General features: G+C 67.1%; 103 protein-coding genes and 2 pseudogenes (2 of these 105 cut by a window edge). 51 read left to right on the forward strand and 54 right to left on the reverse strand.

Annotation, left to right across the window (positions count from 1 at the left end; translation table 11 throughout):
• Positions 1-454, forward strand: partial view of an autoinducer binding domain-containing protein gene (locus AP428_RS26215; protein WP_011548593.1) — the 3' portion only. The gene continues 260 nt to the left of window position 1, outside the view; the window shows 454 of its 714 coding nt (coding positions 261-714); its start codon lies off the left edge, out of view; its stop codon occupies positions 452-454.
• A 71-nt stretch (positions 455-525) separates the two neighbouring features.
• On the opposite strand, the gene leuA is transcribed toward AP428_RS26215, so the two are convergent.
• Positions 526-2235 (reverse strand): 2-isopropylmalate synthase, encoded by a 1710-nt coding sequence (leuA, locus tag AP428_RS26220; protein WP_172593294.1) that lies wholly within the window; start codon positions 2233-2235, stop codon positions 526-528.
• 959 nt (positions 2236-3194) lie between these two features.
• Between leuA and AP428_RS26225 the strand changes: the two genes are divergently transcribed.
• From AP428_RS26225 to AP428_RS26235, 3 genes are all read left to right on the forward strand, one after another.
• Entirely contained in the window at positions 3195-3584 is a 390-nt protein-coding gene (locus tag AP428_RS26225; protein ID WP_006479996.1) for a fucose-binding lectin II, read from the forward strand.
• Positions 3585-3698: 114 nt separating this feature from the next.
• Entirely contained in the window at positions 3699-4517 is an 819-nt protein-coding gene (locus tag AP428_RS26230) for a fucose-binding lectin II (RefSeq protein WP_011548595.1), read from the forward strand.
• A 162-nt stretch (positions 4518-4679) separates the two neighbouring features.
• Positions 4680-5414: a fucose-binding lectin II gene (locus AP428_RS26235; protein WP_011548596.1), complete on the forward strand. Its 735-nt coding sequence runs from the start codon at positions 4680-4682 to the stop codon at positions 5412-5414.
• Positions 5415-5571: 157 nt separating this feature from the next.
• On the opposite strand, the gene AP428_RS26240 is transcribed toward AP428_RS26235, so the two are convergent.
• The 4 genes from AP428_RS26240 to AP428_RS26255 form a co-directional block, all read right to left on the reverse strand.
• Positions 5572-8853 carry an autotransporter outer membrane beta-barrel domain-containing protein gene (locus AP428_RS26240; RefSeq protein WP_011548597.1) on the reverse strand — a complete coding sequence of 1094 codons (3282 nt, stop codon included), beginning with the start codon at positions 8851-8853 and terminating at the stop codon, positions 5572-5574.
• Between the two features lie 541 nt (positions 8854-9394).
• The gene (locus tag AP428_RS26245; RefSeq protein ID WP_011548598.1) at positions 9395-9961 is read right to left on the reverse strand and encodes a cytochrome b; all 567 of its coding nucleotides are present in this window, start codon (positions 9959-9961) and stop codon (positions 9395-9397) included.
• Entirely contained in the window at positions 9958-11025 is a 1068-nt protein-coding gene (locus tag AP428_RS26250) for a catalase family peroxidase (RefSeq protein ID WP_050809577.1), read from the reverse strand. The genes AP428_RS26245 and AP428_RS26250 overlap by 4 nt, the downstream gene beginning before the upstream one ends.
• A gap of 355 nt (positions 11026-11380) precedes the next feature.
• Complete coding sequence (locus AP428_RS26255) at positions 11381-12754, reverse strand: M23 family metallopeptidase (RefSeq protein ID WP_011548600.1); 1374 nt, start codon at positions 12752-12754, stop codon at positions 11381-11383.
• A gap of 280 nt (positions 12755-13034) precedes the next feature.
• Here AP428_RS26255 and AP428_RS26260 point away from each other — a divergent pair, with 280 nt between their 5' ends.
• Positions 13035-13904, forward strand: coding sequence for a mechanosensitive ion channel family protein (locus AP428_RS26260; RefSeq protein ID WP_041489436.1), 870 nt, complete (start codon positions 13035-13037; stop codon positions 13902-13904).
• A 34-nt stretch (positions 13905-13938) separates the two neighbouring features.
• Here AP428_RS26260 and AP428_RS36905 read toward each other — a convergent pair whose 3' ends face one another.
• The gene (locus AP428_RS36905; RefSeq protein ID WP_372237116.1) at positions 13939-14073 is read right to left on the reverse strand and encodes a hypothetical protein; all 135 of its coding nucleotides are present in this window, start codon (positions 14071-14073) and stop codon (positions 13939-13941) included.
• Between the two features lie 25 nt (positions 14074-14098).
• Here AP428_RS36905 and AP428_RS36910 point away from each other — a divergent pair.
• From AP428_RS36910 to dbpA, 5 genes and pseudogenes are all read left to right on the forward strand, one after another.
• Positions 14099-14203, forward strand: a pseudogene (locus AP428_RS36910) (Lrp/AsnC family transcriptional regulator); the annotation flags it as partial.
• 70 nt (positions 14204-14273) lie between these two features.
• Entirely contained in the window at positions 14274-14579 is a 306-nt protein-coding gene (locus AP428_RS26265) for a hypothetical protein (protein ID WP_041489500.1), read from the forward strand.
• Positions 14580-15116: 537 nt separating this feature from the next.
• Positions 15117-16760, forward strand: coding sequence for a malate dehydrogenase (quinone) (gene mqo, locus AP428_RS26270; protein WP_041489437.1), 1644 nt, complete (start codon positions 15117-15119; stop codon positions 16758-16760).
• A 299-nt stretch (positions 16761-17059) separates the two neighbouring features.
• Positions 17060-17257 carry a hypothetical protein gene (locus tag AP428_RS26275; protein WP_006483193.1) on the forward strand — a complete coding sequence of 66 codons (198 nt, stop codon included), beginning with the start codon at positions 17060-17062 and terminating at the stop codon, positions 17255-17257.
• Positions 17254-18651: an ATP-dependent RNA helicase DbpA gene (dbpA, locus tag AP428_RS26280; protein WP_054928422.1), complete on the forward strand. Its 1398-nt coding sequence runs from the start codon at positions 17254-17256 to the stop codon at positions 18649-18651. Before AP428_RS26275 ends, dbpA begins: the two co-directional genes overlap by 4 nt.
• Positions 18652-18701: 50 nt before the next feature.
• On the opposite strand, the gene AP428_RS26285 is transcribed toward dbpA, so the two are convergent.
• Positions 18702-19529 carry a phosphate/phosphite/phosphonate ABC transporter substrate-binding protein gene (locus AP428_RS26285; protein ID WP_011548606.1) on the reverse strand — a complete coding sequence of 276 codons (828 nt, stop codon included), beginning with the start codon at positions 19527-19529 and terminating at the stop codon, positions 18702-18704.
• A gap of 243 nt (positions 19530-19772) precedes the next feature.
• Between AP428_RS26285 and AP428_RS26290 the strand changes: the two genes are divergently transcribed.
• The gene (locus AP428_RS26290) at positions 19773-20798 is read left to right on the forward strand and encodes a fatty acid desaturase (RefSeq protein WP_011548607.1); all 1026 of its coding nucleotides are present in this window, start codon (positions 19773-19775) and stop codon (positions 20796-20798) included.
• 175 nt (positions 20799-20973) lie between these two features.
• A complete protein-coding gene (locus AP428_RS26295; protein WP_011548608.1) occupies positions 20974-22182 on the forward strand; it encodes a benzoate/H(+) symporter BenE family transporter in 1209 nt (402 codons plus the stop codon).
• Between the two features lie 72 nt (positions 22183-22254).
• Here AP428_RS26295 and AP428_RS35980 read toward each other — a convergent pair whose 3' ends face one another.
• Positions 22255-22614, reverse strand: coding sequence for an OmpA family protein (locus tag AP428_RS35980; RefSeq protein WP_011548609.1), 360 nt, complete (start codon positions 22612-22614; stop codon positions 22255-22257).
• On the opposite strand from AP428_RS35980, the pseudogene AP428_RS37545 reads away from it, so the two are divergent.
• Positions 22575-22721, forward strand: a pseudogene (locus AP428_RS37545) (type VI secretion system protein TssA); the annotation flags it as partial. The gene AP428_RS35980 and the pseudogene AP428_RS37545 overlap by 40 nt on opposite strands.
• A 99-nt stretch (positions 22722-22820) precedes the next feature.
• On the opposite strand, the gene AP428_RS26300 reads toward AP428_RS37545, so the two are convergent.
• Both AP428_RS26300 and AP428_RS26305 read right to left on the reverse strand, forming a co-directional pair.
• On the reverse strand, positions 22821-23714 hold the full coding sequence (locus tag AP428_RS26300; protein WP_011548610.1) for an NAD(P)H-binding protein: 894 nt from the start codon (positions 23712-23714) through the stop codon (positions 22821-22823).
• Between the two features lie 229 nt (positions 23715-23943).
• Positions 23944-24861 carry an AraC family transcriptional regulator gene (locus tag AP428_RS26305; protein WP_011548611.1) on the reverse strand — a complete coding sequence of 306 codons (918 nt, stop codon included), beginning with the start codon at positions 24859-24861 and terminating at the stop codon, positions 23944-23946.
• Between the two features lie 192 nt (positions 24862-25053).
• On the opposite strand from AP428_RS26305, the gene AP428_RS26310 reads away from it, so the two are divergent.
• Entirely contained in the window at positions 25054-25248 is a 195-nt protein-coding gene (locus tag AP428_RS26310; protein ID WP_041489438.1) for a hypothetical protein, read from the forward strand.
• A 20-nt stretch (positions 25249-25268) separates the two neighbouring features.
• Here AP428_RS26310 and AP428_RS26315 read toward each other — a convergent pair whose 3' ends face one another.
• Positions 25269-26222 (reverse strand): LysR family transcriptional regulator, encoded by a 954-nt coding sequence (locus AP428_RS26315; protein ID WP_006480013.1) that lies wholly within the window; start codon positions 26220-26222, stop codon positions 25269-25271.
• Between the two features lie 100 nt (positions 26223-26322).
• Here AP428_RS26315 and AP428_RS26320 point away from each other — a divergent pair, with 100 nt between their 5' ends.
• The 4 genes from AP428_RS26320 to AP428_RS26335 all read left to right on the forward strand — a co-directional run bounded on the left by AP428_RS26320 (position 26323) and on the right by AP428_RS26335 (position 30757).
• Positions 26323-27681 (forward strand): NAD(P)/FAD-dependent oxidoreductase, encoded by a 1359-nt coding sequence (locus AP428_RS26320; protein WP_011548613.1) that lies wholly within the window; start codon positions 26323-26325, stop codon positions 27679-27681.
• Positions 27682-28007: 326 nt separating this feature from the next.
• Positions 28008-28442, forward strand: coding sequence for a hypothetical protein (locus AP428_RS26325; RefSeq protein WP_011548614.1), 435 nt, complete (start codon positions 28008-28010; stop codon positions 28440-28442).
• A 182-nt stretch (positions 28443-28624) separates the two neighbouring features.
• Entirely contained in the window at positions 28625-30250 is a 1626-nt protein-coding gene (locus AP428_RS26330; RefSeq protein WP_011548615.1) for a histidine-type phosphatase, read from the forward strand.
• A gap of 198 nt (positions 30251-30448) precedes the next feature.
• Positions 30449-30757 carry a hypothetical protein gene (locus AP428_RS26335; RefSeq protein ID WP_011548616.1) on the forward strand — a complete coding sequence of 103 codons (309 nt, stop codon included), beginning with the start codon at positions 30449-30451 and terminating at the stop codon, positions 30755-30757.
• Between the two features lie 25 nt (positions 30758-30782).
• Here the strand turns inward: AP428_RS26335 and AP428_RS26340 are convergent, their stop codons facing one another.
• Positions 30783-31076, reverse strand: a complete 294-nt coding sequence (locus tag AP428_RS26340; RefSeq protein ID WP_011548617.1) for a hypothetical protein — start codon at positions 31074-31076, stop codon at positions 30783-30785.
• Between the two features lie 406 nt (positions 31077-31482).
• Here AP428_RS26340 and AP428_RS26345 point away from each other — a divergent pair, with 406 nt between their 5' ends.
• A complete protein-coding gene (locus AP428_RS26345; protein ID WP_011548618.1) occupies positions 31483-33087 on the forward strand; it encodes an EAL domain-containing protein in 1605 nt (534 codons plus the stop codon).
• 18 nt (positions 33088-33105) lie between these two features.
• Here AP428_RS26345 and AP428_RS26350 read toward each other — a convergent pair whose 3' ends face one another.
• On the reverse strand, positions 33106-33477 hold the full coding sequence (locus AP428_RS26350) for an SH3 domain-containing protein (RefSeq protein ID WP_011548619.1): 372 nt from the start codon (positions 33475-33477) through the stop codon (positions 33106-33108).
• A 229-nt stretch (positions 33478-33706) separates the two neighbouring features.
• Between AP428_RS26350 and kdgT the strand changes: the two genes are divergently transcribed.
• From kdgT to AP428_RS26375, 5 genes are all read left to right on the forward strand, one after another.
• Complete coding sequence (gene kdgT, locus AP428_RS26355; protein WP_011548620.1) at positions 33707-34726, forward strand: 2-keto-3-deoxygluconate transporter; 1020 nt, start codon at positions 33707-33709, stop codon at positions 34724-34726.
• A gap of 141 nt (positions 34727-34867) precedes the next feature.
• Positions 34868-35164: a hypothetical protein gene (locus AP428_RS26360; RefSeq protein WP_011548621.1), complete on the forward strand. Its 297-nt coding sequence runs from the start codon at positions 34868-34870 to the stop codon at positions 35162-35164.
• A 79-nt stretch (positions 35165-35243) separates the two neighbouring features.
• Positions 35244-37628, forward strand: a complete 2385-nt coding sequence (locus tag AP428_RS26365) for a DNA polymerase II (RefSeq protein ID WP_011548622.1) — start codon at positions 35244-35246, stop codon at positions 37626-37628.
• 512 nt (positions 37629-38140) lie between these two features.
• Complete coding sequence (locus tag AP428_RS26370; RefSeq protein WP_041489673.1) at positions 38141-38467, forward strand: DUF4148 domain-containing protein; 327 nt, start codon at positions 38141-38143, stop codon at positions 38465-38467.
• A 109-nt stretch (positions 38468-38576) separates the two neighbouring features.
• Complete coding sequence (locus tag AP428_RS26375) at positions 38577-39704, forward strand: J domain-containing protein (protein ID WP_011548624.1); 1128 nt, start codon at positions 38577-38579, stop codon at positions 39702-39704.
• Between the two features lie 45 nt (positions 39705-39749).
• Here AP428_RS26375 and AP428_RS26380 read toward each other — a convergent pair whose 3' ends face one another.
• From AP428_RS26380 to AP428_RS26405, 6 genes are all read right to left on the reverse strand, one after another.
• Positions 39750-40655: a LysR family transcriptional regulator gene (locus AP428_RS26380; protein WP_011548625.1), complete on the reverse strand. Its 906-nt coding sequence runs from the start codon at positions 40653-40655 to the stop codon at positions 39750-39752.
• Between the two features lie 79 nt (positions 40656-40734).
• A complete protein-coding gene (locus AP428_RS26385; protein ID WP_011548626.1) occupies positions 40735-41979 on the reverse strand; it encodes an acyl-CoA dehydrogenase family protein in 1245 nt (414 codons plus the stop codon).
• Between the two features lie 40 nt (positions 41980-42019).
• Positions 42020-42778, reverse strand: a complete 759-nt coding sequence (locus tag AP428_RS26390; RefSeq protein WP_011548627.1) for an SDR family NAD(P)-dependent oxidoreductase — start codon at positions 42776-42778, stop codon at positions 42020-42022.
• Positions 42779-42785: 7 nt separating this feature from the next.
• A complete protein-coding gene (locus AP428_RS26395; RefSeq protein WP_011548628.1) occupies positions 42786-43550 on the reverse strand; it encodes an SDR family oxidoreductase in 765 nt (254 codons plus the stop codon).
• Positions 43551-43628: 78 nt separating this feature from the next.
• Positions 43629-44660 carry a phosphotransferase gene (locus AP428_RS26400; RefSeq protein WP_006480030.1) on the reverse strand — a complete coding sequence of 344 codons (1032 nt, stop codon included), beginning with the start codon at positions 44658-44660 and terminating at the stop codon, positions 43629-43631.
• A 19-nt stretch (positions 44661-44679) separates the two neighbouring features.
• Positions 44680-45354 (reverse strand): histidine phosphatase family protein, encoded by a 675-nt coding sequence (locus tag AP428_RS26405; RefSeq protein WP_011548629.1) that lies wholly within the window; start codon positions 45352-45354, stop codon positions 44680-44682.
• Positions 45355-45523: 169 nt separating this feature from the next.
• Here AP428_RS26405 and AP428_RS26410 point away from each other — a divergent pair, with 169 nt between their 5' ends.
• Positions 45524-45730 (forward strand): DUF1737 domain-containing protein, encoded by a 207-nt coding sequence (locus AP428_RS26410; protein WP_006480032.1) that lies wholly within the window; start codon positions 45524-45526, stop codon positions 45728-45730.
• 120 nt (positions 45731-45850) lie between these two features.
• Positions 45851-46006: a DUF3309 family protein gene (locus tag AP428_RS35985; protein WP_006483086.1), complete on the forward strand. Its 156-nt coding sequence runs from the start codon at positions 45851-45853 to the stop codon at positions 46004-46006.
• A gap of 128 nt (positions 46007-46134) precedes the next feature.
• On the opposite strand, the gene AP428_RS26415 is transcribed toward AP428_RS35985, so the two are convergent.
• From AP428_RS26415 to AP428_RS26425, 3 genes are all read right to left on the reverse strand, one after another.
• The gene (locus AP428_RS26415; RefSeq protein WP_006480033.1) at positions 46135-46512 is read right to left on the reverse strand and encodes a BON domain-containing protein; all 378 of its coding nucleotides are present in this window, start codon (positions 46510-46512) and stop codon (positions 46135-46137) included.
• A gap of 57 nt (positions 46513-46569) precedes the next feature.
• On the reverse strand, positions 46570-47559 hold the full coding sequence (locus AP428_RS26420) for a LysR family transcriptional regulator (RefSeq protein ID WP_011548630.1): 990 nt from the start codon (positions 47557-47559) through the stop codon (positions 46570-46572).
• A gap of 137 nt (positions 47560-47696) precedes the next feature.
• Entirely contained in the window at positions 47697-48734 is a 1038-nt protein-coding gene (locus AP428_RS26425) for an NAD(P)H-quinone oxidoreductase (RefSeq protein ID WP_011548631.1), read from the reverse strand.
• Between the two features lie 193 nt (positions 48735-48927).
• On the opposite strand from AP428_RS26425, the gene AP428_RS26430 reads away from it, so the two are divergent.
• Complete coding sequence (locus tag AP428_RS26430; RefSeq protein ID WP_027813897.1) at positions 48928-49800, forward strand: LysR family transcriptional regulator; 873 nt, start codon at positions 48928-48930, stop codon at positions 49798-49800.
• A 24-nt stretch (positions 49801-49824) separates the two neighbouring features.
• Here AP428_RS26430 and AP428_RS26435 read toward each other — a convergent pair whose 3' ends face one another.
• Both AP428_RS26435 and AP428_RS26440 read right to left on the reverse strand, forming a co-directional pair.
• A complete protein-coding gene (locus AP428_RS26435; protein ID WP_011548632.1) occupies positions 49825-52590 on the reverse strand; it encodes a LuxR C-terminal-related transcriptional regulator in 2766 nt (921 codons plus the stop codon).
• 297 nt (positions 52591-52887) lie between these two features.
• Positions 52888-54567, reverse strand: a complete 1680-nt coding sequence (locus AP428_RS26440; protein WP_011694932.1) for a fatty acid--CoA ligase — start codon at positions 54565-54567, stop codon at positions 52888-52890.
• A gap of 349 nt (positions 54568-54916) precedes the next feature.
• Here AP428_RS26440 and hchA point away from each other — a divergent pair, with 349 nt between their 5' ends.
• Positions 54917-55798 carry a glyoxalase III HchA gene (gene hchA, locus AP428_RS26445; RefSeq protein WP_011548634.1) on the forward strand — a complete coding sequence of 294 codons (882 nt, stop codon included), beginning with the start codon at positions 54917-54919 and terminating at the stop codon, positions 55796-55798.
• Between the two features lie 62 nt (positions 55799-55860).
• Here hchA and AP428_RS26450 read toward each other — a convergent pair whose 3' ends face one another.
• The 19 genes from AP428_RS26450 to AP428_RS26540 form a co-directional block, all read right to left on the reverse strand.
• Positions 55861-57150 carry an acyl-CoA dehydrogenase family protein gene (locus AP428_RS26450; protein WP_006480040.1) on the reverse strand — a complete coding sequence of 430 codons (1290 nt, stop codon included), beginning with the start codon at positions 57148-57150 and terminating at the stop codon, positions 55861-55863.
• Between the two features lie 173 nt (positions 57151-57323).
• On the reverse strand, positions 57324-58001 hold the full coding sequence (locus AP428_RS26455) for a TetR/AcrR family transcriptional regulator (RefSeq protein WP_226292210.1): 678 nt from the start codon (positions 57999-58001) through the stop codon (positions 57324-57326).
• A 167-nt stretch (positions 58002-58168) separates the two neighbouring features.
• The gene (locus tag AP428_RS26460; RefSeq protein WP_011548636.1) at positions 58169-59653 is read right to left on the reverse strand and encodes an FAD-binding oxidoreductase; all 1485 of its coding nucleotides are present in this window, start codon (positions 59651-59653) and stop codon (positions 58169-58171) included.
• An 11-nt stretch (positions 59654-59664) separates the two neighbouring features.
• Entirely contained in the window at positions 59665-60906 is a 1242-nt protein-coding gene (locus tag AP428_RS26465) for a thiolase family protein (RefSeq protein ID WP_011548637.1), read from the reverse strand.
• A gap of 25 nt (positions 60907-60931) precedes the next feature.
• On the reverse strand, positions 60932-62485 hold the full coding sequence (locus AP428_RS26470) for a class I adenylate-forming enzyme family protein (RefSeq protein ID WP_011548638.1): 1554 nt from the start codon (positions 62483-62485) through the stop codon (positions 60932-60934).
• Positions 62486-62527: 42 nt separating this feature from the next.
• Complete coding sequence (locus AP428_RS26475) at positions 62528-63658, reverse strand: trans-acting enoyl reductase family protein (RefSeq protein WP_011548639.1); 1131 nt, start codon at positions 63656-63658, stop codon at positions 62528-62530.
• Between the two features lie 173 nt (positions 63659-63831).
• Complete coding sequence (locus AP428_RS26480; RefSeq protein WP_011548640.1) at positions 63832-64503, reverse strand: c-type cytochrome; 672 nt, start codon at positions 64501-64503, stop codon at positions 63832-63834.
• Positions 64504-65985, reverse strand: coding sequence for an FAD-dependent oxidoreductase (locus tag AP428_RS26485; protein WP_011548641.1), 1482 nt, complete (start codon positions 65983-65985; stop codon positions 64504-64506). It lies immediately after the preceding gene.
• 44 nt (positions 65986-66029) lie between these two features.
• A complete protein-coding gene (locus AP428_RS26490; RefSeq protein ID WP_011548642.1) occupies positions 66030-66998 on the reverse strand; it encodes a YCF48-related protein in 969 nt (322 codons plus the stop codon).
• Positions 66999-67030: 32 nt separating this feature from the next.
• A complete protein-coding gene (locus AP428_RS26495; protein ID WP_011694909.1) occupies positions 67031-67315 on the reverse strand; it encodes a hypothetical protein in 285 nt (94 codons plus the stop codon).
• 31 nt (positions 67316-67346) lie between these two features.
• Positions 67347-69707 carry an RND family transporter gene (locus tag AP428_RS26500; protein ID WP_011548644.1) on the reverse strand — a complete coding sequence of 787 codons (2361 nt, stop codon included), beginning with the start codon at positions 69705-69707 and terminating at the stop codon, positions 67347-67349.
• Positions 69708-69768: 61 nt separating this feature from the next.
• Positions 69769-71613: a DUF1302 domain-containing protein gene (locus AP428_RS26505; RefSeq protein WP_011548645.1), complete on the reverse strand. Its 1845-nt coding sequence runs from the start codon at positions 71611-71613 to the stop codon at positions 69769-69771.
• A gap of 78 nt (positions 71614-71691) precedes the next feature.
• Entirely contained in the window at positions 71692-73059 is a 1368-nt protein-coding gene (locus tag AP428_RS26510) for a DUF1329 domain-containing protein (protein ID WP_027813903.1), read from the reverse strand.
• A gap of 212 nt (positions 73060-73271) precedes the next feature.
• Positions 73272-73685: a RidA family protein gene (locus AP428_RS26515; protein ID WP_006480052.1), complete on the reverse strand. Its 414-nt coding sequence runs from the start codon at positions 73683-73685 to the stop codon at positions 73272-73274.
• A 16-nt stretch (positions 73686-73701) separates the two neighbouring features.
• Positions 73702-74535: a phytanoyl-CoA dioxygenase family protein gene (locus tag AP428_RS26520; RefSeq protein WP_011548647.1), complete on the reverse strand. Its 834-nt coding sequence runs from the start codon at positions 74533-74535 to the stop codon at positions 73702-73704.
• A gap of 244 nt (positions 74536-74779) precedes the next feature.
• Positions 74780-75400 carry a TetR/AcrR family transcriptional regulator gene (locus AP428_RS26525; protein ID WP_011548648.1) on the reverse strand — a complete coding sequence of 207 codons (621 nt, stop codon included), beginning with the start codon at positions 75398-75400 and terminating at the stop codon, positions 74780-74782.
• A gap of 73 nt (positions 75401-75473) precedes the next feature.
• A complete protein-coding gene (locus AP428_RS26530; RefSeq protein ID WP_011548649.1) occupies positions 75474-76148 on the reverse strand; it encodes a hypothetical protein in 675 nt (224 codons plus the stop codon).
• 35 nt (positions 76149-76183) lie between these two features.
• Positions 76184-76843, reverse strand: coding sequence for a c-type cytochrome (locus AP428_RS26535; RefSeq protein ID WP_011548650.1), 660 nt, complete (start codon positions 76841-76843; stop codon positions 76184-76186).
• A gap of 10 nt (positions 76844-76853) precedes the next feature.
• Positions 76854-78338, reverse strand: coding sequence for an FAD-dependent oxidoreductase (locus tag AP428_RS26540; protein ID WP_011694920.1), 1485 nt, complete (start codon positions 78336-78338; stop codon positions 76854-76856).
• A gap of 440 nt (positions 78339-78778) precedes the next feature.
• Here AP428_RS26540 and AP428_RS26545 point away from each other — a divergent pair, with 440 nt between their 5' ends.
• Complete coding sequence (locus AP428_RS26545) at positions 78779-79516, forward strand: response regulator (RefSeq protein WP_011694919.1); 738 nt, start codon at positions 78779-78781, stop codon at positions 79514-79516.
• Positions 79513-80598, forward strand: a complete 1086-nt coding sequence (locus AP428_RS26550; protein ID WP_011548653.1) for an ATP-binding protein — start codon at positions 79513-79515, stop codon at positions 80596-80598. Before AP428_RS26545 ends, AP428_RS26550 begins: the two co-directional genes overlap by 4 nt.
• 34 nt (positions 80599-80632) lie before the next feature.
• Here the strand turns inward: AP428_RS26550 and AP428_RS26555 are convergent, their stop codons facing one another.
• Positions 80633-81316, reverse strand: coding sequence for a hypothetical protein (locus tag AP428_RS26555; RefSeq protein WP_011548654.1), 684 nt, complete (start codon positions 81314-81316; stop codon positions 80633-80635).
• Positions 81317-81497: 181 nt separating this feature from the next.
• Here AP428_RS26555 and AP428_RS26560 point away from each other — a divergent pair, with 181 nt between their 5' ends.
• Positions 81498-82769 carry an MFS transporter gene (locus AP428_RS26560; RefSeq protein ID WP_011548655.1) on the forward strand — a complete coding sequence of 424 codons (1272 nt, stop codon included), beginning with the start codon at positions 81498-81500 and terminating at the stop codon, positions 82767-82769.
• A 211-nt stretch (positions 82770-82980) separates the two neighbouring features.
• Here the strand turns inward: AP428_RS26560 and AP428_RS26565 are convergent, their stop codons facing one another.
• Positions 82981-83928 carry a LysR family transcriptional regulator gene (locus AP428_RS26565; protein ID WP_011548656.1) on the reverse strand — a complete coding sequence of 316 codons (948 nt, stop codon included), beginning with the start codon at positions 83926-83928 and terminating at the stop codon, positions 82981-82983.
• 114 nt (positions 83929-84042) lie between these two features.
• Here AP428_RS26565 and AP428_RS26570 point away from each other — a divergent pair, with 114 nt between their 5' ends.
• The 15 genes from AP428_RS26570 to AP428_RS26640 all read left to right on the forward strand — a co-directional run bounded on the left by AP428_RS26570 (position 84043) and on the right by AP428_RS26640 (position 99993).
• A complete protein-coding gene (locus tag AP428_RS26570; protein ID WP_011548657.1) occupies positions 84043-85098 on the forward strand; it encodes a 4-hydroxythreonine-4-phosphate dehydrogenase PdxA in 1056 nt (351 codons plus the stop codon).
• Between the two features lie 49 nt (positions 85099-85147).
• On the forward strand, positions 85148-86320 hold the full coding sequence (locus tag AP428_RS26575) for an L-rhamnonate dehydratase (RefSeq protein ID WP_011548658.1): 1173 nt from the start codon (positions 85148-85150) through the stop codon (positions 86318-86320).
• An 8-nt stretch (positions 86321-86328) separates the two neighbouring features.
• Entirely contained in the window at positions 86329-87246 is a 918-nt protein-coding gene (locus tag AP428_RS26580; protein ID WP_011548659.1) for a dihydrodipicolinate synthase family protein, read from the forward strand.
• 130 nt (positions 87247-87376) lie between these two features.
• Positions 87377-88669, forward strand: coding sequence for an MFS transporter (locus AP428_RS26585; RefSeq protein WP_011548660.1), 1293 nt, complete (start codon positions 87377-87379; stop codon positions 88667-88669).
• Between the two features lie 41 nt (positions 88670-88710).
• On the forward strand, positions 88711-89658 hold the full coding sequence (locus tag AP428_RS26590; protein ID WP_011548661.1) for a YncE family protein: 948 nt from the start codon (positions 88711-88713) through the stop codon (positions 89656-89658).
• 1 nt (position 89659) lies between these two features.
• Entirely contained in the window at positions 89660-90619 is a 960-nt protein-coding gene (locus AP428_RS26595; RefSeq protein ID WP_011548662.1) for an amidohydrolase, read from the forward strand.
• Between the two features lie 209 nt (positions 90620-90828).
• Entirely contained in the window at positions 90829-92094 is a 1266-nt protein-coding gene (locus tag AP428_RS26600) for a sugar ABC transporter substrate-binding protein (protein WP_011548663.1), read from the forward strand.
• A complete protein-coding gene (locus tag AP428_RS26605; RefSeq protein WP_011548664.1) occupies positions 92078-93037 on the forward strand; it encodes a carbohydrate ABC transporter permease in 960 nt (319 codons plus the stop codon). The genes AP428_RS26600 and AP428_RS26605 overlap by 17 nt, the downstream gene beginning before the upstream one ends.
• A complete protein-coding gene (locus AP428_RS26610; RefSeq protein ID WP_041489441.1) occupies positions 93025-93858 on the forward strand; it encodes a carbohydrate ABC transporter permease in 834 nt (277 codons plus the stop codon). The genes AP428_RS26605 and AP428_RS26610 overlap by 13 nt, the downstream gene beginning before the upstream one ends.
• 10 nt (positions 93859-93868) lie before the next feature.
• On the forward strand, positions 93869-94903 hold the full coding sequence (locus AP428_RS26615) for an NAD(P)-dependent alcohol dehydrogenase (RefSeq protein WP_006480069.1): 1035 nt from the start codon (positions 93869-93871) through the stop codon (positions 94901-94903).
• Between the two features lie 3 nt (positions 94904-94906).
• Positions 94907-96100 carry an ABC transporter ATP-binding protein gene (locus tag AP428_RS26620; protein WP_011548666.1) on the forward strand — a complete coding sequence of 398 codons (1194 nt, stop codon included), beginning with the start codon at positions 94907-94909 and terminating at the stop codon, positions 96098-96100.
• 29 nt (positions 96101-96129) lie between these two features.
• Positions 96130-97068, forward strand: coding sequence for an AraC family transcriptional regulator (locus AP428_RS26625; protein WP_011548667.1), 939 nt, complete (start codon positions 96130-96132; stop codon positions 97066-97068).
• A complete protein-coding gene (xylB, locus tag AP428_RS26630) occupies positions 97065-98531 on the forward strand; it encodes a xylulokinase (RefSeq protein WP_011548668.1) in 1467 nt (488 codons plus the stop codon). The genes AP428_RS26625 and xylB overlap by 4 nt, the downstream gene beginning before the upstream one ends.
• An 87-nt stretch (positions 98532-98618) precedes the next feature.
• Positions 98619-99674: a MerR family transcriptional regulator gene (locus tag AP428_RS26635; protein WP_011548669.1), complete on the forward strand. Its 1056-nt coding sequence runs from the start codon at positions 98619-98621 to the stop codon at positions 99672-99674.
• Positions 99675-99705: 31 nt separating this feature from the next.
• On the forward strand, positions 99706-99993 hold the full coding sequence (locus tag AP428_RS26640) for a barstar family protein (protein ID WP_011548670.1): 288 nt from the start codon (positions 99706-99708) through the stop codon (positions 99991-99993).
• Positions 99994-100105: 112 nt separating this feature from the next.
• Here AP428_RS26640 and AP428_RS26645 read toward each other — a convergent pair whose 3' ends face one another.
• Positions 100106-100921, reverse strand: coding sequence for a carboxylesterase (locus tag AP428_RS26645; protein WP_011548671.1), 816 nt, complete (start codon positions 100919-100921; stop codon positions 100106-100108).
• Positions 100922-100934: 13 nt separating this feature from the next.
• Complete coding sequence (locus AP428_RS26650) at positions 100935-102227, reverse strand: MASE1 domain-containing protein (protein ID WP_011548672.1); 1293 nt, start codon at positions 102225-102227, stop codon at positions 100935-100937.
• A 305-nt stretch (positions 102228-102532) separates the two neighbouring features.
• Here AP428_RS26650 and AP428_RS26655 point away from each other — a divergent pair, with 305 nt between their 5' ends.
• Positions 102533-103489 carry a hypothetical protein gene (locus AP428_RS26655; RefSeq protein WP_011694918.1) on the forward strand — a complete coding sequence of 319 codons (957 nt, stop codon included), beginning with the start codon at positions 102533-102535 and terminating at the stop codon, positions 103487-103489.
• 42 nt (positions 103490-103531) lie between these two features.
• Positions 103532-103969, forward strand: coding sequence for an N-acetyltransferase (locus AP428_RS26660; RefSeq protein WP_011548673.1), 438 nt, complete (start codon positions 103532-103534; stop codon positions 103967-103969).
• Between the two features lie 31 nt (positions 103970-104000).
• On the opposite strand, the gene AP428_RS26665 is transcribed toward AP428_RS26660, so the two are convergent.
• The 4 genes from AP428_RS26665 to AP428_RS26680 all read right to left on the reverse strand — a co-directional run bounded on the left by AP428_RS26665 (position 104001) and on the right by AP428_RS26680 (position 109821).
• Positions 104001-104831, reverse strand: coding sequence for a peptidyl-prolyl cis-trans isomerase (locus AP428_RS26665; protein ID WP_011548674.1), 831 nt, complete (start codon positions 104829-104831; stop codon positions 104001-104003).
• Between the two features lie 293 nt (positions 104832-105124).
• Positions 105125-107059: an SMP-30/gluconolactonase/LRE family protein gene (locus AP428_RS26670; RefSeq protein WP_011548675.1), complete on the reverse strand. Its 1935-nt coding sequence runs from the start codon at positions 107057-107059 to the stop codon at positions 105125-105127.
• 455 nt (positions 107060-107514) lie between these two features.
• Positions 107515-108813: a dicarboxylate/amino acid:cation symporter gene (locus AP428_RS26675; protein ID WP_011548676.1), complete on the reverse strand. Its 1299-nt coding sequence runs from the start codon at positions 108811-108813 to the stop codon at positions 107515-107517.
• Positions 108814-109164: 351 nt separating this feature from the next.
• Entirely contained in the window at positions 109165-109821 is a 657-nt protein-coding gene (locus tag AP428_RS26680) for a TetR/AcrR family transcriptional regulator (protein WP_226292207.1), read from the reverse strand.
• Positions 109822-110114: 293 nt separating this feature from the next.
• On the opposite strand from AP428_RS26680, the gene AP428_RS26685 reads away from it, so the two are divergent.
• From AP428_RS26685 to AP428_RS26695, 3 genes are read left to right on the forward strand one after another with little or no spacing between them, the layout of a single operon-like run.
• Positions 110115-111269, forward strand: coding sequence for a glycosyltransferase (locus AP428_RS26685; protein WP_041489443.1), 1155 nt, complete (start codon positions 110115-110117; stop codon positions 111267-111269).
• Entirely contained in the window at positions 111266-111826 is a 561-nt protein-coding gene (locus AP428_RS26690) for a hypothetical protein (RefSeq protein ID WP_011548679.1), read from the forward strand. Before AP428_RS26685 ends, AP428_RS26690 begins: the two co-directional genes overlap by 4 nt.
• Before the next feature lie 23 nt (positions 111827-111849).
• Positions 111850-112584, forward strand: coding sequence for a polysaccharide deacetylase family protein (locus AP428_RS26695; RefSeq protein WP_011548680.1), 735 nt, complete (start codon positions 111850-111852; stop codon positions 112582-112584).
• A 132-nt stretch (positions 112585-112716) separates the two neighbouring features.
• Here the strand turns inward: AP428_RS26695 and AP428_RS26700 are convergent, their stop codons facing one another.
• From AP428_RS26700 to AP428_RS26710, 3 genes are all read right to left on the reverse strand, one after another.
• Positions 112717-113952: a DUF3443 domain-containing protein gene (locus tag AP428_RS26700; protein ID WP_041489672.1), complete on the reverse strand. Its 1236-nt coding sequence runs from the start codon at positions 113950-113952 to the stop codon at positions 112717-112719.
• Between the two features lie 17 nt (positions 113953-113969).
• Positions 113970-114461 (reverse strand): DUF2844 domain-containing protein, encoded by a 492-nt coding sequence (locus AP428_RS26705; RefSeq protein WP_011694915.1) that lies wholly within the window; start codon positions 114459-114461, stop codon positions 113970-113972.
• Between the two features lie 428 nt (positions 114462-114889).
• Positions 114890-115343: the 3' portion of an OmpW family protein gene (locus AP428_RS26710; RefSeq protein WP_006480084.1), read on the reverse strand. The gene runs 272 nt beyond the window's last position; the window shows 454 of its 726 coding nt (coding positions 273-726); the start codon falls outside the window, past its right edge; its stop codon occupies positions 114890-114892.

Here is a 115343-nt window from a genome sequence, read left to right on the forward strand (position 1 = left end):
GCCGGTCGTATGGAATGCGTTCGACGAGCCGGGCGACACCGCGTTCTGGCACGACGCGGCGTGCTTCGGGATGCGTTACGGCTGGTCGCACGGCGGCTACGACCGGGCCGGCAATCTCGGCGTGCTGACGCTCGTGCGCGACACGACGCCGCTCGACGCGGATGAAATCTCGCGATTGCGCGCACCCTGCGCGAGCCTCGCGCATGCGGCGCACGCATACCTGATGCCGCGCCTCGCCGATCCGATCGCGCCGGTCGGCACCGGGCTGACGCTGCGCGAGCGCGAGGTACTGGCGTGGACGGCCGACGGCAAGACGGCCTACGAGATCGGGATGATCTTCGGGATCGCGGAGCGGACGGTGAAGTTCCACCTGCAGAACGCCGTCGTGAAGCTCGACGCGATGAACAAGACGCATGCGGCCACCAAGGCCGCGATGCTCGGGCTGCTGCCCTGACGGCGCGCACGCGCACGCCGTGATCTGAAAGGAAAACCCGGGCCGGCCCTGCCGCCCGGGTTTCGACCCGCTTATGCGACGGCCTGCACCGCCGGCTGTCCGGCAAAGAAGGTTGCCTGCACAACTTCATCCGCACGGGCATACGCGCGGTTCACGCCGCTGATCACCGCACGAATCGACGCCGTCGTCAGGTTCGCATCGACGCCGACACCGAACGCGCTGCCGCGCACGCCCGTACCGGCCAGCTCGGCGATCGCGATCGCCTTCGCATCGGCGCCCTGCGACAGCGCGCGTTCCTCGTAATGCTGGATCCGCAGCGGCGTGTGCAATGCATGCATCAGCGCGTCGAGCGGGCCGTTGCCTTCCCCACGCAGCACGCGGCGCTCGCCGTGCACGTCGGCGGTCAGCACGATCGTCTCGCGGCCGTCGCGCTCGGTCAGCTCATGGCTGACGTAACGCAGCGGCGTGTCGCTTTCGACGTATTCCTGCTGGAACAGCGCCCAGATCTGCGCGCTCGTCACCTCGTGCCCGCTCTCGTCGGTCAGGCGCTGCACGGCCGCGCTGAAATCGACCTGCATGCGGCGCGGCAGCGCGACGCCATAGCCCTGTTCGAGCAGGTACGCGATGCCGCCCTTGCCCGACTGGCTGTTCACGCGAATGATCGAATCGTACGTGCGGCCGAGATCGTTCGGATCGATCGGCAGGTACGGCACTTCCCATACGGTGTCGGCGCGCTGTACCGCGAAGCCCTTCTTGATCGCGTCCTGGTGCGAGCCGGAGAACGCGGTGAACACGAGGTCGCCGACATACGGATGACGCGGGTGGACCGGCAACTGCGTGCACTCCTCGGACGTGCGCGCGACTTCGTTGATCTGCGAGAAATCGAGGCCCGGATCGACGCCCTGCGTGTACAGGTTCAGCGCGAGCGTCACGAGATCGACGTTACCGGTGCGTTCGCCGTTGCCGAACAGGCAGCCCTCGATCCGGTCGGCGCCGGCCATCACCGCGAGTTCGGCCGCCGCGACCGCGGTACCGCGGTCGTTGTGCGGGTGCACCGACAGGATCAGCGAATCGCGGCGCGCGAGGTTGCGGTGCATCCACTCGATCTGGTCGGCGTAGTAATTCGGCGTGCCGATTTCCACCGTGGCCGGCAGGTTCACGATCGACTTGCGCTCGGGCGTCGGCTGCCACACGTCGAACACCGCGTCGCACACTTCCTTCGCGAAATCGAGTTCGGTCGCGGTAAACGTTTCCGGGCTGTACTGCAGCGTGAATTGCGTGTCGGTCGCCGCATCGGCGCACCGCTTGATCGTGCGCGCCGCGTTCACCGCCAGCTGCTTCACGCCGTCGCGATCGAGGGTGAACACGATCTTGCGGAATTCCGGCGCGGTCGCGTTGTACAGGTGCACGATCGCGCGCTTCGCGCCGCGCAGCGATGCGAAGGTGCGCTCGATCAGGTCGTCGCGCGCCTGCGTCAGCACTTCGATCGTCACGTCGTCGGGAATGTGGCCGCCCTCGATCAGTTCGCGGACGAAATTGAAATCGGTTTCGGACGCGGACGGGAACGCGACCTCGATCTGCTTGAAGCCGATCGCCACCAGCGTCTTGAACATCCGCATCTTGCGCGTGGCGTCCATCGGTTCGAACAGCGCCTGGTTGCCGTCGCGCAGGTCGGTGCTCATCCAGATCGGCGCCTGCGTGATCGTGCGCGACGGCCACGTGCGGTCGGGCAGGTTGACGGGCGTGAACGGTCGGTATTTCGTCGCGGGGTTCTTAAGCATCATGATGTCGGTCCTCGGTCTGTTTGTCGGTGAAGCGCGGCGCGGCAGCCATCGGCATCAGGAGCCGGCGACGTGCGCAGCGGTGAAAACGGCAAAAAAGCAGCACAACGGCAAAGCGGTACGGCAAACGACGGCCTTGGCGGTTGAGCGACCGGGACGGAGCGGAGTGGTGACGGAAGAAAGACGAACTCAGGCGCCGGTCGACAACCGGGGCCAGGTCGGTGATGCGGGGAAAATCTGGCGCTTCAGGAAAGAAGCAGATGGAAAGCGCGCAGCCGCAGACCCAGCCCGGAGAAGCGGGCTAGTAGTCGTAGCGAGAAGAGGAACTGGGCGGCGTGCATGACCGGCATCAAATCACAGGGTGACCACGGCTGTCAACCAGGTACGCATCCATCCCGCTCCGTCCCCCGATGCGCGCGTTTGCGCAGAATCAGTCCCGTCTGATAGGCGGCGGCTTGCCCCGTCGATATGCTTCACGGGTGCGGCGCCGGTGAGGCCCTATTCATGTTCGGAGTGAGTCGGTCCATCCTCTTCGCCGGCGCCGCACACCCCTCCTTGCAATCGGGCTTCGGTGTGGGCGTTCGACGGTGGCCGGTGGGCGCGGCCACGACAGAGATGCTGATGTTGAAACGAAACGCTGCCATATGCGAACGCCGAGCGTCTGCTCCGAAGTCCGATTGCCCCCCGCCTCTCCTACCCCACCTTCGCGTTGCGCTCGCGCATCATTCAGGAAAGCGATACACGCATCGATATAGTTTCCTGAATATATCTAAATCCGCCTCATTAAGCATGTTTCATTAAATCGATTAGCGCTGCTTTTCGAATTACTGAACAATACCCATTCTCATCTGAATATTTTTTTATTTATTTTTCGTCATGCTCGCCATGTCGCATTTCAAACGGCAAACGTTTGCGCGACAAGGCCCTTGGCCTTACCTAACAAGCCACAGGAGAACAGCATGGCCGACTCTCAAACGTCATCCAACCGCGCCGGCGAGTTTTCGATTCCGCCGAATACCGATTTCCGCGCGATTTTCTTCGCGAATGCAGCCGAGCAACAGCACATCAAGTTGTTTATCGGCGACAGCCAGGAACCCGCCGCGTATCACAAGCTGACGACGCGCGACGGCCCGCGCGAAGCCACGCTCAATTCCGGCAACGGCAAGATCCGTTTCGAAGTGTCGGTGAACGGCAAGCCGTCGGCGACCGACGCGCGCCTCGCGCCGATCAACGGCAAGAAGTCGGACGGCTCGCCGTTCACGGTCAACTTCGGGATCGTCGTGTCGGAAGACGGCCACGACAGCGACTACAACGACGGGATCGTCGTGCTCCAGTGGCCGATCGGCTGATCTGACACGGACCGACCACCAATCGCCGCCGGCCGCCTCCGTGGCGGCTGGCGGGTTGGCGCCGCGTTAAGCGGACTCGCCCCATCCCGAACCGCCTCATCACCGGAGACTTCCATGCCGCTCCTTTCCGCTTCGATCGTTAGCGCGCCCGTCGCGACGTCGGAGGCTTACGTCGACATCCCCGGCCTCTACATCGACATCGCGAAGGCCGGGATTCGCGACGGGAAACTACAGGTCATCCTCAACGTGCCGACGCCTTACGCGACCGGCAACAACTTCCCCGGCATCTATTTCGCGATCGCGACGAACCAGGGCGTCGTCGCGGACGGCTGCTTCACGTATTCGTCGAAAGTGCCCGAAAGCACCGGCCGCATGCCGTTCACGCTCGTCGCGACGATCGACGTCGGCAGCGGCGTCACGTTCGTGAAGGGCCAGTGGAAAAGCGTGCGCGGCAGCGCGATGCACATCGATTCGTACGCGAGCCTGTCAGCGATCGGGGAAACGGCCGCGCCCTCGTCGTCGCAAGGCGGCGGGAACCAGGGCGCCGAAACCGGTGGCACCGGGGCCGGCAACATCGGCGGCGGCGAACGCGACGGCACGTTCAATCTCCCGCCGCACATCAAGTTCGGCGTGACCGCGCTCACCCACGCGGCGAACGACCAGACGATCGACATCTACATCGACGACGACCCGAAGCCGGCCGCGACGTTCAAGGGCGCCGGCGCACAGGACCAGAACCTCGGCACGAAGGTGCTCGATTCCGGCAACGGTCGCGTACGCGTAATCGTGATGGCGAACGGCAAGCCGTCTCGGCTCGGTTCGCGACAGGTCGACATTTTCAAGAAGTCGTACTTCGGGATCGTCGGATCGGAAGACGGCGCCGACGACGATTACAACGACGGCATCGTGTTCCTGAACTGGCCGCTGGGTTGATCGACGGCCGTCACGAAACATCGCAATGGCGACGGGGCCCGCCACGCATTGCGCGTCGCTCGATAAATCATTTGCAGTCCCACTGCTGTACACCGCGCGCGGTCCGGTGAAATCCGTTCGCCGGTCACGCGATGCGGAACCTTCCATTCAGACGAGGACGACATGTCACAACCCTTTACCCACGACGACCTGTACGCGCTGCTGCAACTCGCGGGCAACGACGCCACTGCCGTGCAGGCCAACGGCGATCAGGCCGTGCTCGACCGGATGCGTCAGTTCATGACCGCGCAGCTCGTCGAGAAACTGCCGCAATACGACGTGTTCGTCGATATCGCGACGATCCCGTACAGCTTCGACGTCGGCAGTTGGCAGAACAAGGTGAAAACCGATGCGGCAGGCGAGGTCGTTGCCTGCACGGTGACGTGGGCCGGCGCGCCGGGCGTGTTGCCCGGTGCCGCGGCGAAGTTCGGCGTCGGCGCGGTGGTCAATTACTTCTCGAAAGCGACACCGCAACCCGTGCAGCCCGCGCCCGTACCGACCGGCGGCGGTGAACGCGACGGCGTCTTCAACCTGCCGCCGAACATCGCATTCGGCGTGACCGCGCTGGTCAATTCGTCCGCCCCGCAGACGATCGAGGTCTTCGTCGACGACAATCCGAAACCCGCCGCGACGTTCCAGGGCGCCGGCACTCAGGACGCGAACCTGAACACGCAGATCGTGAACTCCGGCAAGGGGAAGGTGCGGGTAGTCGTGACGGCGAACGGCAAGCCGTCGAAGATCGGCTCGCGTCAGGTCGACATCTTCAAGAAGACCTACTTCGGGCTGGTCGGATCGGAAGATGGCGGCGACGGCGACTACAACGACGGGATTGCGATCCTGAACTGGCCGCTGGGTTGAGTCGCGGCAGCCTGACGCGCGTCGCCACGCCGCCCGGCGTGGCGATGGGCCGGCGAGCGTCCGTCATCTGCGAGCCCCCGGCCCGCGCCGCAATGATGCGATCGGCCGCGACGATACGCGCCAAGGCCGATCGCTCCGCGCATCCTCGCCCGTCGAATCACCACGCCCACCGGACGCCGGCATTACCAGTGATCGTGCGCTGATGCTCGCCACCGAGGTTCGTCAGGTAGCTGACCGTCGCATACACGCTGCCGCGCTTCGTCAGCTGCGCGACGAGCCCCGCGCCGATCTGCCCGGCCGTCTGCCCGACTTGCGTGCCGATCGTCGTCGAGCCGCCGAACGTCGTCCTGTCATCGCTGCCGAACGAACGCAGCACGTTCACGCGCAAGTACGGCTTCCAGCTCACGCCGTTCGCATCGAACGCGTATTGCAGCCGCGCGCCGATCCGGCCGAGGAACGTGTTGCCGTTGTTCCACGTGACGTCCGACACGCCGTCGTTGAATCGGGCCAACGACAGCCATTGCCACAGCAACTGCGCCTGCGGCTCCAGCGTCAGCCCATAGCCGAGCGAGATCGGCACGCCCGCTTCGACCGAACCGGTGACCGCGTTGCCGTCCGTCGAACCACTCACATTGTTGTTCGAATGCGTGCGTACGGTCAGCACGCTTCCCATCACCACTGCGTCCGTATACCAGCCGCCCGGGCCAATGTGTGTCCAGTATCCGCCGAGGTTGTACGCATTCACCTGCAGCGAACCCACGCCCAGATCCGGCTGCGCGAGCGCAAAACCGTTCACGTCCCCAATCGCGCGCGAGAATCCGAGGAAGAAGCCGTAGTGGTTACGGTGTCCGCTCGGTCGGTTGTCCGCATAGAGATCCTGCCCGACCTGCATCCCCCATACCGTTCCGTCATAGGACGGCGTCACATCGCCATTCTGCTTGATGTTGCTGTAGCCGCCCCATACACGTGACCACGACACGGGCACCGAGCCGTTTTCGGCCAGCAGTCCCTGTTCGCCCTGGCGATCATGGAAGGTATCGATCTGCAGCAATCCAAGCTGGCGCGCGACAGCCGGCACTTCCGAGTACAGCGGGACTTCGGGACGGTAAACAGGTTCCGGCTTGGCGTCGGGCGCCGCGTTCTTGACAGCCTCGACGATCGATTCCGGCGTACCGTCGGCAACACTGAATGGCGGTTGCTGCGTTGGCTGATCCGGCCGCGGAGGAACCGTGCTGCGCAGATACCAGTCCTCCCCCGTCAAGGCGGTAACCCCGCCTTTCACCAGATAATAGGAGTAAGCGCCAGCGCTGACCGTACCGCCCGCCAACGTAAACGCGTTACCCGTATTCGCAAAGTTCACGGCGTAAACCAACCGAATACCGTCGGACTTGGTCAGCGCACCGGCACCACCGACGTTCGTTACGTTCAGTGTCGTCTTGCCGCTTGCCGTCGCCACTGCCGGCACACCGCCGATCAGCAGCGTGTCCGATGGCGCACCGTCGCCGGCAAGCGTCGTATTCATGTTGACCGCTCCATTCTGCCCGACATAATTGCCCGACACGGCCAATCCGTTACCGACAACGCGCCCACGGAGCTCCACAACTCCCGCATTCGTCAGGGTTCCGAATATCCGGAAGTCTCCCGGCAAACTGCTGGCCAGACTGGGCAGCGCATTCGCGACTGAAATCGTGCCATTGTTCGTCACGTTACCCGTCACACTGCCATACCCGCCAAGCGTCGCACCGGGCGCAATGGTCAAGGGGCCACCGCCCCGCAGACCCGCCGCCGCATCGAGATCACCGACAATGAGCGTGCCGGCAGCCACGTTCGTTCCGCCCGAATACGTGCTGTGTACGCCATTCAATGTCAGCGTGCCGTCTCCCAGCTTGGTGAGTCCGCCCGAACCCGTGATGTCCTGCATGATCGTCGTGTTGAACCCCTGCGTATCGATCGCGCTGTTGTTCGAAGTGGTCGAGATCGCGCGGCTCGACGCGAGATTGAACGCGCTGCCGAACTGCAGCGTGCCGCCGTTGAAAGTCAGTCTTCCCGATGAAGCGCCGAGCGCGTTGTCCGCCGCGACCGACAGCGTGCCTTGCGTGATCGTCGTGCCGCCGGAATACGTATTGCCACCCGCCGCGGACGGCGTGAGCGTCAACGTGCCCGCGCCGGTTTTCTCCACCGCGCCCGCACCGGCGATCGTGCCCGTGTACGTTCCGGCGCTGTCCTGCTGGAAGCGCACCAGCCCGTTGTCGGTGACGGACAGCGGCAGGTTCGACGCATTCGCCTGCAGCGTCGCGCCCGCGTTGACGGTCGCGACGACCGACGCCGTCGTCGTGCCGAGCGTGCCCGTGAGGTTCAGCGTGCCGCTCTGCACGAGCGCGGTCGAGAACGTGCCGGTGCCGCCCCACGTCCAGTCGGTGCCGGCCATCGTCAGGCGCTGGAAATTCGTGAACGCATTCGACGCGGTGCCGGTGCCCTGCAGCGTCACGGTGTTGGTGCCCGCGCCGCCGTTGGCCGTGCCGACGATCTGCGAGCCCGTCTGCAGGATCAGCGTCACGTTGCCGTTGCCGCCCTGGATCGCGGTGCCGCCGCCGCCCTGGATCAGCCCCGCGTTGGTGATCGTCGTCGCGCCGTTGGTCGAGCGCACGCCGATGCCGTTGTTGCTGACGATCCGGCCGCCGGCCTGGTTCGTGATCGTCGCGGTGAACGAACTGCCGAGCGTGTTCGATACGACGGCGTCGACGCTGCCGCCGCTCGTCGCGGTGCCGGTGGTCTGGATCGTGCCGCTGTTGACCAGCGTGTCGTTGTTGCCCTGCATGTAGACGGCCGGCGCATCGCGGCCGTTCGACGTCAGCGTGCCGCTGTTGGTGATCGTGCCATTGCCGCCGAGCAGCGACGCGGCGCGCGCGTTGTTGCCGGACGTCGTCACGGTGCCCGTGTTGACGATCTGGTTGCCCGATGCGCCGGGATTGCTTTGCCCCCACGCGGCCGTCATCCCGTACGCGTTGTTGCCGGTGGTCGTGATCGTGCCGTTGTTGACCAGCGTATTGTTGTTGCCGTTCGCGGCCATCCCGTCGTTGTAGGTGCCCGACGTCGAAATCACGCCGGTCGCCGCATTGGTGAGCGTGTTGCCGTTGTTCACGCCGAGCAGCACCGCGCCGCGGTTCGCGACGCCCGTGCCGTTGCCGGACATCGACAGGCTGCCGTTGTTGGTGATCGTGCTCGACGTGTCGACCGAGAACGGCGTCGGCGCGGACGTCAGCACGTAGCTGCCCGTCACGGTCGAATCGAGGTTGATCGTCACACCGGTGCTGCCGGCCGTGGCCACGACCGACGGCGCATTCGCGCCGGTACACGTCACCGTCGTGCCGCTGCCCGGCGCGGTGGCCGAGCACACCGCATACGCACTGACCGGCACCGCGCCGGTCAGAATCGCCATTCCACCCAAACCCAGGTTCCGCGCCTTTCTTTTCATTTTTCCGCTCGCATTTATTGGTGACGTTATTGCTGCAAATCGGTGCGTGAAACGGGTTATATCACCTGTCTTGAAATAATCGCAAGATCCATTGGCGTGATATCGGAAATCACGTGGCAATTCATTGCGGAACGGGAAATAAGGAAAATGGTCGCGTTGTTGCGTCGCGGAAAATGCTGCGGCACCGGCATCATGAAAGCGGACCGGAGCGAACCGGTTTAATTTTCCGGTTATCGCGAGACTCCTGAAAGTTGTGACGACGAGATTCGGGCGAATCGGAAAATATGACGCGATACCGCAATCGCACGGGCCGTGCAAGGCAACATGGACAATTCGGCCATGTTGCCTTGCACGAAGCAATGCCACCCGCTTTTGGACGACTACATGGCCAGAGGTGTTCGTCGATGCGCTCGACGATCCCGCCAGCAGATGTTCCGGATAGCTGGACGGCCGCCGTCGAAGCCGCCATGCGACGCACTCCGCCGACGATCGAACGACGGGCTACTTAACCGCGTTGCCGTCCACCACGTGCCATGCTGGAAAAAACGCCGTCCCGGTAAATCCACGCATGAACCAGGGCAGCCGACAGAAGGGCCAGCACGACGACGAACAGCAGTCGCGCCAACAGGCCATGCGCATCGCGCAACCATGCAAAGAGCGTCGGACTGGCCGGTACGATCGCAGGCAGGTTGACGCCCTTGAACAGGACAATCGGGAAACCGCCCGCCGACAACAAGGCCCAGCCGATCAGCGGCAATGCCAGCATCAGCACATACAGTGCCCAGTGGGACGCTTTCGCTGCGAGCACCTGCCAATACGGCAGACTAGCCGGCAGTGCCGGCGGCCGGCTGCGCACCCGATTCGCGACGCGCAGCAGCGCCAGCACAAGGATCGCGATACCCAGCGGCCGATGCAGGTCGATCAGCCAGATCCGGTGATGCAACGACGTCATCATGCCGGCGCCGATGAACAGCATGGCCAGGATCATCGCGGCCATCAGCCAGTGCAGACCGCGCGCCAGCGCGTTGAAATGGTGCGGCGCGCCACCGCTCGCCAGCTTGTGCGTATTCATTTGACCCCCTGCTTGCCGACTGCCTCGGTCGCCTTGCCGTAGCCGATTTCGCGTTCGCGGCGATTGAACGAATGCGCGTACGCTCCCGAGCGCGCGTTCAGGATCGGATCGTTCGACACCGCGACGCCCGCGGGCACGATCGACGGATCGAAGTTGATGTCGCGACACGCGCCCTCGGCCTGTTCGACGACACGCGTCATTTCCAGCGTGCCGGCGACGAGTTGCTTGCGATCGGCCGGCCACGGCTGCGACGCGTCGTCGACCGGATCGCCCGGCTGCGCGAGTTGCAACACGTAGTCCCAATGGAGCGGCTTGCGCGCGAGCCGCTCGCGCACGCCTTCGAACAGGAAGTCGTGGTCGGCCTTCTGCCGCTGCGCATCGCTCATCGGCATGAACGGGTCATGCGGGCGCATCATCCAGCGCACCGGCTGCCGGTGTCCGTCGGCGGCCACGAGATAGAAGGCATTGACGCTGTAGAACGTCGCGCCCGCGAAACTGCCCGGAGCCGGTTCCTGCGCCGCCCATTTCATGAACTTCTCCGCCTCCGGGTACGCTTTCAGGAACGCGGACACCCGCGCCGGGTCTGGCTGGCCCGTGGCCGGGTCAGGCGCGGTCGCCTGCTGCATGGCCAGAAAGCCCTCCGGTTCGTGTGTCGCGAAGTACGGCTGGTTGTTCATCGCCATGCGCCATTGCTGCTTGTCATCGGTCGTCAGCAGCAGAGCCATGCTCAGCGTCGTCGTGGAGTTGTCGGCCGCGTACGGGCTGCCGGTGCCGATCGAGAGTCGTCCGACGACCGGGATGTCCGCCTGCGTGAAGACACGCGCGGTCGACAACGGCACCGCCGCGCGGTCGGGACGGAACGTGCCGACGAAGCAGACGCCCTTGCCGTGCGCGCGGCGAAAGCCGGGCGGAAACGGCTGCGGGGTTTCCGATACCAGCGATACGCTGGTCGTGCGCGAACCAATCCAGCCGGCCGTCCACGCAAGGGTCGACGTCAGTGCGCCGCCAGCGCCCCCCACGTGCGTGTCGACCTGAAATCCAGTTTTGACATAGATGGTTTTCATCCCGTTGTGTCGTCGTGCGTGCCGCGCCATGTTTTGCCCAGCGCGGTCGTCTATGCATGAAGCGCGCGGCCGCGCTCACGAGCGCCGCCGGGTGCGCACGATCGAGTGGATTGAGGTACGAACGCGGTCGCGATGACCCGCTGTGGGAATCGCCACGCGCGTTGCATCCGAAAATCTTAGCGACGGGGCAAAAGCGGAACCATCAGACCAGGCTGAAATCGTCAACGGGGTGTAGGACCAGTCCGGCCGCGCGCGCAGCGTCGTTGCGCGCATGCCGAGACGGCGGGTGTCGGTTGGCCCATGCAACGATGCCGGCCATTGCGGCCAGCATCGAGGAGCGGGCAACTGCTAGCGGTCAGCCCGCATGGGATGCGGAGCGCGTCGACATCGCCACGGGTTGCGCCCAAGTGGCCGATGCTAGCTGAATGCGCGCATCACGCGCCACGCGGTTGAACGCCACGCGTTGCGCACCCTTCAGTTTCGCCGCTCTGGCTGCGTGCACGAGCTCGATCGGATCGACGAGGCGCGCATGCCGGCGCACCTCGAAGTGCAGATGCGGGCCGGTCGCCGTTCCCGTGCTGCCGACCGCGCCGACGCGTTGACCGCGCGTCACGCGCGCGCCGGTTCGCAACGTCGGCTCGAACGCCGACAGGTGCGCGTAGTACGACGCGTAACCGCCGTCATGACGAATCACCACGTACTTGCCATAGCCGCGCGGCTCGGTGCCGATGAACGTCACGACGCCGCGCTCCGACGCATGAACGGCGCGGCCCGCCGGCGCCGCGAGATCGACGCCCGAATGCACGTGACGCGCACCGCTCACCGGATGCACGCGCGCGCCGAACAGCGAGCTGATGCGCGTCGCGGCGACCGGCATCGCGAAGCGTGCGCCGGCGAGCGGCATGCCGTCAAACTCGTAATAGGCGCCCGGCGAGCCGGCCTGCGCGGCGAACCACACGGCCGCGACGCGCTGCCCGCGAAAGCGGACATCGAGCGCCGTCACGCGTACGCGGCCCGGCCGCGTTGCGCCATGGTCCGGCTCGAATGCCACGCGGAAGGTGTCGCCCTGCGCGCCGCGCTGCGTCGGATCGATGCGCCCGGCCAGCATGTGGGCGATCTGCGCGGCGACGCCGGCCGGCAGATCGGCGCGCGCCAGCGACGCGTGCAGGCTGCCGACGATCGCGCCGGCGCGCGTGCCGCGATCCGGCTGCGCGAGCGTGAACGGCTCGGCGGAGGCCAGATCGACCGGACCGTGCGCGAACGCCGGCTGCGCACCCGTCGCGGGCAGCGCCGACGCCAGCCCGTAATCGAACCGCGCCGCATAGCCGCGTTCGACCGCACCGCGCGCGGTATCGCACAGCACGCGATATGCAACGCAGGCGCCGAAGCGCACCACCGGATCGTCGCGCCCGGTGCCTGCCGACACGTTCCACGCATGCGATGCATAAGCGACGTCGAGCGGCGCGGCGGACGATGCACGCAGGCCGCCCCACGTCGTGCGCGCGGAATTGAAGAAAGGCACGTCGCCAAGATCGGTGGTTTCCGCCGTCGCGGGCGCGGCCGGCGCGGCGTCGTGAAACGCCTGCGCTGCCGCGCCCTGTGCGCCGGCCACGCACGCCGCCGCGACGATGCCGCGCAGGAACGCACGACCCATCGGAAAACGGTGAACGCCGCGTGACGCGGGTCGACCTTGCTCGCGTGCGACACGGAAACGCAGGTCTGACCGCATGACGTCGTCACTCGCTATTCAATGAAAAATCGGGAAAGAACCGGACATCGCTGAGGAACGATCGTCGCGATCCGGCTACTCGACAGCGAGTGTATCGGCGTGGTCGAAACGGCTAAATAGGACTCGTCTTATTTGTTAAGAATGCCGCTTAATACTCGTACTAAAACAATGCCGCCGGGACGCCATGCATTCGCGCGAAACCCGCCGCGCCGTGTACAGTCGAGGGCTGCCGGCGCGCGACACGCGCCGCGCACTGTGTCTTCAACACCGGAATCCCGTCATGTTTCTCGATCAACTTCATCCGGAACGCTGGACGTTCCTGTGGAACGCGTTGTCCACCCTCTCCCTCAAGCTGTCCGCCGCCCTGGCGCTGCTCGTCGCCGGCTGGTGGCTGTCGAAACGCGTCGGCAACTGGCTGAACCGGCTGCTCTCGAACAAGGAGCGCGTCGACGACACGCTGCGGCCGATCCTCTGCGACGTCGCGGTATGGGGCATCCGCATCGTCGCGATCGTCGGCGCGCTGTCGCAGCTCGGCATCGAAACCGCGAGCATCGTCGCAGTGCTCGGCGCGGCCGGGCTGGCCATCGGGCTCGCGCTGCAGGGCACGATGCAGAACATCGCGGCCGGCATCATGCTTCTGCTGCTGCGGCCGTTCAAGGTCGGCGACTACATCGACGGCGGCTCAGGCGTCGCGGGCACCGTCGAAGAGGTCGGGCTCTTCATGACGCGCCTCACGAAGCCGGATGGCATCTGCGAGTACGTGCCGAACAGCGCGCTGTGGGGCAGCTCGATCCGCAACTACACGCGCAACCCGACGCGCCGCCTCGATCTCGAAGTGGAAGTGTCCGTGCACGACGATATCGATCGCGCGCTCGCTGCGCTGCATGCGCTGGCCGTGGCCGATCCCGACGTGCTGCAGGACCCCGCGCCGGACGTGATGGTGATGCGCTTCGACGACAGCACGGCCGTCGCGAACATGCGCGTGTGGACGCATACCGACAAGTTCTGGACGATGCGCTGGCGCCTCGCGCGCCAGGTGCGCAAGACGCTCGCCGACGCGGATTGCGCGCTGCCGATCCGCACACGGGAGCTGCACATCGTGCACGACGCGGCACGCCGCGCGGACGATACGCGCGTGCGAGTTTCGTAAGGCTGCGCGGCGCGGGACGCGCCCCGCTGCGACGTTACATCCAGACGATGTCGAGCAGCACCTTCCTGCCGCTCTTGCAGGTGAACACCGAGATCGCGCCGTGCTTCAGGTCGCCCCGCGGCGTGATGCGCGTTTCGCCGATCGCGCCGCGATAGACTGTGACCGGCATCGCGGCCAGCACCTTCGCCGGGTGCCTCGAGCGCGTGCAGAGGAAGCAGGTCGGCGTATCGTCGATTCAGTCGAGTCTCGCGTTGCGCGAAGTGAAGTTCTCGTCACGCGTGCCGGTGCCGGACGCGTGACCGTTCATGCCTTTCAGGCGCCCACACACGGGCATCCGTCGTCGATCGTCATCCCATGGAGCGCTACCCGATGAAACGTTACTTTCCCACCGCGTCGTTTGCCGCCGCGATCGCCTGCGCATTCGCATTGAGCGCCTGTGCGGCGCAATCGTCCGCGCCGGCTGCTGCTTCGGCACCGGCCGATAATGCCGCGCCAGTGGCCCCGCCGCTGGTCGGCGGCGATCGCGACGCGCACGGCTGCATCGGCTCGGCCGGCTACGCGTGGTGCGAGCGGACGCAGCAGTGCGAGCGTCCGTGGGAACTTGCGAAGGCGCGGGGGGTCGCGAATTCGGCGCAGGCTTACGAGCAGTTCTGCCGGAACGGCGGAACGAAGTGAAGTGATGCGCGTGAACGGGTCGCGGTGCAACGCCGCGATCCGATGATGTTCCGGTCTGGTGCATGGCCCCTCCATCGCACGCATTCGACCCGCCGATCCCCATCGATTTTCCCGCGTCGCGCACCGTCATTCCGGAAACCCGGACACGCAAAAAACCCCACGAAAACAGGGATATTCGCCGCCTGCGACACGTTGTCCGAGTTCGGTTATATTACGCGCCCCTTGCCACCCCGCCCCCGCAAAACGCGTCGCACGCGGCCCCTTTCAACGCAGCCTGAAGCGCCGTCCGCTCAGGCTTGCCGCCCGGGCCCGGGCGCGTGGCGCACCCTCGCGACGCAGGCGCTTGCCTGCCCGCGGGAAGCCGATCCGAAGGTGTCCTTCCGAATCGCTTCGCGTGCGCAAATGCAACGGCGCGCCGCGCCGATCCGGAATTCCGGATTCGCGGTCCGAATCTCCGGACCCGCGTTCCGGCGCCACGGAACCGCGCGCCGGGCGGCATGGCAAACCGATGCATCCAAGTTGAAAAAGGGATCTGCTGTGATCAAAACGTTACGGGTAATACTGTCGGCGCTCGCGCTGTGCGTCGCGACATCGTCGGCGCACGCCGCCGATACGAAGAAAGTCGATGTCCTGCTGGTGGGCGGCGGCATCATGAGCTCGACGCTCGGCGTCTGGCTGCACGAACTCCAGCCCAACTGGTCGATGACGATGGTCGAACGCCTCGACGGCGTCGCGCTGGAAAGCTCGAACGGCTGGAATAACGCCGGCACCGGCCACTCGGCGCTCGCCGAGCTGAACTACACGCCGGAGAAGGCGGACGGCAAGGTCGACATCTCGAAGGCGATCGAGATCAACGAGTCGTTCCAGATCTCGCGCCAGTTCTGGGCGTGGCAGGTCAAGCAAGGCGTGCTGAAGAATCCGCACTCATTCATCAACTCCACGCCGCACATGAGCTTCGTGTGGGGCGACGACAACGTGCGCTTCCTGAAGAAGCGCTACGAAGCGCTGCAGGCCAGCCCGCTGTTCCGCGGGATGCAATATTCGGAAGACTACGACCAGATCAAGCAGTGGGTGCCGCTGATGATGGAAGGCCGCGACCGCAACCAGAAGGTGGCCGCGACGTGGACGCCGATCGGCACCGACGTGAACTTCGGCGAGATCACGCGCCAGTTCGTCGGCTACCTGAAGACGCAGCCGAACTTCACGCTGTCGCTGTCGAGCGAAGTGCGCGAGATCACGCGCAACGCCGACGGCACGTGGCACGTGTCGTGGGTCAAGCTGCATTCCGACGAACCGCCGCAATCGGTCGACGCGAAGTTCGTGTTCATCGGCGCGGGCGGCGGTGCGCTGCACCTGCTGCAGGCGTCGGGCATCCCCGAGGCGAAGGACTACGGCGCATTCCCGGTCGGCGGCTCGTTCCTCGTGACCGACAACCCCGAAGTCGTGAAGCAGCACCTCGCGAAGGCGTACGGCAAGGCGTCGGTCGGCTCGCCGCCGATGTCGGTGCCGCACCTCGACACGCGGATCATTGACGGCAAGAAGATCATCCTGTTCGGGCCGTTCGCGACGTTCTCGACCAAGTTCCTGAAGAACGGCTCGTACTTCGACCTCGCGAAGAGCACCAACCTGCACAACGTCGCGCCGATGATGCGCGTGGGCGTCGACGAATTCCCGCTGGTGCAGTACCTCGCCGGCCAGCTGATGCTGACCGACGACGACCGCTTCAACGCGCTGAAGGAATACTTCCCGAACGCGAAGAAGGAAGACTGGCGCCTGTGGCAGGCCGGCCAGCGCGTGCAGATCATCAAGCGCGACCCGGTCAAGGGCGGCGTGCTGAAGCTCGGCACCGAGATCGTCGCGTCGCAGGACGGCAGCATCGCCGGTCTGCTCGGCGCGTCGCCGGGCGCATCGACCGCCGCACCGATCATGCTGAACCTGATGCAGAAGGTGTTCAAGGACAAGGTCGCGACGCCCGAGTGGCAGCAGAAGATCCGCCAGATCGTGCCGAGCTACGGCACCAAGCTGAACGACAGCCCGGCGAAGGTCGTCGAGGAATGGACCTACACGAGCGACGTGCTGCAACTGTCGCCGCCGCCGAAGATCGACCTCGGCGCGCCGTCGCAGGCCACCGGCAACGCGCCGGCCCGCCCGGCGAAGGCATCGGCCGACATGGCGCTGTAAACGCGCCCGACGCCGCGCAACAGCCGCGCAACAGCCGCGCGGCACCCATGCGGCACCGTTATGCCGCCCGACACGGCCGCCCTCCGGGGCGGCCGTTTTTCCTGGTGCGCGCCGGGCGCGAGCACCGGCTTCCGCTAGAATTGCGGCACGCGCGACCCCGTCGCCGCCCGATCCATCACCCGCATCGACACAACCCGAGCCACCGCCGGTGCGGCCCGCGCCCGAGCCGCGCGAGCGCCGCCCGCCGTGGCCGCGCCCGCCCGGGCGCGCCATCAACCGAATTCAGCTGGAGAAAGACCGTGTTTACCTGCCGAAACCAGAGCTGCGGCACGCAGTGGGAACAGTCCGACGTCGTCATCAAGGACGAAGGCCAGGGGCTGCTGTTCCGCTGCCCGCTGTGCGGCGCCCGCAACTATCTCGAACGCTTCGAGGACGACGAAGGCAACGTCGTCTACGAGCAGATGGAAGGCCGCCCCTACCTCGGAGACCTGTCTTGACCCAACCGACCGCCACGCCGTTCAGCGCGCTGCCGCTGACGCCCGCCACGCTCGCGAACCTCGCGCAGCTCGGCTATGTCGACATGACGCCGATCCAGGCCGCGAGCCTGCCGATCGCGCTGGCCGGTCAGGACCTGATCGCGCAGGCGAAGACGGGCAGCGGCAAGACCGCCGCGTTCTCGCTCGCGCTGCTCGCTCGCCTCGATGCGCGCAGCTTCGACGTGCAGGCGATGATCCTGTGCCCGACCCGCGAGCTCGCCGACCAGGTCGCGCAGGAAGTGCGCCGCCTCGCGCGCGCCGAGGAGAACGTGAAGGTGCTGACGCTGTGCGGCGGCACGCCGATGCGTCCGCAGGCGCAGAGCCTCGAGCACGGCGCGCACATCGTCGTCGGCACGCCGGGCCGCATCATGGATCACCTCGACCGCGGCAATCTGAAGCTCGACGCGCTGAACACGCTGGTGCTCGACGAAGCCGACCGGATGCTCGACATGGGCTTCTTCGACGACATCGCGAAGGTCGCCCGGATGTGCCCGACGACGCGTCAGACGCTGCTGTTCTCCGCGACCTATCCGGACGGCATCGCGAAGCTGAGCCAGCAGTTCCTGCGCAATCCGAAGGAGATCAAGCTCGCGGAACGCCACGACGACAGCAAGATTCGCCAGCGCTTCTATGAAGTGACCGAGGACGAGCGGCTGCATGCGGTCGGCCAGTTGCTGAACCACTACCGGCCGGTGAGCACGATCGCGTTCTGCAACACCAAGCAGCAATGCCGCGATCTGCTCGACGTGCTGCACGCGCAAGGCTTCCACGCGCTCGCGCTGCACGGCGAGCTCGACCAGCGCGAGCGCGATCAGGTGCTGATCCAGTTCGCGAACCGCAGCTGCTCGGTGCTGGTGGCGACCGACGTCGCCGCGCGCGGGCTCGACATCGCACAGCTCGAAGCGGTGATCAACGTCGACGTGACGCCCGACCCCGAAGTGCACGTACACCGCATCGGCCGCACCGGCCGCGCGGATCAGGACGGCTGGGCGCTGAGCCTCGCGAGCATGGACGAGATGGGCCGTGTCGGCGCGATCGAACAGGCGCAGAAGCGCGAGGTCGAATGGCATCCGCTCGCTGAACTGAAGCCGGCGGACGACAGCGTGCTGCTGCCGCCGATGGAAACGCTGCAGATCCTCGGCGGGCGCAAGGACAAGATCCGCCCGGGCGACGTGCTCGGCGCGCTGACCGGCGACGCCGGATTCGACGGCAAGCAAATCGGCAAGATCAACGTGACCGAGTTCTCGACCTATGTCGCGATCGAGCGCGGCGTCGCGCACGACGCGCTGCGCAAGCTCAATGCGGGGAAGATCAAGGGCAAGCGGGTCAAGGTCCGGTTGATGGACGAGGAGTAAGCGGGCCGCGGCGCGGGCGGTCGCAGCACCGCCGGGCGCCGTCCCGTGCGTCACCTGAGTTCGGGATAGCCGTGCGTCGCGGCGGCCTGCTCGAACCGCGCAATCGTGTCGTAGTCGGCCGGCGACAGCCGGTCGAATCCCTTCAGCCTCAGCACGCGCGCCCGTTCCACATCGGCCGCAGCCGCGCGCTCGAGCGCCTCCTGCAACGCGTCCACCTGCGTATCCGCCAGCGCCGCCCGCGATGCGACGAACGGCAAGCCCGGCGCGGATGCCGTCGTGCCGATGATCCGGATGTCCTTCAGCAGATCGGGCAGCGCGTCGCGCACATACGCGAACGTCACGCAGTCGATCGCCGCGCAATCGGCCTCTCCCGAGGCCAGCGCACGCAGCACATTCAGGTGCGAACCGAACGGCGTGACCGAGCCGAAGAACCGTCCGTCGTGCGCATGCGGCGCGACCGCGTGCCGGAATGCGTTCATCCCGCTGTGCGAATCCTCGCCGTTGAGGGCGGCCCGCAACCCGCGGCAGGCGGCGAGCGTCGTCGCGCCGCCCGCATACACACGCGCCGATACGACCAGCACGCTGCTGTAGCGCGCCTCGTCGCAGCCCTCCGCATCGAAAATCGGGGTCGCAATCAATCGCACGACGTCGTGCAAGCCGAGCATCCGGTACGGGTAGCCGCAGGTCTGCGACAGCAGCAGGTCGTCGCGCCGCCACAGTGCGAGCAGATCGTCGAACGGCGCGTCGGGCAGCACGACGTCAGCCGGCCCGCCCGCGTTCGCGAACGCATCGAGCGCATCACGCAGCAGCGCGCGCCACAGGGCGGCGTGGCGCGGCGTCACGTTGTACATCGGCAGGACTGCGATCCAGGGTTTCATGCGGGCATTCTACGCATCGGCGGCGCCCCGGATGCTTATCGGCCGCAAGACGATAAGCAAATGCGAATCAATTGGTTGGCGTAGCCGCGCCGCCTCGGTACCGTTCGAAGGCCTGCCGGCGCCGCCACCGTGCGCGATGCCGGGCAAGCCGACCGTGATCCGCGAGACACCAGCGCACCCGGGCCGAGCGCCCCGGTTCCATCGCTCGTTCCCCGCACTGCCCGATCCATCCGCCTCAACGCCATGGCCGAATACTTCGACGTCGACCACGCGCGCGCGATCGCCGCGCTCGACGCCCGCTTCACCGCCCGCACCGAGTGGCCGACCTGGCTGCTGGTCGTCGTCATCTACGGCGGCTGGCTCGCCGTGTTGCTGCTCGTGCGCGAAGGGCACCTGTCGCTCGCCGCCGCGACGCCGCCGTTGATCCTGCTCGGCGCGTGGCACCTGTCGCTGCAGCATGAACTGCTGCACGGCCATCCGACGCGTTCCGCCTTCGTGAACAAGCTGCTCGGCTATCCGCCGCTGACGGTCTGGTATCCGTACACGCTGTATCGCGACACGCACCTCGAGCATCATCGCGACGAAGACCTGACCGTGCCGGGCATCGATCCCGAAACGAACTACGTGACGCGCGAACGCTGGGCGCGGCTGCCGCGCTGGTGTCGGGCGCTGACGGTCGCGCGCAAGACTTTCTTCGGACGCATCGTCGTCGGGCCGCCGCTCGCCATCGCCGCGACGTTCCGCGATGCGTTCGCCGCGTTCCGGCGCGGCGACTTCCGCTATCTGCCGATGTGGGCGACGCATGCCGCGTGCGTGGCCGCGCTGCTCGCGTGGCTGCAATGGGCGATCGGCGTGCCGTGGTGGTACTACCTGCTGGCCGTCACGTGGCCCGCGCTGTCGCTCGCAATGATCCGCTCGCTATACGAGCATCGCGCGGCGCCGCATCCGAAGGCGCGCATCACGATCAACGAAGCCGGCTTCGCGATGCGGCTGCTGTACCTGAACAACAACTATCACCTCGTCCATCACGACCTGCCGAAGCTGCCGTGGTACGACCTGCCGCGCGCATACCGGATGCGACGCGACGCGTATGCGAAGAAATGCGGCGGCTTCGTGATCCGTGGCGGATATCGCGAACTGCTCGCGCGCCACGCGTGGACGCCGACCGATCCGCCCGTGCATCCGTTCGACGAGGGCACGGCATCGCTGTCGACGGGCAGCGGGATCAAGGTGGCAGTGGTCGACAGGGTGTTGCAGATCAGCACCTGACGTCAGAAGTTTCCGCGTGTCGGCACCGGTCCTTACGAAAAGCCGACAACACCGATCGTCGTCCGCGAATTGCCAATTGCGTCGGCAATGCCCAGAATGGCCGCTCCGCCGGGATTTCCGACCATCATTCGCCCCGGCTCCGCCGCACGGCCGCGCGCCGCATTCCCCGACGACGATGCAACCGAACACCCCACCCGGCGCGATCCGAACGATCGGCAACGACTGGTCCGTTTCCGCGATCACCGCAGGCTTTCTCGCGGTCCTGATTTCGTATGCGGGCCCGCTCGCGATCTTCTTCCAGGCTTCGCAGGCCGCGCATGCGTCCAACGACATGGTGTCGTCGTGGGTCTGGGCGATCTCGATCGGCGCCGGGGTATCGGGCCTGTTCGCCAGCTGGAAGCTGAAGGTGCCCGTCGTCACCGCGTGGTCGGCGCCCGGCACCGCGCTGCTCGTCGGCCTGTTTCCGCAACTGACGCTCAACCAGGCCGTCGGCGCGTACCTCACGGCCGCGCTGATCATCCTGGCGATCGGCGTGTCCGGCTATTTCGACCGGCTCGTGCGCCACATTCCGCGCGGCATCGCCTGCGGGATGATGGCCGGCATCCTGCTGCCGTTCGGCATGCACGCGTTCTCCGCCGCGACCGCGCAGCCGGTGCTCGGCTTCGGGATGATCGCGGCGTACGTGATCTTCAAACAGCTGCTGCCGCGCTACAGCATCGTGCTGGTGCTGCTGACGGGTGCTGCGCTCGCGACGCTGCTCGGGATGACGCATCTCGGCAACGTGTCGCCGAGTATCGCGCGGCCGATTTTCATCGCCCCGGAATGGACGCTCGGCACGACGCTCAGCCTGGCGCTGCCGCTCGTCGTCGTCAGCCTCACCGGCCAGTTCCTGCCGGGGATGACGATCCTGCGCGTGTCCGGCTATCACACACCGGCGCGCCCGATCATCACCGCGACCAGCGTGATGTCGCTCGTCGTCGCCTGCTTCGGCGGGATCACGATCGTCGTCGCGGCGATCACCGCGGCGCTCTGCACCGGCAAGGACGCGCACGAGAATCCGGACCGGCGCTACGTCGCCGGGCTCGCGAACGGTGCGTTCTATCTGATCGGCGGGCTATTCGCGGGGACGATCGTCACGGTGTTCTTCGCGCTGCCGAAGGCGTTCGTCGCGATCCTGGCGGGGCTCGCGCTGATCGGCGCGATCAGCGCGAACGTGCACGGAATCTTCGAGGACGAGAACCATCGCGAAGCGTCGATGATCACGTTTCTTGCGACCGCGTCGGGGATGACGTGGCTCGGACTCGGGTCGGCGTTCTGGGGGATCGTGATCGGGTCGGCGGCGTATGCGGTGTTGAACAGGGGGCGGGGGCGTCAGGCGGATTGAGCATCCCACCATGCCTGCTGCAACAGACAGGTCCGTTGTATCGCCGAATCGGGCGGCGTCCCGACGCGTCGCTCAATTCGATACGGTCACTTCGACCCGGCGATTTCGTGACCTGCCCGGCGCCGTGCCGTTGTCGGCAAGTGGATCGGCATCCCCCTGTCCGGTTGCCGAGATGTTTTGCATCGGCACTCCCGCGGCCGCGAAAATCCGCGCGACCTCTCGAGCCCGAGCCTCTGAAAGCGCCTGATTGTTGCCCCGGGATATCGCTCCAGCCGGTACGTTGTCGGTGTAACCAACGACCTGCACGTACGCACCGGGTACCGATGCGGCAATGGTCCGACCAATCGTCGCCATCATGGAAGCCCACCACGGCTCGACCGTCACGTCACCCGATGCGTACGGCGCGTCAGTGGTTTGAAGCGAACGAACCAAGCAGCCCTATCCCGATATTGCTGAAGCGGGCTGAACAGTGCGTTGGCAAACGCTATGTCGAGGTTGTCAACGCGATTCCGGCCGAGCTTCTTTCGCAATGGGATTAGGCGAATGGCCTGGAATAGATTCGGAAGTCGACGCGCACGGCGACCAGGCAGCGTCTCGCCGGCGAACCTCGTATGCGACTGACGGCCGGTGGTCCCGCCTCACGCCGGCGCCGCATGCGCGCGCACCAGCGCAGCAAGCGCTTCCTCCAGCGTCGTCGTCCCGTACACCCGCTCCGACACGTCGGCTTCGACATCGATCCGCCCCGCGTTGTGCACGTCGTACAGGTCGACGATCAGCTGCGCATGACGCTCGCTGAGCCCGGCGCGCAGCAGCGTCGCGCTCCACGTATCGCGCGGTAGCGCGTGCGCGACGATCGCGCGACCTGCCGCCGTGCCCAACGTTTCCGCAATCGCCGTCACGCTCACCCGCCGCGGCCCTTCGACACTGACGATGCGCGGCCCGCTGTCGCCTTCTGGCGCATCGAGCATCAGCGGCGCCGCGACGATGCCCACATCGGGCGCCCAGACCGTCGGAAACGCCTTGCCGACCGGATGATGGAAGCTCGGCAGCACGCCGGTACCGAGCGCGACCGGCAGCACGCACGCCCAGTTCTGCAGATGCTCGGCCGAGCGCAGCAGCGTCAATCGCGTCGGGATCGTCTTCAGCCGTGCCTCGAAGTCATGGAACAGGCGCGTGATACCCGTATTGCCTTCAAGCTCCGCGCCGTAATCCGACAACGCGAGCAGCGCCGGCGGCGGATTCGCGGCGAGCGCGGCAGTCGCTGCGTCGATCGTCCGCGTCATCGTCGCGGCCGGATCGGGGTCGGCAGCCGGCACCGGGCACAGTATCTGCACCGCCTGCGCGCCGTCGATCGCCGCGGCGATCGCGTTCGCATCCGTCAGGTCCGCGATCGCAACATCGCAGCCGAGCTGCATGAAACGTTCACGATGGCGCGCGTCGCGCAGCACCGCGCGCACGGAATGGCCTGCGTTGCGCAAGGTCGTCACGGTCGACAAGCCGACGTTGCCGGATGCTCCGAAGATCACGAACACGATTCGCTCCTGAGGGATGAAGGTGCTGTGATTGTCGGGTTGCGCGGCCCGGAAGGCGCGCACGGAGGGATGAATCGAGCAGGAAAGGATGACGTGCTGAGTACGCCAACCATGCATGCGCTCCGATGCAAGCGCGTCAAAACCGGAGAAGACGAGCGCGACAATTGTCCAACGACCTGTTGGACGATTGCCCTCGGATCAAACGCAACGTCCGTGTACCGCTGTTGCGTTATGCGTCTTTCCCGCCATCCTCACCGTCATACGCCAGCCGCAACCCGCCCCGCACGCCCGACCGCGCAATCTCCGTCGGCGTCGCACCGAGCACGCGATTCATCCAGTTCGCCATGTGGCTCTGATGCGCAAACCCGGCCTCCAGCGCGATCTGGCTGATGCTGAGCCGGCCTTCGAGCAGCAGCGTCTTCGCGCGCTCCACCCGGCGCCGCACGACGTACTGGTGCACGGGCATCCCGAGCGTTTCGCGGAACAGCACCTTGAAATGCGGCACGCTGATCGACACGAGCGCCGCGAGCTCGGCCAGCGTCATGCGCCGGTCGAGATTCGCCTCGACATAGTCGATCACGCGCGCCGCCGCCTTCGGCGCCAGCGTGCGCCGGCGTTCGCGAAACACGGGCTGGCCGTCGACCAGCCGCGCGACGAGCGCCGTGCACAGGCTCTCCGCGTAGAGCGGGTCCGATGCGTCTTCCGCTTCGAGTTCGGCGGCCATCGCCCACGCGATGTGCTGCAGCCGCGGGTCGCGCACCTGTAGCCGCCGGCGGATCTGCGCGTGCGACGGCTTCAGTTCGAGCTGTTCGACGGTGCGCCGCACGAAGGTGTCGCTGAGCGCGATATGCAGAATCCGGCAATCGGCGCTGTCGGTCCATTGGCCGGGCAGGCCAGCCGGAATCACGTCGACGTCGCCGTGCGCCTGGATGCGCGACACGCGCTCGCCGTCGCACACGCAATCCGCGCGCACCGGCGCGCCGATATGCACGCCGATCCGGTGATGCTCGGCCGCCGGAATCCGGTACGTCCCCGCGCGAATCTCCAGCAGCGACGCGCCGAAGCCACGCCAGCCCAGCCCGCGGCTGGAGCGCAGGCTGACCGGGACGCCGTTGTCCGCCGGCGCGGCAAGAATCGGATCGCTCATTGATGGTCTCCACCAGATCAGGTGCCGAACGCGCATTGTGACGCGTTTCGGGCCGGCGTGCCGGCCCTGCGCGGCCGCCGCTGAATCGAACAGAAAAAGATCATCCGTTTCTGCTCGGGACGATCCTTGCGTGCGCGCCGGCGGGTGCCGCAGCGCTTACGATCGCCTCATCCGACACCTACGGAGCCCGTCATGCCCCATTCCTGCCCGCAGCGCGCGGCGTTCATCGCACGCTCGCCGTCCGCCGCCCGTCCTTCATCCGGCCCCAACGCCCGCAACACACGCACCGCCATCGCCGCGTGGGGCCTGCGCATCGTCGGCTGGTACCGGCTCGAACGGCTGCTCGCGTCGATTCCCGACAGCAACGACGACTTCGGGCTCGTCTGACCGGCCGGTCGACACGCCGCCTACTTGCGCCGCCGCTCGTGCGGCGCCACCGTCGCGCCGTCGATCACCGGCGCGCCCTGCTTGATCAGGAAGTCGCGGAACAGCCCCGTCACCTGCGAGATCCGCCGGTCGGCGAGCGTGACCACGTACCATTCGCGCTCGATCGGATTGCCGGGAAACGGCAGTTGCCCGAGCAGCCCCGTGCGCAGTTCGAGCGCACACGCGTGCAACGACAGGAACGCGACGCCGAGCCCGGCTTCGGCCATCTGCTTGATCGCCTCGTTGCTCGACAGTTCGGAGCCCACATGAAAGCGGTGGCCCGCGTTCTTGAACAGGCTCTCGACGGTCGAGCGCGTGCCCGCGCCGCGTTCGCGCACGAGCAGGTGCGCGGATTCGAGATCCTTTAGTGCGACGCGTTTGCGCTGCATCAGTGGATGGCCGGGCGCCGCGACGAACACCATCGGATGCTTCGCGAACTCCACCGCGTGCGTGCGCAGTTCCTTCGGCGCGCTGCCCATCACCGCGAGATCGATTTCATGCGTCGCGAGCATGCGGATGATGTCGTCGCGGTTGCCGACCTTGAAATAGGTCTTCACGTGCGGGCGCGTCGCGGTGAATTTGACGAGCAGCGGCGGGATCAGGTATTCGGCCGTCGTGATCGCGCCGATCCGCAGCGTGCCGCCGAGATCGCCCGTCAACGCGGCCACTTCGTCGCCGGCCTCGCTCCATAGATGCAGGATCTCGCGCGCGTAGCGCGCCACGATCTCGCCGGCCGCGGTCAGTTGCACGCCACGCCCCACCCGCTGCAGCAACGCGGCGCCCACGGCCTCCTCGAGCAGGCGAACCTGCAGCGACACGGCCGGCTGCGTCAGGTTCAGCTCCTCGGCCGCGCGCGACACGCTGCCGAGCCGCGCAATCATGTCCAGCGCCTTCAACTGCCGGAACGTCGCGGTCTTTCCTATAAGTGAATACATATGAGTCGCTTATAAACATTAAATTGTTCGAGTGGGTTCGAAACTATATCGTCGGTTCTTGAGCAATGTCATCCGAATCGTCATTCAGCGGGAGCCCAACATGGACAACACCACGCCCACCCTTGCAACGGACCGCGCACCGCGCCTGCCGCGCATCGTGATCGTCGGCGGCGGCGCCGGCGGCCTGCAGCTCGCGACGCGCCTCGGCGATACGGTCGGGCGCCGCGGGCAGGCCGACGTCGTGCTCGTCGACCGCTATCCAACGCACTTCTGGAAGCCGCTGCTGCACGAAGCCGCATCGGGCCATCGCGATCCGGCCTCCCACACGATCGAATACGCGGCACAGGCGAAGCGCCACGGCTTCCGCTTCGTGCAGGGCGCGCTGCAGCAGGTCGACCGCGCGGCGCGCACGGCGACGATCGCGGCCGTGCAGGATGCGGACGGCACGGAAATCCTGCCGCAGCGCACGCTCGACTATGACGATCTGGTGCTGGCAGTCGGCAGCGTGACGAACTTCTTCAACGTGCCGGGCGCCGAGCGTCATGCACTGCCGCTCGAAAACCTCGATCAGGCCGAGGATTTCCGCCGCAAGTTCCTGGCTGCGTGCACGAAGGCGAATCACCTGGCCGAGCAGCAGCCCGCGCGGCGCGCGGCGCCGATCTGCATCAACGTGATCGGTGCGGGCGCGACGGGCGTCGAGCTGGCCGCCGCGCTGCGCCATGCAGTTCAGCAACTGACGACGTACCGCTTCAAGGCGCTGGTGTCCGCGCGTGACGTGCACATCCGGCTGATCGAAGGCGGCCCGCGCATCCTGCCGGCGCTCGACGAACGGCTGTCCGGCAAGATGCACGCGCAGCTGCGCGCGCTGAACGTCGACGTGCTGACCGAGACGCGCGTGGCGGAAGTCGGCGCGGATGCCGTGACGACCGCGACCGGCGAACGGCTCGCGAGCGACATCACGATCTGGGCGGCCGGCGTCGCGGGCCCCGCGATGCTGCGGAGCATCGGCGACATCGCGCTCAACCGGTCGAACCAGGTGATCGTGACCGACACGCTGCAGACCCCCGACGATCCGCACGTGTATGCGTTCGGCGACTGCGCCGCGTGCCCGTCGGCCGGTGCAGGCGGGTTTCTGCCGCCGCGCGCGCAGGTCGCTCATCAGCAGGCGGTGTATCTGGTCAACGCATTCGCGCGGCGCGTCGCCGGCAAGCCGGTGGCCGGCTTCACGTTCCGCGATGCGGGCACCGTCGTGTCGCTCGGGCATGCGGGCGCCGTGTACCAGGCGGACATCGGCGGGCGCTCGCGCTCGCTGATCGTCGACGGGCTGGCGGCGATCGGGCTGTACAAGTTCCTGTATCGCAAGCACCTGTTCAGCGTGGTCGGCATGAAGCGCGCGCTGTTCCAGTCGCTGAGCCACTGGCTGCAAAGCCGTCACCAGCCGTCGATCAAGCTGCATTGATCGCAGTTGTTCGCGCGCAGCATCACGACGCGGCATATCGGGCGGGCATCGCTCGATATGCCGTTTTTCCATATGCATAGACTCGATGCATTCACACTGCGCGCCACGCTGGTGCATCACGTTGAACGCGATCGATACGATGCAATTCATGCGGGACATGCCGCGCGACCCGCATTCCGCGCCCGCGCTGGCTTGCCACCCCATTCATTAGCCAAATCGTATGAGTCGACGAAAAATATTAATTAGTCGCGTTTTCCGGATCGACGCTAAGGTGTGTGGCATTCCCGTCGGCGAACGGATCATCACGTTTCTGAAAAGGAATCACCGTGGTCATCGAAGCCATCGTCACCCGTCTCGACGCAGCATTCGCGCAGATCGAAGCCACACCGGATTCACGCGAATCGCGCCATCAACGCGACGCGATCATCCAGTGGCTGGACCGGGCATCGGAAGAAGGCTATCGGCTCGGTCTCGTCACGACGCTGCCGGCCGCTCGGCTCAGCGACATGTTCGAAGGCCAGTTCGGCCGCGCGAACCTCGACCGCTTCTCGGTCGTCGTCACGGATTCGGATCAACAGAACTCCGGATCGAATCAGCATCCGTTCGATGTCGCGCTGCAAGCGCTCGGCGTACCGCCGGAGCGCGCGGTCGGGATCGCGAGCAGCGAACCGGAACGCCGCGAAGCCGAGCATTTCGGCCTGTCGCGCTGCGTGAACATCACAGATACGGTGCGCTCGATCGCATCGGCCGGGCTGCACTGAACGCCAGCACACGGGCTGGCAGCGGCCAGCCGTCATCGTCGACTCGGCGGCCATCCGACGATTGTCCGACCGCATCCTGACATTCTGCTGTCAAAGTCGCTTGCAACACTTCGGGGCTCGACCACATTCCCCCGGAGACGGGACGACGCACATGCGCATCGTCCCGTCCGTTGCCCGCCACGATGACACGCCCGACCCGCACCGCCGCCGCCCTCACGATTGCCGGCCTGTTGCTCGCTGCTTGCGGCGGGGATGACTCGACGCAGCCCGCCACGTCGGCCGACAACAACGGCACGACGCCCGCGCCGCAACCGCAACCTCAGCCCACGCCGGCTCCGACACCCGCGACCTACTACCAGACGAAGACGCCGTACCGCCCGCAGCAGGACGCGGCAACGTACGAAGCGCCGCCGGCCGGCTACGCACCGGTCTATACCGAACTCGTCGCCCGTCACGGCTCACGCGGGCTGTCGGGCTTCAAGTACGACGGCGCGATCTACGCGATGCTGGTCAAGGCCGAGGCCGACGGCGCATTGACCGCGCTCGGCGCGCAGCTCAAGGCCGACACGTACGCGATGATGAAGGCCAATGCGCTGCTCGGTTATGGCGTGCAGGGCATTTCGACACCCGGGTACGGCAACCTCACGCAAACCGGCATCCGCGAACATCAGCAACTCGCCGCGCGTCTCGCGCAGCGGTTGCCCGCGCTGTTTGCGACGGGCAACCGGCAGGTGGTCGTCGTCAACTCGGGCCAGGATCGCGCGGTCGACAGTTCGACGTATTTCTCGGCGGCATTGGTTGCCGCGCAGCCGGCACTGGCGCCGGCCATCACGCTGCCGGCCGCGCCGGCCGGCTATCCGGCGAGCGCACCGGTCGCACAGCCGGCCGGCATCAACCGCTTCCTGCTGTATTTCCACTCGCTGAAGCCGGCCACCGATCTCGTGACCGACACGAGCGATCCGTACTACGCGACCTATCAGGCGAGCCAGGCGTACCAGACCTATGCAAACGACGCGACGGTGGCCGCTAAGCTGAAGGCGATCAAGGCCGCACCGCAGGCGGCCGACGTCGCGCAAACGGTGCTGGCCGCGCTCGTGTCGCCGGCCTTCATCGCGAAGCTCGGCTCCGACGGCTACACGTTCGCGAACACCGGCACCTATGCGTTCACGTCGACGGACGGCAAGTTCACCAACACGCTGAAGGGCGACGGCAAGACGAAGATCGCGACGGCCGTCGATGCGGTGAACGTGCTGTACAACCTGCTGCAGGTCGCGCCGGCCATGACCGCGGAAACCGGCGGCGTGACGATGGAGAAGTACATCGGCGCGGAGCAGGCGCAGTATCTCGCGTACCTCCAGGATGCCGAGGACTACTACCAGAAGGGGCCCGGCATCCAGGAAGCGAACCCGGTGACGTACCGGATGGCGAAGGTGCTGCAGGACGACTTCTTCGGCGAAGTCGATTCGATCGCGCGCGGCGACCTGACACGCGCCGCGAAGCTGCGCTTCACGCATGCGGAGATCGTAATTCCGTTCGCGTCGATCATGAACCTGAAGAACGTGTTCGTGCCGACGCCGCAGGCGCAGACGTACACGTATGCGAACAATCCGTGGTGCGGCGACCAGGTCTCGCCGATGGCCGCGAACATGCAGTGGGATGTCTATCGCAACGGGTCGCGGCTCATCGTGAAGATGCTGTACAACGAGCGCGAGACGGATTTCCAGGCCGCGTGCGACGGTGCGAAGCTCGCGCCGGGCAGCCACTTCTACGACTACGCGGGGCTGAAGCAGTGTTACGGGTATCAGTGACGGGATGCGCGAGCGCGTTGACGCGCGCCTTACGGCGCCGGACGGGAGAAGCGCCGCGGCAGCGGCGCGGCCGACGACCGGGGCAGGCGATCGGCGTCGCACGCGGCCAAGCGGCCCGTTCGGGCACGTGACACGCCTCTCGCACGCACGAACTCGCACCGGCCCGCATGGTCGAACGAGCATCGCCGGAGAATCCTCATGAAACGCGTCGCCGTTGCCGCCACCCTGACCCTGTTTGCCGCCATCAGCCTGCCGGCCATCGCCGGTGCGCCCTCGGGTGCCGTCGCGCCGCCGGTTCCGGCTCAGGCATACGCGAAAAATTGCGTGCCGTCGCGGGACGCCGCACCAGGCACCCACGCCCCCTCCAGCGCGCCGCCGATCCGCGTCTGCGTCGGCGATTCCAACACGCAGCTGAACCTGCCGTGGTTCCTGACCGATGTCCTCACTGCCGTGGACACGCATCAGTCACCCAGCGGCCTGCTCCACAAGATGCGCAACGACTTCTGAATCTCGCCCGGCACGCCATCGTTCATCACGCGTCGGAGCGCTTCAGCACCTGGATGAACGTGTCGACGATGCCGGCCCACATCGCGGGGTCGGCGATGCGCTCCAGCAGCACCCGCAACTCCCGTCGCTCTTCGTTCGACAGTACGCCGTGCGCGCTGCGGATGCTGTCGTAGCGCGGCGTACCGCGCGATGCGAGTACGCGATCGAGCGAATAGTCTTGGGCCTGCCCGTCCACCAAAATCCTGATCCACAGCGAACCGCCGTCCGCCAGGGCGGCGCCGTCGATCACGATGACGTTGGGCGCGGTATTTTCTTCCATCGCAAAGCTCCTGCTCGACACCCTCGCGGCCGACCGCCGAAAGCGGGCCACGCGGAAATGTTTCTTTTTGAGACACAATCACAAAACGACACCAATTTTTAGACAACAATATTTCGTAATAGCGCGCCGCATCATATACTTGCCGCGCACCATCCTCGTGCCAAGAGACGGTGTCTTTCGTCCCGGCTGCACACACTGTGCGGCCGGGGCTTTTTTCGATACGCTGCGCCTATATACATGCTTAATGTACGCATGTTATTGAGGGATACCGCCCGATCGATGGACGATCGCGACAAGCGACGGCCGCATCGATAGGCATCCGAAACCGGCGCGCGAGCCGCCTGGCCCGACTCGGGCATGCGGCGTGCGTGCCGCTGGTGTATCGACCGGTTCGACTTGCCACCTCATGCGTATAACACCAAAGGCAATCGCGGGGCTGCGGGCGCTCACGCCCGGCTCGACACTCCTCTTCCACCGCAGCGGCGCGTGGCCGCGCGTCATGTTTCTCGCCGCCGTGATCATTTGCGTGCTCGTGCCCGCGTTCGCGATCGTACTGGCCGACCGCTACGCACGCGATGCCGTCACAGCGAACGAGCGCGCCGTGGCAAACGACATCGTGGCTTCGGTGGACCGCATCCTGGACGGCGTGCGCCTCCGACACGCGGACGAGCTGAGCGCGCTCGTCGGGCGGCCATGCGCGACGGTGTTCCGGACACTCGCCGAAGTGGGCACTCGCCTGCGCTATCTGCGTGCGGTCGGGCTGGTGAGCGACGGCCGCCTCATGTGCTCGTCGGCGCTCGGTTCGATCGACCTGCCGCTCACCGCGTATGCGCGCGAGCCGGAACCGGGCTCGATGGCCGTCACGCTGCTCCGCCAGACGCCGTTCCAGCATGGCATTCCGGTGCTGTCCGTATTCCGATCCACCGCGCGCGGCGCGGGCGTCCTGTATGTGATCGAGAGCGACTACGTGGCCGACGCACTCGCCCACGGCACCGGCAACGGGGCGGAAACGGCCACGCTGTCGATCGCGGGTGCAGGTCGTCTCGATCAGCACGGGAAGTTCTCGCCGGAAACGGAAGCGGCCCCCGCAGGCGGCAGCACGATCGCTTCGCAGCGCTGGCCGTTCACGGTGTCGGTCATCGCATCGGCGCGCTACGCGTCACAGGTCCAGCGCCATTACCGGCTGATCTGCGCGACGATCGTGCTGCTCGCCGACAGCCTCGTGATGGCCGCCTACCTGCTCGCGATGGCACCACGGCGGCTGTTGCTGAAAGCCGTGCGCCACGCGCTCAGGCGCGACGAGTTCCATGTGGTGTATCAGCCGATCGTCGACGTGCAGACGCGCAGGACGGTCGGCGTCGAGGCGCTGCTGCGCTGGCACCATCCGAAGTGGGGGGCCATCAGCCCGGCCGTGTTCATCCCGCAGGTGGAATCGAGCACGGTGCTGCCGAAGGTCACCGAGTTCGTGCTGCGCACGGCGGTCGCCGAGCTGACCGCGCTGACGCCGTCCGCGCCGCTGCGCATTGCCGTGAACATTGCGCCGCAGGATCTCGAGCGCGGGCGGTTCGTGACCGACGTCGAGGCAGCGATCCGCGCGCTGCCGCCCGGCTTCACGCTGGTGCTCGAAGTCACCGAGCGCATCCTGCTCGAGAAAAACGCGCGCACCACCGAGATCTTCCATGCATTGCGATCGAAAGGCGCGAAATTCGCGATCGACGATTTCGGCACGCATCACAGCAATCTCGACATGCTGTCGCGCTTTCCGTTCGACTACGTGAAGATCGATCGACAGTTCGTGTCGCAACTGGACAGCGGCAGCTCGAGGCTGATCGAGGGAATCGCAGCCGTCGCGCATCACTACGGCCTGAAGATCATCGCGGAAGGCGTGGAAACCGAAGCGCAACATCGCGCGCTGCATGCGGTCGGGATCCAGTACGCGCAGGGCTACCTGTACCAGCGGCCGTTGCGCGCGGAGAACCTGCAGCGCGATTTCGCCGGGGCAACGGTGTAACGGCGCCGCCGACGGCGACTACTGCGCGCCGTATTGGCCGCCGAGGCGCACGCGGCCCTGCTCGACCCATCCTTCGAAGTCGTCGCCGGTCTTGCCGTTCACGTACATGATGTCGTACCAGCGCCCGTGCGACTTGTAGACGGTCACCGAATCGCCGGGGACGATGAAGGTGCGCTTCGTGATGCATTGCGCGTCGGGCGCCGAGTAGAAATACGCGCGGCCCATACCGATGACCGTGCCGGACGCCGGCGGCCGGAAGTTGTCGTCGGGGCCGTTCGTGGCCGCATCGAGCTTCCCGCAATCGACCGTGCTCTTCGCTTGCGCGCCGTTCGCGCCCAGGCTCGCGCCGAGCACCAGCAACGCGATGCCCATGTGCATCATCATTTTCATCATTCGCCCTCTACGCCGTAGTGTTTTTTTCCGGTTTGCCGGTTCGCGGCCCGCATACGCTCGATCCTGCGCGACGGTCGTCACAGTCGTCACCTCGGCGCCGGCCGCGTCCAGATGATACGACGACCATCGAAATTCACGAAAACGGACCACCGTTCCGAATCATGTCCTATAGTCAGTCAGCAGACATCATTCGACAACGGGACGCATCGACGTCCACGGAGGAGACGTGAAGCTGAAACAGGCCATCGACCGCATTCCGGGCGGACTCATGCTGGTGCCGATGCTGCTGGGCGCGTGCGTGCACACGTTCGCACCGAACGCCGGCAAGTACTTCGGCTCGTTCACCAACGGTCTGATCGCGGGCACCGTGCCGATCCTCGCCGTCTGGTTCTTCTGCATGGGCGCGACGATCGACCTGCGCGCGACGGGTGTCGTGCTGCGCAAGTCGGGCACGCTGCTCGCGACGAAGATCGTGGTCGCGTGGCTCGCGACGGTGATCGCCGCGCGGTTCATCCCCGACGACGGCATCCGCACGGGCCTGTTCGCAGGCCTGTCGCTGCTCGCGATCACGACGTCGATGGACATGACCAACGGCGGCCTCTATGCGGCCGTGATGCAGCAATACGGCACCAACGAAGAGGCCGGCGCGTTCGTGCTGATGTCGATCGAATCGGGGCCGCTCGTCAGCATGCTGATTCTTGGTGCGGCCGGCGTCGCGGTGTTCGAGACGCGGCTCTTCGTCGGCGCGGTGCTGCCGTTTCTGATCGGTTTCGTGCTCGGCAATCTCGACGTGGAGTTGCGCGAATTGTTCGGCCGCTGCGTGCATCCGCTGATTCCGTTCTTCGGCTTCGCGCTCGGCAACGGCATCGATCTGAACGTGATCGCGAAGAGCGGGCTACCGGGCATCGCGCTCGGGCTCGCGGTGATCGTCGTGACGGGCGTGCCGCTGATTCTCGCGGACAAGTTGCTGGGCGGCGGCAACGGGACGGCGGGGCTGGCCGCGTCGTCGACGGCCGGCGCCGCGGTCGCGAACCCGGCGATCATCGGCGAGATGATTCCGAAGTTCAAACCGATGGTGCCGGCGGCGACGGCGATCGTCGCGACCGCGTGCCTCGTGACGGCGATTCTCGTGCCGATTCTGACGGCGATGTGGGCGAAGCGGGCGGCCAGGGCGTCAGGGGTGCCGGTGCGGGTCGTGACGCGGGCGGCGCATGGTGGGGCGATCGAGCACGAGGGGCATGTTTGAGGGGATGCCGGTTCGGGTCCGGCCTCAGGCACCGACCATCCTGGCGGCCGCTCGCCATGCCCCCGCGAACGCTCACCTTCAGGTAGGCTCCGGAATCCGGCTCACACGTTGCCCAAGCCGGCGTTTTCCGGAGCGCCTTCCATGCCCACCGCCGTCCTGCTGCGTACCCGCCATTCGCACCTCTATCCGGGCAGCATCGTGACGCTCGACCACGATGCGCCGCGCACCGCCAAACCACACCCCGCCGTCATCGAATTCGCGGACGGCTCCGGCGCCACCGCGACACTATCCCGCGTCGGTGACGATACCCTCGAACTTGCCGTAGACGAATACGTCACGCAGAAGCGCCACGCGATCGTCGCGCGTCGCTGGTCGCTGCGGCCGATCGATGCGGCCCGCACGGGATGGCGCATCACGCACCGGCTTCCTGCCACCTGATGCCATGGCGCCGCTATCGGCGCGAACCGCTTCCAGGCGCTAAAATCCGCCGCCTGGGCATCCACGACGAGCAAGCGTTTTGACGGCGTTCGAGCAGGGCTTCATCCTTACCCGCCACTGGCGGGACACCGCATCCGGCATCGAGATCGAGTTCTGGCTGGCAACCGAACACGGTCCGCGCCGCGTGCGGTTGCGCCCGCAGGAAGCCGTCGCGTTCATCCCGGCCGAACAGCAGGCACTCGCCGAACGCGCACTGGCCGGCGAGCGCGAAGCCGAATTGCGGCCGCTCGCGCTGCGCGACTTCCGGCAACGCCCGGTCGTCGGCCTCTATTGCAAGCGCTACCGGCATCTGTCCGGGCTCCAGAAGCGGCTCGCCGCCGCCGGCGTCGACGTCTACGAAGCCGACGTGCAGCCGCCCGACCGCTACGCAATGGAGCGCTTCATCACCGCATGCGTGGCGTTTCGCGGCCAGCCCGGCCGCGACGGCACGCTCACCGGCGGCGAGCTGAAGCCCGCAACCGGTTACCGCCCTGCGCTACGCTGCGTGTCGCTCGACATCGAAACCAGCGTCCACGGCGAGTTGTACTCGATCGCGCTCGAAGGCTGCGGACAGCGCCAGGTCTACATGCTCGGGCCACCGAACGGCGGCGCGAGCGGCAGCGCAGGCACCCTCGACTTCGACCTCGACTACTGCGACAGCCGCCCCGCGATGCTCGCGCGGCTCAACGACTGGTTCGACCGGCACGATCCCGATGCGGTGATCGGCTGGAATCTCGTGCAGTTCGACCTGCGCATCCTGCATGCGCACGCGGAGCAATACGGCATCCCGCTGAAGCTCGGGCGCGGCGGCAGCGCGCTCGACTGGCGCGCGCACGGCCAGCAGCCCGACCACTTCTTCGCGGGCGCGGCCGGCCGGCTGATCCTCGACGGCATCGACATGCTGAAATCCGCGACGTGGACCTTCCCGTCGTTCAGCCTCGAATACGTGTCGCAGTCGCTGCTCGGCGAAGGCAAGTCGATCGACAACCCGTACCAGCGGATGGACGAGATCCAGCGCCGCTTCGAGCACGACAAGCCCGCGCTCGCGCGCTACAACCTGAAGGACTGCGAACTCGTCACGCGCATCTTCGACAAGGCCGACCTGCTGTCCTTCGCGCTGGAACGCGCGAGCGTCACGGGCCTCGCGGCCGATCGCACCGGCGGCTCGGTCGCGGCGTTCACGCACCTGTACCTGCCGCGCATGCACCGGCTCGGCTATGTCGCCCCGAACCTCGGCGACGTGACGGGTCAGAACAGCCCCGGCGGCTTCGTGATGGATTCGCGGCCCGGGCTGTACGACTCGGTGCTCGTGTTCGACTACAAGAGCCTCTATCCGTCAATCATCCGCACGTTCCTGATCGACCCGGTCGGCCTGATCGAGGGGCTCGCGAATCCTGGCGACGATGCTTCGGTGCCCGGTTTTCTCGGTGCGCGCTTCTCGCGCACCGCGCACTGCCTGCCCGACATCGTGCGCCGCGTATGGGAGGGCCGCGACGACGCGAAGCGGCAGCACAACGCGCCGCTGTCGCAGGCGCTGAAGATCATCATGAATTCGTTTTACGGCGTGCTCGGCTCGACGGGCTGCCGCTTCTTCGACCCGCGCCTCGCGTCGTCGATCACGATGCGCGGCCACGAGATCATGCACCGCACGCGCACACTGATCGAAGCTCAGGGTTACGAAGTGATTTACGGCGATACCGATTCGACGTTCGTATGGCTCGGCCGCGCACATGACGACGACGAAGCCGGCGCCAAGGGCCGCGCGCTCGTCGAGCACGTGAATCGCTGGTGGCACGTCCACCTACGCGAACAGTTCGGGCTCGACAGCGCGCTGGAGCTGCAATACGAGCGGCATTACCGCCGCTTCCTGATGCCGACCGTGCGCGGCGCGGAAGAAGGCAGCAAGAAGCGCTATGCGGGGCTCGCGGCAACGGCCGACGGCGGCGAGGATCTCGTGTTCAAGGGGCTCGAAACGGTGCGCACCGACTGGACGCCGCTCGCGCAGCAATTCCAGCGCGAGTTGTACCGGCGCGTGTTCAGGCGCGAACCGTACCAGGATTTCGTTCGCGACTATGTGCGGCGCACGCTGGCCGGCGAATTCGACGACCAGCTCGTCTACCGCAAGCGCGTGCGCCGGCCGCTGCGCGAATACGAGCGCAACGTGCCGCCGCACGTGCGCGCGGCACGCATCGCCGACGAGTTCAATCACGCGCAGGGCCGGCCGCTGCAGTATCAGCGCGGCGGCTGGATCAGCTACGTGATGACGACGGCCGGCCCCGAGCCGCTCGAAACGATGCGTTCGCCGATCGACTATGCGTTCTATCTGAGCCGCCAGCTTCAGCCCGTCGCCGATGCGATCCTGCCGTTCCTGCGCGACGATTTCGAACGCGTGATCTCCGGGCAGGGGCAGTTGTTCGGCGATTGAAGGGTCACCCTCCAGCCCGCGCCGACTGCGCACGCAACCCATTCTTTCGGGCAGTTCGTCGTGCGTCGACCATGGGTCTACCAATCGATCCGCAGCCGCATCGACCGGCATTCGCGCGCACCCACCTGCCGCACGACAAGTAAAACCGATTGCCTCGATCAGGAGTCCAGCCTGGACGCTGGGCCGGCCGGTCGCACTGGCCACGTACCGGATCATTGGCCGCACGACCGATGCACGCACCTACCGCTGAGCTACGCAGGCCCAAGCGGCACCATCGATGCGATCGCGGCCGCCACGCCGCGCGCGTCGGGAACGGTCAATGCGGCAAGCACCGCCGCAGCAATCACCGATGCGTGATCGCCACGGCATGCGCGTTGCGCACTCCCACGCATTCTGGAACACAGCTCGCCAGGAATCGCCGTTTATCCGGCCGTTCCGGGTTCCTAAACTTGCTCCGTCGGTTCGACCTGCCCCAATGCGCCGAACCGCAAACGAAACTGTCTGAGGAAATCGTGAAATCGCTCATCGTTACCATCGCCGCCGTCGCCACTACAGCCATCGCGCTGCTCGCCGCACCGACCATGTCGTACGCACAATCGCCGTCGCACTCGACGCTCACCCGCGCGCAAGTGCGCCAGGAGTTGCTCGACCTCGAATCGGTCGGCTACAACCCGACGATCGGCGACGGCGACAGCTATCCGGACGACATCGTCGCCGCGCAGGAACGCCTGGCCGCGAAGCGCCTTGCCGAACACAAGCGCGCCGAAGCGGCCTACGGCCCGAACGGCGCACCGGGTTCGGATGCCGGCGCGCCGGCAGCGGCGGCCGTGACGCACTGACGCGCCGCCGGTCGCCGAGAGGACGCCCCCAACTCCGCGCCGTCCCGTGGGGCATGCGGCTAAAATACCGGCCTGCCGCGCGTCCCGCCGCGGCCGGAGGACACTCATCATGACCGCACGTCGCGGTGCCGCGGTCGCCATCGCACCCGGCCACGAGACAGCCAGCCTGTCGAAAGCCCAGCAAACGTTCAATACGCTCGTCAAGCAGATCGAAAAGCGGCGCGAGCGGCTCGGCGCGTGGGAAGCCGTGATGCCGGCGTTCCAGAAGAAGTTCGTCGATGGGTTGTTGCCGCTCGAACAGGAAGCGACGGCGCTGCGCATCCGGCTGATCCATCTGCTCGACGACGCGTTCCTGCAGAAGGGTCTGAGCAAGGCCGAGCAGCGCACGCTGTCCGACCTGATCGTGGATATGGCGGGTGATTTGCTCGACGTCAGCGACGACGCGACGTTGAAGATCATCTACAACCGGCATGCCGGCCCCGCGCACACCGGCCACGAAGCGGCCGCTCCCGAGCCCGCCAAACCGGGACGGGAACAGGAGCCCGAACCGCAACCGCCAGAAGGTCTCGACACGCTGTCGCCCGAGGAACTCGCCGAACGCCTGCAGGCCGAACTCGACGCCCAGTTCGAGCGCGACATGGCCGCCCACGCGGCCCGCGAGGCGCAGCGCGCGAAGCGCAAGAAGGCACCGAAGCAATCGGCGGCACAGGCGCGCATCGAAGCCGAGCAGGCCGAATCGAACAAGTCGATCCGCGAGATCTATCGCAAGCTGGCCAGCGCGCTGCATCCCGATCGCGAACCCGATCCGCAGGAGCAGCAACGCAAGACCGTGCTGATGCAGCGGGTCAACCGCGCCTACGAGAAGGGCAACCTGCTGCAACTGCTCGAACTGCAGCTGGAGATCGAACAGATCGACCGGCGTGCGATCGACGGCCTCAGCGAAGCGCGGCTCACGCGCTACAACGGCATCCTCGAGGAACAGCTGCGCGAACTCGATCAGGAGATCGTGCACGTCGAGAATGATTTCCGGCGCACGTACGGGATCGCGTCGTCCACCAAGGTTGCGCCCGATACCGTGCTGCGCATGCTGGCACGCGACATTGCCGGCACGCAGCGGAGCAACCAGGACCTGAGCGTCGCGCTGCGCGAGTTCGAGGACCCGGATCAGGTCAGGAACTGGCTGAAGGACATGAAGCGCCGGCCGGCATCGTCCCGCTTCGACGACGATTCGTATTGAGTCGGCAAGCGCCGGGGGTAACGCGCGACGCGCACGCCCCGCCCATCACCGCACCTCCCCCATCCCGCCCATCAACGCCATCAACTGCTCGCGCAGCCACTGGCTGCCCTGATCCTGATCGGCACTGCGATGCCAGTAGCAGAAGTAGTCGAGCCCCGGCATCTCGAACGGCAGTTCGAGAATCCGCGCCGGATAGCGCTGCAGCAGCCGCAGCGGCGCCGTCAGCGCGAGGTCGCTGCGCATCGCGATCAGCGGCGCGACCATGTAGTGCTGCACGCGCATCTGGATGTTGCGGCGCAGCCCGAGCCGCGTCAGTTCCGCGTCGACGTGCCCGCTGCCCTTGCGGCGGCTCGATACGTGGATGTGGCCCATCGACAGGTAGTCGTCCATGGTCAGCGTATCGCCCTTGAACGGGTGATCGTCGCGGATCATGCACGCGTAGCGGTCCTGCACGAGCAGCGCCTGGTGCAGATGCGGATCGCCGATCAGCGGCGCGTCGATCGCGATGTCGACCGAGCCGTTCGCGAGCGCGGTCGCGACTTCGCGGCGGTCCATCGTGTAGCTGCGCACGTGCATGCCGGGCGCATGCGTCTGCAGCAATTCGCCGAGCGCGGGCAGCAACAACGCCTCGGTCAGGTCGCTCATGCTGAGCCGGAACACGCGCTCCGACGAAGCCGGATCGAACACGTCGCCTTCGTGCGCGCTCGAATCCAGCAATTGCAGCGCCTCGCGCACGCGGCCGACGATGTTCTCGGCCATCGGCGTCGGCATCATCCCGGCTGGCGTGCTGACGAACAGCGGATCGTTCAGCGTCTTGCGCAGCCGCGCGAGCGCGTTGCTGACGGCCGGCTGCGTGAGGTTCAGCACCTCGGCCGCGCGCGTCAGGTTGCGCTTGTTGTAGATCGCCTCGAATACGACGAACAGGTTCAGATCAATCTTCGAAAGGCGCATCGCCGGATCTCCTTGCCGGCATCTTAATACGGCGTGCGCCTCCCGTTCACCCACGTCGCGCTCCCGTGCGGCGCGGCGCTCAGCCGCGCGGCGGCGGCGTCAGGTACGGCGTCGTCGCGCCGGGTTCGCCGCCCTTGATCTCCATCCGCGCGATGGCCTGCAGGTGCACCTCGTCCGGACCGTCGGCGAAGCGCAGCGCGCGGCCCCAGGTCCACAGGTCGGCCAGCGGCGTATCGGGGCTCAAGCCCGCCGCGCCGAATACCTGCATCGCGCGGTCGCATACGTCCGTATAGACGGTCGGCACGAGCGCCTTGATCATCGAGATTTCCTTGCGCGCCGCCTTCGCGCCGACCTTGTCGATCATCCACGCGGCCTTCAGCACCAGCAGGCGTGCCTGGTCGATCTCGATACGCGAGCGCGCGATCCATTCGCCGACCGTGCCGTGCCGGTTCAGCGGCTTGCCGAACGCGACGCGCGACTGCGCGCGGTCGACCATCAGCTCCAGCGCCAGCTCGGCCGCGCCGATCGAGCGCATGCAGTGGTGAATACGGCCCGGCCCGAGGCGCGCCTGCGCGAGCGCGAAGCCGCTGCCTTCCTCGCCGAGCAGGTTGCGCGCCGGCACGCGCACGTTGTCGAACGTGATCTCGCAGTGCCCTTCCGGCGCGTGGTGATTGACCACCGTGATGTTGCGCACGACCGTCACGCCCGGCGTGTCGCGCGGCACGAGGATCATGCTCTGCTGCTGGTGCGACTCGGCCTCGGGATCGGTCTTGCCCATCACGATGAAGATCTTGCAGTTCGGATGCGCGGCGTTCGTGATGAACCACTTGCGGCCGTTGATCACGTACTCGTCGCCCACGCGCTCGATGCGTGTCGTGATGTTGGTCGCATCCGACGACGCGACGTCGGGCTCCGTCATCGCGAACGCCGAGCGGATTTCCCCGCGCAAGAGCGGCAGCAGCCACTGTTCGCGCTGCTCGGGCGTCGCGAACATGTGCAGCAGTTCCATGTTGCCGGTGTCCGGCGCGTTGCAGTTGAACACTTCCGACGCCCAGCTCACGCGCCCCATGATCTCGGCGAGCGGCGCGTATTCGAGGTTCGTCAGGCCCATCCCCGGCTCGTCGTCCTTCAGGTGCGGCAGGAACAGGTTCCACAGCCCTTCCGCCTTCGCGCGTTCCTTCAGTTCCTCCATGAACGACACCGGATACTGGCCCGCGTGCACTTCGTCGTTCCACTGGCGGATGCGCGGCACGATGTGCGCATCCATGAATGCGCTCACGCGTTCGCGCAGTGCTTCCACTTTCGGGGTGTAGCCAAAGTCCATGATCGACTCCTCGAGATTTCCGTGTTTCCGTTCGTTCGGTTCAGAAGGCCGAGACGCCGCCGTCGACGGCGACGGCCTGCCCGGTCAGATACGTGTTGTCCTTCGCGCACAGCATCAGCATCGTCGCGACGATTTCGTCGGGCCGGCCGAGCCGCTTCATCGGCGAGCCCTGCGCCAGAAAATCCTGGCGCTCGCCGATCTCGCTGTCGGTGACCATCGGCGTCGTGCTGTAGAACGGGCACACCGCATTCACGCGGATGCCGTGGCGCGCGTATTCGAGGGCGGCCGTCTTCGTGAGCCCGACCACCGCATGTTTCGACGCCGCATACGCGGCCAGCTTCGGCGCGCCGCCGAGCCCGGCCATCGACGCGACGTTCAGGATCACGCCTTCGCGCTGCGCGAGCATCTGGCGGATCTGGTGCTTCATCCCGAAGAACACGCCCTTGGCGTTCACCGCGAAGTTCAGGTCGAGATCGGCTTCGTCGGTGTCGATCAGCGCCTTCATCGGCGGCGCGATGCCCGCGTTGTTGATGCCGACGTCGAGCCGCCCGAATCGCGCGACGGCTTCCTGCACCAGCGCGGCGACCTCCGTTTCGACGCGCACGTCGCAGCGCTGCGCGATCACGTCGGCGCCGGCCGCGCGCAGCGGCGCGGCCACGCGTTCGAGCGCATCGCCGTTCAGGTCGCCGAGCGCGAGCCGCGCGCCCATCGCGGCGAGTTCGCTCGCGAGCAGCGCGCCGAAGCCGCTCGCGGCGCCGGTGATCATCACGGCCTGGCCGGCGTAGCTGTCCAGTTTCATCGCGCGCTCAGATCGTCAGGCCGCCGTCGACGACGATGCATTCGCCGTTCGTGTAGCTCGCCGCATCCGACACGAGATACAGCACGGTGCCGGCCATTTCGCGCGGCTCCGCGTGGCGGCGCAGCGGAATCTTCGTCATCCAGGTTTCGTAGATGTCCTTGTCCGCGAACAGCGCGCCCGCGAACTTCGTCTTCGTGAGCCCCGGCAGCAGCGCGTTCACGCGGATGCCGAGCGGCCCGCATTCCTTCGCGAACGCCTTCGTCATGTTGACGACGGCCGCCTTCGTGATCGAATAGATGCCCTGCCAGTCGCCCGGCTGCAGCGCATTCACCGATGCCGTGTTGACGATCGCGCCGCCGCCGTGCGTCTTCATCAGCTTGCCGGCTTCGACCGACATGAAGAAGTACCCGCGGATGTTCACGTCGACGGTCTTCTCGTACGCGGCGAGATCGGTATCGAGGATGTGCCCGAAATACGGGTTCGCAGCGGCGTTGTTCACGAGGATGTCGAGGCGGCCGTGCTTGCCGCGGATGTGTTCGAACGTCGCGGCGATGTCCTCCAGGCGCCCGACGTGGCACGCCAGCGCCTCGGCGCGGCCGCCCGCCGCGACGATCGCGTCGGCCACGGCCTGGCAGTCGTCGAGCTTGCGGCTCGACACGATCACGTACGCGCCCTGCTCCGCGAGCAGTTTCGCGATTTCCTCGCCGATGCCGCGGCTCGCGCCCGTCACCAGCGCGATCTTGCCCGTCAGGTCGAACAGGTTCGTTGCCATGTTGCTGTGCTCCTCCATTGATGGTGTTGTCGTATTGCCGCGCGGCGATCGTGACGATCGTGACCCTTCGCGGCGATCTCAGCGATGCGCGTCGATCACGCCGACGGCCAGTTCGGCCAGCCGGCCGGCCATTTCGCCGACGCGCAGCGCCTGCTCGCTCGATGCGTTGCCCTGCAACGCGCGCGCCTTCACGCCCTGCGCGATCGCCGCGAGCCGGAAGAAGCTGAAGGCGAGGTAGAAATGCCAGTCGCGGATCGGCGCGATGCCGCGCAGTTCGCAGTAGCGCGCGACGATCGCCGCTTCGTCGGGAATCCCGAGCGCCGCGCGATCCTGGCCCGCGAGCCCGCGCACCTGGCCGCCGGACGGCAGCCGCAGGCACATGCAGAAGTACGCGAGATCGGCGAGCGGGTTGCCGAGCGTCGACAGTTCCCAGTCGAGCACGGCCTGCACGCGATAGCCGTCGCGCGCGAACATCAGGTTGTCGATCCGGAAGTCGCCGTGCACCAGTGCGGGCCGGCCCGTATCCTCGGGACACGCCTTCGGCAGCCAGTCGATCAGCGTCTCCATCGCATCGAGGCGCCCGGTTTCGGCCGCGCGATACTGCTTCGTCCACACGCCGATCTGGCGTTCGAAGTAGTTGCCCGGGCGGCCGTAGTCGGCAAGGCCCACCGCGTCGACATCGACGTCGTGCAGCGCGGCCATCGTCCGCAGCAGTGCGTCGTAGCAGGTCGCGCGCTCGGCCTTCGGCAGTTCCGGCAGCGCAGGGTCCCAGAAGATCCGGCCGTCCTCGAAGCTCATCACATAGAACAGGCTGCCGATCACGTCGCGGTCTTCGCACAGGTGATACGGATGCGCGACCGGCACCGCGGTACCCGACAGCGCGGTGAGCACGCGGAATTCGCGGTCGACCGCGTGCGCGGATTTCAGCAGTTCGCCCGGCGGCTGGCGGCGCAGCACGTAGCGGCCGCTCTTCGCATTCAGCAGGAAAGTCGGATTCGACTGGCCGCCGGCAAACTTCTCCGTGTCGACCGGGCCTTCGAAGCCCGGCACGTGGGTTTCCAGATAGCGCGTGAGGCGGGCTACGTCGAGTTGCTGGGAAGGGTTCGTCATCGTCGCGATCGTTCGTGGGTCAGCCGTAGGTGCGCAGCGCGTGTCGTTCGGGGTCCTCCAGATGCGGGATGCCGTTGAACGACGCGAGGTGGAACGCCTCGGCGTTGAAGAAAAACTGCGAAAGACTGCTGTTGCGGATCTGCAGGTTCAGCGCGATCGCGCTCGACGGCGGGGCCGCGAGCACCTGCTGCACGGTGACCGCGATCGGGCCGCCGGAGCTCACCGCCAGTACGCGCTGGCCGCCGCCTGCGCGGATCGCCGCGCGCGCGTCGGCCACGCGCTGCTGGAAATGGGCCCAGGTTTCGGGAGCCGCATCGCCGAGCTTGTCCTCGGTCCACAGCTGCAGCACCTGCCGGAGCGCGCGGAAATGGTCCTTCATCGTGCCGGCCGCGAGCCGCGCGATCTCCGGGTAGTCGCTGGCGGCGGCCGCGAACAGCCCGTGGAAATCGTATTCGTTCAGGCCGGGATGGCGATCGACCGCGACGCCTTCGCGGCCCATCCCGCGCAGGATCGCGGCGACCGTCTGCGCATGGCGGTTCATCGTGCCGCAGATCACGCGGTCGAACGCCAGGCCCTGCCGCACGAAATATTCGCCGAGCCAGACGCCCTGCTGGTCGCCCGCCGCGGAAAGCCGGTCGTAGTCGTCGGTGCCGAATGACGCCTGCCCGTGCCGTACCAGAAAGAGTTCAGCCATTGCATGCCCGCCTGAGTGAAGGATTCAGCATAGCGAGCGGGCGACCATTTTTAAAATTTATTTGTTGAATGAACTGGCATTCATGATGTAAATGCCCCTGCCTTCGCAGATGGCGTGGCTTTGTCCGACTTATACTGCCCGATCCGCCCCCTTCACAGGAGTCCCGCCCATGTCGCATTCCCCGCCCAACGACCTGCCCCGCTATCGTTTGCTGACGGGCAAGGACGACGCCACGTTTTGCCACCGTGTGTCGGATGCGCTGGCGCTCGGCTATCGCCTGTACGGTTCGCCCGCCGCCACCTTCAACGGCGATCACGTCGTCGTCGCTCAGGCCCTGCTCTGGCCGGACACCGCCGGCACGGACGCCGGCGCGTAATCCCGGTCGCCCGCCGCGCACCGTCCGATGCGGCAGCGGCGCCCTACGGAACGATCGTCCCCTCGCGGCACGCGAATTGCGACAGCCGACACCGTGTCGAATAAATCCAGGAGGGATGCGATGCTCGGTACGATCCTCATCATCGTTCTGATTCTGCTGCTCATCGGAGCATTTCCTGCATGGCCGCATAGCCGAAGCTGGGGCTACTGGCCATCGGGGACCGTCGGGCTGATCGTCGTCATTGTCGTGATACTGGTGCTGCTCGGTCGCATCTGACGCCCCCGCCACCCGCGGCGGGACGCGTCGCAGCCGGCACGGGTGCGTGCCTTCCCGAGCCTTCGCCGTGGATTCTTTACACGACGAGACCCGCAAAGACATGCACCCGATGCCGTCAACCCTTTCCGTTACTGGCCACCCTCCAGGCGTAACTGGAGCTTGCTCTTCACCGACGTCACGCCCGGGACCTGGCGGGCCGCGTCCACCGCGGCCCGGTCCTGCGACTCGTCGGCGATCTGCCCGGCCAGTGTCACGTCGCCCGTCTTCGCCTTCGCGAACACGGTGACCTGCGCATTGCCCACGCCGGGCGCTCTCACGATGGCCTGCCGAACCTTCTTCGCGAATGCGCGGTCGGCCGCGCGTTCGGCCTTCTTCGCCGCCCGCGGCGACGCGGCCGCCGATGCCGCCTGCTCGGCGGGCGCGGTGGGTGCGGCGGACTGCGCGTGACCGGCCAGCGGCGACAACGCAACGAAACCTGCAACGACGATTGCAAAACGGGACTTCATCGGATTCTCCTCGACAGGAACGAACGGGTACAACGGGTACGACGGATGGGCCGGCCGTCAGGCCGTGACACCGGCCACCGCACGGGCACGGGCACGCTCGCGGCCGCGCGGCGCCGCGAGCGCGTCGAGCGCGCGGGCGTCGGCTTTCAGCGCGGGCGACAACCCCAAGCGCAGATGCTCGACGAAGGTGCGAACCTTCGCGTCCAGGAAGCGGCGCGACGCATACATCGCGTAAACGTCGAGCATCGTCAACCGGTAGTCCGGCAGCACGCGCACGAGCCGCCCGCTGCGCAGGTCGTCGATCGCCGAATAGATCGCCAGCGAGCCGATGCCCAGCCCCGCGCGCAGCGCGATCGACAGCGCCTCCGGCGCATTCGCGTGGAACGGCGCGGCCGTGACCGCATGCGACGCGGTCTGGCCGCCGGGGCCGTGCAGCAGCCATTCGTCGTTCGCTTCGGCCGGCGTATCGAGGCGCAGGCAGGTATGGCGTGCCAGGTCGGCGGGCGCGGACGGCACGCCGTGGCGAGCCAGGTAGGCCGGCGACGCAACCAGCACGCTGAACGACGTGCCGCATGAATGCGCGATGCAGGCGGAATCAGGCAGGCTCGCGGCCGTGACGACCGATACGTCGTAGCCTTCCTCGACGAGATTGGGCATCCGTTGCGAATAAGTCATCTCGATGGCGACTTCGGGAAAGCGCGCCCGATAGGCGACGGCCAACGCGGTCACATGGCTCTGCCCGAGCCCCGGCATCGTATGCACGCGCAAGCGTCCGTACGGGCGGACCAGCGCGTTCCGGGCCTCGGCATTCGCCTGGTCGACATCGCCGAGAATCGATTGCAGGCGCTCGAAATAGCGGCGCCCGCTGTCGGTCAGTGCGATTTTCCGGGTGGTCCGGTTCAACAGACGAATCTGCGCATACGCCTCCAGGCTCGCGACGGCCCGCGACACCTGCGCGGTCGCGACATCGGTCTGCTTCGCCACGGCGGAGAAGCTGCCGGCCTGCACGACGCGAACGAACGTCCGCATGTTCTCGAGCATGTCCATTTCGACTCATCGTCCAGTGCGGTGCTGCATCCACGCGACGCGCCGGCGGGGCGCGGCGACGCATTCGGTGCCCCGATTGTCGGGCCATCCCCGCCGCAGCTTCAGCCCCCCGACCGGGGGGCTGAAGCGTCCGCGGATCATGTGGAATGCTTGGCGTTTGCGTCGATGGCAGCCCGAAGCGCATGATCCGCGGCCGGCGTCGCCAGCACGATCTTGCCGATATGCCGTCCCGAATCCATCAGCTCGTGCGCCGCGCGCGCGTCGCGCAAATCGAACAGCCGATAGACCTGCGGCCTGACCGTGCCTTGCCGGATCAGCGGCCACACGGCCTCCTCGAGCTCGCGAATGATCTGCGCCTTCTCCGCGTAAGTGCGCGAGCGCAGCGTCGAGCCGATGTGCGTGAGCCGCTTCGTCAGCATCGGAAACAGATCGAGCTCCTTCGCGGGGCCATTGATCACGCCGATCTGCACGATGCGCCCGTTCATCGCGGCCGCCGCGAAATTGCGCGCGACGTAGTCGCCCGCGATGATGTCGACGATCACGTCGACGCCCTTGCCGCCCGTGAAGCGCGCGACTGCCTCGACGAAATCCTCGCTGCGATAGTCGATCGCGAGATCCGCGCCGAGCCGCATGCTCGCGTCGCGCTGCGCGTCCGACCCGACGGTGGTGATGATCGTCGCCGCGCCGAACGCCTTCGCCAGCATCGTCGCCGTCGTACCGATGCCCGACGCGCCGCCGTGGATCAGCACGCTTTCACCGGGGGAAAACCGACCGCGCTGGAACAGGTTCAGCCAGACCGTCATGAAGGTCTCCGGCAGCGCCGCTGCCTCGGCCATCCCGAGGCCGTCGGGAATCGCGAGCGTGTTGCTCTCGTTCGCCACCGCGTATTCCGCGTAGCCGCCGCCGGGAATCAGCGCGCAGACGCGATCGCCGACGACGAACCGCGTGACGTCCCGCCCGACCGCGACGACCTCGCCGGCGATCTCGAGGCCGGGAATGTCGGACGCGCCGGGCGGCGGATCGTACAGCCCCTTGCGCTGGAATACGTCCGGGCCGTTGACGCCGGCCGCGTGAATCCGGATCAGCACGTCGCCGGGGCCCGGCACCGGTACGGCCCGGGTCGCCGGCACGAGCACGTCGGGGCCGCCGGGCCGCACGATTTCGATCGCGGTCATGTGGGTGGGCAGGGGGGCGCGTCATCAATCACGATATGATCCTCAACGTTCGTCGATGCGCGGCCGATTCGCGGGCCATCCCCGAATCGCGGCATCGCCATGTAGGTGAAGCCAGTCTATGGGCGATGCCGCGCGCGGGCACGCAGCGAATTACCGGTCGGGGAATGCAAAAATGCATCAGTCGGGACACACGATGAACTGGGACGACGCGCGCGTCTTTCTCGCGATCCATCGCGAGCGCACGCTGCGCCGCGCGGCGCAGACGCTCGGCGTCGATCAGGCGACGGTCGGGCGGCGGCTCGCGACGCTCGAGCACATGCTCGGCGCGACGCTGTTCCTGCGTTCGTCGAAAGGCTATCTGCCCACGCCGGTCGGCGAACTGGCGCTGCGCGCCGCCGAGGCGATGGAGCAGCATGCGCACGAGCTGGTGCGGCTGACGCAGGGGGTCGACCGGCGGCTCGCCGGGGAGGTGAAGATCACGACGACCGACGCGCTCGCGATCGAGTTCGTGATGCCGTCGATCGCACGGCTGCACGCGAAACATCCCGACGTCTCCGTCGCGCTGAACACGTCGACCCACATCCTGAATCTCGCGAAACGCGAAGCCGATATCGCCATCCGCACCGTGCGGCCCGAGAACCCCGATCTGGTCGCGCGCCGGCTGGCGTGCTGGGACATGGGGCTATTCGCGTCGCCCGACTATCTGCACCGGCACGGCGAGCCCGAGCGCGGCCGCGCGTTCGCGGGCCACGACCTCGCCGTCTACCAGCCGTACATCGACGCCAGCCGCAAGCCGACCCTCGCCGGCGAACCGATCGACGGCGGCCGCATCGTCACGCGCACCAACTCGAACCTGATGCTGCGTGCGGCGCTGCGTGCGGGCCTCGGCGTCGGCGAGATTCCGGTTCACATGGGCGAGCGCGACGGGCTCGCGCGGATCTGGCCGGATCGCATGCGGGCGTCGCCGTACGAGGTCTGGCTCGTCACGCACCGCGACCTGCGCCACACCGCGCGCATCCGTGCGGCGATCGACGAGATCGTGGCCGCGTTCGCCGCGCACCGCTGACGCGGGCGGCAGCGCGTCAGCCGGTCATTCGTCGTCGCGCCGCACGCGTGACGGATCGAGCGCCAGCCCGCTGCGCACCGCCTGGATGCGCGACGTCACGTTGAGCTTCTCGAAGATGTTCTTCAGGTGCCACTTGATCGTCTCCGGCGCGACGCGCAGCGCGCGGGCGATTTCCTTGTTCGACAGGCCACGCGCGACGTAGTCGAGGATCTCGAGCTCCCGCGCGCTGAGGTTGCCGGTCGCACCCGGCCGCGTGGCCGGTGCTCCGCCCGACGCCCGCTGCGCGTCGAACGCACGGGCCAGGTCGCGCAGATACCACGCGCCGACTGCCGGAAAGCGGTCGGCACGCTTCTGCATGCGCGCCAGCAAGCGCTCGGCCGCCGCGCCTTCGTCGACGAAGGTGCGGACGAGTCCGTTGCCCTGGCCGTATTCGAGCGCACGCGCGAACGCCGCGAGCGCCGCGCTCTCGTCGCCCGCGTGGTCGAGCGCGATCGCATGCAACACGGCGGCCTGCGCCGCGAACCAGTCGAACCCGCGCGCGGCCAGCACCGCGTGCACGGTCGCCATGCGCTGCGCGGCTTCGTTCGCGCGTGCATCGGCGAGCAGCAGCCTTGCCTGCGCGGATTGCGCCATCTGCCACGTCTCGACGTGGCTCGACGCTTCGTCCGGCGGCACGGGCGACACCAGCGACGCCAGCGCGCGCCCCACACGGTGGGCTTGCGTCGGCTGGCCGGCGTCCAGATGCAGCCGGATACCGGTCGCCATGCACGCGACGCGCAGCCGCAGCCATTGCCGGCTGCACGCGATGCGATCGGCTTCGTCGAGCATGTCGTGCGCCCGCGCGTCGTTCCCCGACCGGAATTGCAGCAGGGCGGCGGTCTGCATGAACCTCAGCAACGGCCCGAGCGAACAGGCCTGCATCGCGATGTCGAAGCGGTCGGCCTGCGCGTCGCGCACCTTCGCCCAGTCGTTCCATTCGTAGTAGATCGCCGACAGATAGCCGGCCGACAGCGCCGTCGCCGCCGACAGGCGACCCGCCGAGCGTTCGGCGGCGCGCAACGCCGTCTCGAACGTCTTCGACGCGTCGTGCAGCCGCCCGGCGACGAACTCGGCCAGGCCCGACATGTTCTGGCGGTACACGTTCGCGTACAGCGGCTCGTGCCCCGACGCCGCGTGTTCCGCGCGCGCGCCGAGATCCCGCACGTCGCCGAGGCGGCCCGCGTAGCCGAGCCCGAAGATCAGCGTCGTCTGCCCGATCTGCTCGACCCACGAACCGGCCGGTGGGGCGGCCGCCAGCACACGCTCGCCGAGCTGCAGCGATTCGATGCTGCGATCCGACAGCCCGGCGATCAGCGAGCGCACGGCCAGCAGTTCGGTCGCCGTGACGGCGTCGGTATCGAGCCGCCCGGCCGCGATGTCGGCTTCCAGCGCTTCCAGCGCACGGCGCGCATCGACGATCTGCATCGACAGCGCGAGCGCCCACGTATGCGCGATCCGCAACCGCAGGCGGCCCGTCAGCGCCTGCGCGGGCAGGCGCGACACCCAGTCGAGCACGGTACGCACGTCGCTCGACGCGATGAGCTTCATCGCGCACGCCTCGACCCAGCCGGCGGCCGCATCGAAGTCGCCGGCCGCGAGCGCGTGCCTGACGGCGTCCGGCCATTGCCGCTCGGCCGCATACCACGCGCTCGCGCGGCGATGCAGTGTGGCCACCGTGCCGGGCTCGCGCAGCGCCAGCTCCTCCCGCAAGTATTGCAGGAACAGCGCGTGATAGCGGTAGCGCCGGCGGTCGCCGTCGATCGACCGGATGAAGAGGTTGTGCGCGGTTAGCCATTCGAGGCAGTCGAGCGCGTCGTCGCGGCCGGTCAGCGCATCGCACAGCGCCGGCGTCATCCGGTCGAGCACCGCCGTATGCAGCAGGAAGTGGCGGATCGCGTCCGGCACCTGCGTCATCACGTTCTCGTTCAGATACGCGGCGATGCCGGCACGCGCGTGGCTGACCTGCTCGGCCACGCGCGCCGCGTCGCTGTCGTCGTGCAGCGCCAGGGCCGCCAGTTGCAGGCCCGACACCCAACCTTCGGTCGCCGCGCGCAGACGCCCGACGTTGTCCGCATTGAGCGGCTTGCCGGCCACCCGCTCGAAGAACGCGCGCGTCTCCGCGTCGTCGAAACGCAGGTCGTTCTCGTCCACCCGCACGAGTTCGTCGCGCGATTCGAAATAGCTGAGCGGCAACGCGGGCGCCGAGCGGCACGACAGCACGACATGCAGGTTCGACGGCGCGTAGCGCAGCAGATCGAACATCGCGTCGTGGATGACCGGCGACGCGAGGCGATCGAAGTCGTCGAGCATCAGGAACAGCTCGACGCCTGCGCTGTCCAGTTCGTTGAGCAGTTCGTCGAATACGGTCTTCAGCGGAATCAGCGCTCGATCGCGCAACAACTGCTGCGCGCGGGCGCCGACCCCGCCGGTCGTGTCGACGATCGCGGCGACCACGTAGGACGCGAAGATCGACGCGTTGTCGTCGTCCTGGTCGAGACTCACCCACGCGACCTTCACACCCGACGCCACCAGCGCATGGCGCCACTCGGCCAGCAGCGTGGTCTTGCCGTAACCGGCCGGCGCGCTCACGAGCGTCAGCCGGCGGTCGAGGCCGCGCCTGAGCCGCCCGAGCCGCGCGATGCGCGTCACGATCCCGCGGGTCGACGCCGGCGCCAGCTTGGTGCGCACCAGCACTTCGATCGCATCGGTGTCCGGCGGGCGAGCCGGTTGTCTGCTGTCCGTCGGCGCCATGCTGTTCCTATTCTCCTCGCGGTGATCGCGTGTCCGCCGGCACGGCAAGCGAAACCGCCGACCGGGCCGGTTTCGCCGTGCGCCGAAAACAGCATAACGATTCGACGCCGGCCGTCAAAGGTAGGTGATGTCCGTACCGGCGTGGGTGCGCGCTGCGCGTATCGGCCGCGACACGGGACCCGCATTGTTCTCGAACCGGCGCGCGATGTTCAGCCCCCCATTCGGGGGGGTTACCCCCGGGCGGGAAAGTCGCCTCGTCCTGACCGCCGGCGTCTTCGACGGCCGGGCGCGCGCCGCTCAGTCGGGCTGGTACCGCTCGCGCAACGCGCGCTTGTTGATCTTCCCGACGCTCGTCTTCTCGATCGCGTCGACGATCAGCAGCCGCTCCGGCACCGCATAGCGCGAGATCAGCCCGCGATCGGCCACCTGCTTCACATGGGCTTTCAATTCCTCCGGCTCGACGCGACCGACCTGCTCGTCGGTCAGCACGACCAGCGCGAGCGGACGCTCGCCCCAGCGCGCATCCTTCACGCCGATCACCGCCGATTCGCGCACGGCCGGATGACGCGACAGGATGCTCTCGAGTTCGAGCGACGAGACCCATTCCCCGCCCGTCTTGATCACGTCCTTGATGCGGTCGGTGATCTGCAGCCGGCCGTCGGAATCGATCACGCCGATGTCGTTCGTATGCAGATAGCCGCCGGCCCACAGCGCGGCCGACGCCGGCGCATCGCCCAGATAGCCTTGCGTCGCCCACGGCATCCGCACGACGACCTCGCCCGCCGAGCGGCCGTCGTGCGGCACGTCGCGAAACTGCGCGTCGACGATGCGCAGGTCGACGAGCGGCAGCGGCAGCCCCGCCTTCGTCCGGCGCGCGATGTCGTCGTCGGCCGATGCGCCGCCGGCCGCGCGCGGCGGGTCGATCTGCGCGATCGTCATCAGCGGGCAGGTTTCCGACATCCCGTACCCGGTGTAGACCTCGATCCCGCGCGCGAGCGCCGCCCGCGCCAGCCCGTCGGACAGCGGTGAGCCACCGACGATCACCTTCCACGCCGACAGGTCGGCCGCCGCCGACGCCGGGCTGTCGAGAATCATCGCGAGCAGCGTCGGCACGCAATGCGAGAACGTCACCGCTTCGCGCGCGATCAGCGCGACCAATCCGTCCGGCGAATAACGGCCCGGATAGACCTGCTTGAGCCCGAGCGCGGTCGCGATGTACGGCATTCCCCAGGCGTGCACATGGAACATCGGCGTGATCGGCATGTAGACGTCGTCGCGATGCACGCGGCCGCGATCGCGCGCGCTCGACAACGCCGCCATGCCCGCGAGCGTGTGCAGCACGAGCTGCCGATGGGTGAACGCCACCGCCTTCGGCAGGCCGGTGGTGCCGGTCGTGTAGAACGTCGTCGCGCGGGTCTGCTCGTCGAAATCGGGGAACGCGAAATCGGGCGAACCGGCCGCGACGAGCGCCTCGTATTCGTCGGTGAAACCGTCCGGCAATCCGGTTTCGTCGCCGTCGGCGATCAGCACGACGTGCCGCACCGTGTCGAGCCGGTCGCGCATGCCCGCCCACAACGGCAGGAAGTCGCGGTGAACCAGCACGACGCGCGCGCCCGAATGGTCGAGCGTATACAGCAACTGGTCGGGCGACAGCCGGACATTGGCCGTCATCAGCACCGCGCCCATCATCGGAATCGCGTGGTAGCACTCCAGGTAGCGATGGCTGTCCCAGTCCAGCACGGCGACGACGTCGCCCGCGCCGACACCGATCGACGACAGTCCGCTCGCGAGTTGCCCGATGCGATGCCGGAACGTCCAGTAATCGTGCCGAACCCGGTCGCCGTACACGATTTCCTGCTCGGGCCGCGTCGCCAGCGGCGCATGAAGCAACTGCTTGATCAGCAGCGGATACGCATGGCCGGACGGTGCCGGTTCGTCTTGCGGGTACGGGTATGACGAATGCACGAAAGTCTCCATGGGCGACCGGTCGCGCCGGTCGAGCGTGCGGCCACGATACCGGACCGGCCGGCTTTCGCATCCCCCCTGTCCGGGGGGAACGAGCCCCCGTCGAAAGCGGCGGCGAGCCGTCCGGACGCGTATCACGGCGATGGATACGGGATACCCACCCGTTCGGGGAGGCGTTCGCCGCAGAACGGCGTTGTAGGATTCATCGCAGCACGTATCGTCCCTGCGAGATACCCGTCCGCACGACCGGGACATGACCGGAACGCCAGGTCGCCGCCGCGGAATCGCCGCGACGACTCACGCAGGCGCCCACCGGCCACGCCCGCCCCATCCGAACCCATCCCCCGAGCAAGGAGCAGCCATGACTTCCGACACGACGCAGACGGACCGCACGCCCGCCGCCGACCCGGCGGAGAACAACGCGTATTTCCCGTCGCCGTATTCGCTGTCGCAGTACACGTCGTCGAAGACCGACTTCGACGGCGCCGATTACCCGAATCCGTACACCGGCGGCAAGTGGAAGGTCCTGATGATCGCGACCGACGAGCGCTACATCCTGATGACGAACGGCAAGATGTTCTCGACCGGCAACCATCCGGTCGAGATGCTGCTGCCGATGCACCACATGGACAAGGCCGGCTTCGAGATCGACATCGCGACGCTGTCGGGCAATCCGGCCAAGCTCGAACTCTGGGCGATGCCGAGCGATGACGAGGCCGTGCAGAGCACCTACCGCAAGTACCTGCCGAAGCTGAAGACGCCGCTCAAGCTGTCCGACGTGCTCGACCAGCATCCCGGCGCCGATTCGCCGTATATCGCGGTGTTCATTCCCGGCGGCCACGGCGTGCTTGCCGGCATTCCGCACAGCAAGGACGTCAAGCGCACGCTGCGTTGGGCGCTCGACCAGGACCGGCACATCATCACGCTGTGTCACGGCCCCGCATGCCTGCTGTCGGCCGCCGTCGACGAAGATCCCGAGGACTACCCATTCAAGGACTACGAGCTCTGCGTGTTTCCGGATGCGCTCGACACGGGGCCGAACCTCGACATCGGCTACATGCCGGGCCCGCTGCCGTGGCTCGTCGCGCAGAGCCTCGAAAAGCTCGGCGCGCGCGTGCTGAACAAGGACATGACCGGGCGCTGCCATCAGGACCGCAAACTGATCACGGGCGACAGCCCGCTCGCGTCGAACGGCATCGGCAAGCTCGCGGCCGCCGCGCTGCTGAAGGAAGTCGGGCACTGACGGTCGGTCCGCGCCCCTGCGATGTTCTGCCGGGGCGTGGCCGCGGAGCGGCACGGCACCGCTTACTCCCGCGTCCAGCCGTTCTCGTAAAGCTTGCCGGCCAGCACACCGAGGCGCGACGCGAGAATGTAGTTCTCACCGTCCTCGATCAGCGCCGAGCGCACGTCGCGGAACAGCTTCTCGATCGGGAATTCGCGCGTGGTGCCGTTGCCGCCGAACAGCTGGAACGCCTCGTGCGTGATCTTCATCGCTTCCTCGGTCACGCTCACCTTCGCCTGCGCGGTCGCGTACGGATGACTCTGCGGCGACATCCGCGAGAACGCGAGACTGCGGCGCGCGATCGCGCGCGCCATCTCGAGCCGGCGCAGCATCTCGCCGATGCGCAGGTGCGTCATCTGATGATCCATCAGCAGCGCGCCGCCCTGCTTGCGCTCGTGGCAATACGCGAGCGCCAGTTCGAACGCGGCCCGCGCCGCGCCGACGAACACCTGGCACATGTGCGTGCCCGCGTACGACCACGTCGACGCGAGGTTGCCGAGATAGTCGTCCTTCAGCGCGACCGCGAAGCGCTTCGGCACCTTCACGTTGTCGAAATAGATCTCGCCCTGCGGCAGCGAGCGCTGGCCGATCTTGTCGAGCGGCTTGCCGCGCGACACGCCGGGCAGATCGAGCGGCAGGATCATCGCGATGCCGTTCGTGAACGCGCTGCGCTCGCCTTCGCCGTAGAAGCCGTCGCCGTAGTCGGCCGCCATGTACGCGAGCGCGACCTGAGCGACCGAGCCGTTCGAGATCCACGCCGAGCTTTGCCCGTTGATCACGATCTCGTCGGCGCCGACCTTCGCGGTCACGTTGCCGACCGGCTGCCGGCCGTTCCCGGCGAGTTCTTGCCGATACAGGATCGCCGCGTCCGAGCCGCGATCGGGCTGCGTGTTCATCCAGCAGCCGACCTTGCCCGCGCACATCTCGATCAGCTCGGTATTGCCGACCGTGTGCGCCATCATCAGCGGCATCGTGGCCGCGCCGATCGACACGGCGAGGCCCGAATCGCCCCAGCCGAGCTCCTCGCCGATCAGCGACTCGATGCGCACGGCCGTCTCCGGCGGAAACTGCGCGATCAACTGCGGATCGAGCCCGAGCTTCGCGCTCTCGACGATCGCGGCCCAGTACGGCGAGCCCGGGGCGATCACGTCCTCCGCCGTCATCCGGTCGAGCTCGCGGCCGATCGGCCGCAGCACGTCGCGCGCAAAACGATGAACCGTGTGCTGGATTGCGCTTTCCTCTTCGCTCAGCGGCGTCTCGAAGCCGGTCATGCCGACCACGGGCAGCGCCGCGGACTTGTTCAGACGAATCATCTCCGTTCTCCTCCTGGACTCGAATCATGTCGGCCCGGCAGCGGACGCGCCCGGCCATCCCACATCTAGTAATACATACCAAACATAGGTCATCATGACAAACACAGGAAGCAAAAAAAAGACAGGGTATTCCCCTGTCTCGGTGCGCGTGGCCGCAGCGGCGGATCGCGCCGTTATTTAACCGCGGGCGCCGCCAGCGTGCCGTAGGCGATCGCGCGCGACGTCGCCGCGAAATACGCGTCGAGCGCCTGCGTGTGCCGCCCGATGGTGCCGTACTGCATCGCGAGGCCGTCGGCCAGCGCGATCAGCATCGTGGCCGCATGCCGGCTGTCGGCCGCGCTGAAGGTGGGCGTGAGCGCGCGCACCAGCTGCGTGAGGTCGCGCGTGAGCGCCGAATACCATTCTTCGCACAGCTTCAGGCATTCGGCGTCGGTGGCCGCGAACGACAGGAAATGCCGGAACAATGCGTTGTACTTCGCATCTTTCGCATCGGCGATCGAGCGCACGATGATCTCTTCGAACACGTCGCGCGGCGACGCATCGCGGCTGATCGCGCGCTTCATGTCGTCGAGATACGCTTCGATGACCGGCTCGATGACGGCCCGCAACACGGCGATCCGGGTCGGGAAGTAGTACTGCAGATTGCTGACGCTGATGCCCGCGGCGGCCGCAACCGCGCGCTGCGAGAATTCGAGCGGACCGCCTTCCAGCAGCAGCTTGCGCGCGACGCGAATGATCGTGTTGCGCGTGCGCAGGCCTTGCGCCCGCAAGCCGTCGGTGTTGCTCGCTGCGGCGGTGGCAGTCGAAGTGCGCCGCTTTCGGGTGCTGCGCTGCTCGTTGGACACTGTCATCGTGTTCGTCGTGAAGATGGCGTTTCGGCTTCGTCGAATGGACGCTCCGTGCCTTACGGAGCGCCAACGACTATACCCGATGCGCGCGGCATTTTCCATCGAGCCGCCCTTGCGTCGGGCGGCCCGGCCGAAGGCACGTTGGCGTGTCGCGACGATCACACGTGCCGCTACGCCGGCCGCACCTTGCGGTTCACGCGTTCGTCGAGCAGGTTCGCGACGCCGAGCATCGCGGTCATCGCACACCATCGCAGCGGCTCGGGCGGCACCGACGGCGTCTTGTGCGTCAACGCGTCGAGCAGCGGCGATCGTCCATCGTGAATGCGTTCTGCCAGCACGCGCCCGATCAGCGATTGCGTGCCGACGCCATGCCCCGAACACCCGGCCGTGTAGAACACGTTGCCGTGCGCGCCGGCCGCGCCGACCACCGGCAACGCATCGCCCGCGAACGAGATGTAGCCGCTCCAGCATGCGCGCACCGGCACGTCGCCGAGTTGCGGAAAACGCGCGTGCAGCGTCTTCAGCAGCGCGCGATACGCGTCGTCGTCCGGCACGTTCGGCGTCTGCGAGCCGTACACGTAATGCAGCCGCTTGGTGGTCAGCAGCAGCGTGTTGCGCGCGGTCAGGCGGTGGCTTTCCATCGTCAGGTGCGACGTGACGATGCCCTCGCGATTCGGCCAGCCGAGTGCCGCGAGCTGCGCATCGGACAGCGGCTCGGTTTCGAGCGCCGACACGCGCAGCGGCATCACCTTGTCGCCGAGCAGGCCGAGTTGCGGCGTGTACGCATTGGTCGCGAGCACCAGCACCGGCGCGCTCGCGCTGCCGCGGGCGGTGCGCACACGCACCGTCTCGCCCGCGTCGAAGTCGAGCAGCGCGGTGTTCTCGTAGAGTTTCACGCCAGCCGCGAGCGCCGCTCGCCGCAAGCCCGCCACGTACTTGCCCGGATCGAGCGTGCCGCCACCCGGCACGTATGCGCCGAACAGGAAGGCCGGCGGAATGCCGCGTTCGCGCATCGCTGCACCATCGAGAAACTGCGCGGGCGAGCCGAGTTCGATGCCGGTGGCCATGCTTTCGCGCAGGCGCTTCTCCTGCGACGGATGCACGCCCGCGCGAATGATGCCCGACGCGTGGTAGTCGCAGTCGATCGCGTATTCGACGAGCTTGCGTTCGACGTACGCGACGCCTTCGTCGTAGAAGCCGACGATCCGCCTGGCCTGCTCGTGGCCGACCCGCTTGAGAAACAGCTCGTATTCGAGGCCCTGGCCGCCGGCGAGATAGCCGGCGTTGCGTCCGCTCGCGCCGAAGCCCGCGAACTCGCGTTCGAGCACGACGACGCTCGCGCCGCGCGCCGCCAGTTCCAGCGCCGTGGACAGGCCGGCGAAGCCCGCGCCGACGATGATCACGTCCGCCTGCACGTCGCCTTCAAGCTCAGGTTGCGCGCGCTCGGGCGCGTCGATCCAGCCGCCGATCGGACGATACTTCCGCAACGCGGCATCGGCGCGCATTTCCTCGCCCCAGCGCGCGAGCGGCCCGGCCGCCGCGGCGCCCGCCGCCTGCATCGCCGCCGCCGCGCCGACCCCGCCCGATGCCGGTCGCGTCGCCTGCCCTGCCTGTGCTCCCTGCCCGAGCGCCATTGCGCCGTGTGCATCGCCCATGTCCGCCTCCGTCAGTCCCTGCTGAGAATGTGAATCGCCAGCGCGGCCTCTTCGACGCCCTGCAAGCCGCCGCCGTTCTCCTGGATCGCATGACGCGCGCCGTCCACCTGCCGCGCACCCGCTTCGCCGCGCAACTGCGTGACCAGCTCGTACAACTGCCCGATGCCGGTCGCGCCAAGCGGATGGCCCTTCGATTCGAGGCCGCCCGACGTGTTGATCGGGATGCGGCCTCCGAGCGTGAACTCACCGCGCTCGGCGGCCGGACCGCCTTCGCCGAGCGGCACGAAGCCGAGGTTCTCGGCCTGGATGATTTCACCCATCGCCGACGCATCGTGCACTTCGGCCACGTCCATGTCCGCCGGCCCCATGCCGGCCTGCTCGTAGGCCTGCAACGCGGCGAGCCGGCCGATGTGCTTGTGCGGCTCGTCGATGCGCCGCCGCGTGAAGCTGCGGATCACGCTCGCGGCGATCCGGATGCAGCGGCTGCGATCGGCGCCGATGCGCTCCAGCCCATCCTCCGTGCACAGGATCGCGGCCGCCGCGCCGTCCGACAGCGGCGCGCACATCGGCAGCGTGATCGGGTACGTGATCGGCGCGGCCGCCAGCACCTCGTCGATCGTGAACGGCTGGCGGAACTGCGAATACGGGTTGTGCACCGAATGCCCGTGGTTCTTCGCCGACACGGCGGCGATCTGCCGCTGCGTCGTGCCGTACGTGTGCATGTGGTGCCGGCACATCGCCGCGTAGATCTTCATGAAGCGGCTGTACGGGCGCTCGGACTCCGAACCGGGCGGCGGCTCGATCCCTTCGCCGAGCCGCGCGAGCGTCGCGAAATTCTCGTCGACGCGCGATACGTCCCAGCCGGCCTCGAACAGCGCGAACGATTTCGCCTTGTCCGCGACGTTCATCTTTTCCGCGCCGAGCGCGAGCGCGACGTCGCACGCGCCCGACTGCAGTTCGCGCACCGCGAGGTGCACCGCCGTACTGCCGGACGCGCACGCGTTCTCGACGTTGAACACCGGAATGCCTTCGAGGCCGATCTTGCTGAACACGACCTGGCCGGGAATCGACAACTGCCCCTGCAGCGGGCCGTTGGTGATGCCCGCATAGAACGCGGCGCGGATCGCATCGGCGTGGCAACCTGCGTCCCGCAATGCGCGTTGCAGCGCCTCTCTCGCCAGATCGTCGAGGCTGCGGTCGAGATGCCGGCCGAACACGGTCATCGCGATACCGGCGATGTAGATGTTGCTCATCGTATGGAATCCATATGAAGCAGGTTCAGATCCTGCGTTGCTGACCCTGCCAGTACTGTTCGCGCAGGTCCTTCTTCAGCACCTTGCCGGCCGTGCTGCGCGGCAGCGCCGCGACGAAGTCCACGCTCTTGGGCGCCTTCACCGAGCCGAGCTTCTCCTTGCACAGCGCGACGAGCTCTTCCGCGCTCACCTGCTGCCCGGCATTGAGTTCGACCACGGCCTTCACGGCCTCGCCCCATTTGTCGTCGGGCACGCCGATCACCGCGCAGTCCTGCACGGCCGGATGCGCCCAGATCACCTGCTCGATCTCGCTCGGATAGACGTTGAAGCCGCCGCTGATGATCATGTCCTTCTTGCGGTCGGTGATGTGCAGATAGCCGTCGCGATCGAGATGGCCGATGTCGCCGGTGTGCAGCCAGCCGTCGACGATCGTCTCGGCCGTCTTGTCCGGCGCGCGGTAGTACCCCTTCATCACGAGGTCGCCGCGTACGCAGATCTCGCCGGTTTCGCCCTGCTTCAACACCTCGCCGCGCTCGCCGACGATTTCGACGCGCACCAGCGGGTTCGGGCGGCCGACCGACGCGAGCCGCGTGTCGGACGCGAGCTTGCCGTCGACGAAATGCTCGGGCGGCGTCAGGTACGAGATCGACGCGGGCGCCTCGGTCTGCCCGTAGCCGCCCGTCATCACCGGGCCGAACACGTCGATCGCGCGCTTGAGCTTCTCGACCGACATCGGCGCGGCGCCGTACAGGAAATAGCGCAGCGACGAGAAGTCGACCTGCTCGATGCCGGGGATGTCGAGCAGCCGGTAGATCACGGTCGGCGGCAGGAAGAACTCGGTCACGCGATGCTTGACGATCGCGCCGAGCAGCAGCGCCGGGTCCGGCTTCGGCAGCACGACCACCGTGCCGCCGCGCGCGGTGCACGGCAGCGACATCATGCCGGCCGTGTGCGTCATCGGCGCCGCGGCCAGATTGACCGGGCGCGCATCGTCGTACGTCATCGCGATCATGAATTGCGCGAAGTATGTCTGCAGCGAACGGTGCGTGTTCATCACGCCCTTCGGCGCGCCCGTCGTGCCGCCCGTGGCCGACAGCGCGACGACGTCGTCCATCGTGTAGTCGACGACCGGCGGCGTCGCCGGTTGGTGCTCGCTCCACGAAGCCAGCGACGGTGCCCACGGCAGGTCGGCGTCGAGGCACACCCACAGCCGGATCTTCGGCAGGCTCGGCCGCAGCGCATCGATCGCGGCCGCGAACGCCTGATGGAAGAACAGCACTTCGCAGTCGAACGCATCGAGCACGTACTGGTTCTCGGCCACCGCGTTGCGGCCGTTCACCGGGATGTACGCGAGCCCGGCGCGCCACATCCCGAGCGCGCAGCTCCAGCCGATCACGTCGTTGTCGGCCCACACCGCCGCCTTCGCCTCCTTCGCGAAGCCGGCGGCGAGCAAGCCGTTGGCGATGCGGCACGACAGCTCGCCGATCTCCTGGAACGTGTAGTTGCGATCGCCCTGGATGTACGCGATCCCGTCGGGATTGAGCCGCCAGCCGCGGTCGTAGAAATCGATAATGGCCATGTCACAAGTTCCGTTGGGTCTGGTCCGGTGCGGCGGCGGCCGTCACAGTTGCGTGACCGTCGCGCGCGCGAGCCCGCGCTGTTCGAGGAAGCCGAGCAGGTAGCGATGGCCGAATGCCTTCGAGCCGGACGCGAAGCCGGTGCGCGCGGTATCGCCGTCGAGCAGCTTGAGCACGCCGGCCGCGTGAATCGCGCCCGTCGAGATGTACGGCGTGACGCCATGCACGGTCGCGCGCACCGCCGCGAGCTGGCCGCGGCCGATCGCGAAGTCGACGCTGCGCTGGATCGTCGTGCGCTCGCGCGGCGGCATCGTCGGCGTGGTCGACGCGACGACCTGCTTCAGCACTTCGTCCTGTTGCTCGCGCGGCAGGTGCTTGTATTCAGCTTCCCACTTCTGTCCGAACTGGTGCACCAGCTTCATCACGTTGTTGTCGTAGAAGCCCACGCACGAGATGCAGCTGCGCACGCGCGCATCGTGCTCGAAATAAACGGGCAGCGACGTGCCACCCCACGGCAGGCAGAACACCGGCTGCATCAGTTCCGGCGTCGCGACGGTGAACGACGCGTCCGCGGCGTGCGGCACGAGCGCCTTTTCCCACAGGTAGCAGGACTCGTGGCGCGCGCCGTCGAAGATCGTCGCGGTCGAGCCGATGCTCACGCCGGCCGCGCCGCGCGGGCCGCGGGTCAGCGTGGCCGTCTCCAGCGCATCGATGCCCGGCGTTTCGAGCGCGAGCTCGGCGGCGATCTCGGCGAACGTGTACATGTACGCGTTCGACGACGACACCAGCAGGCCGGCCTGGCGATACTGCTCGCCGAATTCGTCGCGCACCGCACGGATATACGACTGTTCGCCGGTCGTATCGAGATGGTGACAGCCGGCCTTCAGCGCGGCCTCGACGCCGACGAGCCCGAAGCTCGAGAACGGTCCGACAGTGTTGCACACCACTTTCGCCCCGCGGAAAGCCTTCACGAGCGCATCGACGTCGTGCTCCGCCTCGATGATTTCGTATTGCGCGGATTCGAGCCGCACGACGCGCTGCGCCATCATTTCCTTCGCGCGGGCCGCATTGCGCGCGACCGCCGTGAACGGGATGTTCTGGTCGATCAGCCAGTCCATGATCAACATGCCGGTGTAACCGCTTGCGCCATAAACGACGACGGGGTGCTTAGCCATGCTTGTCTCCTGAAACGTGAATTGTCGAGAACCGGTTCGGTTCGAGGTCGGGTACTGCTGCTTCGTATCCGGCGTGTTCTTTTGTAGAACACATTACCAATCTTAGGTCACTATGACAAAGTAAAGTGTAAAGAAAAAGGCAGGGTATTCCCGGGCCTGGCGCGTTTCGCGCATCACTTCGCCGCCCCGTCCGGCGACAGGCCGGCCAGATAGTGCGCAACCGCACGCGTATCGTCGCCCGACAACGTCGCGGCCAACGCATTCATCGCCCCGGTCGGATCGTGCCGCTCGCCCGAGCGGAACGCCGCCAGTTGCGCTTCCAGGTAAAGCTGCCCCTGGCCCGCGAGGCGCGGGGCCGGGTCCTTGCCCGTCAGCGCCGCGCCGTGACACGCGCGGCAGCTTCGCGCCTCCACGAGCGCCATTCCCCGCTTGTCGAGCGCCGCGTCGGCCGACACGGCCTCGTTGCGCGCCGGCGCCTGTCGCGCGAAGTAGGTCGCCAGCGCGGCGATCTTCGCGTCGTCGAGTTCGCGCGAAAGCGGCCCCATGTACGCGTTGCGGCGCTGGTCCGTGGCGAACGCGCGCAGTTGCGCGGCGATATACGTGGCCGGCTGGCCGGACAGCGACGGATACCATGCGCTCTGCGACTGCCCGTGCACGCCGTGGCAGAAGAAGCACGTCTCCTGCGGCTGCGGCCACGCGCCGCCGTTGGCCTTGTCGGCTTCGCCGATCGCGGTCATCGCCTTCTGGTAACGCATGCCGTCGATCAAGTCGGGGCCGTACAGCGTGCCGGCTGCCGCCACGCCCGCGATCACGAGCGCCGCGCCGATCATCCAGGTTCGTTTCATTCAGGCCTCCCGGCCGCGGCCGGCCAGTTTGCCGAGCGCCTGCAACGCCGCGCGGTGTCCGGAGCGCACCGCGCCGTCCATCGCGCCGGCCCACAGGTCGGCCGTCTCGGTGCCCGACCAGATCAGCCGGCCGGCTTCCGGGCGCAGGAACTTGCCCCATTTCGTCCAGAACCCGGGCGGCAACGGGTGGATGCACTGCAGCGTCCACGGATCGACGCGGCCCCAGTCGTAGTCGTGGAACTGCGTCGGATGCAGCGCCTTGTCGCCGAGCGCGCGCGCAAAGATGGCCGACAGCGTCCGCTCGGCGGCCTTCGGCTCGGCCGGCAGCGCGCCCGGCGCGACGAACGCAGCGAGCACGCCAACCGAGCCGTCCGGCGGCGAGTTGTCGTACGCCATGAACACCGGGCCGCCGACCTCGAAGATCTGTCCGTTGTAGCCGTCGTCGCGCCAGAACGGCCGGTCGTACACGTGCACCGTCTTGCGCATCGGCGCGTTCGCCGGCCAGTTCCGCTGCAACTGCGCGCGGCCGTCCGGCAGCGGCGGATCGAACACGATCTGCTGGCACAGCGCCGGATTGAGCGCGACGATCACCCGTCGCGCGCGCAGCACGCCGCGATCGGTCTGCACGTCGACCACGTCGCGATCCCAGCCCGAGATCTTGCGCACCGGGCAGGACAGTTGCACCTTCGACGCGCCGAGTTCGCTCGCCATCCGCATGCTCAACACCTGCGAGCCGCCGACGAAACGCGTTTCCTGTGCGCCGCCCTTGGTCGATTCGAGCTTCGCGTAGTCGCAATCGGCGCTGTTGATCATCGACAGGTAGTGCAGCAGCCCGAGCTGGGCCGGTGCGCCGCCGAGCGACAGCTTCGCCGCGAGGCCGAGGAAGTAGCCGTCTTCGTACGTCACGCCCTGCTTGCGCAGCCAGTCGCCGTAGGTCAGCGTGTCGAGCTCCGCCGCGTGCTGCGCGGTCCACGGTTCGCGCGACGGCACGCCGCGGGCGAGCGCACCGAGCTTCGCGCCGAGCGCGTCGTCGCCGCCCGATCCGCCGTGGAAATCCTGGGCGACGCGCGCGTCGCCGGCCAGCACGACGGTCTTGCCCGCGTAATAGGTCGGGAACGTATCGACGCCGAGTTCGCGGGCGAGGTCGGCGATCGCCGTCTGCCCCGGGCCGATCCACTGGCCGCCGGCTTCGGACACCACGCCGTGCCCGAGATCGTGGTTGTAGGTCCGCCCGCCGACGCGATCGCGCGCCTCGACGACGACGAACGATTCGCATCCGGCGCGCTGCAGGTCGCGCGCGGCGGTCAGCCCCGCGAGCCCGGCGCCGATGATGACGACATCGAACACGCCGCGATCGGCGGCTGCCGGCGCCGCGCCTTCCGCGAACGACACGTCGCCGGTAGCGAGCGACGCGGCGCCCGCGGCCGCGACGCGCAATATCTGACGCCGGGCCCGCATGTCCGGCTTGTGCTTGGGCTTCATTTCGGGTGCTCCATGCTTCCTCGTTTTTCTCGACCAGATTCAACTCACGGCGCGGCCAGCACGCCGTCCTGCGAAAACAGCACCGGCTTGCCGCGCGCGTCGATCAGCGCGGCGGTGAGCGTCGCCCGATCCGCGCGCTGCGCGACGTCGAACGGGCCGCCGGCCACGCGCTGCGTCAGCACGAGGCCGTCCAGCCCGACGCCGGTCAGCCCGCCGCCGGTCGCGACGAGATCGGTGATCGAGCTGCGCGTGCCGGTCTGCAGCGCCGCCCACGTCGCGCCGCCGTCGCGGCTCTCGAACAGGCTGCCGAGCAGCCCGCCGACCACGATCCGGCCGTCCGGCATCGCGACGCCCGACCACAACGTGCCCTTGCCGCCCGTCGGCAGATAGACCCAGTTCGCGCCACCGTCGGCCGACTTGAGCACCATCCCCTGTTCGGACACGACGTAGAGCGCATGGGCGGGGTCGGCAAACACGTGATAGAGATTGCGGTCGGCCTTGCCGCCGCCCGGCGGCTTCGGCAGCGTCGTGCGCGCCCATGTCTTGCCGCCGTCGTGCGTCTGCAGCATCAGCGACCACAGGCCGACGGCAATCCCGTCCCGCGCATTCGTGAACAGCACCGAGAACAGCGGCTGATCGACCGACGTATCGAGCCGCTGCGTGACCCATGTGTCGCCGCCGTCGTCGGTCGCGAGAATCGCGCCCCACTGGCCGACTGCCCAGCCGTGCTTCGCATCCGCGAACGACACGGCCGACAGCGTCGCGGACACCGGCACGCGCCGCGCCTGCCGCCAGGTCCTGCCGTCGTCGTCGGACAGCAGCACGATGCCGTGCTCGCCGACCGCGACGATCCGCGCTCCGGCATGCGCCGCATCCATCAGCATCCGGTGCGTCGGCGCGGCCCACGCATGCGCGGGCTTCGCGGCCCAGGCCGCCACCGTTCCATCCTGCGGTTGCGCGAAGGCCGCCACGGCGGCACAGAGCGCGGTACCGGCAACGAGCGTCTTGATCATCGATGAACCTCCGTAGTGGGTGTGCGCGGGTATCAGTGGCTGAACAGCACCGACCAGCCGGCATGCGCGACGCCGAGCACGACGACGGGCGGCTTGTCGACAGCCTGCGCGGCCGCCGTCTGACGCCCGGCGTCGCCGTCGCTCGACGAAGGGGTCACCGCCGCTGCGTCGACCGCGGTGTGGCGCACACTGACGCGTTTCACGTCGGTCGCGAACGCGTGGACCGGCGCGGGCTGCTGCGCGACCGTTTCATGAAAGCGTGCGAAGGCGGCCGCCACGAGGCAAAGTGCGCCGCAAACAGCGAAGGTCTTGACCATGACTGGATCTCCGTCGGGATGTGCGTCAACTTCAGTGACTGAACAGGCCCGGCGCGCGAGCCGGCTTGCGGCGCGGGAACCAGCGTTCGAGCAGCGACGCGAGCGCGGGCAGCGCGGTCATCGCCATCACCAGGTTCACGATGAACATGAACGCGAGCAGCTTGCCCATGTCCGCCTGGAACTTGAGCGCCGAGAAGCTCCACGTCGCCACGCCGATCGCCAGCGTGATCGCGGTGAAGATCGTGGCCACGCCCACTTCGAGCATCGCGTACTGCACGGCCTTCACGATGTCCTGCCCGCCGGCGAGATGCACCTGCAGCCGGTTGTAGATGTAGAACGCGTAATCGACGCCGATGCCGACGGCCAGCACCATCACCGGCAACGTCGCGACGGTCAGCCCGATCTGCAGCTCCTTCATGAACCAGTAGCCGATGAAGGTCGCGACCGACAGCGGCACGCAACAGGCGAGCATCGCGCGCCAGTCGCGGTAGGCGAGGAACACGAGCACCAGGATCGCCGCATACACGTAGAGCATCATCGGCAGCTCGCTCTTCTCGACCTCGTCGTTGGTCGCGGCGAGCACGCCCGCGTTGCCGGCGGCCAGCCGCACCGTGATGCCGGGGAACGGATGCGACGCGCGGTACTGCTTCACGTCGTCGAGGATGCGGTTGATCGTCGTCGCCTTGTGGTCGGTCAGGAACAGGTGCACGGCCGTCATCCCGCAGTCGCGGCTCATGAAGCCCTTCAGGCGCGACACGTCGACCGACACCGCGCCGTAGTTCTCGGCGGCGATCGGCACGACGTTCATCTTCGGGAAATCCTCGTTGTAGCCCTGGTTGTACGCGCGCAGCATCGCCGAGTACGACTGCACCGACACGACGCCCGGCTCGGTCTTCATCGCGGCCGAGAAGTCGTCCTCGTACAGCCCGACCGCCGGGTTGTCGCATGCCTTGCCGGTCGATTCGATCGCCACCGTCAGCCAGTCGAGGCCCATGTCGTAGTTGCCGGCGATCGACGTCGCATCGCGATTGAAGCGCGCGTCCGCGCGCAGTTCCGGCGCGCCCGGCTGCAGCGTGCCGATCACGCGATCGCGGCTTTGCCATGCGGCGAGGGCGAAGATCGCCACCGTCAGCGCGACCGTGATGCCCGCGTACTTCGGCTCCGCCACGCGGGCGAGCACGCGCAGCGGCTTCGCACGCTGCTGCGCGCGCTTCAGCGAAGCGTCCGCATAGGTTTTCGTGAAGTTGAAGCACGATGCCGCGACGGGCAGCAGGATCAGGTTCGTCACGATCTTGTACGCGACGCCGAGCGACGCGGTGATCGCCAGCTCGCGCACCATCGGGATCGGGATCAGCAACAGCGTGATGAACGACACGAACGCGGTGATCAGCGCGAGCACGCCGGGGATCAGCAGGCCGCTGAAGCTGTGGCGCGCCGCATCGAACGAACTCTGCCCGTGCGCGATCTCGCGGACGATGAAGTTCACCTGCTGCACGCCGTGCGACACGCCGATCGCGAACACGAGGAACGGCACGAGCACCGCGAGCGGATCGAGGCCGAAGCCGAGCAGCTTCAGCGTGCCGAACTGCCACACGAGCGACGTGAGCGAACACGCGACCAGCAGCACCGTGAAGCGCACCGAATGGCAGTACCAGTACACCGCGAGCGTGGTCAGCAACAGCGCGACCGCGCAGAAGCCGAGCACGGCCGTCGCGCCGTCGGCGATGTCGCCAATCTGCTTCGCGAAGCCGATGATCTGGATCTCGTAGCCGGCATCCTCGAACGGCTTGCGGATCTTCTCCTCGAGCAGGTGATTGAACGCCACGTAGTCGAGCACCTTGCCGGCGCTGTCGCGCTCGTTCAGCTCGGCCGTGATCATCGCGCTGTCCTCGCCGTGCGACACGAGCGTGCCGACGTAGCCGCCGAGCGTGGTCGCGCGGCGAATGCCCTGCACGCGGTCCGGCGTCAGCTGGTCCGGCGTGATGGTGCCCGGAATGATCGGCTCCGCGCGAAACCCTTCGTCGGTCACTTCGTTGACGAACGCGTTCGGCGTCCACAACGAGCGCACGCCGATCCGGTCGACGTTCGGCAGGTACGTGACGGCCTGCGTGACGTCGTATAGCCGCGTCAGCCCCTGCTTCGACCAGATCGAGCCGTGCTTCGCGCGCACCACCACCGTGATCCGGTTCGCGCCGAGCAGGTCGTTGCGATACTGCTGGAACGTGCGGATGTACTCGTGCCCGATCGGCATCTGCTTGTCGAAGCCGGCATCCATGCGCAGTTGCACGGCGAACACGGCCATCGCGACGGTGAACAACGCGATCGCCGCGAGCACGATCGCGCGATGACCGAAGAAGAGCCTTTCCAGGCGACTGACCAGACGATTGAGCACGACGTTACCCCTTCATGTATTGCGGCGGCCTGCGCCACCTGCTACTTGCCGATCGCCGCCGTCAGAAATTCCGCGTGACGAACAAGCCGACGAAATTGCGGTCCGCATAGGGCTGGCCCACCGTGTTGTGGCCGCCCCAGAACGAAGTGAAGTTGATGCCGGCCTGCCAGTTCGGCGGGTTCTGGTTGAACAGCACGTAGACGTTCAGCGACTTCGCACCCTGCATGTAGTTCGCGGTGAAGGTCGGCGTGTAGCCGTACAGGCCGGTGCTGAACGTCACGCCCGGCGTGACCTGCCAGCCGGGAATCAGCGAGCCGTCGTAGGTCCAGTTGAAGTCGATCGTCGCGCCCACCGAGCTCGACGTGCCCTGGCCCATCCCGATCGGATAGCCGGCCGCCGAGCCGTTGTTCAGCCACGGCAGGTAGCCGGCCTGCGGCACCTGCGTGACGGTCTGCCCGCCAACCGTGCGCGTCACGCCGCTCGGGCTCAGCCCGGGGTAGTAGATCCACGTCAGTTCCCAGGTCAGCGCGGCCGAATCGGCGCCGAGCATCTTCAGGAACGGGTACTCGCTGCGCGTGAGCGCGAGCAGCCCGTTGATGTCGTACTGGAACTTCTTCTTGTCGACCCATTGCGGGCAGTCCACGCCGGCCACGCCGTTCGTGTTCAGGTCGAGCGGGCCGCCCGCGCCGTAGCAGCTCGACAGCGCGACCGCATCGCGCGGCCGGTACGACAGTTCGGTGCCGATCGCCCACGGGCCGACGCCGAAGTTCGCGCTGACGCCGAACAACTGGCGCCGGCCGAGATACGACCATTGCTCGGTGCCATTCGCGAGCGACGCGAGCACCGGCGACTTGTCGGTGTAGTTCAGGTAGTAGAACGCGAAGTTCGCGTCGAACGAGCGCGGCGAATAGTTGAACTTCACGCCGAACTGCGGCCGGTATTTCGCCGGCAGGTTCGTCGTGCTCGGCAGGCCGATGTCGTTGAACGGCGGGCCCGCGTAGGTGCCGTTCACGAGCCCGTTCTTGATCGCATTGAGCGTGTCCTGGTTGCCGGCCGCCCCTGAACCGCCGATCGCGTTCGCGATCGTGCCGGCGCTCGGGCCAATCACGTTCAGGTTATTCGTGTTGATCGTGAACGGCTCCGCGCCGCGGCCGAAACCGTTCGTCACCGACCAGTACGAGCCGACCGGCGGATAGCGGTTACCGTTCCACTGGAACTGGTAGTACGCCTCGGTGCTGAACCCGTGCGACAGGTCGGCCGCCAGGCTCACCATCGGCGCGGGCAGCAGCGCCTGCTTGAGCTGCGAGCCGGGAATCAGCAGCTTTTGCGTGTCGATGGAGTTCGTCGCGTTGATGCCGCTCTGCGCGAACATGCTCTCGCCCCAGTTGATCACCTGGTTGCCGAGCCGCACGTGCGCGTTGCGCCCGCCGATCGTGAAATCCTTCTGCGCCCACAGGTCGAGCAGCTGCGCGTTGTAGACGACCTGCGCGGCGGCCGTGCTCGACAACGGCGTGCGGTTCGTGTTCTTCGCCATGAAGTCGTACATGCCGGTGCCGCGCACCATGAACTTCAACCCTTCGCTCGGCATCTTCAGCAGCAGCTCGCTGGTCGCGCTGATGTAGGTGCTGAACGGCTGGCCCCTGCGGTAGTTCAGATCGCCGTTGTCCGCATAGCCCCACTGGTTGGTGTTCGCGGCCGCGCCGCAGCCGAAGGCGTTCGGGTCGCCGGTGAGCGAGCAACTCGGGTTTTTGGTGCGAATACCGGCGCCGGCCGTCAGGTTCGACACCCACGAGCCCTGCAGGGCCCCGCCGTTCAACGTGAAGTCATACGCGTACGCGCTCGACGTCGCGGCGCCCGCCATCGCCACCAATACGGTAGCATTCCTGAATAACCTTGCCGGTTCCATGATCCACCTCCGCCCCTGTCCGATGCCGGCGCACGATCGTTGCGCGCGCCGGTCCTTGTGTCCGTCAGCCGGTCGCCGTCAACGTTCGCTGACCGAGCGCAGCGATTCCGCGGTGTAGAAATCCTGCTTGAAGCGCGGATCGTCGGCCTGACCGAACCAGCGAATGTCCTTGCCCTGGCCAATCGACGACGCATCGAATACGTAGCGGCCGTTGATCATGTCGTACTGCGCGAGCGGTTCGTTGTCGCAGGTGCCGCCGAGTTCCCATACCGGAATCGGGTAGCTTTCCCGCACCTTCCACAGCTTGCCCTGCGCGTCGTAGTCCTCACCGACGAGCGCGAGCCAGCTGTCTTCGTCGAGATAGAACACCTTCTTCGACGCGACGTGTCGCGCGCTCGGCTTCAGCGTCGCCTCGACGACCCACACGCGATGCGTCTCGTAGCGACGGTTCGCCGCAGCGAGGCCGTCGGGCGTCGCGACGTCGTGCAGCTTGCTCTTGAACCGGTACATGCCGAACGCGTTGTACGGGACCAGCATTTCCTTCTTGCCGACCAGCTTCCAGTTGAACCGGTCGAGCGAGCCGTTGATCATGTTGGCCTCGTCGATCAGGTACTGGTTCTCGAAGCCGATCAACGGCGCGTCGTGCGTATAGGCCGGCATGCGTCGCACGCGGCGCTGGCCCGGGAAGTAGTAGTAGGTTTCCGAGTCCTTGTTGAAGTACTGCCGCTGGACGAAGGCCTGCCCGGCCAGCGCGGCCGGCGAGTTCATCTGGAAGTAGACGGCGGCGCTCAACTGGTCGACGTCCTGCGGCGAGGTCTTGCCGAGCTTGGCCGACGGGAAGTAGAACGTCTGCGGACCGACCGCGTCGATCCATTCGCTGCTGCCGGGGCGCGGCGAAATGCTCGTGGCGACCTGCGCCCATTCGACGCCTTCGCCGCGATAACGCATCTCGTAGTTCAGGATCGCTTCGATGCCGCTCTTCGGTTGCGGGAACGGCACGCCCGGCAACGCGGCCGCGGCGAGGTTCTCGCCGCTCGCATCCAGCTTCGCGGCCGTGAGGTTCGCCTTCGAGTTCTGCTCGGCGGCATCCGGCAACTGGCATTCGCGGTGGGACGGGTAGACGTCCATCCGGTAGCCCTTCTTCTGCTTGATCAGCGCGACCTGGCCGGGCGACAGCTTGTCCGCATACTTGTCGACGTTCGCCGCGTCGATCGAATAGAGCGGCTTCTCGTTGCGATGCTTCCAGAAATCGCCGCGCACCTTGCCCCACTCCCAGCCGGCGTCGGGCGACTGCTTGCCCGCATAAGTCGGCACCGCGCCGTCCTTGCTTGCCGAGCGGTCGGCGCCGGCCGGCGTCAGGTCGTCCGCCGCGACGGCGGTGCCGATCGCGACACATGCAGCGGCCGCGATCGCGGACGTGGTCCAGAAACGATGCTTCTTCATCATGGTTCTCCTTCCTGCTCCGCCTTCGCTCGCCCATTCCGGACGAAACGCGTTTGTTTCGATCGTCGCCGTCAATCGACGATGACGTCGCGCCCTGATCGTGGCCGGCCGGGGTTCCGGCGGGCCGCGTGCCATTCGACTGCTATCCCGTTTCTTTTTTCAGGACTGCGATTCATATGGAACGCGAATCCTGCGAAAAACCCTCGTGCCTTCCGTCAGCCCTTGCCGGAGCCGGCCACCGCCACCGCGCGAATCTCGACGCACAGCCCCGGCAGCGCCAGTTGCGTGACACCGACCGCCGTCCATGACGGGTAACGGTCGGGGAAATACACGTCCTTGACCGCCGCGAAGCCTTCGGTCTCGCGTTGCAGATCCGTGTGGAACGTCGTGAGCTCGACGACATCGGCGAGGCTCGCGCCGGCTTCCTCGAGGATCGCCTTCAGGCACTCGAACGCGATCCGTGCCTGTGCCTGCACGCCGTCGGCCGGCTGCATCTGCGCGTCGAGGCCGACCTGGCCCGACACCCAGATCGTGTCGCCGACGCGCGTCGCCGGCGAGAAGTGGTACGCGTCGTACCACGGCTGGAATGCAGCCGGCACGATCGATTGCCGCTTCGGAGTTGCTGTCATGACGAATTCTCCCGGTTCAGACGAGTTGACGGAAACACGGCGCGCGGAACGGATCGCCGGCCTTCAGCCCGGCGAGTTCCTCGACGAACAGCACGCCGGCCGGCGTGAATCCTGAGCGGCTTTCGTCGGGCAGCGGGCTGAACACCGCGTTGTCGCCGAAAAAGCGCAGCACGAGCGTATGGCGATCGGGGAAATCCGCATCGACCGCGCCGCCGCCGTGCAACACGCCCGGATGGAGCAGCAGCACGTCGCCCGGCTTCGTTTCCCACGACAGGATGTCGTACGCATCCGGCGCTGCGCGACGCTCGGCCTCGATGTTCGGCAGGCGCGGCCACACGTCGCCGCCATGCAACGGGTCGGTCGGATCCTCGGCGTTCTGGAACGTCGTGCCGTCATGCCGCACGCCGTGGTGCGAGCCGCGCACGATCTCCAGCGCATTGCGCTTCGGTACGTGTTCGAAGCTGATCCACGCGTTGCCGAAATGCATCCCCTGCCACGGCAGGTACGACGTGTCCTGGTGCCACGGCGAGCGTGCGCTCTTGCCGCCGGCCTTCATGAACAGCTCCTCGGCGAAGTACCACACGTGCTTCGAGCCCCACAGGTCGGCGAACAACTGCCCGAACGGCAGCGTGCCGACCAGCGCGTCGAGCCGCTCCTTCGCATACGGGTTCGCGTTGTCGTTGTGCGACTTGTATTCGGTGCCGTCGAGCAGCGTCGTCGCCATCGGGCCCGGATTCTCCATTCCCCAGTCGAACACCGCGCGGCATTGCGCGAGTTGTTCGTCGTTGAGCACCCCTTCGATGAGCACGGCTCCGTCCTCGAAGAACGCCTTTCGCTTCATTGCATCCATCGTCTATCTCCCGATTCGTTCAGCCACAACCGGCAGCTCGTCTTCACCGCCGGCACATCAGTAGAACATGATGACTATGTTAGGTCATCATGACAAAAATAATTAAAAGAAAAAGACGGGGTATTCCCTGTTTCGTCTGCATGATCGAACGTCTGTGGCCGCCCGCCGCCGGCCCGGTATGACAATCGGCTTTCGGCCTTCATACAGGCGCACGACAACGTGCGGCCGCCGCGTCTTCGCGCCTTCAACCGCGCACGCGGTCGAACACCGTGTGCGTGATGAAGCCGACCAGTACCGTGTCGGCCAGCGTGTCGTCGGTAGGGCGTGCTTCGGCCGCACCGTGCGAGTGCATGCCGTCGCACAGCGCGGTCAGGCCGAGCGCCAGCACCTGCGTGGGCAACGGCAGCGATACACCGACCCGCGCCGCATACGCGTCGATGCACGCGGCCGCGAGCGCGCGCCGGTCGTGCAGCAACGCGCCGAACCGCGCACGGAACTGCGGATCGCGCGCCGCCTGAAGCTGCGCGTCGAGCCACATCAGGCGCGATGCAGGCTGCGTCGTGCCCCTTCGCCAGTACGCAAGCATCGCGCGCTGCGCATCGTCGTCCGGGTCGTGCGCGCCGACGATCCGCTGCAATGCCGCCGCAGCCTCGTCCTGATCGCGCCCCAGCAACTCGAACAGCACGTCGGCCTTGCCGCGGAAGTTCGAGTAGAACGCGCCACGCGTGTGTCCGGCCGCCGCAGCAATGTCTTCCACGCTCGCGGCCGCATAGCCTTTCTCCGCGAAGATCACTCGCGCGGCGTCGATCAGGCGTTCACGCGTCGCATCGCGCCGCTCGGCGCGGGTCAGGCGAACCCGGTCCATCCGCGCGCTCCGCGTTCACCGCAGCCGGACCGGCAACCGGCGCGAGCCGCTTCCACTTCCTCAGTACAGCTACTCATTTCGGATACGACAAGACGCTCGCGTTCGCACTGCTGCGCCCGGTGTCTCGCTCCAGTGCGCAATATGCGTAATAGAGCGCGACGGTGAGGTACGACCAGGTCAGCAGCGCCAGTACATAGAAATTGAACACGACGTTGGTTTCCTCGCCCGGGATCTTGTAGAAATCGTAGATGCACGCGATCGCCTGCGAGGCGACGAGCGCGAGCGTCGTCGTCAGCGCATGGAGCGCGTGGCCGGCACGCACGAGCCGCCACACGAAACCGGCAAGATAGATCGACATCAACGTCCACATCGCCACGTAGAAGTACGGCAGCGCGTGCTGCAACACGCCGGCCACGAGCGCGACCGTCCCGAGCGTCGCGAGCACGAACAGCGTCACGTCCTGTCGCATCGACGGCCGGTAGCCGTGCGTGACGGCCATCAGGCCGGCGACCGCGATCACCGGCATCCCGAACCCACGCGAGAACGCGTCGAGAAAGTGCGAAATGAAGTACGACACCGGCGATTCAGTCGCGAAGAAGATCACGGCATTGGACGCGGAGATCGTCACGATCCACCACTCGATGCCGATCAGGAAGTTGCGCTTGCGCACGAACTTGAAGCCATAGACGCCGGTCGTCATCGCAAGCGTCGCGCTGGAAAGACAAAGGACAAGTGATCTGTGATCCATGATTCGAACTCCCGAGGTCGGTTGCTTCCGTTGATTCACTGCCTCGCGGGGCTGAGGCTTGCCAGATAGGCTGCGACCGCCGCGCGGTCATCCGCCGACATCGCCTGCGCGACGCGCTGCATCGTGCCGGTCGCCTCGCTGCGCGAACCCGTCGCGAATGCATCGAGCTGCGCGAGCAGATAATCGTAGCCCTGCCCGGCCAGACGCGGGAATTGCGCCTGCCCGGTCAGCCGTGCGCCGTGGCAGGCCGCGCATGCCCCGCCCGTCACCAGCTGCTCGCCCTTCGTGCGCAGTCGTGCATCCGGCTTGAAATAGCGGTTGTCCAGCGGCGCCTGCTTCGCGTAATAACCGGCCAGGCGGGTGATCTCGGCTTCGCTCATCGTCATCGCGAGCGGGTCCATCGTCGGGTTCGTGCGCTGGCCGCCCGCAAATGCGCGAAGCTGCGCGGCCACGTATTGCGCAGGCTGGCCGGCGAGACTCGGATACGCCTGGCTGAGCGACGTGCCCTTCACGCCGTGGCAGCCCATGCACGCGTCGGTCACGCGCGGCCACGGGCCGCCGTCGGCGTCATCGGCTTGCGCGGCCGTATCGATATGGTGCTGCAGGCGATAGAAGCCGAGCAGCGTCGGGCCGTAGAGCGCCAGCGCCGCGCCGATCACCACGAGCGCCGCGACCAGCAGCATGCGTTTCTTCATCTTCGCTCTCCTAAGCACGACGCAGCGCATTGAGCGCCTGAAGCGCGCTTTGGTGACCGGAACGCACGGCGCCGTCCATGTAGCCGGCCCAGATGTTCGCGGTCTCGGTGCCCGACCAGATCAGGTTGCCGCACGGCGCGCGCAGCGCGTCGCCGTGCGCGCTCCAGAAGCCGGGCGGAATCGCCGACACGCACGTGAGCGTCCACGGGTCGGCGAGCCCCCAGTCGCGATCGTGATACGACACCGGCGCGCGCGCTTCGTCGCCCCACGCCTGCGCATAGAGATCCATGTGCATCTGCTTCGCGGCCTGCGGGTCCGACGGCACCAGCGCATTCCGGACGAACGCGTTGATCACGCCGATCTCGCCGCCCGGCGGCGAATTGTCGTAAGCCCAGAACACCGGCCCGTCGGTCTGGAAGATGTGACCGTTCAAGCCCTTGTCGCGCCAGAACGGGCGACGGTAGACCATCGCCGTCTTGCGCGCCGGCGAATGGGCCGGCCACGCGCGTTGCAACGCGATGCGCTTGTCAGGCAGCGGCGGGTCGAACTGCACCTGGTGGCAGAGCGCCGGATGCAGCGCCATCACGACCTTTTTCGCGCGCACCGTGCCGCGATCGGTCTGCAACGTGACGACGTCGCGATCCCAGCCGACGATCCGCCGCACCGGCGACGACAGCCGCACCTTGTCGCCCAGCTGCTGCGCCATCCGGATGCTGAGGAGCTGCGAGCCGCCGACGAAGCGGGTTTCCTGCGCGCTGTGCTTGATCGAGTCGAGCTGCGCGTAGTCGCAATCGGCGGAGTTGATCATCGACAGGAAGTGCAGCAGCCCCATCTTCGCCGGCGCGACGCCGCCCGACAGCGAGATCGACGCGTTCCAGCCCATCCGGTCTTCCGCCTTGATGCCCTGCGTCGCGAGCCAGTCGCCGACCGACAGCCGGTCGAGTTCGCCGGCCTTCGGCGACGTCCACGGCGCACCGGACGGCACGTCGCGCGACAATCGGCTCAGCTTCGCCGCGACGGCCTCGTCGGTGCCGAACGTGCCCTCCAGGTCGATCTCGGCGCGCCCGTCGCCGCCGAGAATCACCGTCTTGCCCGCGTAGTAGCTCGGGAACGTGCCGACCTCCAGCTCGCGGGCGAGATCGGCGACCGCCGTCTGGCCCGGGCCGATCCACTGGCCGCCGACTTCGGTCACGTGGCCGCCGCCCACGTCGTAGTTCAGCGTGCGGCCGCCCACGCGGTCGCGCGCCTCGAGCACGACGAAGGATTCGCAGCCCGCGTAGCGCAGGTCGCGCGCGGCCGTCAGGCCGGCCAGCCCGGCGCCGACGATCGCGACGTCGAGCACGTCGCCTTCATGGCCGGCGGCCGGCGCCGCATCGGCCTTCGCCCGTGCGGCTCCGAGGGCAAGACCGCCCGCCGCGACCGACGCGCCCGCGACCTTGAGCCACTGCCTGCGCTCCGGGTCGGCCGCCCCGCTGATGGATGACTTCCTGGACATGATCTGTGAATGACGCCTGCAATGGGCGCGAACGGCGGCCGCCCTTGCGGCGTGCTGCCTTCGCTCGCGCGGAATCTGACGACGGGATGCGATCCCGATCCGCTTCACCTGCCGCCGGCGCGCCTGCCCCGCACGAGGCACGCGAATCCGGTTCGCATTCCGGTCTGTACACGCGCCGTACCACCCTGTACCGATAAGGATTTTCCGGCGCCCCGAATTAGTACATGTTGCAAAAGATAGGTCATGATACATAAAACAGGATCGAAAAAAAAGACAGGGTATTCCCCGGTCGGGCGGGGCGTTGCAGCGCGCCCGACAGGTCGGGGAAAGACCGCGCACGCGATGGCGACCGGTGCGGCCCGCGCGTCTGCGTTCGGTTGCGCGGGCCGTACGGTAGTATGGCGATTCGATGGAACCCCGCTGAATCCGAACGAGTGGCCATGCCCGAATTTTCTTCATCTCCCGGCGCCGGCCAAGGCGCGCAAGCGCTCGTCCTCATCGCCGAGGACGAACCCGAGATCGCCGAGATCCTGACCGCCTATTTCGCGCGCAACGGCCTGCGCACCGTGCACGCCGCCGACGGCCGCCGCGCGCTCGAACTCCACCTGTCGCTGAAGCCCGACCTCGTGCTGCTCGACGTGCAGATGCCGCACGTCGACGGCTGGAAGGTGCTCGCCGAGATTCGCCATCGCGGCGACACGCCGGTCATCATGCTGACCGCGCTCGACCAGGACATCGACAAGCTGACCGGGCTGCGGATCGGCGCCGACGACTACGTGGTCAAGCCGTTCAACCCCGCCGAAGTCGTCGCGCGGGCGCAGGCCGTGCTGCGCCGGTCGATGGCCGGCTCGCGCCAGGAAGAGCAGCGCGTGCTGCGCGCCGCACCGTTCGAGATCGATCTCGAGCACCACGAAGCGACGGTCGAAGTCGACGGCGCGCGCCACACGCTCGTGCTCACGCTCACCGAATTCAAGCTGCTCGCGCAGCTCGCGCGTGCACCGCGCCGCGTGTTCAGCCGCGCCGAGCTGATGGCGACCTGCCTGCCGGAAGGCGACGCGCTGGAACGCACGGTCGACAGCCACGTCAGCAAGCTGCGCAAGAAACTCGACGATCTCGGCGTTGCGGGCGTGCCGGCCAGCGTGCGCGGCGTCGGCTACAAACTGTGGAGCGGCGAGTGAGACTCGATGGCCTGAGCCGCCAGATCGCGCTGACGATGGGCGCGATCGCCTTCGGCATCACGGTGCTGATCGTCGTGACGGCCTATGCGTTCTACTACCTGCTGTACCAGTACTCGCCGCAATCTTTCCAGGCGGTGAGCTGGCTTCCGAGCGGGCCGGAGTGGGTGTGGATCATCTCGACCACGCTGGTCGGCCTGTTGATCGCGGTCATCGTTGCGATCAACCTGTCGCGCCGCATCCTCGTGCCGCTGAATTCGGTCACGGACAGCATCCGCCGCGTCGCGCGGGGCGATCTCGGGGCGCGCGCGGTCGCCGGCGATCGTTCGTTGAAGGAAGCGGCGCTGCTCGCCGACAACTTCAACGCGCTCGCAAGCGAACTGCAGCGCGTGACCGACGAGCAAACCTTCTGGAACGCGGCGATCGCGCACGAGCTGCGCACGCCCGTGACCGTGCTGCGCGGGCGCTTGCAGGGGCTCGCCGAAGGTGTGTTCACGCCGAGCGATGCGCTGTACCGCAGCCTGCTCGTGCAGGTCGAAGGGCTGACGCGGCTGATCGAGGATCTGCGCGTGGTCAGCCTCGCCGACAGCGGCCATCTGAGCATCGAGATCCGCGACACCGACCTGGCCGCCGAGGTGCGCGCCGTGGTCGACGTGTTCGCGCACGCGCTGCAGGCCGCCGGCCAGCATCCGGTGCTCGATCTCGACCCGCGGCGCATGTGCTGCGACCCGGTGCGCATCCGCCAGGCGTTGCTCGCGTTGCTGGAAAACGCACGCCGCCACGCGGTGCCGGGCGCGATCCGGATCCAGACCCGCATCGAAGACGGCATGTGCCGGCTGCGCGTCGAGGACGACGGCCCCGGTATCCCGGCCGAGTTCGCGCCGCACGTGTTCCAGGCGTTCCGGCGCGTCGACGAGTCGCAACCCGGCGGCACGGGCCTCGGGCTCGCCGTCGTCGCGGCGATCGCGCATGCGCATCGCGGCGCAGCGCTGTGCGTGCCGACCGGCGCCGGCGGCACGCGGTTCGAGGTGCAGTGGCCCGACGATCTCGTGCCGGCGCCCGAAAGCGAGCGGTTCCCGGCGTAACCTGGCGCCGTTACTCCGTTACGCCGCTACACCCTCACGCGCGCGATTCGCGCCCGACCTGGTCGAGCGGCGGGCTGAACCCGAGCACCGTGTATTCCATCGCCGATACCGTCCCGGTCCCGGCCGCGCCCTGCACGACCACCGTGCGCACCGCGCCGGCGCGGTCGAATTTCAGCCGCGTGCCGACGGTCGCGTTACGCAACGCCTCCAGCTCCTCGATCCGCGCGATCGCCAGCTTGCGTACCGCGCCGGACACGTACACGGGCAGGAACGCCAGCGCGATGAAGATCGACACCGCGTCCTTCGACACGCTGTCCAGCACCGGCCGACCCGACATCACGAGCGACAGCGACGTCGCCGCGACGAAGATCGCGAGCACGGTCGCACCGACACCGAGCGACGCGAGCCGCTCGGCCGCCTTTTTCATGCGGGCCTTCACGAGCGCGCGGGCGGTTTCGGACGTCATCAGCCATTCGCGCTGCGCACCGTAAAACCCGGCGATACCGAGGAACAGCGTCGCGGCCGCGCTGACCGCGATGCTGGTGTACAGCGCGCCGGCCATCACGCAGACGAATTCGAGCACGAACACGATCGCGAGCGGGCACAGCAGCAGACGGAACGAATAGCCGTCGCGGCCGTGTCCGCGGACCCACCATTTCACCGGCGCGAGCTGCCAGAAGCGGCTCTCCGGGCGGAGCGAAAGTTCGTCGTCAGTCAATGCTTCACCTGTGGGTCCGTTGCATCCATGCGCCCGGTGCGGCTGAAAGCGGAATGAACACCTGGGGTTATCGATTGATCCCAAAGATTCATTGGACAGTGTCTTCGCCGCCGCGCGATGCTGGGCCCGCCCGTGAACGCAGCGTCGTCGCAACGCCGCGCACGAACATGGAGTGAGACAGATGCCCAACGACCATCGTCAACGGCGCCACACATTGTGGCTGCTGTGCGCGCTTTCGTTCATCCTCTACGTCGATCGCGTCAATCTCGCGACCGCCGCCGGCGCGATCAAGGCCGAACTCGGGCTATCGAATACCGAGCTCGGCGTCGCATTCTCCGCGTTCGCGTATTCGTATGCAATCTGCCAGATCGGCGGCGGCTGGATCGCCGACCGGTTCGGCGCGCGCATCACGTTGATCGGCTGCGGGCTGATCTGGGTCGTCGCCACGTTCACGACCGGGCTCGTGCACAGTCTCGGGCTGCTGTTCGCCGCGCGGCTGCTGCTCGGCATCGGCGAAGGCGCGACGCTGCCGGCCCAGGCCCGAGCGGTCACGCACTGGTTCCCGCGCGAGCGGCGCGGCGTCGTGCAGGGCTTCACCCATTCGTTCTCCCGGCTCGGCAACGCGGTCACGCCGCCGATCGTCGCCGCGCTGATGACGTGGCTGTCGTGGCGCGCGGCGTTCTTCGTGATCGGCGCGGTCACGCTGGTGTGGCTCGCGTGGTGGATCGTCGGCTTCCGCGAGCATCCGGCGGGCGACGACGACGGCCGCACGCGCACCGCGCGCCCTGCCGCACCGTCCGGCCCGACGCCGTGGGGGCCGCTGTTCCGACGCATGGCGCCGACCATCTTCGTCTACTTCTGCTACGGCTGGACCGCGTGGCTGTTCTTCACGTGGTTGCCGACCTTCTTCCTGAACGGCCAGGGCCTGAACGTGAAATCGACCGCGTTGTTCGCGTCCGGTGTGTTCTTCGCGGGCGTGGTCGGCGATACGCTCGGCGGCTGGCTCTGCGACCGGATCTACCGAAAGACCGGCAACCTCGCGCTGTCGCGCCAGAGCGTGATCGTCACGAGCTTCGTCGGCGCGCTCGTCTGCTTGCTGCCGCTCGCGTTCGTGCACTCGACGGCCGGCGTCGCGCTGTGCCTGTCGGGATCGTTCCTGTCCCTCGAACTGACGATCGGGCCGATCTGGGCCGTGCCGAGCGACATCGCGCCGACCCATGCCGGCATCGCGAGTGGGATGATGAACGCCGGTTCCGCGATCTCGGGAATCCTGTCGCCGATCCTGTTCGGCTATCTCGTCGATCGCACCGGCAGCTGGACGGTGCCGTTCGTCGGCTCGGTCGCGATGCTGCTGATCGGCATCGTCGCCGCGCTGCGGATTCGCCCGGACCGCGCGCTGTCCGAATCGATGCCGGCGCTCGTCGACGCGCCTGCTGCGCCGTCGGTGCGCTGAAGCGGTTCACTTCGGGTTCGCCTGCCTCAGCCGCCTCGCCGGCGTCGCCATCTCGCTTCACCGCGTTCCGCTGTGGTGGTGGCTTGGCTTGCCAGGGTTGCTCGGCTGGTTCGGTTGGTGCGGTTGGTGCGGCTTGATCGGTCTAATCGGTCTAATCGGCTGGCGCGGCTGGCGCGGCTGGCTCGGCCGCCGCGGCTGACAAACCGCGCCATTACGCATCGCCGTCATCCCCCGCGCCGTCCCGGTGAAACAGCGCGAGAAACTGCTGCGCGGGAATGCTCAACGGCCGATCGCGCCGCACGAGGCTGCCGTACGACGGCAGCTTCTGTTCGAGCGCGAAATCGATGATCGCGACGAGCCCGTGTTCGGCATTGCGCCGCGCGACCGTCAGCGGAATCACGCCGAGCATGTGCGAACGGTCGACGAGGTTCATCGTCGTCAGGATCGAGCCCGTTTCGACGAGCCCGCGCGGCATCGGCTGGTGACGCATGCGGAATTCGCGCTCGACGACCTCGCGCGCCGGGCTGCCGGCCGGCTGCAGGATCCACGCGTAATCGAGCAGCGCATCGAATTCGACCGGCCCCGCGCCCGCGAGCGGATGGTCGCGGCCCGCAATGATCGCAAGCGCCTCGTCATCCACCACGCGGAAGTCGCAGTCGGTCCCGACGTGGCGCCCGATCACCACTTCGAGCACGCCTTCGCGAAGCTGCGGCATCAGCCGGTCGCTCGTATCCACCGCGATGTCGATTGCGAGCAGCGGATAACGCGCCTTCAACTGCACCAGCGCCTCGGTCAGCCGCCCCGGCGACGCCGCCATGATGCTGCCGATCGCGAGCCGCCCCGCGCTGCCGAGCTGCAGTTCGCCGAGCTCGCGGTTCAGTGCCTCCATGCTGCCGCGGATGCCGCGGAAATAGCCGAGCACGCGCTCGCCGGCCGGATTCAGCACGAGCCCGCGCCCGATGCGGTCGAACAGCCGCTGGCCGAGCGCGCTCTCCAGTTCGGCCAGCATCTTCGTCGCGGCCGGTTGCGTGAGGCCCATCTGCTCGGCCGCGGCACGCAGCGTCGAGCATTCGTCCACGGCCAGCAGCAGCGCGATCTGCCGCATGCGCAGCCGGTTCAGCAGTTGCGGGGTCGAGTCTCGTCGGTCGATCGAGCCCATTTTTGATTACTCCAGGTTATCGATTCATCAAGAGTTTTCAATTTACCGACTCATTCCGTCTACCTAGCATCAACCCCATAGACCAACGGCCGCGCGCCGCACCGGAGACACCGCATGCCCACCCCCTCGACCGCCGCCGCCCTGCCCGTCGTCGCGCTGACGCTCGGCGACCCCGCCGGTATCGGCGCCGAACTGATCGCGAAACTGCTCGCCCGCCCCGACGCGACCGCCCGCGCGAACCTCGTGCTGATCGGCGATCGCTGGCTGTGGGAAGCCGGCCAGCGTGTCGCCGGCGTCAAGGTCGACGTCGAACCCGTCGCGTCGCTGGCCGCCGCGCGCGACCGGCCGTCGGCCGCGCGCGCCGCGTTCGTCGCCGTCGACACGGTCGATCCCGCGCAGGTCACGGTCGGCCAGGCGAGTGCCGCCGGCGGCCGCTCGACGCTCGCCGTGCTCGACCGCTGCCTCGACGCCGCACTGGCCGGCGACATCGACGCGATCTGCTTCGCGCCGCTGAACAAGTACGCGATGAAGCTCGGCGGGCTGCGCCACGACGACGAGCTGCACCACTTCGCCGAGGCGCTCGGCGTGACCGGCTACTTCTGCGAATTCAACACGCTCGGCGAGCTGTGGACCGCGCGGATCTCGTCGCATATTCCGTTGAAGGACGCGGCGGCCCAGTTGAGCATCGAGCGGATCGAGCAGGCGTCCGAGCTGATCTACCGGTCGCTGCTCGCGAACGGCGTCGCCGCGCCGAAGGTGGCGATCGCCGCGTTCAACCCGCACGGCGGCGACGGCGGCAGTTGCGGCCGCGAGGAAGTCGACATCATCGAGCCGGCCGTGCGCCGCTTGCAGGCGCGCGACTGGCCGACCGACGCGCCGTTCCACGGCCCGTTCCCGGCCGACACGATCTTCCTGAAGGCGCAGGCCGGCGACTACCAGGCGATCGTCACGATGTATCACGACCAGGGGCAGATCGCGATCAAGCTGCTCGGCTTCTCGCGCGGCGTGACCGTGCAGGGCGGGCTGCCCGTACCGATCACGACGCCCGCGCACGGCACCGCATACGACATCGCGGGCCGCGGCACGGCCGACGTCGGCGCGACCTGGCAGGCGCTGCAGATTGCGTGCCGAATGGGCGCCGCGCGGCGTTCGCAGATCGTTTCGGCGTGACGCTCGCACGCCCTCTACCCACGACAACATCGATTCCGGAGACACCCTCATGAAGATCCGATCCGTACGCACCCGCGTATTCCAGTGGAAAGGCAAGACCGTCCCGCCGCAGGGCAACTTCTGTTCGAATGCGATGGACCTGCTGTACGCGCCGCAGGAAACGATGAGCACGTTCCGCTTCCATGCGTGGACGGTCGTCGAAGTCGAAACCGACGACGGCATCGTCGGCCTCGGCAACGTCGCGCTCGCGCCGCACGTCGCGAAGGTCATCATCGACCAGTACCTCGCGCCGCTCGTGATCGGCCAGGACCCGTGGGACTACGAGTACCTGAACCAGCGGATGTACCGCGCGACCCACGCATGGGGCCGCAAGGGCATCGGCATGGCGGCGATCTCGGCCGTCGACATCGCGATCTGGGACATCCTCGGCAAGAGCGTCGGCAAGCCGGTCTTCAAGCTGCTCGGCGGCCGTACCAAGGAAAGGATTCCCTGCTACTACTCGAAGCTGTATCGCACCGACCTGAAGGCGATGCAGGAAGAAGCGCAAACGTACCTGAAGGAAGGCTTCCGCGCGTTCAAGATGCGCTTCGGCTACGGGCCCGCGCACGGGCAGCAGGGCGTGGTCGAGAATCTGAAATCGGTCGCGGCGATCCGCGAGGTGATCGGCTACGACAACGACCTGATGCTCGAGTGCTACATGGGCTGGAACCTCGAGTATGCGAAGCGCATCCTGCCGAAGCTCGAGAAGTACCAGCCGCGCTGGCTGGAAGAACCGGTGATCGCCGACGACCTCGACGGCTACGCGGAGCTGAACCGGCTGACGCGCATCCCGATCTCCGGCGGCGAGCACGAATTCTCGCTGTACGGCTTCAAGCAACTGCTCGACCGCAAGGCCGTGTCGGTCGTCCAGTACGACACGAACCGCGTCGGCGGGATCACGATGGCGCACAAGATCAACGCGCTGTGCGAGGCGTACAGCGTGCCGGTGATTCCGCATGCGGGTCAGATGCACAACTACCACCTGACGATGAGCACGCTCGCGTCGCCGATGAGCGAGTACTTCCCGATGTTCGACGTCGAGGTCGGCAACGAGCTGTTCTATTACATCTTCGACGGCGAGCCAGTGGCCGAAAACGGCTTCCTGCAACTGCGCGACGACGTGCCGGGCCTCGGCCTCACGCTGAAGACCGAATTCCTCGACCAGTTCGACATCGTCGAGTGAGGCCGACCATGAACGCACGCTACCAGGGCGTCTTTCCCGTCGTGCCGACGATCTTCGATGCGCACGGCGCGCTCGATCTCGACGGCCAGCGCCGCTGCGTCGATTTCATGATCGATGCCGGCTCGCACGGCCTCTGCATCCACGCGAACTATTCCGAGCAATTCGCGCTCGGCGACGACGAACGCGATCTCGTCACACGCACGACGCTCGAACACGTCGCCGGCCGCGTGCCGGTAATCGTCACGACGTCGCACTTCAGCGCGCGGATCTGCGCGACGCGCAACCGGCAGGCCCAGGCGCTCGGCGCGGCGATGGTGATGGTGATGCCGCCGTACCACGGCGCGACGTTCCGCGTGCCCGAAGCCCAGGTGCGCGCGTACTTCCGCGAAGTCGCCGACGGCCTCGACATCCCGCTGATGATCCAGGACGCGCCGGCGAGCGGCGTTGCGTTGCCGGCGTCGCTGCTCGCGACGCTCGCACGCGAGATCGACGCGGTGTCGTACTTCAAGATCGAGACGGCCGGCGCCGCGTCGAAGCTGCGCGAGCTGATCGCGCTCGGCGGCGATGCGATCGAGGGGCCGTGGGACGGCGAGGAAGGCATCACGCTACTCGCCGATCTCGACGCCGGCGCGACCGGCGCGATGACGGGCGGCGGCTATCCGGACGGCATTCGCCGGATCACCGACGCGTATTTCGCCGGGCGCCGCGACGATGCATGCGACGCGTACGCGCGCTGGCTGCCGCTGATCAACTACGAGAACCGCCAGTCGGGCTTCCTCACCGCGAAGGCGCTGATGAAGGAAGGCGGCGTGATCGCGTGCGACCGGCCGCGCGCGCCGTGGCCGGAGTTGCATCCGCAGGTGCGTACCGGCCTGCTCGATACGGCGCGGCGGCTCGACCCGATCGTGCTGCGCTGGGGGCGTTAGGGCCTGTTCACGCTAATAACGGGCTGGCGCTAGACATCGCTTTTGTACCCGCAACGCGCGTGCGTTGCGCATCGGCGTGACGGCGGCCTGACAGAAGGCCGCCGCCGCTCATCAGATGGACGGAGACACCATGAACCTGCTGAACCCCGCGACCCCGGCATACGACGCCGGCGAAGCCATCCCGCGCCGCCGCTGGCTGCGCGTGATTCCACCGCTGCTGCTCGCCTGCATCATTTCCTACATGGACCGCGTGAACATCGCGTTCGCGATGCCCGGCGGGATGAACGCCGATCTCGGCATGGACGCGACGATGGCCGGCCTCGCCGGCGGCATCTTCTTCTTCGGCTACCTGTTCCTGCAGATTCCCGGCGGCCGGCGCGCGGCACTCGGCAGCGGCAAGGCGTTCATCGCGTGGTCGCTCGTGAGCTGGGCCGTGCTGTCGGTGCTGACCGGGCTCGTCACGCACACGTGGCAGTTGCTGGCGCTGCGCTTCCTGCTCGGCGTGGCCGAGGGCGGGATGCTGCCCGTCGTGCTCACGATGGTCAGCCACTGGTTTCCCGATCGCGAACGCGGCCGCGCGAATGCGATGGTCATCCTGTTCGTGCCGCTCGCCGGCATGATCACCGCGCCGCTGTCCGGCTTCATCCTCGCCGCGTACGACTGGCATCACCTGTTCTTCTGCGCGGGCGCACTGTCGCTGCTGTGTCTCGTCGTCTGGATGCTGTTCGCCGACGACGGCCCGGAGACCGCGCGCTGGGTATCGCCGCGCGAGAAGGCCTACATCCTCGATGCGCTGCGCGACGAGCAGGAACGCAAGCGCGCGGCCGGCACGCCGGCGGCCGCATCGTTCGGCGAACTGCTGCGCCACCCTACGATCTGGCTGCTCATCGCGATCAACTTCTGCTATCAGGCCGGCATCTACGGCTATACGATGTGGTTGCCGACCCTGCTGAAAAACCTCACGCACAGCGGGATGGGCAGAATCGGCCTGCTCGCGATGCTGCCGTACATCGCGATGGTGATCGGGATGCTCGTCACGTCGTATTGGTCCGACCGGACCGGCAAGCGGCGCCTGTTCGTGCTGCTGCCGCTCGTCGGGTTCGCCGCATGCCTCGCGCTGTCGGTGCACGCGCATGCGTCGATGGCCGTATCGTTCGCGTTCCTGATCGGCTGCGGCTTCTTCCTGCAGGCGGCGGCCGGCGTGTTCTGGGCGATTCCGCCGAAGCTCTGCAGCGTCGAGACGGCCGGCAGCGCACGCGGCCTGATCAACGCGCTCGGCAATCTCGGCGGCTTCTGCGGCCCGTATGCGGTCGGCGTGCTGACGCAGCACGTGAGCGCGGCGGCTGGCGTATACAGCCTCGCGGTCACGCTCGCGGTGGCCGGCCTGCTCGCGCTGACGCTGCCGAAGCGCTGCGAGGGCTGACGACGCCTGCGCGGGACGGAACGACACACCGGAGACCCACCATGAACGACATCCTGCTGCTGGTGCAGAAATGCGCCCATACCTTCAGCTTCTACGACCTCGACACGAAAGCGCCGCTCAAGCACATCGTGCTGCCGAACTTCCCGCACGAATTCACCGTCGACGTGAACAACCGCTACGCGTACGTCGGCATCTTCGGGATCGAGACCGCGTGGTCGCGCGGCCATGAAGGCGATCACCGGATTGCCGAGATCGATCTCGTCGAGCGCACCCACACGCGCATGCTCGACCTGTGGCCGTACTACCGGCCGCACGGGATGGCGAGCGACCGCGACGGGCGGCTCTATGCGATGAGCGAAGCGCACGACATGCTGCTCGTCTTCGATGAGCCCACCCGGCAGCAGGTCCCGAACATGGCGGTGCCGTCCGGCGGCGTGAAGACGCATCTCGTGACGCTCACGCGCGACGCAAGCCGCGCATACGGCGTGCATCTGCTGTCGAATACGGTCACGCAATTCCATCCGCGCGACGCGACCGTCGCGCCGCGCGCGGTGATGCCCGGCCCGCGCCCCGAAGGCAATGCGCTGTCGAGCGACGAGCGCACGCTGTTCGTCGCGAATCGCGGCGACGACACGCTGGTCGAGATCGACACGGCGACGATGACCTGCGGCCGCCGCGTGAAAACGCGCAGCGACCCGAACCGCATCTACCGGACGAGCGCGCCCGATGGTCACGACCTGCTGCTGTTGACCAACTCGGGCGAGCGGTCGATCTCGGTGTTCGATGCGCGGCAGCTCGAGGAGATCGAGCGCATCGCGCTGCCCGCGAACCCGACCGCGCTGTCGTTCCATCCGTCGCGACGCGTCGCGTACGTGTCGTTCCACGACGACCATGTGCGCGAACTCGACCTCGATGCGTGGCGTTTCGTCGGTGCGCTGGCGACGCTGCGCGAGCCCGATGCGTCGTACGTGCTCGCCGGCGCCCTCTGACATGCGCGACGCAGCGCCGCCCGACGGCATGCCCGATGCGCTCGTCGATGCGCATCACCACCTGTGGCGACTCGATGCGGGCGCGCACTACCCGTGGCTGCAGACGCACTACGACCCGGCACGCTTCATGTTCGGCGACTACGCGGCGCTGTGCCGCGACTTCGACGTCGACGCTTTCCGGCGCGCGGCGCAATGCGCGCCGCTCGTCACCAGCGTGCACGTCGAAGCCGAACGCGCGCGCGACGAGGCGCTCGCGGAAACGCGCTGGCTGCATGAAGTTGCGGCCGCGCACGCGCTGCCGTCGGCGATCGTCGCGTGGGTCGACCTGCTGGCCGGCGATGCGGACGAACGGCTTGCCGAACAGGCCGCGTGGCCTCGCGTGCGCGGCGTGCGGTTCAAGCCGCGCACCGCGGCCGCGCCGGATGCGTTGATCGACGGGCCGGGCGCGCTGCATGACCCGCGCTGGCCGGCCGCGCTCGAACGCCTCGCCGCGCACGGCCTGAACTGGGATCTGCGCGTGCCGTTCTGGCATCTCGGCGACGCGGCCGCGATGCTGACCGACGCGCCCGCGGTCGACGTCGTGCTCGAACACGCCGGGCTACCGTGGGACCGTTCCGAAGCCGGGCTCGCGCGCTGGCGCAGCGGCATGGCGGCGCTCGCCGCGTTGCCGCGCGTGAGCGTGAAAATCTCCGAACTCGGCCTGCGCGATGCGGTATGGAACGACGCGGACAACGCAAGGATCATCCGCGACACGATCGCGATCTTCGGCTGGCAGCGCTGCCTGTTCGCCAGCAATTTCCCGGTGGCCGGGCTGCGCGTGTCCTATCCCGCGCTGCTGCGCACGTTCGCCGGTGCGATCGCGCATCTCGACGGCCCTGCGCGCCGCGCGATCTGGCATGACAACGCATTGCGGGTGTACCGGATCGCGCTCGACGCGCCGCATCAACCGGCGCTCGGGTAACGCCGCCTTCCCGCCATTCCTCTCCGTCGGGCCGCACCACGCACACCCCGACCACCACATTTTGTGCATCGCACGACCGACCGTGAGCAAAAAGTATCGGCTCACGAACTCTTTTGATGTGGTGATCGCGTCGCCCGCGTCACACCATTGTCCCTGCCGTCATCGGCGGCATTCGAACAAGCAGAATCAAGGAGACACGGGTGAACAAGATGCGAATCGTCGCAGCCGGCGTGCTGCTCGGCGCCTGTCTGCCGGGCGTCGCGGCCGCGCAAACCTGCAAGGTGCCGACCCTCCGCGTGCTCGCGCAGAAGAGCCTCGGCCTGTCGGTGATGGAGAAATCGCTGGCCGACTACGAGAAGAAGAACGGCACGAAGGTCGAGATCAGCTACTTCGGCGAGAACGACCGCCGCGCGAAATCGCGGCTCGACGCGTCGACCGGCGCCGGTTCCTACCAGATCTACTACGTCGACGAGGCGAACGTCGCCGAATTCGCGTCGGCCAACTGGATCGTGCCGCTCCTCAAGTACTACCCGAAGGACTACGACTACGACGACTTCCTGCCCGGCCGCCGCGCGGTCGCGAGCTACAACGGCGTCGCGTACTTCGCGCCGCTGATCGGCGGCGGCGACTTCCTGTTCTACCGCCGCGACCTGCTCGACGCCGCGCACATTCCGGTGCCGAAGACGCTCGACCAGCTCGTCGCCGCGATCAAGAAGCTCAACGCGCCGCCGAAGCTGTACGGCTGGGTCGCGCGCGGCCAGCGCGGCTCGGGGATGAACGTGTGGCGCTGGTCGCCGTTCATGCTCGGCATGGGCGGCACATGGACCGACAAGGGCGGCCAGCCCGCGTTCGACTCGCCGGCCGCGGTGAAGGCCACGCAGCTCTACAGCGACCTGTTCAAGTACGCGCCGCCGGGCTCGGCGACCTACGACTGGAGCAACGCGCTCGAAGCGTTCCGCTCGGGCAAGGTCGCGTTCATGATCGAATCGACACCGTTCGCGGACTGGATGGAAGACGCGAGCAAGTCGAGCGTGGCCGGCAAGGTCGGCTACACGCGCCCGCCCGCGCCGCTGCCGTCGGCCGCGTACGGCCACGGCTTCGCGATCTCGGCGGTCGGCGCGAAGGACGACTGCATGCGGCTGGCCGCCGGCCGCTTCATCGCGTGGGCGACCAGCAAGGACCAGGAGCAGGCACGGCTGCGCAACGGCGTGTTCAGCGACTACAACCGCTCGAGCACGATCGCCAGCCCGTACTTCAAGCAGCACGTCGCGCCGCAGATCCAGGCCGGGCTGAACGACACCAACCCCGTCACGCAGGTGACGATCTGGCGCACGCCGCAGTGGCCGGATATCGGCGACAACCTCGGCATCGCGCTCGAACAGGTGTTCACCGGCACGCAGACGGACATCCGCGGCACGCTCGACGAAGCGGACCAGTACGCGAAGGACGCGCTCGAACATGGCGCTCGCAAATGACGGCACGGGCGGACGCGCGCTCGGCGTCCGCCCGGCCCCTTCCGCACCGTCGGCCCGGCGCGGCCGCGCGCGCCGCGATCGCACCAGCCTGCCGTGGGTGTTCCTCGCGCCGACGCTCGCGCTGCTCGCGGTCCTGAGCCTCGTCCCGACGATCGCCGCGGTCAACCTCGCGCTGCGCAACCGCGTGCTGCGCTACCCGGACAGCGAATACGTCGGCCTGCGCAACTTCGTGCGACTCGCGTCGGACCGGCGCTTCCTGAACGCGATCGAGGTATCGGTGCTGTGGGAGGTCGTCACGGTCGCGGGCGCGGTACTGGTCGGCATCGCGCTCGCGGTGTTCCTGTTCGAGCGCGTGCACGGCCGCTGGCGCCGCTTCGCGTCGCTGGTGCTGATCATGCCGGTGCTGCTGCCGCGCGTGTCGGCCGCGTTCATCTGGAAGTTCATGTACGCGCCGCTCACCGGCATCCTGAGCTGGCTGCTCGGCGCGCTCGGCGTCGAGCACACCGCGTTTCTCGCCGATCCGCATCTCGCGCTGTACGCGGTCGCGCTCGTCGACGTGTGGCAGTGGGGGCTGTTCTTCGCGGTCGTGATCCTGAAGCTGCTGGAAACGCTGCCGCCCGAGCCGCTCGAAGCCGCGCGGCTCGACTACGCGACGACGTGGCAGGTGCATGCGTACATCGCGCTGCCGATGCTGAAGGCGCCGCTCGTGAGCCTCGTGTTCATCAAGATGGTCGAGTCGCTGCGCTCGTTCGACCTGATCTACGTGATGACCAAGGGCGGCCCCGGCATCGCGACCGAGACGCTCGATCTCTACGCGTACCAGCAGGGCATCGGCCTCGCCGGCAAGGTGTCGTATGCGTCGGGCATGGCCGTGCTGATGATGGTCGCGACCACGCTCGTCTTCACGCTCATCTGGAAGAGGGTCAACAAATGGGACGACTGATGGCCCGCCGCGGCCCCGCCGCCACCACCGCTTCCACCGTCGCGATCGCCGGCGCGATCCTGCTCGTCGCCGCGTTCCCGCTGTTCTGGGCCGTGCTCAATTCGCTCAAGCACCTGCTCGACATCGTCACGCCGACGCCGCGCTTCTTCTTCACGCCGACGCTCGCGAACTACGAACAGGTGCTGTCGAGCCCCGAGGTCTTGATCGGGCTCGGCAACAGCATCGCGATCGTCGGCGCGGCCGTGCTGATCGGCGCCGTGCTCGGCGTGCCGGCCGCGTACGCAATCGCGCGCTACCCGATACGCGGCAAGCGCGACATCCAGTTCTTCCTGCTATCGCTGCGCTTCCTGCCGCCCGTCGCGGTCGCGCTGCCGCTGATCGCGATCTGGGTCGATCTCGGGCTGTACGACACCAAGCTGTCGATGATCGTCACGTACCTGCTCGTCACGCTGTCGACCATCACGTGGCTGTCGATCCCCGTGTTCCGCCGGCTGCCGCGCGAGATCGAGGAGGCCGCCGCGCTCGACGGCTACGGCCCGTACGCGGTGTTCTGGCATATCGCGCTGCCGGTGTGCGCGAGCACGCTGCTCGGCGGCATCGTGTTCAGCTTCGTGCTGGTGTGGAACGAACTGATGATCGCGCTCGCCCTCACGTCGTCGCGCAGCGCGACGCTGCCGGTGGTCGCGTCCGCGTTCACGTCGCTCGGCCAGGAAGTGCCGTGGGGCGTGATCAACGCGTCGACGGTGCTGCTCGCGCTGCCGCCGCTCGTTTTCGTCGGCATGCTGAGCCGGCTGCTCAATTCGATGGTCAAGGGAAAATAAGGAGAACACGTTGAAAGCGCTCGTACTCGAACGCACGCGCGAGCTCGCGCTGCGCGACATCGACCTGCCGCAAGCGGTCGGCCCCGGCGACGTCCGGATCAAGGTGCATACGGTCGGCGTCTGCGGCAGCGACGTGCATTACTACGTCCACGGCGGCATCGGCCCGTTCCGCGTCGACGCGCCGATGGTGCTCGGCCATGAAGCGTCCGGCACCGTCGTCGAGACGGGCGCCGGCGTCACGCACCTGCGCGTCGGCGACCGCGTGTGCATGGAGCCCGGCGTGCCGCGCCTCGATTCGCCCGCGACGCTGCGCGGCCTCTACAACCTCGATCCCGACGTGCGCTTCTGGGCGACGCCGCCGATCCACGGCTGCCTGACGCCGTTCGTCGTGCATCCGGCCGCGTTCACGTACCGGCTGCCCGACAACGTGTCGTTCGCCGAAGGCGCGATCGTCGAGCCGCTGTCGATCGGCCTGCAGGCCGCGAAGAAGGCGGCGATGAAGCCGGGCGACCTTGCCGTCGTGATCGGCGCCGGCACGATCGGCGCGATGACGGCGCTCGCCGCGCTCGCCGGCGGCGCCGCGCGCGTGATCCTCGCCGACGTCGTGCCGGACAAGCTCGCGCTGTTCGCCGGCAACCCGGCCGTCACGACCGTCGACGTGCGTACGCGGCCGCTCGCCGACGCGGTGGCCGAGGCGTCGGGCGGCTGGGGCGCGGACGTCGTGTTCGAGGCGAGCGGCAGCGCGAACGCGTATGCGGGCCTCGTCGACCTGATGTGCCCGGGCGGCTGCGCGGTGCTGATCGGGATGCCGGTCGCGCCGGTGCCGCTCGACGTCGTCGCGCTGCAGGCGAAGGAAGGCCGCATCGAATCGGTGTTCCGCTACGCGAACATCTTTCCGCGCGCGCTCGCGCTGATCGCATCCGGCGCGATCGACGTGAAGCCGTTCATCTCGCGCACGTTCCCGTTTTCCGAAGGCGTGCGCGCGTTCGAGGAAGCGGCGAGCGGGCACCCGCGCGACGTCAAGATTCAGATCGAAATGGATTGAGCCATGGCCCGAATCGTCTGCCACGCATTGTCGAAACACTACGACGGCGGCCCCGCCGTGCTGCATCCGCTCGACCTCGAGATCGCCGACGGCGAATTCATCGTGTTGCTCGGCCCGTCCGGCTGCGGCAAGTCGACGATGCTGCGGATGATCGCGGGCCTCGAGGCGATCACCGGCGGCGAGCTCGTGATCGGCGACGCGGTCGTCAACGACCTGCCGTCGCGCGAGCGCAATGTCGCGATGGTGTTCCAGAACTACGCGCTGTACCCGCACATGACGGTGTACGACAACATCGCGTTCGGCCTGCGGCGGCTCAAGGTGCCGGCCGACGAGATCGACCGCCGCGTGCGCGACGTCGCGCGCATCCTGAGCCTCGACGCGCTGCTCGACCGCCGCCCGCGCGCGATGTCGGGCGGCCAGCAGCAGCGCGCGGCGATCGCGCGGGCGATGATCAAGACGCCCGCCGTGTTCCTGTTCGACGAGCCGCTGTCGAACCTCGACGCAAAGCTGCGCACGCAGTTGCGCGCCGACATCAAGCGACTGCACCGGCAACTGAAGACCACCACGCTGTACGTCACGCACGATCAGCTCGAAGCGATGACGCTCGCCGACCGCGTCGTGCTGATGCGCGGCGGCCACATCGAGCAGATCGGCACGCCCGCCGAGCTGTACGGCCAGCCGCACACGGTATTCGCGGCCGGGTTCGTCGGCACGCCGGCGATGAACTTCGCGGCGGGCACGATCGAGCGTGTCGGCGCGACCGTGCTGCTCGACTGCAACGGCGCGCGCTGGCCGCTTGCATCGCCGCGCTTCGCGCACCTGCACGACGGTCAGCAGGTGAAGGCCGCGATCCGGCCGAACCACCTGCGGCTCGTCGCCGAAGGCGATCCGACCCCGGGCGCGCTCGCGCTGACCGGCACGGTCGAGCTCGTCGAGCTGCTCGGCGCCGAGGCCCTCGTCACGCTGGACTGGCGCGGCCAGCCGTGCGCGGCCCTCGTGCCGGCCCCGATGGCCCCGGCGCCCGGCGCCGTGGTAGCGTTTCGCTTCGACGAAGAAGCCCTGCATCTGTTCGACGCCGGCACCGAGCGCAACGTCACGCTGCCGGATGCGAACCCGATCGCGCACGCGGTGCCGCCGACGGCCGCGACGCGCGCCACGCCGCCCGCCGCGACGGGCTGGTCGATGTCCCGTCCGTAGCACGCCGGCACGCCCCGACGGAGCACACGATGAACCCGGATCTCGAGATCGTTCCCACCCACCGCGACGAATCGTTTCGCGCGTGGGTCCACGACTATCCGCATTCGGTCGCGAAGTGGCACTTCCATCCGGAGTACGAGATTCACCTGATCCAGGCGTCGCGCGGCAAGGTGTTCGTCGGCGACCACATCGGCGACTTCGGCCCGGGCAACCTGATCGTCACCGGGCCGAACCTGCCGCACAACTGGGTCAGCGAGCTGGCCGACGGCGAACGCGTGCCGTCGCGCGACGTCGTGCTGCAGTTCTCGCGCGATGCGATCGAGAAGATGGTCGGCGCGTTCAGCGAGCTGCAGCCGGTGATCGACCTGATCGACGACGCGGCGCGCGGCGTGCAGTTTCCCGACCGCGTGGGCGTCGAGGTCGCGCCGCTGATGCTCGAACTCGCGAACGCGCACGGCTGCCGCCGCGTCGAGATCCTGATGTCGCTGTTCGACCGGCTGTCGTCGTGCCGCGAGCGGCGCGTGCTCGCGGGGCCCGGCTACCGCAGCGACGCGCAGCACTACATGTCGTCGACCATCAACCAGGTGCTGTCGTACCTCCAGCAGAACCTGCCCGGCATGCTGCGCGAAACCGACGTCGCCGCGTTCGCCGGCATGAGCGTCAGCACCTTCACGCGGTTTTTCCGGCGTCACACCGGCTCGTCGTTCGTGCGCTACCTGAACCGGCTGCGCATCAACGAGGCGTGCGAGCTGCTGATGTTTTCCGACCTGACGGTGACCGACATCTGCTACCGGGTTGGCTTCAACAACCTGTCGAACTTCAACCGTCAGTTTCTCGCGATGAAGCAGGTGCCGCCGTCGAAGTTCCGCGCGCTGCACCGGCTCAACGAACCGCACGGCCGCGACGACGCACCGCCCCCGCGACGCGCGCGGCCGCCGTGCCCCCCAGACAGGACGCTTCACACGTGACATTCCTCGGCATCGATCTCGGCACGTCCGAGGTCAAGGTTCTGCTCACCGATTCCCGATCGGTCCCCCTCGCCACCGGCGCGGCCACGCTGTCGATCAGCCGGCCGCATCCGCACTGGTCCGAACAAAGCCCGCAGGCGTGGTGGCACGCGATGCTCGACGCGATCGCGTCGGTGCGCGCCGCGCATCCGGCCGGCTTCGCCGCGCTGCGCGGCATCGCGCTGTCCGGCCAGATGCACGGCGCGACGCTGATCGACCGCGCGGACCAGGTGCTGCGCCCCGCGATCCTGTGGAACGACACGCGCGCCGGCACCGAATGCGTCGAGCTGGAAGCGCTGGTGCCGGAATCGCGCGCGATCACCGGCAACATGGCGATGCCCGGCTTCACCGCACCGAAGCTGCTGTGGCTCGCGAAATACGAGCCGGCCGTGTTTCGCGCGGTGCACAAGGTGCTGCTGCCGAAGGACTACCTGATCTGGCGCCTGTCCGGCGAATTCGTGTCCGACATGTCCGACGCGTCGGGCACGCTGTGGCTCGACTGCGCGCGCCGCGACTGGTCCGACCGGATGCTCGCCGCGACCGAGCTGTCGCGCGCGCAGATGCCGCGCCTCGTCGAAGGCAACGCGCCCGCCGCGCAGTTGCGCGACGCGCTGCGGCGCGAATGGGGCATCGACGGGCCCGTGACGATCGCCGGCGGCGCCGGCGACAACGCGGCGTCCGCGATCGGCATGGGCGTCACGGGTGCCGGCAGCGGCTTCCTGTCGCTCGGCACGTCGGGCGTGCTGTTCGCCGGCAACGACCGCTTCGCGCCGAACCCGGACGCCGCCGTGCACGCGTTCTGTCACTGCGTCGAAGGGCGCTGGCACCAGATGAGCGTGATCCTGTCGGCCGCGGCGAGCCTCGACTGGCTCGCGCGTGCGCACGGCACGACGCCCGCTGTGCTGGCGGCGCGCGCCGAACACGCCGATCCGGCCCGCGCGCCGCTGTTCCTGCCGTATCTCGGCGGCGAGCGCACGCCGCACAACGACGCGCATGCGCGCGGCGTGTTCTTCGGGCTGTCGAACGAACACGACGCCGACGATCTCGCGTATGCGGTGATGGAAGGCGTCGCGTTCGCGATGGCCGACGGCTACGACGCGCTGCGCGCGGCCGGCACGACGCTCGACGCGGTGTCGTTCATCGGCGGGGGCTCGAAGAGCGCGTTCTGGGCGCAGCTATGCGCGAATGCGACCGGGCTCTCGATGCAGCGCCATGCGGACGGCGCGGTCGGCGCGGCACTCGGCGCGGCGCGACTCGCACGGCTGGCGGCGACGAACGATACGCTGGAGGAAGTCTGCGTCGCGCCGCCCGTCACGGAGACGGTCGCGCCCGATGCCGCGTCGGTCGATCTGCTGGCGGGGCGGCTCGCGCGCTACCGACGGCTGTATCGCGCGCTGCGGGACGAGTTCGCGGCCGCCGACTGAACGGGAACAGCCGCGCGATCGCGCTTGACCCGGCCCTTGGGATCGCCTTTATGCTGACCGCAACGAATCGACAGCAAGAGGTGACGGATGGGTACCGACACGCCCCGTTTGAACGCATCGGCCGCCGCCGCGCGGCTTGGCGTCTCGATCAAGGCGCTGCGGCTGTACGAGCGGCACGGCCTCGTCACGCCCGAACGCACGCCGGCCGGATACCGCGCGTACGGCCCGGCCGACCTCGCACGCGCCGCCGACATCGCGGCACTGCGCAAGCTCGGCCTCGGTCTCGCGCAGGTCGCGAGCGTGCTCGACGGCGATGCGCGCGGTCTCGATACCGCGCTGGCCGCTCACGAAGCGGCGCTCGATCGCGGGATTCAGGATTTCGTCGGCAAGCTCGACCGTGTGCGCGCGATGCGCGCCGACCTTGCACGGGGGCGGATGCCGACGGACGGAGAACTCGCGCGGCTCGTCGACACAGGCAGCGCCGGCGTCGCGTTCAGCCTGCCGTGGCCGTGGGGTGGCGAATGGTTCGAGTGTCGCGATATCCGGCCGTTGAACTACATCATCGGTTCGCTGGGGAGCGGCAAGACGCGGCTCGCGCTTCGGCTGGCCGAAGCGCTGCCCGGCGCGGTGTTCGTCGGCCTCGATCGGCTGGACGACGATTGTGCCGCGGCATTCGACGCATTGCACGCCGATCCGGAATTGAAGTCGCGCGTCGATCGCGCGTCGGCGTTGCTCGCCGCCAAAGGCGCGACGCCGTCGCCAGCGCTGACGGCACTCCTCGTCAGCCTCGAAGCGCAACGCCCGCGTGCGCAGATCGTCGACATGATCGAACAGGGCCTCGACCGAGCCACGCAGTTGGCATTGATCGCGCATCTGCGCGAAGGCGCGGCCGCCGGCATGCGGCCGCTGTTCCTGCTGACGCGCTCGTCGGCCATCCTCGATCTCGCGGCGGTCGGCCCCGACGAAACCATCCTGCTGTGCCCGGCCAATCACAGCCCGCCTGCGCGCGTGGCGCCTTACCCCGGCGCGCCGGGGTATGAAGCCGTGGCCACGTGCCTGGCGGCGCCGGAGGTCCGGGAGCGGATTGCGCGGCGGCCGGAAGCGCGCGCTATGATGCTCGGTACGGAACGCGAAATGAATTGAATGTTTCGCGACCTGTCCGTCGGAGAACATGATGGCACGCGACACGCGGGTAGAAATCGAACTCGACGATATCGAATCGACCGAACAGTTGCACGTACGGCTGATGAAGAAGTTGAGTTTCCCGGATTGGTATGGAAGAAACTGGGATGCGTTCTGGGACGCCATTACCGCACTGGTCGATATGCCGCCCATTCTCCGGCTGAAAGGCTGGTCGGAATTCGAACGCCGCTTTCCCCGCGACGCGAAGCTGATGCGCGACTGCCTGCAGGACATGGCCCGGCAATATCCGGCCTTCGCACCCCGTGTCGAATACGATTGATCGAACTCGCCGCAAGCCGCAAGATCGCACGTCCGTTCCTTCCAGACTAGATCGCAACAACCTCAAATGGATTTGCCCCCGGATTGACGCCATTGTGACGGTTGCACCACCGTCACGATCCCAGCCGCCCCATCCGCCGCGCCATCGCCGGGCTCACCGCATGCACGGGATCGAAGCCGAAGAACTCGAGCACGTGCCGCGCGACGTCGTCGCGATCGTTGTCCGCGCAGATCATGTGATAGCTGTTCTCCAGCACGATCCCGCGCGCGTCGGGCAGCTTTTCCAGCAGGAAATCGGCCGAGCGCAGGCTCGTCAGCTCGTCCTCGCGCGCATGCAGCACGAGCGTCGGGCACGGCGTGCCGGGCGCGGCATCGCGTACCCAGTCGCGCATCCGGTCCACCTGCCGCACGCACGCGAGCGGCACCCACGCATAGTGGAAACTGTCCTGCCGCTCGAACTTCTTCTTCACGATCGCGCGGATCGTCGCGTTCTTGATGCCGAACGGATCGCCTTCTTCCACGCGCATTCGCTCCGCCACACCCGGCACGCGATACAGCACGTGCCGCAGCGACCGGTACCACGGCGTCGACCAGCCGTCGATGAATACCGGTGCGGCCAACAGCGCGAGCCGGCCGCGCGCATGCTGCACACGATGACACAGCAGCAGCGCGACGAGCGCGCCCATACACATCCCCGCAACGTGCAGCGTGTCGTACTCGCGTTCCAGCGCGCGGTACTGCTCGGTCACCGCGTCGAGCCACGCCTCCGCGCGCACGCCGACCAGATCCTCCGGGCGCGTGCCGTGCCCCGGCAGCGTGATCATGTGCGTGTCGGCGCCCGCGCGCCGCATCGCCTTGTGCAGCGAACCGAGATCGTATTGCGTGCCGCCGAGCCCGTGGATCAGCAGCACGGCCGTGCGGCCCGTCATGACGCGTGCCCGCTCATTCGTCCGCCGGCCACACGCGTTCGATCTGCCACACGCCCGCCACCACCGTCACGTCGACGTTCGAATCGAGCAACGGCGCGCCGTGGTCGGTGATCGTCCGCGTGCCGCCGTCGCGCAGCACGATGCGCAGCGACAGCGACGCGCGGTCCTCGCCCGCGATCTCCGCATTCCAGTAGTCGCGCAACGCGTCGCGGTCGCCCGCCTGCACGCGTTCGAGCACGAGCGGCACGCTCGCGATCTGCGCGGCGTCGACGCCGACGCCGAACACGCGCTCGACGTCGCCGCTCCATTCGATCCGGCCCGACTCGGGATCGAGCACGTACGCGATCTGGCCGGCGCTCGCGAGCGCGAGCTCCATGTTGTTCTGCAGCACCGCCGCATGCTCGTGCACGCGCTCGCGCGTCGTCTTCAGCGTGCTCACCGTCAGCACCAGCAGCGACGCGACCGCCAGATAGAGCTGCGCTTCGAGCAGCGCACTGCCGTAATGCTCGTGGAGCGACGCGAACGGGCCGTCGCCCTGCGCGGTCTGCTCGATCACGATCAGCGCGAGCACCAGCACCGACGACGAGCCCGCACGGCCGCCGAGCAGCAGCGTCACCGCGACCGTCAGGAACAGCGGCACATAGGTGAGCGCGAAGCCGGCGCCCGTGCCGAATTTCCGCGCCGTATCGCCATCGAAGATCACGAGCGCGACGACCGCGAGCAACGCGAACGCGACGATGCCGAGCACCAGGTCGAAGCGCTCGTGGTCGCCCGAGCGGTGCGCGCGAAAGCGCGACCACGACGCGAGCACCGGCGTGACCAGCAGCACGCCAACGAAATCGGACGCGGCCCACACCGACCACACGTCGAAGAACGGCGCACCCTTGAGCGTCGTGTACCACGCCGCGCCGCCGATCGCGCCGACGACGCCCGCGATCAAGCCGGCCAGAATCACCGAGCGCAGGAAATACAGCCCTTCGAGCGAGAAGCGCACGCGCTGCACGAGCCAGACCGCGAGTGCGGCCGCGCCGACCTCGTCCACCGTGAACAGCACCGCGTTGACGAAGCTGCCGTGCTCGATCGCGGACAGCGCGAGCTGCCCGGCCAGGAATGCGCCGGCCAGCGTCAGCCATTCGCGCATCGGTCGCAGCATGAATGCGCCGACCGTCACACCGGCCGGCAGCCAGATGTAGCCCGTCAGCCGGACGGGGCCGTTGAATTCGTGCGAGATGTAGCCGGTCGCGAGATACAGCGCCGCCCAGAGCAGCGCGGCGACGAGCCCCGGCCGCGATCGTTTGGTGTCCATCGAGAATCCCTGTGTATTGCGCCGTGCGTGCGAGCGATGTGCGCATGATAGGCGGGCGGGTGGAACGACGGAATACCGGAAGGCGGCAGCACGTTCGGGGTACCGGCGCGCCCCCGCAAGCTGGCGGTTGTGACCGGGAAAGTATCGGAAAAGTTCGCTGCTTGCCGGGCGCTATCGGGACATGTCTGCAAGTCGTCTTGTCCTGATGGCCAAAATCGCCTGCGGCCGGTCATTCGGCCCTACGATGAAAGGCATCCGAAAGCGTTCGTTTCGGGTATCGTCCAGCTCTCTTGCCAGCACTCGACATGACCGCACACGATGAAAACAGTACCGGCCCGGCCGATATCGGCCCCTTCGACGCGATGAGCCGATTTCGCATCACGTACGACGGGCCCACGCTCGATTCGTCCGAGATGGACGTACGCGAACTCGCGCCCGCGCTGCTGGCCTTCGGCGATTTGCTCGACGCGTCGACGCGCGCACTGTGCGGCGCTCAGGTCCGGCCGCAGGTCAACGTGCGCGGCAGCTTCAAGACGGGCAGCTTCGGCATCGACTTCACGCTCGCGACCTCGCTGCTCGGCCGCATGCGCGACATGCTGAGCGGCAACGAAGGCACGGCGCTCGCCAATGCGGTGACGATCCTGACCGCGCTCGGCATCGCCGCGCCCAGGGCAAGGAAGGGGCTTTTCGCCGTCCTCAAATGGCTGCGTGGGCGCGAGATCACGCACGTGCGGATGCAGAACAACACCGCGGTGCTGGACGTCGACGGCGACGAACTGGAAATCGACCTGCCCGTCCTCACGCTGCTGAGTGACGTCCGCGTTCGCCAAGCCATCGCACAAGTGCTTGCGCCGCTAGCGCGCGAAGGCATCGAGATTTTCGCTGCCGGCACCGATACCGAGGTATACGAGACGGTCGCCCACAACGAGATCGCATGGTTTCACGCGCCGGAGCCGACCGACTCGCTCCTGCTCGACGAGCATCGCAAGATGGCATTCTCGATCGTGTCGCTCGCGTTCAAGGACGACAACAAGTGGCGCCTGTACGACGGCACGTCGACGATTCACGCGACGATCACCGATGCCGGCTTCCTGTCGCGCGTGAACAACAGCCAGATCAGTTTCAGCAAGGGAGACGTGCTCTTGTGCAATGTCCGTATGCAGCAGTGGCAAACTTCGGACGGGGCAAAAACCGAATACGAGGTCACGGATGTCCTCGAACATCGCCCGGCCGGCCTGCAAATTCGGTTGCCGGGCATGTGATCCGCACCGAAGCGTCGCGCCCGACGCAACCTCTCATCACTGATGAAACCCGCGATCCATCTGCGTGCTGCGTCTCAGGAAGATCTCCCGTTCCTGCTGACGCTCCGTCGACTCACGATGACCGAGCATCTGCAGCGCGTCGGCGCGCCGACCGACGATGACGCGCACGACCAGCGCATCCGCGCGAACTTCGACGACGCGATGATCGTCTGTGAAGGCGCCGATGCCATTGGCCTGCTGAAGGTGACACGCGCCGCCAGCGAATGGCACGTCCATCAGATCCAGATTCTCCCCGCGCGCCAGGGCCAGAGAATCGGGAAAACCGTGCTGCACGCATTGCTGACCGACGCGGCGCACGCGCGCGTGCCGGTATCGCTCAGCGTGCTACATGGCAACCCGGCGCGGCGGCTCTACGAACGGCTCGGCTTTCGCGTCGCGTCGGAAACCGACACGAGCGCGAGCATGGTCTGGCACGCGTGACGCGCGTCATGTCGACGCCGTCGCATGGCCCTTACTGCGTGATCTTCGCGTCCTTCAGCAGATTGCCGATCATCTGCGCGCTCGCCTTCTCGGCCGCGATCGCCTGCAATTGCTGCTGAAGCGTCGGCTTCGCGGTTTCGAAACCCGGCACCTGCGTCGGCCGCTTCGCATCCAGCTTCACGATCGCCCGCACGCCATCGACCGGAATCGAATCCTTCGTCGTCGCGCCGACCGTCAGCTTCTCGAGCGCCTGCGCAACGGGCAGCGGCAGCCCGGCCGTCTTGCCTTCCGCCGCCGGCGTATTGAAGCTCACCCACGGCAGCTCGCCGCCGGTATCGCGGCTCGGCGCCAGGCTGTACTGGCGTGCCAGCCCGTCGAACGACTTGCCCGCCTTCAGCTCGCTCAGCACGGTCGCCGCCGCGACCGGGTCCTTGACGACGATCACGCGCGGCTTGTATTCGTTCTTGCCGAGCGCGGCGACCAGTTCGTCGTAGCGCGCCTTGACCTGCTCGTCGGTCACCGGCTCCGGCTTCACGTGGTCGCGCAGGTACAGTTGCACCTCGGCCGTCACCTTCGCCTGCTGCATCGCCGCCTTGACCTCGGGCTTGTCCGCATAGTTCGCCTTCTCGGCCGCCTGCTGAACCAGCACGCGCGTGATCAGCTGGTTCTTGATCGCCTGGCGGATCTGCGGCGAATCGGGCTGCCCGGACGCGCGCAGCAGCGTATCGACGTCGGCCTGCGTGATCGGCGTGCCGTTGACGGTCGCGACCGTCTCCGCCGTCTGCGCGTGGACCGGGCCACTCAGTGCGCCGGCCAGCGCGACGATCGTCAACAGGCGATTCGGGATCGTTTTCTTCTTCATCGTTGGGTCGCTTCAAGCATAAGAAACGCGGCAGGGACCGCCGCGCTCGTTCATCGTGCACGCCCGCACAACGTCCGCGGGAGCCGCCGCCATTGTGCACGGAACCGCATTTCCACGTCGGGAGGTTCGGCAAGCGGGTCCGGCACGGCGCGGCGCGCAGGGTGCCCGCGGTGCATTGCATGCGCATTGCGCAACAATCCCGCGAAAATACTCACGATTGCTTTCACGACTTCGCGAGTACGGCCGCTGCCCGACGCGGCTGCACGTTCGGCGTCTTCAGCACCTTCAGCCTGTCAGGGCGTCCACCGGTACACGGTGATGCTGTTCCCCTTCACGTTGTTCTTCATCACCACGTACTCGCCGTTGAACCGGCGGTACGCGCGGATGCTGTACATCGCATCGATCGCGCTGCTGGTGTCGACCGTCGCGGGGTTCGCATTGACCAGCGTCGTGTCGAGATTGCCGGTGGTGAGGTTGAACGCGTCGACGTTCGGCCACAGCGGCCCGCTGCTGCTGAACCAGTAGCCGACGAACAGATGGTTGCCCGCCGCGTCGATCGATTTCGCGCCGCTGTGCGGCAGCGTGATCACCGGGTCGGGCTTCGTCGTGTTGCCCGCGCGCCAGCCGTGATACACCTCGATGCGCGTGCCGATCGACGTCCAGTCGTTGCTGCCGACCGCGCCCTGCGCAAGCACCATCGTGTCGCTGTCCGCGAGATAGACGATGCGCGTCAGCGGCACGATGCTGGCCGGAATGCGGGTCGCGACGCCCGGCCCCCACGACGGCTTGCCGTTCGCGTCGAAGCCGGTCAGCGGGTAATGCGTGATCGCGCCGGTCTTGTCGAGGCCGGCCCATACGCCGCCCTGGCTGTCGAGGCTGAAGCCGCCCGTCACGCGCTGCGTGGTATTGAATGCGGGGCCGGGAATCGAGCCGTCCGGAATCGCGACGTAACCGTTCGCCGCGTTGAAGTGATAGAAGTAGAAGACCGGCGGGTTCTGGCCGGCCGCGACGAGAATCCGGTTCGCGCCGACCGACGTGAGCAGCCCGAAGTGTTCGTCGCGCTGCGTATCGTTCATGTTGATGCGCGGGTCCGACGGATACGTGAACGGATCGACGGTGTTCGCGACGAACTTGCCGCCCGCGCTGCCGCTGTAGATATGCGTGGCGCCGTAGAACAGCGCGCCGTCCGTGACCGGGTCCGGCGCGGCAATGCCTTCGAAGTTCAGCGACTGCAGCGTCCAGCGCAGATTGCCGTTGCTGCCGTACGCATGAATGTCGGTCGCGCCGTTGCGGCCGAGATCCCAGCTGCCGCCCCACGGGTTGTTGAGCACATAGAGGTTGCCGCCGGTGTCCTTGCCGATCCCGACGATGCGCGTGAAGCGTTGCGGGCCGACCTGCCCCTTGATGCCCGTCGTCGTGTCGAGATAGCCGCCGCGCACGCCGAACGTGCCGGCCAGTGCCGGCCGGCCCGAGATCGAATAGCGCTTGATGTTCTGGTCGGGCCCTTCGTCGCCCACCAGCAGTTGCCCGGCCGCCGCATCGACATACAGCGCCGACGGATGCGAGCCGGCCGGCATCCGGATCGTATCGAGCAGCGCGCCGGTCGGGCTGAAGCCGACGATCGAGCCGGCACTTTTCTGCGCGACCCACACGTTGCCCGCGCCGTCCACCGCGAGCGCACCCGGCGCCGACACGGCGATATCCCGCTGCCACACGCCATCGGTCGTGAACACGCGCACGCGATTGCCGTAGAAGTCGCTCGCATAGAGCAGCGAGCCGGCCGTCGCGAGCCCGGTGACGACGTCGATGCGCGGCTGGTTGGTCGCCGCGCTGATCTGGATCACGCGGTCGCGAACCTTCGTCGCGCGGTTGTAGCGCCCCACCGCACCGCTGCCGTACGTCTTGCCGGGCTGCAGCGCGACGAACAGCGACGTCGCGTTGCCCGTGATCGCGCTGCCCTGGAATTCCGAATGCGCGCCGATCGAGCCGATGCTCTTGCCGTTCTGGTAGATCGCGACGCCGCCTTCATCCTCGTCCCACATCGACGCCGTGTAGATCACGCCTTCGGGGGCTACCCACATCGCGCGCGCGACGTTGCCGACGTGCGCGGCGAGCGTGCCGTACGTGTTCGCGATCCAGTCGGTGGTGTTGGCTGCGTGAGCAGAGGGCGCAAATGCGGCGATCGCCGCGGCAACGAGCGCGGCCTGGATGCGTTTTCTGGCGACCATGACGGATGCTCTCCTGAACAGGGTAGTCATTCACATGAGGGATCGGCCGGCCAGATGGCTTGAAGCCCGCGAGATGTCAATTCTTCCCCGAATCATCCGGCGCAGTCGGTATGACATACGGCATGCATTCGATAATGCGCAGGGCGAGAATAGCGTTATATAAATCGAAAAAAATTGCGAATCGCCCGCGCTTTTGGCGAGCGCCCGCCGCGCGTCAGTGAATGGTCACTTACGCGCCGGATCGGGAATCGGGAAAATCAGGCGGGCGCCTGCCGGAATATCGCCGCCGATTCGACGTCGATCAATTGAAACGGCGAATGCCATTTCGGAAACATCGGGAAAAGCCACTGCCCCAAAACACATCGCCGGCCTGAATCCGCATCGAATCCGGGCCGGCGAATGTCATTTGCCGCGGGTCGGGCAACGCGACGTTGCACTGCCGCATTTGCCACGCATCATGCCGACGTTTCCCGCACCTTCACCTCGGCTACGCGCGCATCGTCCGAATCGTCGTCGTCGCGCGGCGCGTCGAGCTGCCCTTCCCACTTCGCGACCACGGCCGCGGCGATCGAATTGCCGACGGCATTGGTGGCCGAGCGCCCCATGTCGAGGAACATGTCGACGCCCATGATCAGCAGCAAGCCGGCTTCGGGCAGGTTGAACTGGTTGAGCGTCGCCGCGATCACGACCAGCGACGCGCGCGGCACGCCGGCCATTCCCTTCGACGTCACCATCAGCATCAGCAACATCGTGATCTGCGTGCCGAGCGGCAGATGGATGCCGTATACCTGCGCGATGAACAGCACCGCGAACGTGCAGTACATCATCGAGCCGTCGAGATTGAACGAATAGCCGATCGGCAGCACGAAGCTCGAGATCTTGCGGTTCACGCCGAAGCGATCGAGCGCGTCCAGCAGCTTCGGATACGCGGCCTCGGAGCTGGCCGTCGCGAACGACAGCAGGAACGGCTCGCGGATCAGCCGGATCAGCGTGAACGCGCGCTTGCCGAGGAACGTCACGCCGGCCAGCGTCAGCACGGCCCATAGCAGCGCCAGCGCCAGATAGAAGCTCGCCATGAACTTCGCGAACGTGAGCAGGATGCCGAGCCCTTCGGTCGTGATCGTCGACGCGAGCGCCGCGAACACCGCGACCGGCGCGAACCCCATCACCGCCCCCGTGACCTTCAGCATCACCTGCGCGAGATCGTCGATCACGCCGGTCAGGCGCTTGCCCGATTCGCCGAGCGCGGACAGCGCGGTGCCGAAGAAGATCGAGAACACGACGATCTGCAGGATTTCGTTGTTCGCCATCGCCTCGGCGATCGACTTCGGCACCAGGTGCACCACGAAATCCTTCAGCGTGAACGCGCCCGTCTTCAGATTGAGCGCCGCATCGGACGGCGGCAGTGGCAGGCTCAGGTGGCTGCCCGGCTGCAGGAGCGTCGCGGTCAGCAGACCGAGCAGCAGCGACGTGAACGACGCGATGAAGAACCAGCCGAACGCCTTGACGCCCACGCGGCCCACCGCGCCGCCGTCGCCCATCTGCGCGATGCCGACGGTCAGCGTCGCGAACACCAGCGGCGCGATGATCATCTTGATCAGGCGCAGGAATACATCGGACAGCAACGACACGTAGCCGGCGACTTCCTTCGCCATCTTCGGGTCGGGAAACGCGCTATGGCAGGCGTAACCCACGGCGATACCAAGCATCATCGCGACAACGATGTACTTGGTAATGTTGTGCTTCTTCTTCATTAGTGATCCAAATTACAAGGCGTATGTTGCTGACGGCGGGTCAATCATTCGCGTCCGGCTGCGAATTGAAACCTGTGTCTCCATGCGGGTACCTGTCCGCGTCGGGCGGTCGCCAGGGCGGACAAGGGGGGGCATTCTAACGCAAATGGTGCACCGGCTTTCAAATGTGAAAGCCCCGCGAGTTGATTTGCGTCCTGATGTCGTCGGGAAACGGCCGGTGTCGCGGTCCGGCCGGCTTCCGGTGCGGCCGGATGTCGGGGAATGTCAGCGGATCAGGTAGGACGCAGCTTGCCCGGAAAGGCACGGCGGGCGGGCGAATGCGTCAACGCGGCGCGCCGGCCATGTCGGGCGTCAGGCAACCAGTACGCAGGTGCGGAAGAAATCGCCAAGCGCGGCGGCCGTCCGTTCCATGTCGACGGACGTGCCGAGGCTGCGGTCGAGCCACAGGCCGTTGAACATCGCGAAGACGATGTTCGTCGTGCCTGCCGGATCCAGCGATGGCCTGACCCAGCCTTCGGCCTGGCCGCTTGCCAGCAAGCCCGCGAGATCCGCGCGCATCTTCCGGTCGAGCCCGACGATATCGGGGCGGCGCTCGGCATCGCGCGCGAGTTCGAGCCAGCTGTCGACACCCAGGCCGTCATCGCCCTGCGCCAGCATCCCGGTCAGTTCGTCGGCCGTGATGTTGGCCAGCCAACGCAGCCCGTCCTTGCTGAGGATGCGATCGAAGTCCTGCGTATAACGCTCGACCTCGACCGCGATGATCGCGTCGATCATCTCGCGCTTGTCGGCGAAATACCGGAACACCGCGCCCGCGCTCATGTCGGCCGCCGCACAGATATCTTCCGTACGCGCGCCGTGGAACCCCTTGGCCTTGAAGACCCGGGCGGCCGCGGTGAGGATCTGCTCGCGGCGTTGCTGGTGAAGGTTTTCGTTTCGTGTGCGCGCCATGCTTCCCGAAATAACCGGACTAAATCGTCGCATTATAGGGAAGGTACCTGTCGGGATCAAATCCGGCGGCGCCGTTTCAGGTCGCGGTCCCGCGAGAGATCGCCACGCCCGGGACCGCACGATTCAGCGATCGCGACACATTCTCACAAAGATGCGCAGACCTCGACACTACGGCACGTAAACGATCTGTAATATTTGGAAATGATTCGTATCGACGCCGTGCGCCGGCGTCAACGCGCAATCCCGGGCCGGAAACGCGGCACCGCGTTCGCGCCATGGTTTCCATCAGGTCGGGCCCGTCATTTCATCAGTATTCCTCTGAAATGATGGATCGACAAAAAAGCGGCATCGTGATGAACATTCTGTACACCAACTTCCACGGCGATTACGGCGGCGGCCAGGACACCTATGTCCGCGATCTCGCCGTCGCGATGAGCCGCCATCACCGCGTGACCGTGGCGTCGCCGGAAGGCAGCCGCCTGTCGCGACTGCTGAAGGACAGTCCCGGCGTGGCGATCTTCGACATGGAATTCAAGCCGCGCTGGAACCGGCTGTGCCGGGAGATTCTCCGGCTGCGCCAGCGGATCGCCGCCGAGCGCTTCGACGTGATCCACGTGAACGGGTCCGCCGATCACCGGCAGGTGATGCTGGCGCTGCTCGGCTGCCGGTATCGGCCGGCGGTCGTGCTGACCAAGCACAACACCTATCGCGCCGACAGCTTCGGCAACCTGCTGCGCGCCCGGCTGGCCACCGACCACACGATCGCGGTCAGCGACTACGTCGCCAGCATGCTCGCGCTGCGCTCGCCGTACGGCAACGTCACGGTCGTCAAGCACGGCGTGCGCCGGCCCGCTGCCGAACGACTCGCGGCCGACGAGATCCGCCGCCGCAAGATCGCGCTGTTCGGCGCGGCCGGCGCGGATGCGATCGTGCTGGGCAGCAGCGCCGGCACCGCGCCCGAAAAAGGCTGGATGGACCTGATCGCCGCGCTCGGCCGCCTGCCCGAAGCCGAGCGCGAGCGGTTTCGCGTGCTGCTGGTCGGCGCGGAGCCGTCCGGCGAGCAGCGCGCGCAACTCGCGCGGCACGGCATGGCGTCGCGCACCGCGTTCACCGGGCGCCTCGACGATGTGCGGGCGCCGTTCTCGATCATCGACGTGTCATTCGTGCTGTCGTACCACGAGAGCCTGTCGTATGCGTGCCGCGAAGCGATGTCGCTCGGCTGCCCCGCGATCGTGACGCGCGTGGGCGGGCTGCCCGAAAACGTCGAACCGGGCGTGGACGGCTGGGTCGTCCCGCCGCGCGAGCCCGCGGCAATCGAAGCGATCCTGCGCGCGATCGTGCAGGAGCCCGGCTGCGTCCGTGCGATGGGGCGCAGCGCGCGGCTGAAAGGCAAGCGCGAATTCTCGTTCGACGCGTTCGTCGACGCGACCTTGTCCGTCTATCACAAATCGATTCGACACAACCCCTACCGTTGGGTGACCTCCTTGAGATCGACGAAATGGCAATGAATATCTGGAAGAAGTACTGGGACCTGCGCACGCAGGAATGTCCGTGCGACGTGCACTTCGTCGAATGGCTGGAATCCGTGCGCCTCAAGGGCATCCGCATCTATCACTTCGGTACCGGCGGGCATCACCATGTCGGCGTCGAATGCGCGCGGCCGCATCTGAACAACACCGTCTTCGGCGTGACGGCATCGCCGAAGGAATACAAGTCGTACGTCGATCTCGTCACGCGGCAGCCCGAGGTGAGCAAGACCTACCTCGCGTATTTCGGCGACATCTATACGAGCAATTCGAACCTGCTGCCGACGTTCGACGTCGTCACGCTGTTTCATCTGTGCGAATTCCGCGACGAAGCGAACAGCCGCTACGGCGCGAAGACCGACGAAGCGGTGCTCGACCTGTTCGCGCGCCATACCGCACCCAATGGCCATCTGCTGTTCTACAAGGGCTCGTCGGCCTACCGGAAGGCCGAGCCGATCATCGCGCAATGGGCCGCTCGTGCCGATTTCGCCGAGGTCGGCGACTTCAAGACCCTGCGGATTTTCCGCAAGGCCGCGTAATCCCGCTTTCTTGCGATCTGCCGATGCTTACGCGCACCCCACGCTATCCGATCCTGATGTATCACCAGATCCGCCCGCTGCCGCCGCCGACCGACCGGCTGCGCAGCCTGAGCGTCGCCCCCGACGCGTTCCGCCGCCAGATGACGCTGTTCCGGCAGCTCGGCTACCGCGGCCTGAGCGTGCGCGAACTGCAGCCGTACCTGCGCGGGGAGCGGCAGGGCAAGGTCTTCGGTATTTCGTTCGACGACGGCTTTCTCAACGTGCTGACGCATGCGATGCCCGTGCTGGATGCGCTCGGATTCACCGCGACCTGCTACTTCGTCGCCGGCCGGTTCGGCGGCGCGAACGATTGGGACGCGGGCGCGCCGACCGCGCGCTCGCCGCTGATGACCTGCGAGGACATGCTCGCGTGGCGCGATCACGGCCATGAAATCGGCTCGCATACGCTCGATCACGTCGCGCTGTCGTATGTGCCGGCGCCTGTTTCGGCGTTTCAGTTGACCGAATCGAAGCGGCAACTCGAAATGCTGAGCGGGCAATGCGTCGAATCGTTCTGTTATCCGTACGGCGATCTCGATGCACGCGTGCGCGATCAGGTCATCGCTGCCGGTTACGGCAACGCGACGACGACCCGGCGCGGATGCGCCGGTGCGACCGACGATCCGTTTCTGCTGCCGCGGATTCCGGTCGCGGGCGGGGTCGGGGCTGTGAGGCTGTGGTTCAAGTGCATGAAGGGGCGAATGGCGGGGTGCCGATAAGCGCTTGAGCAGACCGACTGGACGGGCCGGTCTCACCCCGATCCAATACCCATCGCCTTCGGTGACTCAATTTCCGACCGATTGAAGACCAATGACAAGTATCTTGATCGGTTGCCGGCCCTGCTCAACGCATCAGTATGCGACGTAAGGCGCGGACTCGCCTTCCGCCGAACGATCCAGGCCAAAATAGATTGTCCGACCGTAAAAATAGGGCAGCCCGAGATCTAGCCAGGAGGACGATCCGAAGTGACCCGCGACGTCATTGAATGCATATGTCGAACTCCTCGAGAACAACGTATCTGCGTTTGCCACGGACAGGGAAATCATGCTCACCGTGCCGTCGAGCCCAACCAGGGTCGCGGCATAAGTGGTCGTCGTTGACGGGCAATAGAATTGCGTGTTCCTGGTACACGTAATCTGCGACGAGTCATCGAAGAAATTCGCATTTGATCCGGTATCGAAGAACGCTGTGACTTTCCTGGAAAGGAATGCTCCCGGCACATCACCCGTCGTCGTCGACATCAGCTTCGTGGTGGCACCGAATGCATTGTTGCTTTGCGTGCCGATGCCAAAAATCAACGAGCCCGTCGCGCTTTCCCGACCGTCTTCCGAAATCTGCGGCATTTGTACAATCACGCCGTTGTTGTCTACGGCAAATTGACCGACAGGATTGCTGATCTGTTGCGATAGCGGCACGGTGACTTGTTCACAACTCGAGTTTCCGTCCGCGCACGCGTAGTAGTTGCTCAACGACGCGACCTTTACACAGGGTGCGCCGCAATCATAGGGCGCCGGGCCAATTCCCAGAATGCCGTTTGCACCAAGAGCCGTGGCCGAGTTCGCCGATTCATTCCCGTTTGTACAGGAACTTGGCACGTTGTCCGTTCCGAGATCGCCGATGATCTGCACCGGCAAGGAACTCGCACGTTCATCGCCAATGGCAAGGTCAATCGTTCGAACCGTGCCCCACGTGTAACTCGAAACGAACTTGCCGCACTCGGAAAGCGTCGCTCCGTCGCTCGTGGTTGTTTTAGGCAGACTGCCGATAACGCTTGGAATGGCATCACGTACGATCCGCAAGCCATACGATGCCGTGTCGACGAGCACATTGGACACCACCTGGCAGCGTGACGTTCCGGGCGCACAAATCTTGATGTTGACGGTCGGAATGTTGACGACGCGTGCAACGCCTCGCGCAACCGTAATGATGGCGGTATTCCCAGTGTTGCCGTCCGATGCGCCAGAACTATTGGCGCCCGTTTCGCCGGAACCTGAATCGCCGCCGCCGCACGCAACGAGGAAAGCTGCCGAAACGGTCATCAAGCTGAATATGCCGAACCACCGGACGACCGCACGAAAAATGCTCATGATCATTTGCATGGGAGTTACAGGATATCGTTGCCGGTCAGGCCGGACGGAAGCGCGGGCGGCAACCAGGCTTGCCCGGAAAATGCCCCCATGTGCCCTCCTGTCTTGATCACGAGATTGCGCGTCGAAACGGATACCGGCGTACGCCAGCCACGACGTGCATGCGCGGCTTCGACGCCCGCGCTGTAATCGCGAAGATAATTGCCGAACACCGACGCGAGATCGGGAACCGTCGGCCCTTGCCACGCGACGCCGAAGACGATTCCGTCGCCCGATGTGTATTCGCGGATCACGGTTCCAGATTCGAGCGTGGATTCACGGACGATGTACACGGCGGGATTCGTCGTCAGGCCATCGGCCGCCCGATTCGCAGGCCGCATCACACGCACTTTCGCGGCATGATCGGCGGCGGACAGCGATATCGGCGCGCCGCCCAGTTCGGCGTACGCATGGGGCGTTGCCCATCCCGCGATGAGCGCGGCGGCGTAAACACAGTTAATCGACCTCACATCTCCCTCCCCGGGTAACACCCGCGTAAGACGGTTCGGGGCGCCCCCGCTGCGAGTTCGCTCCCTTGGGATCAAGTCACCCCCAACGCCGTCGTCGCCGAGAGCGGTAACCAGGTGCCCCGTGGGGGCCGGCCACAACATTTGGTGACATTAAACTCAATACTGATATTTTTGTCACTTATGCCGATAGAGTGCGTGCTCGAACATTCCTAACGTCGGTGTCACATTCATCATCGGCACCACGTGGGTCATATTCATCACTCGGGTTAGTCATCCTCAATGTTCCGGTCACACTCGACGCATGTCGCGAGCAACGCTCACGAAACGTCCGCGGTCAGGCCATGCGCCGCTGAAACTCGACGGCGATCGTCACGTCGCCCGCAGGGCGGCACTGCAACATGCGTGCGACGTGTCCTGGCCAATGCGGTTCAGAAGCGGTATCCGACCGAAAGGAACGTCACGATCGGATTGACCCGGAATTTGCTGGTGCTCGTGACCGTGCCGACGGATGACCGGGTAGTGAGCGTGGCGCGTGTCGATACCCACGAATACGCCACCGATGCGTTGATCGACCAGTGAGAATCGATGTTGTAGGTCAGGCCGCCGTTGACGACGGGCGCAAAGGAATTGCTGAGTGACACGGATGTCGGCCCCTCGAGCGCTGTCCCGACGGTCGGCGAGAAATAGATCTGGCCGGTGGAAACGGGGTTGCTGAGCTTGATGTTGCTGAACCACGTGTAGGTGACGCCGGCGCCCAGATACGGCCTGAACCGTGCATTCGGCTGGCCGAAGTAGTAGTTGAAGATGATCGCCGGACTCCAGGCCCGCGCGGTCCCCAGCTCGCCGAAACCGCTGAGCGTACCTGCGCCGTTCAAGTGCCAT

The sequence above is a fragment of the Burkholderia sp. E168m22 genome (genome assembly GCF_001319805.1).
Lineage (GTDB): Bacteria > Pseudomonadota > Gammaproteobacteria > Burkholderiales > Burkholderiaceae > Burkholderia > Burkholderia orbicola.

What these genes read in the sequence shown, in the direction of transcription:
- leuA (WP_172593294.1), bottom strand. Translation starts at nt 2,235, where the DNA reads ATGCTTAAGAACCCCGCGACGAAATACCGACCGTTCACGCCCGTCAAC.
- AP428_RS26225 (WP_006479996.1), top strand. Translation starts at nt 3,195, where the DNA reads ATGGCCGACTCTCAAACGTCATCCAACCGCGCCGGCGAGTTTTCGATT.
- AP428_RS26230 (WP_011548595.1), top strand. Translation starts at nt 3,699, where the DNA reads ATGCCGCTCCTTTCCGCTTCGATCGTTAGCGCGCCCGTCGCGACGTCG.
- AP428_RS26235 (WP_011548596.1), top strand. Translation starts at nt 4,680, where the DNA reads ATGTCACAACCCTTTACCCACGACGACCTGTACGCGCTGCTGCAACTC.
- AP428_RS26240 (WP_011548597.1), bottom strand. Translation starts at nt 8,853, where the DNA reads ATGGCGATTCTGACCGGCGCGGTGCCGGTCAGTGCGTATGCGGTGTGC.
- AP428_RS26245 (WP_011548598.1), bottom strand. Translation starts at nt 9,961, where the DNA reads ATGAATACGCACAAGCTGGCGAGCGGTGGCGCGCCGCACCATTTCAAC.
- AP428_RS26250 (WP_050809577.1), bottom strand. Translation starts at nt 11,025, where the DNA reads ATGAAAACCATCTATGTCAAAACTGGATTTCAGGTCGACACGCACGTG.
- AP428_RS26255 (WP_011548600.1), bottom strand. Translation starts at nt 12,754, where the DNA reads ATGCGGTCAGACCTGCGTTTCCGTGTCGCACGCGAGCAAGGTCGACCC.
- AP428_RS26260 (WP_041489436.1), top strand. Translation starts at nt 13,035, where the DNA reads ATGTTTCTCGATCAACTTCATCCGGAACGCTGGACGTTCCTGTGGAAC.
- AP428_RS36905 (WP_372237116.1), bottom strand. Translation starts at nt 14,073, where the DNA reads ATGCCGGTCACAGTCTATCGCGGCGCGATCGGCGAAACGCGCATCACG.
- AP428_RS26265 (WP_041489500.1), top strand. Translation starts at nt 14,274, where the DNA reads ATGAAACGTTACTTTCCCACCGCGTCGTTTGCCGCCGCGATCGCCTGC.
- AP428_RS26285 (WP_011548606.1), bottom strand. Translation starts at nt 19,529, where the DNA reads ATGAAACCCTGGATCGCAGTCCTGCCGATGTACAACGTGACGCCGCGC.
- AP428_RS26290 (WP_011548607.1), top strand. Translation starts at nt 19,773, where the DNA reads ATGGCCGAATACTTCGACGTCGACCACGCGCGCGCGATCGCCGCGCTC.
- AP428_RS26295 (WP_011548608.1), top strand. Translation starts at nt 20,974, where the DNA reads ATGCAACCGAACACCCCACCCGGCGCGATCCGAACGATCGGCAACGAC.
- AP428_RS26305 (WP_011548611.1), bottom strand. Translation starts at nt 24,861, where the DNA reads ATGAGCGATCCGATTCTTGCCGCGCCGGCGGACAACGGCGTCCCGGTC.
- AP428_RS26310 (WP_041489438.1), top strand. Translation starts at nt 25,054, where the DNA reads ATGCCCCATTCCTGCCCGCAGCGCGCGGCGTTCATCGCACGCTCGCCG.
- AP428_RS26315 (WP_006480013.1), bottom strand. Translation starts at nt 26,222, where the DNA reads ATGTATTCACTTATAGGAAAGACCGCGACGTTCCGGCAGTTGAAGGCG.
- AP428_RS26320 (WP_011548613.1), top strand. Translation starts at nt 26,323, where the DNA reads ATGGACAACACCACGCCCACCCTTGCAACGGACCGCGCACCGCGCCTG.
- AP428_RS26330 (WP_011548615.1), top strand. Translation starts at nt 28,625, where the DNA reads ATGACACGCCCGACCCGCACCGCCGCCGCCCTCACGATTGCCGGCCTG.
- AP428_RS26335 (WP_011548616.1), top strand. Translation starts at nt 30,449, where the DNA reads ATGAAACGCGTCGCCGTTGCCGCCACCCTGACCCTGTTTGCCGCCATC.
- AP428_RS26340 (WP_011548617.1), bottom strand. Translation starts at nt 31,076, where the DNA reads ATGGAAGAAAATACCGCGCCCAACGTCATCGTGATCGACGGCGCCGCC.
- AP428_RS26345 (WP_011548618.1), top strand. Translation starts at nt 31,483, where the DNA reads ATGCGTATAACACCAAAGGCAATCGCGGGGCTGCGGGCGCTCACGCCC.
- AP428_RS26350 (WP_011548619.1), bottom strand. Translation starts at nt 33,477, where the DNA reads ATGAAAATGATGATGCACATGGGCATCGCGTTGCTGGTGCTCGGCGCG.
- AP428_RS26360 (WP_011548621.1), top strand. Translation starts at nt 34,868, where the DNA reads ATGCCCACCGCCGTCCTGCTGCGTACCCGCCATTCGCACCTCTATCCG.
- AP428_RS26375 (WP_011548624.1), top strand. Translation starts at nt 38,577, where the DNA reads ATGACCGCACGTCGCGGTGCCGCGGTCGCCATCGCACCCGGCCACGAG.
- AP428_RS26380 (WP_011548625.1), bottom strand. Translation starts at nt 40,655, where the DNA reads ATGCGCCTTTCGAAGATTGATCTGAACCTGTTCGTCGTATTCGAGGCG.
- AP428_RS26385 (WP_011548626.1), bottom strand. Translation starts at nt 41,979, where the DNA reads ATGGACTTTGGCTACACCCCGAAAGTGGAAGCACTGCGCGAACGCGTG.
- AP428_RS26390 (WP_011548627.1), bottom strand. Translation starts at nt 42,778, where the DNA reads ATGAAACTGGACAGCTACGCCGGCCAGGCCGTGATGATCACCGGCGCC.
- AP428_RS26395 (WP_011548628.1), bottom strand. Translation starts at nt 43,550, where the DNA reads ATGGCAACGAACCTGTTCGACCTGACGGGCAAGATCGCGCTGGTGACG.
- AP428_RS26400 (WP_006480030.1), bottom strand. Translation starts at nt 44,660, where the DNA reads ATGACGAACCCTTCCCAGCAACTCGACGTAGCCCGCCTCACGCGCTAT.
- AP428_RS26405 (WP_011548629.1), bottom strand. Translation starts at nt 45,354, where the DNA reads ATGGCTGAACTCTTTCTGGTACGGCACGGGCAGGCGTCATTCGGCACC.
- AP428_RS26410 (WP_006480032.1), top strand. Translation starts at nt 45,524, where the DNA reads ATGTCGCATTCCCCGCCCAACGACCTGCCCCGCTATCGTTTGCTGACG.
- AP428_RS35985 (WP_006483086.1), top strand. Translation starts at nt 45,851, where the DNA reads ATGCTCGGTACGATCCTCATCATCGTTCTGATTCTGCTGCTCATCGGA.
- AP428_RS26415 (WP_006480033.1), bottom strand. Translation starts at nt 46,512, where the DNA reads ATGAAGTCCCGTTTTGCAATCGTCGTTGCAGGTTTCGTTGCGTTGTCG.
- AP428_RS26420 (WP_011548630.1), bottom strand. Translation starts at nt 47,559, where the DNA reads ATGGACATGCTCGAGAACATGCGGACGTTCGTTCGCGTCGTGCAGGCC.
- AP428_RS26425 (WP_011548631.1), bottom strand. Translation starts at nt 48,734, where the DNA reads ATGACCGCGATCGAAATCGTGCGGCCCGGCGGCCCCGACGTGCTCGTG.
- AP428_RS26430 (WP_027813897.1), top strand. Translation starts at nt 48,928, where the DNA reads ATGAACTGGGACGACGCGCGCGTCTTTCTCGCGATCCATCGCGAGCGC.
- AP428_RS26435 (WP_011548632.1), bottom strand. Translation starts at nt 52,590, where the DNA reads ATGGCGCCGACGGACAGCAGACAACCGGCTCGCCCGCCGGACACCGAT.
- AP428_RS26440 (WP_011694932.1), bottom strand. Translation starts at nt 54,567, where the DNA reads ATGGAGACTTTCGTGCATTCGTCATACCCGTACCCGCAAGACGAACCG.
- hchA (WP_011548634.1), top strand. Translation starts at nt 54,917, where the DNA reads ATGACTTCCGACACGACGCAGACGGACCGCACGCCCGCCGCCGACCCG.
- AP428_RS26450 (WP_006480040.1), bottom strand. Translation starts at nt 57,150, where the DNA reads ATGATTCGTCTGAACAAGTCCGCGGCGCTGCCCGTGGTCGGCATGACC.
- AP428_RS26455 (WP_226292210.1), bottom strand. Translation starts at nt 58,001, where the DNA reads ATGACAGTGTCCAACGAGCAGCGCAGCACCCGAAAGCGGCGCACTTCG.
- AP428_RS26460 (WP_011548636.1), bottom strand. Translation starts at nt 59,653, where the DNA reads ATGGGCGATGCACACGGCGCAATGGCGCTCGGGCAGGGAGCACAGGCA.
- AP428_RS26465 (WP_011548637.1), bottom strand. Translation starts at nt 60,906, where the DNA reads ATGAGCAACATCTACATCGCCGGTATCGCGATGACCGTGTTCGGCCGG.
- AP428_RS26470 (WP_011548638.1), bottom strand. Translation starts at nt 62,485, where the DNA reads ATGGCCATTATCGATTTCTACGACCGCGGCTGGCGGCTCAATCCCGAC.
- AP428_RS26475 (WP_011548639.1), bottom strand. Translation starts at nt 63,658, where the DNA reads ATGGCTAAGCACCCCGTCGTCGTTTATGGCGCAAGCGGTTACACCGGC.
- AP428_RS26480 (WP_011548640.1), bottom strand. Translation starts at nt 64,503, where the DNA reads ATGAAACGAACCTGGATGATCGGCGCGGCGCTCGTGATCGCGGGCGTG.
- AP428_RS26485 (WP_011548641.1), bottom strand. Translation starts at nt 65,985, where the DNA reads ATGAAGCCCAAGCACAAGCCGGACATGCGGGCCCGGCGTCAGATATTG.
- AP428_RS26490 (WP_011548642.1), bottom strand. Translation starts at nt 66,998, where the DNA reads ATGATCAAGACGCTCGTTGCCGGTACCGCGCTCTGTGCCGCCGTGGCG.
- AP428_RS26495 (WP_011694909.1), bottom strand. Translation starts at nt 67,315, where the DNA reads ATGGTCAAGACCTTCGCTGTTTGCGGCGCACTTTGCCTCGTGGCGGCC.
- AP428_RS26505 (WP_011548645.1), bottom strand. Translation starts at nt 71,613, where the DNA reads ATGGAACCGGCAAGGTTATTCAGGAATGCTACCGTATTGGTGGCGATG.
- AP428_RS26510 (WP_027813903.1), bottom strand. Translation starts at nt 73,059, where the DNA reads ATGATGAAGAAGCATCGTTTCTGGACCACGTCCGCGATCGCGGCCGCT.
- AP428_RS26515 (WP_006480052.1), bottom strand. Translation starts at nt 73,685, where the DNA reads ATGACAGCAACTCCGAAGCGGCAATCGATCGTGCCGGCTGCATTCCAG.
- AP428_RS26520 (WP_011548647.1), bottom strand. Translation starts at nt 74,535, where the DNA reads ATGGATGCAATGAAGCGAAAGGCGTTCTTCGAGGACGGAGCCGTGCTC.
- AP428_RS26525 (WP_011548648.1), bottom strand. Translation starts at nt 75,400, where the DNA reads ATGGACCGGGTTCGCCTGACCCGCGCCGAGCGGCGCGATGCGACGCGT.
- AP428_RS26530 (WP_011548649.1), bottom strand. Translation starts at nt 76,148, where the DNA reads ATGGATCACAGATCACTTGTCCTTTGTCTTTCCAGCGCGACGCTTGCG.
- AP428_RS26535 (WP_011548650.1), bottom strand. Translation starts at nt 76,843, where the DNA reads ATGAAGAAACGCATGCTGCTGGTCGCGGCGCTCGTGGTGATCGGCGCG.
- AP428_RS26540 (WP_011694920.1), bottom strand. Translation starts at nt 78,338, where the DNA reads ATGTCCAGGAAGTCATCCATCAGCGGGGCGGCCGACCCGGAGCGCAGG.
- AP428_RS26545 (WP_011694919.1), top strand. Translation starts at nt 78,779, where the DNA reads ATGCCCGAATTTTCTTCATCTCCCGGCGCCGGCCAAGGCGCGCAAGCG.
- AP428_RS26560 (WP_011548655.1), top strand. Translation starts at nt 81,498, where the DNA reads ATGCCCAACGACCATCGTCAACGGCGCCACACATTGTGGCTGCTGTGC.
- AP428_RS26565 (WP_011548656.1), bottom strand. Translation starts at nt 83,928, where the DNA reads ATGGGCTCGATCGACCGACGAGACTCGACCCCGCAACTGCTGAACCGG.
- AP428_RS26570 (WP_011548657.1), top strand. Translation starts at nt 84,043, where the DNA reads ATGCCCACCCCCTCGACCGCCGCCGCCCTGCCCGTCGTCGCGCTGACG.
- AP428_RS26575 (WP_011548658.1), top strand. Translation starts at nt 85,148, where the DNA reads ATGAAGATCCGATCCGTACGCACCCGCGTATTCCAGTGGAAAGGCAAG.
- AP428_RS26580 (WP_011548659.1), top strand. Translation starts at nt 86,329, where the DNA reads ATGAACGCACGCTACCAGGGCGTCTTTCCCGTCGTGCCGACGATCTTC.
- AP428_RS26585 (WP_011548660.1), top strand. Translation starts at nt 87,377, where the DNA reads ATGAACCTGCTGAACCCCGCGACCCCGGCATACGACGCCGGCGAAGCC.
- AP428_RS26590 (WP_011548661.1), top strand. Translation starts at nt 88,711, where the DNA reads ATGAACGACATCCTGCTGCTGGTGCAGAAATGCGCCCATACCTTCAGC.
- AP428_RS26595 (WP_011548662.1), top strand. Translation starts at nt 89,660, where the DNA reads ATGCGCGACGCAGCGCCGCCCGACGGCATGCCCGATGCGCTCGTCGAT.
- AP428_RS26600 (WP_011548663.1), top strand. Translation starts at nt 90,829, where the DNA reads ATGCGAATCGTCGCAGCCGGCGTGCTGCTCGGCGCCTGTCTGCCGGGC.
- AP428_RS26605 (WP_011548664.1), top strand. Translation starts at nt 92,078, where the DNA reads ATGGCGCTCGCAAATGACGGCACGGGCGGACGCGCGCTCGGCGTCCGC.
- AP428_RS26610 (WP_041489441.1), top strand. Translation starts at nt 93,025, where the DNA reads ATGGGACGACTGATGGCCCGCCGCGGCCCCGCCGCCACCACCGCTTCC.
- AP428_RS26620 (WP_011548666.1), top strand. Translation starts at nt 94,907, where the DNA reads ATGGCCCGAATCGTCTGCCACGCATTGTCGAAACACTACGACGGCGGC.
- AP428_RS26625 (WP_011548667.1), top strand. Translation starts at nt 96,130, where the DNA reads ATGAACCCGGATCTCGAGATCGTTCCCACCCACCGCGACGAATCGTTT.
- AP428_RS26635 (WP_011548669.1), top strand. Translation starts at nt 98,619, where the DNA reads ATGGGTACCGACACGCCCCGTTTGAACGCATCGGCCGCCGCCGCGCGG.
- AP428_RS26640 (WP_011548670.1), top strand. Translation starts at nt 99,706, where the DNA reads ATGGCACGCGACACGCGGGTAGAAATCGAACTCGACGATATCGAATCG.
- AP428_RS26645 (WP_011548671.1), bottom strand. Translation starts at nt 100,921, where the DNA reads ATGACGGGCCGCACGGCCGTGCTGCTGATCCACGGGCTCGGCGGCACG.
- AP428_RS26650 (WP_011548672.1), bottom strand. Translation starts at nt 102,227, where the DNA reads ATGGACACCAAACGATCGCGGCCGGGGCTCGTCGCCGCGCTGCTCTGG.
- AP428_RS26655 (WP_011694918.1), top strand. Translation starts at nt 102,533, where the DNA reads ATGACCGCACACGATGAAAACAGTACCGGCCCGGCCGATATCGGCCCC.
- AP428_RS26660 (WP_011548673.1), top strand. Translation starts at nt 103,532, where the DNA reads ATGAAACCCGCGATCCATCTGCGTGCTGCGTCTCAGGAAGATCTCCCG.
- AP428_RS26665 (WP_011548674.1), bottom strand. Translation starts at nt 104,831, where the DNA reads ATGAAGAAGAAAACGATCCCGAATCGCCTGTTGACGATCGTCGCGCTG.
- AP428_RS26670 (WP_011548675.1), bottom strand. Translation starts at nt 107,059, where the DNA reads ATGGTCGCCAGAAAACGCATCCAGGCCGCGCTCGTTGCCGCGGCGATC.
- AP428_RS26675 (WP_011548676.1), bottom strand. Translation starts at nt 108,813, where the DNA reads ATGAAGAAGAAGCACAACATTACCAAGTACATCGTTGTCGCGATGATG.
- AP428_RS26685 (WP_041489443.1), top strand. Translation starts at nt 110,115, where the DNA reads ATGAACATTCTGTACACCAACTTCCACGGCGATTACGGCGGCGGCCAG.
- AP428_RS26690 (WP_011548679.1), top strand. Translation starts at nt 111,266, where the DNA reads ATGAATATCTGGAAGAAGTACTGGGACCTGCGCACGCAGGAATGTCCG.
- AP428_RS26695 (WP_011548680.1), top strand. Translation starts at nt 111,850, where the DNA reads ATGCTTACGCGCACCCCACGCTATCCGATCCTGATGTATCACCAGATC.
- AP428_RS26700 (WP_041489672.1), bottom strand. Translation starts at nt 113,952, where the DNA reads ATGAGCATTTTTCGTGCGGTCGTCCGGTGGTTCGGCATATTCAGCTTG.